This is a genomic window from uncultured Gardnerella sp. (assembly GCF_947280595.1).
Taxonomy (GTDB): Bacteria; Actinomycetota; Actinomycetes; order Actinomycetales; family Bifidobacteriaceae; genus Bifidobacterium; species Bifidobacterium vaginale_A.
The window spans coordinates 57,672-168,802 of the sequence record NZ_CAMYOS010000002.1; the positions used below are offsets into that span (position 1 = coordinate 57,672).

The 111,131-nt window shown below is 38.8% G+C and carries 76 protein-coding genes, 3 tRNA genes and 2 pseudogenes (1 of these 81 only partly in view); 29 read left to right on the plus strand and 52 right to left on the minus strand.

All coding sequences use genetic code 11. From position 1 onward, the window contains the following. The 4 genes and pseudogenes from Q0X59_RS01155 to gatC all read right to left on the minus strand — a co-directional run. A pseudogene (locus Q0X59_RS01155) lies at window positions 1-53 on the minus strand (GNAT family protein); its annotated part reaches 763 nt to the left of the window's first position; the annotation flags it as partial. A gap of 244 nt (window positions 54-297) precedes the next feature. Further along, on the minus strand, window positions 298-1,797 hold the full coding sequence (gatB, locus tag Q0X59_RS01160; RefSeq protein WP_103043386.1) for an Asp-tRNA(Asn)/Glu-tRNA(Gln) amidotransferase subunit GatB: 1,500 nt from the start codon (window positions 1,795-1,797) through the stop codon (window positions 298-300). A gap of 33 nt (window positions 1,798-1,830) precedes the next feature. Further along, window positions 1,831-3,372, minus strand: a complete 1,542-nt coding sequence (gene gatA, locus Q0X59_RS01165; RefSeq protein ID WP_075523878.1) for an Asp-tRNA(Asn)/Glu-tRNA(Gln) amidotransferase subunit GatA — start codon at window positions 3,370-3,372, stop codon at window positions 1,831-1,833. 3 nt (window positions 3,373-3,375) lie between these two features. Continuing rightward, window positions 3,376-3,672 (minus strand): Asp-tRNA(Asn)/Glu-tRNA(Gln) amidotransferase subunit GatC, encoded by a 297-nt coding sequence (gene gatC / locus Q0X59_RS01170; protein ID WP_004114131.1) that lies wholly within the window; start codon window positions 3,670-3,672, stop codon window positions 3,376-3,378. Window positions 3,673-4,060: 388 nt separating this feature from the next. Here gatC and Q0X59_RS01175 point away from each other — a divergent pair, with 388 nt between their 5' ends. The 3 genes from Q0X59_RS01175 (at window position 4,061) to Q0X59_RS01185 (ending at window position 8,574) form a co-directional block, all read left to right on the plus strand. Next, window positions 4,061-5,200, plus strand: a complete 1,140-nt coding sequence (locus Q0X59_RS01175; protein ID WP_297642590.1) for an ATP-binding cassette domain-containing protein — start codon at window positions 4,061-4,063, stop codon at window positions 5,198-5,200. Then, window positions 5,197-6,315, plus strand: coding sequence for a hypothetical protein (locus Q0X59_RS01180; protein ID WP_297642592.1), 1,119 nt, complete (start codon window positions 5,197-5,199; stop codon window positions 6,313-6,315). Before Q0X59_RS01175 ends, Q0X59_RS01180 begins: the two co-directional genes overlap by 4 nt. A gap of 714 nt (window positions 6,316-7,029) precedes the next feature. Further along, window positions 7,030-8,574, plus strand: a complete 1,545-nt coding sequence (locus Q0X59_RS01185) for a thiol-activated cytolysin family protein (protein ID WP_297642594.1) — start codon at window positions 7,030-7,032, stop codon at window positions 8,572-8,574. 277 nt (window positions 8,575-8,851) lie between these two features. Here the strand turns inward: Q0X59_RS01185 and Q0X59_RS01190 are convergent, their stop codons facing one another. Both Q0X59_RS01190 and Q0X59_RS01195 read right to left on the minus strand, forming a co-directional pair. Continuing rightward, window positions 8,852-10,162, minus strand: coding sequence for a Fic family protein (locus Q0X59_RS01190; RefSeq protein WP_297642596.1), 1,311 nt, complete (start codon window positions 10,160-10,162; stop codon window positions 8,852-8,854). A gap of 457 nt (window positions 10,163-10,619) precedes the next feature. Then, on the minus strand, window positions 10,620-11,582 hold the full coding sequence (locus Q0X59_RS01195; protein ID WP_103043382.1) for a Fic family protein: 963 nt from the start codon (window positions 11,580-11,582) through the stop codon (window positions 10,620-10,622). 250 nt (window positions 11,583-11,832) lie between these two features. Between Q0X59_RS01195 and Q0X59_RS01200 the strand changes: the two genes are divergently transcribed. Both Q0X59_RS01200 and Q0X59_RS01205 read left to right on the plus strand, forming a co-directional pair. After that, on the plus strand, window positions 11,833-12,120 hold the full coding sequence (locus Q0X59_RS01200) for a type II toxin-antitoxin system RelE/ParE family toxin (RefSeq protein WP_075523884.1): 288 nt from the start codon (window positions 11,833-11,835) through the stop codon (window positions 12,118-12,120). Then, a complete protein-coding gene (locus Q0X59_RS01205; protein ID WP_297642600.1) occupies window positions 12,092-12,394 on the plus strand; it encodes a HigA family addiction module antitoxin in 303 nt (100 codons plus the stop codon). The genes Q0X59_RS01200 and Q0X59_RS01205 overlap by 29 nt, the downstream gene beginning before the upstream one ends. Before the next feature lie 360 nt (window positions 12,395-12,754). Here the strand turns inward: Q0X59_RS01205 and Q0X59_RS01210 are convergent, their stop codons facing one another. From Q0X59_RS01210 to atpB, 9 genes are all read right to left on the minus strand, one after another. Next, window positions 12,755-14,839, minus strand: a complete 2,085-nt coding sequence (locus tag Q0X59_RS01210) for a leucine-rich repeat domain-containing protein (protein WP_297642603.1) — start codon at window positions 14,837-14,839, stop codon at window positions 12,755-12,757. 338 nt (window positions 14,840-15,177) lie between these two features. Beyond that, a complete protein-coding gene (locus tag Q0X59_RS01215; protein WP_075523887.1) occupies window positions 15,178-15,492 on the minus strand; it encodes a F0F1 ATP synthase subunit epsilon in 315 nt (104 codons plus the stop codon). Between the two features lie 2 nt (window positions 15,493-15,494). Then, window positions 15,495-16,982 (minus strand): F0F1 ATP synthase subunit beta, encoded by a 1,488-nt coding sequence (atpD, locus tag Q0X59_RS01220; protein ID WP_297642606.1) that lies wholly within the window; start codon window positions 16,980-16,982, stop codon window positions 15,495-15,497. 5 nt (window positions 16,983-16,987) lie between these two features. Then, complete coding sequence (locus tag Q0X59_RS01225) at window positions 16,988-17,992, minus strand: F0F1 ATP synthase subunit gamma (RefSeq protein WP_297642608.1); 1,005 nt, start codon at window positions 17,990-17,992, stop codon at window positions 16,988-16,990. Between the two features lie 3 nt (window positions 17,993-17,995). After that, entirely contained in the window at window positions 17,996-19,669 is a 1,674-nt protein-coding gene (gene atpA / locus Q0X59_RS01230) for a F0F1 ATP synthase subunit alpha (protein ID WP_075523890.1), read from the minus strand. 97 nt (window positions 19,670-19,766) lie between these two features. Beyond that, complete coding sequence (locus Q0X59_RS01235; protein ID WP_075523891.1) at window positions 19,767-20,348, minus strand: F0F1 ATP synthase subunit delta; 582 nt, start codon at window positions 20,346-20,348, stop codon at window positions 19,767-19,769. A 13-nt stretch (window positions 20,349-20,361) separates the two neighbouring features. Continuing rightward, window positions 20,362-20,901 (minus strand): F0F1 ATP synthase subunit B, encoded by a 540-nt coding sequence (locus Q0X59_RS01240; RefSeq protein WP_075523892.1) that lies wholly within the window; start codon window positions 20,899-20,901, stop codon window positions 20,362-20,364. A 60-nt stretch (window positions 20,902-20,961) separates the two neighbouring features. Continuing rightward, a complete protein-coding gene (locus tag Q0X59_RS01245; RefSeq protein WP_075523893.1) occupies window positions 20,962-21,201 on the minus strand; it encodes an ATP synthase F0 subunit C in 240 nt (79 codons plus the stop codon). A gap of 106 nt (window positions 21,202-21,307) precedes the next feature. Further along, window positions 21,308-22,117: a F0F1 ATP synthase subunit A gene (gene atpB / locus Q0X59_RS01250; protein WP_296157024.1), complete on the minus strand. Its 810-nt coding sequence runs from the start codon at window positions 22,115-22,117 to the stop codon at window positions 21,308-21,310. Between the two features lie 550 nt (window positions 22,118-22,667). Between atpB and Q0X59_RS01255 the strand changes: the two genes are divergently transcribed. Then, window positions 22,668-22,741, plus strand: a tRNA-Met gene (locus tag Q0X59_RS01255). Window positions 22,742-22,884: 143 nt separating this feature from the next. Then, window positions 22,885-24,978, plus strand: a complete 2,094-nt coding sequence (locus tag Q0X59_RS01260) for a TaqI-like C-terminal specificity domain-containing protein (RefSeq protein ID WP_297642612.1) — start codon at window positions 22,885-22,887, stop codon at window positions 24,976-24,978. Between the two features lie 230 nt (window positions 24,979-25,208). On the opposite strand, the gene Q0X59_RS01265 is transcribed toward Q0X59_RS01260, so the two are convergent. From Q0X59_RS01265 to Q0X59_RS01280, 4 genes are all read right to left on the minus strand, one after another. Beyond that, on the minus strand, window positions 25,209-25,796 hold the full coding sequence (locus tag Q0X59_RS01265; protein ID WP_155642921.1) for a hypothetical protein: 588 nt from the start codon (window positions 25,794-25,796) through the stop codon (window positions 25,209-25,211). Between the two features lie 268 nt (window positions 25,797-26,064). Next, complete coding sequence (locus Q0X59_RS01270) at window positions 26,065-27,096, minus strand: tetratricopeptide repeat protein (RefSeq protein WP_297642614.1); 1,032 nt, start codon at window positions 27,094-27,096, stop codon at window positions 26,065-26,067. 179 nt (window positions 27,097-27,275) lie between these two features. Beyond that, window positions 27,276-28,289: a hypothetical protein gene (locus Q0X59_RS01275; RefSeq protein ID WP_297642697.1), complete on the minus strand. Its 1,014-nt coding sequence runs from the start codon at window positions 28,287-28,289 to the stop codon at window positions 27,276-27,278. Between the two features lie 51 nt (window positions 28,290-28,340). Then, window positions 28,341-30,101: a hypothetical protein gene (locus Q0X59_RS01280; protein WP_297642617.1), complete on the minus strand. Its 1,761-nt coding sequence runs from the start codon at window positions 30,099-30,101 to the stop codon at window positions 28,341-28,343. A gap of 180 nt (window positions 30,102-30,281) precedes the next feature. Here Q0X59_RS01280 and Q0X59_RS01285 point away from each other — a divergent pair, with 180 nt between their 5' ends. Further along, on the plus strand, window positions 30,282-31,262 hold the full coding sequence (locus tag Q0X59_RS01285) for an FKBP-type peptidyl-prolyl cis-trans isomerase (RefSeq protein WP_075523897.1): 981 nt from the start codon (window positions 30,282-30,284) through the stop codon (window positions 31,260-31,262). 154 nt (window positions 31,263-31,416) lie between these two features. Here Q0X59_RS01285 and Q0X59_RS01290 read toward each other — a convergent pair whose 3' ends face one another. The 6 genes and pseudogenes from Q0X59_RS01290 to clpB all read right to left on the minus strand — a co-directional run. Further along, complete coding sequence (locus Q0X59_RS01290) at window positions 31,417-32,379, minus strand: ABC transporter permease subunit (protein WP_297642619.1); 963 nt, start codon at window positions 32,377-32,379, stop codon at window positions 31,417-31,419. Then, window positions 32,376-33,368: an ATP-binding cassette domain-containing protein gene (locus tag Q0X59_RS01295; RefSeq protein WP_297642621.1), complete on the minus strand. Its 993-nt coding sequence runs from the start codon at window positions 33,366-33,368 to the stop codon at window positions 32,376-32,378. Before Q0X59_RS01295 ends, Q0X59_RS01290 begins: the two co-directional genes overlap by 4 nt. Window positions 33,369-33,505: 137 nt before the next feature. Continuing rightward, on the minus strand, window positions 33,506-34,312 hold the full coding sequence (locus Q0X59_RS01300; RefSeq protein ID WP_297642623.1) for a TrmH family RNA methyltransferase: 807 nt from the start codon (window positions 34,310-34,312) through the stop codon (window positions 33,506-33,508). A gap of 79 nt (window positions 34,313-34,391) precedes the next feature. Beyond that, window positions 34,392-35,240, minus strand: a complete 849-nt coding sequence (locus Q0X59_RS01305) for a hypothetical protein (RefSeq protein ID WP_297642626.1) — start codon at window positions 35,238-35,240, stop codon at window positions 34,392-34,394. Window positions 35,241-35,274: 34 nt separating this feature from the next. Next, window positions 35,275-36,615, minus strand: coding sequence for a DNA recombination protein RmuC (gene rmuC / locus Q0X59_RS01310; protein WP_103043369.1), 1,341 nt, complete (start codon window positions 36,613-36,615; stop codon window positions 35,275-35,277). 411 nt (window positions 36,616-37,026) lie between these two features. Continuing rightward, a pseudogene (clpB, locus tag Q0X59_RS01315) lies at window positions 37,027-39,579 on the minus strand (ATP-dependent chaperone ClpB); the annotation flags it as partial. A gap of 293 nt (window positions 39,580-39,872) precedes the next feature. Between clpB and Q0X59_RS01320 the strand changes: the two are divergent. Further along, the gene (locus Q0X59_RS01320) at window positions 39,873-41,156 is read left to right on the plus strand and encodes a hypothetical protein (RefSeq protein ID WP_103043367.1); all 1,284 of its coding nucleotides are present in this window, start codon (window positions 39,873-39,875) and stop codon (window positions 41,154-41,156) included. Window positions 41,157-41,273: 117 nt separating this feature from the next. Here Q0X59_RS01320 and Q0X59_RS01325 read toward each other — a convergent pair whose 3' ends face one another. The 4 genes from Q0X59_RS01325 to Q0X59_RS01340 form a co-directional block, all read right to left on the minus strand. Continuing rightward, the gene (locus tag Q0X59_RS01325) at window positions 41,274-42,086 is read right to left on the minus strand and encodes a fumarylacetoacetate hydrolase family protein (protein WP_103043366.1); all 813 of its coding nucleotides are present in this window, start codon (window positions 42,084-42,086) and stop codon (window positions 41,274-41,276) included. A gap of 116 nt (window positions 42,087-42,202) precedes the next feature. Beyond that, entirely contained in the window at window positions 42,203-43,015 is an 813-nt protein-coding gene (locus Q0X59_RS01330; protein WP_103043365.1) for a YggS family pyridoxal phosphate-dependent enzyme, read from the minus strand. Window positions 43,016-43,049: 34 nt separating this feature from the next. Further along, the gene (locus Q0X59_RS01335) at window positions 43,050-44,099 is read right to left on the minus strand and encodes a glutamyl-Q tRNA(Asp) synthetase (protein ID WP_297642699.1); all 1,050 of its coding nucleotides are present in this window, start codon (window positions 44,097-44,099) and stop codon (window positions 43,050-43,052) included. 138 nt (window positions 44,100-44,237) lie between these two features. Then, window positions 44,238-44,969 carry an MIP/aquaporin family protein gene (locus Q0X59_RS01340; RefSeq protein ID WP_297642634.1) on the minus strand — a complete coding sequence of 244 codons (732 nt, stop codon included), beginning with the start codon at window positions 44,967-44,969 and terminating at the stop codon, window positions 44,238-44,240. Window positions 44,970-45,658: 689 nt separating this feature from the next. On the opposite strand from Q0X59_RS01340, the gene Q0X59_RS01345 reads away from it, so the two are divergent. Then, window positions 45,659-47,896 carry an RNA degradosome polyphosphate kinase gene (locus Q0X59_RS01345; RefSeq protein ID WP_075523914.1) on the plus strand — a complete coding sequence of 746 codons (2,238 nt, stop codon included), beginning with the start codon at window positions 45,659-45,661 and terminating at the stop codon, window positions 47,894-47,896. A 301-nt stretch (window positions 47,897-48,197) separates the two neighbouring features. Here Q0X59_RS01345 and Q0X59_RS01350 read toward each other — a convergent pair whose 3' ends face one another. From Q0X59_RS01350 to dcm, 3 genes are all read right to left on the minus strand, one after another. Continuing rightward, window positions 48,198-49,565 (minus strand): AAA family ATPase, encoded by a 1,368-nt coding sequence (locus Q0X59_RS01350; RefSeq protein ID WP_297642637.1) that lies wholly within the window; start codon window positions 49,563-49,565, stop codon window positions 48,198-48,200. Window positions 49,566-49,820: 255 nt separating this feature from the next. Continuing rightward, window positions 49,821-51,269, minus strand: a complete 1,449-nt coding sequence (locus Q0X59_RS01355) for a Sau3AI family type II restriction endonuclease (protein WP_297642639.1) — start codon at window positions 51,267-51,269, stop codon at window positions 49,821-49,823. A gap of 108 nt (window positions 51,270-51,377) precedes the next feature. Further along, window positions 51,378-52,652, minus strand: a complete 1,275-nt coding sequence (dcm, locus tag Q0X59_RS01360) for a DNA (cytosine-5-)-methyltransferase (protein ID WP_297642641.1) — start codon at window positions 52,650-52,652, stop codon at window positions 51,378-51,380. A gap of 319 nt (window positions 52,653-52,971) precedes the next feature. On the opposite strand from dcm, the gene Q0X59_RS01365 reads away from it, so the two are divergent. The 3 genes from Q0X59_RS01365 to upp all read left to right on the plus strand — a co-directional run bounded on the left by Q0X59_RS01365 (window position 52,972) and on the right by upp (window position 55,715). Further along, a complete protein-coding gene (locus Q0X59_RS01365) occupies window positions 52,972-54,144 on the plus strand; it encodes an NUDIX hydrolase (RefSeq protein WP_297642643.1) in 1,173 nt (390 codons plus the stop codon). A 46-nt stretch (window positions 54,145-54,190) separates the two neighbouring features. After that, complete coding sequence (locus tag Q0X59_RS01370; protein WP_297642644.1) at window positions 54,191-54,859, plus strand: thymidine phosphorylase; 669 nt, start codon at window positions 54,191-54,193, stop codon at window positions 54,857-54,859. 217 nt (window positions 54,860-55,076) lie between these two features. Beyond that, window positions 55,077-55,715 carry a uracil phosphoribosyltransferase gene (gene upp, locus Q0X59_RS01375; protein WP_297642646.1) on the plus strand — a complete coding sequence of 213 codons (639 nt, stop codon included), beginning with the start codon at window positions 55,077-55,079 and terminating at the stop codon, window positions 55,713-55,715. A 285-nt stretch (window positions 55,716-56,000) separates the two neighbouring features. Here upp and dnaB read toward each other — a convergent pair whose 3' ends face one another. The 3 genes from dnaB to ftsY all read right to left on the minus strand — a co-directional run bounded on the left by dnaB (window position 56,001) and on the right by ftsY (window position 61,396). Continuing rightward, a complete protein-coding gene (dnaB, locus tag Q0X59_RS01380) occupies window positions 56,001-57,371 on the minus strand; it encodes a replicative DNA helicase (protein WP_075523919.1) in 1,371 nt (456 codons plus the stop codon). Window positions 57,372-57,848: 477 nt separating this feature from the next. Then, on the minus strand, window positions 57,849-59,852 hold the full coding sequence (locus tag Q0X59_RS01385; protein WP_297642647.1) for an ammonium transporter: 2,004 nt from the start codon (window positions 59,850-59,852) through the stop codon (window positions 57,849-57,851). Window positions 59,853-60,136: 284 nt separating this feature from the next. Continuing rightward, entirely contained in the window at window positions 60,137-61,396 is a 1,260-nt protein-coding gene (ftsY, locus tag Q0X59_RS01390) for a signal recognition particle-docking protein FtsY (RefSeq protein ID WP_297642701.1), read from the minus strand. 349 nt (window positions 61,397-61,745) lie between these two features. Here ftsY and Q0X59_RS01395 point away from each other — a divergent pair, with 349 nt between their 5' ends. After that, on the plus strand, window positions 61,746-62,066 hold the full coding sequence (locus Q0X59_RS01395; RefSeq protein WP_297642649.1) for a glutaredoxin domain-containing protein: 321 nt from the start codon (window positions 61,746-61,748) through the stop codon (window positions 62,064-62,066). A gap of 127 nt (window positions 62,067-62,193) precedes the next feature. Then, window positions 62,194-62,266 (plus strand) — tRNA-Lys (locus tag Q0X59_RS01400). 349 nt (window positions 62,267-62,615) lie between these two features. Here the strand turns inward: Q0X59_RS01400 and Q0X59_RS01405 are convergent. The 6 genes from Q0X59_RS01405 to Q0X59_RS01430 all read right to left on the minus strand — a co-directional run bounded on the left by Q0X59_RS01405 (window position 62,616) and on the right by Q0X59_RS01430 (window position 74,002). Beyond that, entirely contained in the window at window positions 62,616-62,795 is a 180-nt protein-coding gene (locus Q0X59_RS01405; protein ID WP_075523920.1) for a hypothetical protein, read from the minus strand. Further along, on the minus strand, window positions 62,792-63,688 hold the full coding sequence (locus tag Q0X59_RS01410) for a carbohydrate ABC transporter permease (RefSeq protein WP_082266310.1): 897 nt from the start codon (window positions 63,686-63,688) through the stop codon (window positions 62,792-62,794). The genes Q0X59_RS01405 and Q0X59_RS01410 overlap by 4 nt, the downstream gene beginning before the upstream one ends. A 14-nt stretch (window positions 63,689-63,702) precedes the next feature. Next, a complete protein-coding gene (locus Q0X59_RS01415; RefSeq protein ID WP_296156839.1) occupies window positions 63,703-64,488 on the minus strand; it encodes a sugar ABC transporter permease in 786 nt (261 codons plus the stop codon). Window positions 64,489-64,878: 390 nt separating this feature from the next. Continuing rightward, the gene (locus tag Q0X59_RS01420; RefSeq protein ID WP_075523921.1) at window positions 64,879-66,216 is read right to left on the minus strand and encodes a carbohydrate ABC transporter substrate-binding protein; all 1,338 of its coding nucleotides are present in this window, start codon (window positions 66,214-66,216) and stop codon (window positions 64,879-64,881) included. 542 nt (window positions 66,217-66,758) lie between these two features. Further along, window positions 66,759-68,183: an alpha-L-fucosidase gene (locus Q0X59_RS01425; protein ID WP_297642652.1), complete on the minus strand. Its 1,425-nt coding sequence runs from the start codon at window positions 68,181-68,183 to the stop codon at window positions 66,759-66,761. Between the two features lie 224 nt (window positions 68,184-68,407). Further along, the gene (locus tag Q0X59_RS01430; RefSeq protein ID WP_297642703.1) at window positions 68,408-74,002 is read right to left on the minus strand and encodes an endo-alpha-N-acetylgalactosaminidase family protein; all 5,595 of its coding nucleotides are present in this window, start codon (window positions 74,000-74,002) and stop codon (window positions 68,408-68,410) included. Window positions 74,003-74,736: 734 nt separating this feature from the next. Here Q0X59_RS01430 and Q0X59_RS01435 point away from each other — a divergent pair. Continuing rightward, a complete protein-coding gene (locus Q0X59_RS01435; protein WP_297642655.1) occupies window positions 74,737-79,164 on the plus strand; it encodes a glycoside hydrolase family 95 protein in 4,428 nt (1,475 codons plus the stop codon). Window positions 79,165-79,288: 124 nt separating this feature from the next. Here the strand turns inward: Q0X59_RS01435 and Q0X59_RS01440 are convergent, their stop codons facing one another. Both Q0X59_RS01440 and ugpC read right to left on the minus strand, forming a co-directional pair. Beyond that, a complete protein-coding gene (locus Q0X59_RS01440) occupies window positions 79,289-80,695 on the minus strand; it encodes a DUF4032 domain-containing protein (protein WP_103043355.1) in 1,407 nt (468 codons plus the stop codon). A gap of 210 nt (window positions 80,696-80,905) precedes the next feature. Further along, complete coding sequence (gene ugpC, locus Q0X59_RS01445) at window positions 80,906-82,033, minus strand: sn-glycerol-3-phosphate ABC transporter ATP-binding protein UgpC (protein ID WP_075523593.1); 1,128 nt, start codon at window positions 82,031-82,033, stop codon at window positions 80,906-80,908. Between the two features lie 296 nt (window positions 82,034-82,329). Here ugpC and Q0X59_RS01450 point away from each other — a divergent pair, with 296 nt between their 5' ends. The 6 genes from Q0X59_RS01450 (at window position 82,330) to Q0X59_RS01475 (ending at window position 90,071) form a co-directional block, all read left to right on the plus strand. After that, a complete protein-coding gene (locus Q0X59_RS01450; protein WP_297642657.1) occupies window positions 82,330-84,465 on the plus strand; it encodes a serine/threonine-protein kinase in 2,136 nt (711 codons plus the stop codon). Between the two features lie 305 nt (window positions 84,466-84,770). Further along, the gene (locus tag Q0X59_RS01455) at window positions 84,771-85,691 is read left to right on the plus strand and encodes a thioredoxin domain-containing protein (RefSeq protein WP_297642659.1); all 921 of its coding nucleotides are present in this window, start codon (window positions 84,771-84,773) and stop codon (window positions 85,689-85,691) included. Window positions 85,692-85,880: 189 nt separating this feature from the next. Continuing rightward, window positions 85,881-85,954, plus strand: a tRNA-Thr gene (locus Q0X59_RS01460). 879 nt (window positions 85,955-86,833) lie between these two features. Further along, a complete protein-coding gene (locus tag Q0X59_RS01465; RefSeq protein ID WP_297642661.1) occupies window positions 86,834-88,264 on the plus strand; it encodes a G5 domain-containing protein in 1,431 nt (476 codons plus the stop codon). Between the two features lie 32 nt (window positions 88,265-88,296). Then, window positions 88,297-89,196 carry a 16S rRNA (adenine(1518)-N(6)/adenine(1519)-N(6))-dimethyltransferase RsmA gene (rsmA, locus tag Q0X59_RS01470; protein WP_297642663.1) on the plus strand — a complete coding sequence of 300 codons (900 nt, stop codon included), beginning with the start codon at window positions 88,297-88,299 and terminating at the stop codon, window positions 89,194-89,196. Between the two features lie 248 nt (window positions 89,197-89,444). Continuing rightward, a complete protein-coding gene (locus tag Q0X59_RS01475; protein WP_103043352.1) occupies window positions 89,445-90,071 on the plus strand; it encodes a LytR C-terminal domain-containing protein in 627 nt (208 codons plus the stop codon). 147 nt (window positions 90,072-90,218) lie between these two features. Here Q0X59_RS01475 and Q0X59_RS01480 read toward each other — a convergent pair whose 3' ends face one another. Next, the gene (locus tag Q0X59_RS01480; protein WP_297642665.1) at window positions 90,219-91,658 is read right to left on the minus strand and encodes a CCA tRNA nucleotidyltransferase; all 1,440 of its coding nucleotides are present in this window, start codon (window positions 91,656-91,658) and stop codon (window positions 90,219-90,221) included. Between the two features lie 88 nt (window positions 91,659-91,746). On the opposite strand from Q0X59_RS01480, the gene Q0X59_RS01485 reads away from it, so the two are divergent. The 5 genes from Q0X59_RS01485 to trxB all read left to right on the plus strand — a co-directional run bounded on the left by Q0X59_RS01485 (window position 91,747) and on the right by trxB (window position 101,100). Continuing rightward, a complete protein-coding gene (locus Q0X59_RS01485; RefSeq protein ID WP_297642668.1) occupies window positions 91,747-92,523 on the plus strand; it encodes an NUDIX hydrolase in 777 nt (258 codons plus the stop codon). Next, window positions 92,474-95,167, plus strand: coding sequence for a DUF6049 family protein (locus Q0X59_RS01490; RefSeq protein WP_297642670.1), 2,694 nt, complete (start codon window positions 92,474-92,476; stop codon window positions 95,165-95,167). Before Q0X59_RS01485 ends, Q0X59_RS01490 begins: the two co-directional genes overlap by 50 nt. Beyond that, window positions 95,164-97,044: a murein biosynthesis integral membrane protein MurJ gene (murJ, locus tag Q0X59_RS01495; protein ID WP_297642672.1), complete on the plus strand. Its 1,881-nt coding sequence runs from the start codon at window positions 95,164-95,166 to the stop codon at window positions 97,042-97,044. The genes Q0X59_RS01490 and murJ overlap by 4 nt, the downstream gene beginning before the upstream one ends. Before the next feature lie 141 nt (window positions 97,045-97,185). Then, window positions 97,186-100,131, plus strand: coding sequence for a kinase (locus Q0X59_RS01500; protein WP_297642674.1), 2,946 nt, complete (start codon window positions 97,186-97,188; stop codon window positions 100,129-100,131). 24 nt (window positions 100,132-100,155) lie between these two features. Beyond that, window positions 100,156-101,100 (plus strand): thioredoxin-disulfide reductase, encoded by a 945-nt coding sequence (gene trxB, locus Q0X59_RS01505; protein ID WP_297642676.1) that lies wholly within the window; start codon window positions 100,156-100,158, stop codon window positions 101,098-101,100. Window positions 101,101-101,167: 67 nt separating this feature from the next. On the opposite strand, the gene Q0X59_RS01510 is transcribed toward trxB, so the two are convergent. Together Q0X59_RS01510 and Q0X59_RS01515 are read right to left on the minus strand one after the other, a co-directional pair. Beyond that, the gene (locus Q0X59_RS01510; RefSeq protein ID WP_297642678.1) at window positions 101,168-102,718 is read right to left on the minus strand and encodes a ParB/RepB/Spo0J family partition protein; all 1,551 of its coding nucleotides are present in this window, start codon (window positions 102,716-102,718) and stop codon (window positions 101,168-101,170) included. Further along, entirely contained in the window at window positions 102,715-103,671 is a 957-nt protein-coding gene (locus Q0X59_RS01515) for a ParA family protein (protein ID WP_075523605.1), read from the minus strand. Before Q0X59_RS01515 ends, Q0X59_RS01510 begins: the two co-directional genes overlap by 4 nt. A gap of 536 nt (window positions 103,672-104,207) precedes the next feature. On the opposite strand from Q0X59_RS01515, the gene Q0X59_RS01520 reads away from it, so the two are divergent. Both Q0X59_RS01520 and Q0X59_RS01525 read left to right on the plus strand, forming a co-directional pair. Continuing rightward, window positions 104,208-105,407, plus strand: coding sequence for a restriction endonuclease subunit S (locus tag Q0X59_RS01520; RefSeq protein WP_297642681.1), 1,200 nt, complete (start codon window positions 104,208-104,210; stop codon window positions 105,405-105,407). Window positions 105,408-105,517: 110 nt separating this feature from the next. Continuing rightward, window positions 105,518-105,928, plus strand: a complete 411-nt coding sequence (locus Q0X59_RS01525; protein WP_297642683.1) for a hypothetical protein — start codon at window positions 105,518-105,520, stop codon at window positions 105,926-105,928. 1,025 nt (window positions 105,929-106,953) lie between these two features. Here the strand turns inward: Q0X59_RS01525 and rsmG are convergent. The 6 genes from rsmG to rpmH form a co-directional block, all read right to left on the minus strand. Further along, the gene (gene rsmG, locus Q0X59_RS01530; RefSeq protein ID WP_297642705.1) at window positions 106,954-107,655 is read right to left on the minus strand and encodes a 16S rRNA (guanine(527)-N(7))-methyltransferase RsmG; all 702 of its coding nucleotides are present in this window, start codon (window positions 107,653-107,655) and stop codon (window positions 106,954-106,956) included. Window positions 107,656-107,939: 284 nt separating this feature from the next. Further along, a complete protein-coding gene (locus Q0X59_RS01535; RefSeq protein ID WP_075523608.1) occupies window positions 107,940-108,491 on the minus strand; it encodes a R3H domain-containing nucleic acid-binding protein in 552 nt (183 codons plus the stop codon). Between the two features lie 277 nt (window positions 108,492-108,768). Beyond that, a complete protein-coding gene (gene yidC / locus Q0X59_RS01540; protein WP_297642685.1) occupies window positions 108,769-109,776 on the minus strand; it encodes a membrane protein insertase YidC in 1,008 nt (335 codons plus the stop codon). Next, window positions 109,776-110,063 carry a membrane protein insertion efficiency factor YidD gene (gene yidD / locus Q0X59_RS01545; RefSeq protein WP_075523681.1) on the minus strand — a complete coding sequence of 96 codons (288 nt, stop codon included), beginning with the start codon at window positions 110,061-110,063 and terminating at the stop codon, window positions 109,776-109,778. The genes yidC and yidD overlap by 1 nt, the downstream gene beginning before the upstream one ends. Before the next feature lie 212 nt (window positions 110,064-110,275). Beyond that, on the minus strand, window positions 110,276-110,998 hold the full coding sequence (gene rnpA, locus Q0X59_RS01550) for a ribonuclease P protein component (RefSeq protein ID WP_297642688.1): 723 nt from the start codon (window positions 110,996-110,998) through the stop codon (window positions 110,276-110,278). 20 nt (window positions 110,999-111,018) lie between these two features. After that, on the minus strand, window positions 111,019-111,131 hold a 113-nt coding region (gene rpmH / locus Q0X59_RS01555; RefSeq protein WP_297642707.1), incomplete at its 5' end, for a 50S ribosomal protein L34.

A 111,131-nucleotide genomic window follows, 5' to 3' on the forward strand; every position in this document is an offset into this window, starting at 1 on the left:
CGTGAATCAAGCGACTCGCAAGCATCACTAATACTCAAATTCATTTCTTTCATATCCATATCTTCCATCTATTCCGACTATTCCCCAAGATCCCCTATCGAATCATAATAATCTTACTCTTATTCAAAACTATCTATTTGCAACTTCTACTATTATTCCAAACAGACCACACAAAATCTAACTGCTTCATTGCACTAAATAATTCATACCAAAAAATAAACATACAACAAAAGGTTCTGCACGCTTACGAAATATCAACAATTATGAATAAAACGCAAACGTACAGAACCTATAAAATCAAGCTTTGATTTTAGCCATCACAATCTTAGTAACAGCCTTAGCATCAGCCTGACCTTTAGTAGCACGCATTACTGCTCCAATAATCGCACCCATCGGCTTCATATTGCCCGACTTAAGCTTTTCAACAACTTCAGGATCAGCAGCAAGAGCTGCATCAACAGCGGCTTCCAAAGCGCCGTCATCGTTCATAACCTTAAATCCGTGCTTATTAACAACTTCATCAGGCGTGCCCTCACCAGCCAAAACGCAAGCAACAGTTTGTTTTGCAAGCTTATCGTTAAGCTTACCGTCTGCAATCAAGCGCTCAACTTCAGCTACGTCTTTCGGAGTAATAGGCAATTCTTCCAAAGTTACTCCACGAGTGTTTGCTTCACGAGCAAGCTCTCCAAGCCACCACTTCTTAGCACCAGCTGCATTTGCACCAGCCTTAACGGTTTCTTCAACCAAATCAAGAGCATCAGCATTCAAAATATCTCGCATTTCAAGATCGCTAATACCCCATTCGCTTTGCAAACGGTTACGGCGCTCGCGAGGCATTTCCGGCATCTGCGCTTTAATGCGCTCAATATGCTCTTTAGTGATGTGAAGCATAACCAAATCTGGGTCTGGGAAGTAACGATAATCATCAGCATCCGACTTTACGCGACCGCCTGCAGTAGTTTGAGTTGCTTCATCCCAGTGACGAGTTTCTTGTAAGATCTCTCCGCCTTCGCTCAAAATAGCAGCCTGACGGCGAATCTCATATTGCAACGTTTTCTCAATTCCGCGGAACGTGTTTACATTCTTTGTTTCAGAACGCGTACCAAATGGATCCGTTGGCTTTGCGCGAAGAGAAACGTTCACGTCAGCGCGCATATTGCCCTGCTCCATACGAGCATGGGAAATGTTGAGAGCGCGAACAATATCGCGAATAGCGCGCATATAAGCACCAGCAATTTCTGGAGCGCGAGCGCCTGCACCCTCGATTGGCTTAGTAACAATCTCAATCAAAGGAACGCCTGCACGATTGTAATCAACCAAAGAGTGATTTGCGCCTTCAATACGTCCATCAGCGCCGCCAACGTGCGTATTCTTACCAGCATCATCCTCAATGTGAGCGCGCTCAATAGGCACACGGAACACAGTTCCATCTTCAAGCTCTACATCTAGATAGCCATTACCGTTAGTAGGCTTATCGTACTGCGAAATTTGGTAATCGCGCGGCATATCTGGGTAGAAGTAGTTCTTACGAGCAAACTGACTCCACTCAGCAATTTCGCAATGTAAAGCCAAACCGAGTTTAATCGCGTAATCAACTGCAGTCTTATTTACAACAGGCAAAGAGCCTGGAAGACCAAGACTTACAGGAGTCAATTGAGTATTTGGCTCACCACCAAAAGACACTTCCGCTGGGCAAAATAGCTTCGTGCGCGTGCACAACTCAACGTGCGTTTCCAAACCGAATACTGGATCGAATTGCTCCACAGCATCGGCATATTTCATAAGTTTTTCAGCCATGAGATATCCTTCTTATTTAAGCTTTACTTCACTTTACTTAGCCAATGAATCGAGCCAATTAGCTTTAAGCGAGCGCCAAATTGGGCCGCCCCATTTTTCTTGCAACGCCGCTTCCAATGCTGCAGCAGGCTTGTACATCTTCTCATCGTGGCATTGAGGAGCAATAATTTGAATACCTACAGGCAAACCATCATCGCTTAAGCCAGATGGAATACTCAATGCAGGAACGCCAGCCATGTTTGCAGGAATCGTAGCAATATCATTCATATACATTGAGAGCGGATCGTTCATCTTCTCGCCGAACTTAAATGCCGTTGTAGGGCTGGTTGGAGAAACGAGAACATCTACTTTATTAAACGCTTCTTCAAAATCGCGAATAATAAGAGTACGAACCTTCTGTGCAGAACCATACCATGCATCGTAATATCCTGCAGAAAGAGCGTAAGTGCCGAGAATAATACGACGCTTTACTTCGTCACCAAAACCAGCTTCACGAGTTGCTGCCATCATATTTGCAGCTGTTTGAGGCTTATCTGCCGGAGGCATTACGCGCAAACCGTAACGCATGCCATCATAACGAGCTAAGTTGGAGCTAACTTCTGAAGGCATAATAATGTAGTAAGCAGCCAAAGAGTAAGGGAAATGAGGGCAAGAAACTTCTGTTACTTCTGCTCCCATATCTTTAAGCAACTGAACAGCTTCATTAAAGCGTGCTTCAACGCCCGGCTGGAAACCGTCACCACTAAGTTCTTTAACAAGACCGACTTTCAAACCCTTCAAATCACGGCGAGCGCCCTCGCGTGCAGCCTGAGCCATTGGAGGAACAGGAGCAGGAATAGAAGTAGAATCACGTCTATCGTTTCCGCCAATAATCTCTTGCAAAAGTGCAGAATCAAGAACTGTACGAGAAACAGGTCCAATCTGATCCAAGGAGCTTGCCATAGCAATAGCGCCAAAACGGCTAACTCCACCATACGTTGGCTTTGCGCCGACTGTTCCAGTTAAAGCACCTGGCTGACGAATTGAACCGCCAGTATCTGTACCTAAAGCAATAGGAGCTTCAAAAGCTGCAACAGCAGCTGCAGAACCACCGCCAGAACCACCTGGAACGCGCTCAGTATCCCAAGGATTGCAAGTAGTTTGATAAGCAGAATGCTCAGTAGATGAGCCTTGAGCAAACTCATCCAAATTTGTCTTACCGAGAATTGGCATACCAGCTGCCTTTAATTTCTCGATAACAGTAGCATCGTAAGGAGGTATCCATCCTTCAAGAATCTTAGAAGCTGCAGTAGTAGGAATGCCCTTAGTAACAATCATATCTTTGATTGCAATTGGCACACCTGCAAGCTCAGGCAATCCTTCAGTTTCACCCTTTGCATTCTTTTTATCAAAAGCATCTGCTTGATCAAGCGCAACATCTGCAGAAACATGTAAAAATGCTTTGATTTCTGGCTCAGCTGATTCAATTACTTGCAAATGAGCTTCAACAAGCTCACGGCTAGAAACTTCTTTATTTTTCACTGCCTCAGCCATTTGAGCAGCAGAAAGCTTTACTAAATCTTGAGTATTAGTCATGCTTTATTCCTCCCCTAAAATGCGAGGTGCTACAAACATGCCGGACTCACTTCTAGGAGCACCGGAAAGAGCTTCCTCTTGAGTCAAAGGTGTAGCAGGCTCATCTGGGCGCAAATACGCTTCAAGAGGTACTGGATTTGCAGTAGGAGGCACATCTTCGCCAGCAACTTCCTGCACTTTATTTATAGATTCTGCAATGACGTTTAATTCGCCTTGCAAGCGGCTAATTTCTTCGTCGCTAAGCGCAATCTGGGAAAGAACACCCAGATGCTCAATTTCTTCTCGTGTGAATGTAGGCATAGCCTTAACTATATGTGTGATGCGTGACCTTTCGAAGCATAAAAATAATAAATAGCAACAATATTATTTATGATTTTCAACTCTTTAATTCTTCTGATTATTTTTGTTAAGTTTCTAAACGCAAAAGTATATATGGTGAATAAAACCCAAACAATTTGATAGCAAAAACTACGAATATTGCAAATCTATGTGAACAACTACTTATAGTGCAATTTATACCCCTACAAATCTGTATAATCAAATAAATATACGAGCATAAAAGCAAATATTTAAAGATAATGCGTGGCAATAAATTACAAAATAAAATTATTAAATTCATTTTTAATAATTATTACAAAATATTATTTTCACCTTATGATTACAGCGATATTAACAGTATCATCTAATTATGATAGAAATACAAAATATAACTAAGCTATATAATGAGAAATGTGCGTTAGACAATGTTTCTTTTGTAGCAAAAAATGGCAGAGTTACAGGATTAATAGGGCCTAATGGATCCGGAAAGTCAACGTTAATACGATGCGCATTGGGACTTACAAATTTAACCAGCGGAAAAGTTCTCTTTGATGGCGTGGTTTATAAGAATCTTCAATCTCCAATTGAAACAGTTGGTTCTGTATTAGATATGAAAATTGAGGATTACAGCAAAAGCGCGATTAGTTACCTTAATAGAATTGCGGAAACTTACGGTATAGAAAAAAGTCGCGTATTAGAAGTTATTAATCTTGCCGGAATTGCATATATAAAAAATATGAAAATTAGAGCAATGTCAACAGGCATGCGTAAACGTTTATCAGTTGCAATAGCCCTTCTAGCAGACCCTCACAATCTTATACTAGATGAACCTTTCCATGGTTTAGATTCTGATGGCATCAACTGGATGAGGGATTTGTGCAAATATTATGCAAAAACAGGCGGATCTGTATTAGTAAGTTCAAACACAATAAGCGAAATTGCAAATGTAGCAGACGATATCGTAATCATCGCTCATGGAAATATCTTGCTACAAGATAACGTGAGGAACTTTGCTGAAAACTACTCACACTATTCAGCAATTCGAGTTATTACACCAGAGCCTAAAAAGCTTCTTTATATTATGCAGTCTCAACACGGAGAGTGCACTATCACTAGAGTTGATAACAAAAATGACGATGTCCAAGAAGGTGTAGCTTTCGTAATACGCAATGCAGATATTACAAATTTATCTCGTAGTTTTGCTAATCAAGAATTAATCACATATCAAATAAATATGGAAAGTCCTTCGTTAGAAGCTGCATACATTTCGCTTACTAAAAATCACACGCAATATGTTTCTATTCCTAAAAGTGAATACGAAAATATAACAGGTAATGTTGGAAATCAACCTATATATCAACAGCCACAGTACAATCAACAATACCAACAACAATACCAACAAGCGTTACAGCAACAGTATTCACAAGCACAGTACAATCCGCCGAAATCATATTCATCTCAACCATATTCGCAGCAATCGCAATATAACACTCAGGGAGAAGTACGATGAATGCACAAACTATGAACCAAAATGCAATGAATATTAACCAAACGCAATCAGGAATGCAGACTTCTATATCTTCAAGAGGCATCACGCGCTACCATTTAACATTCTTTAACATACTTAAAGTTGAAATAATCAAACTATTATGCACGCAATTCACATGGTGGTGTACTGCATTATTTATACTGATTCCGTTAGCTTTAACATCATTTTTTTCATTTATCGTAAACGTATTTACAATGTACATAAATAAGGGCGATGGAATTTCATTATCATCAGTAATTTTTGAAGCAAATAGACAAAGTTGTTCAACGCGAAAGGAAAAAGTAAACGGCTTTTGGCGTTACTACAGCAATTGCAATATGGACCAGTACATCAATATCCTAAAAAATACTATTTCCGGAGTGTATATAATTATATCGCTGTCTGCAGTAGTAGTTTCTATTGCCTTCGCAGCAATTGCAGCATCTCGCGATCGCGAAAAAGAAATACTAAGCGGATTAGCTGTTGCTGTTCCGAAACGTGATTCCCTTATATTTGCAAAATTAGTTGCCGTAGTACTGTACGTATTTGTCATACAGATAATTTCTATGATCCCAGTAGGCGTAATATCTGCAATGACACTTTCAAGATATTACGTTACAAGCAGACTCGGTAGTCAAAATCCTTTCAACACATCTATTACAATTGTATTTCTTTCAGCAATATGCATGGCTTTATTTGCAATTATGGGTTACGGATTGGGGCTTATATTTAAGTCTTCAAGAATCATTACACCAGTATTTATAATCCCGCAAGCTTTAATACAAATGATAGTATCTTTTTATTTAACACTTTATGTTATTACCATGATTCAAGGTGAAAAGCTTGAAACATTCTTAAACCCTTATGCTCCGCAAAACCCACTTCACGAGCCTATCTTCAAAACAATAGTTAATTTAATAGGTATGATTCCGTTAAACGCTGCAAATAATTTTATATCTGCAGTAGCACTCCATACGACAGAATCAAATATTTATATTCCGAACGCTGGTTTATCATTCCTTTCTTTAATTGCTTGGGCAGCAATTTTATACGGCATCGGACACACTATAGAAAGAATGAGAAGTATCGTAAAATAACGCAAAACCAGTTTTAGTATTTCAGCTGTTTTTGTTTTATAAGCATGCTAAGAAAACGCTTGCACTTTATTGTGCGAGCGTTTTTTAATACCAAATACCTAGCTGTGTTCGCAAACTTATACGGATACAATCACTGACACTAATACAATCACCCATACGGATACAATCGTTGCACTTGCAAAAAATTTACGCGTTACACAATTTTGCAATTTAGCATGATTATTTTGTTAAGTTTCTAATTATGAAAAAGTATATATAACAAATAAAAAACAAACATTTAAATAATGAAAAAGTAAATATTGAAAATTTGACTATGAATAAATATTCAATAGATTTAATATATACGCAATTTTAATAGATTGAATTAAGCTGAATTAAATATTGCGAAAAGTAAAATCGGAATGTTTTCTAAGCAAATGTTTAAAATTATCAACATTTGTTGTTAATCTTTAGCAAAATATCTAAATACGACTGTCAACACGCCAATAACGACAATATAAATAACGCAAAATAATTCATTTATCAACGTTTTAAAATATAAACTTTAGTTAAAAAGAAATTTTCTGCAATAAGAGTTGTAACAAATGAATAAATAGCATAATATACAAAATGAAATATTTGTGAATTGCACATTAAAAACTATGCCAAAAGCAAAGAAGCGAAATTGACAAATGTTTCAAAACCAATTATCTACAATCTAACGAAGGTTCGAATATGGTGAACTCAAAGTTCTATCGCAGTGTAGCGATGATGTTGCTCGCAGGAGCAACAATTATCCCACAGGGTTTGGCTCTTCCAGCAATGGCAGCTCCAGCCGAGACACCAGAAAATGATTCTTGCGCAGTCAAAAAAGACGCCTTGAATGATTACCTTTGGGATCTGAAATACGATAAAACTAATATTCTAGCGCGTCACGGTGAGTCAATTGACAATAAATTCTCAAGCGATAGCTTCGACAAAGGCGGAGAATTTGTTGTTGTTGAACATCAAAAGAAGAACATCACAAATACTACTTCTAATTTGTCGGTGACTTCTGCAAATAATGCTCGCGTATACCCAGGTGCTTTATTCCGCGCTGACCAGAATTTGATGGACAACGTGCCAACCTTAATCTCAGCAAATCGTGGCCCATTGACCTTAAGCGTTGATTTGCCAGGATTCCATGACGGAGAAAGCGTTGCAACAGTAAAGCGCCCAACCAAGAGCACTGTGACTTCAGCAGTAAACGACCTTGTATATAAGTGGAATGCTCAATACGCAGCAAGCCATCAAGTTGCAGCAAAAATGCAATATGACTCTGCAAGCGCACAAAGCATGAATCAACTTAAAGCAAAGTTCGGTGCTGATTTCGCAAAGATCGGCGTACCTCTGAAGATTGATTTTGATGCTGTACACAAAGGTGAAAAGCAAACTCAAATTGTAAACTTCAAGCAAACTTACTACAACGTAAGCGTAGATGCTCCAGATAGCCCATCTGATTTCTTCGCACCATGCACAAGCGCAGAAAGCTTAAAGAGACGCGGTATTGACGAGAAGCATCCACCAGTATACGTTTCTAACGTTGCTTACGGTCGTTCAATGTACGTAAAGTTTGACACTCGCAGCAAGAGCACTGACTTCCAAGCTGCAGTAGAAGCTGCTATTAAGGGCGTTGAAATTAAGCCAAATACTGAATTCCATCGCATTCTTCAAAAGACTTCTGTAACTGCAGTAATTCTTGGAGGTAGCGCAGACGGCGCAGCTAAGGTTATCACTGGAAACATTGATACACTTAAGGCTTTGATTCAGGAAGGTGCAAACCTGAGCACATCTAGCCCAGCAGTGCCAATTGCATACACTACTTCTTTCGTAAAAGATAACGAAGTAGCTACACTCCAATCCAACAGTGACTACATTGAAACGAAAGTTTCCTCTTACCGCGATGGTTATCTTACATTAGATCACCGTGGAGCTTACGTAGCTCGCTATTACATCTACTGGGACGAATATGGAACTGAAGTTGACGGCACACCGTACGTGCGTTCACGCGCTTGGGAAGGCAACGGAAAGTATCGTACTGCTCACTTCAACACCACTATTCAGTTCAAGGGCAATGTACGCAATCTTAGAATCAAGCTTGTAGAGAAAACCGGCTTGCTCTGGGAACCATGGCGCACCGTGTACAACCGTTCCGATTTGCCGCTCGTTCGTCAGCGCACAATCAAGAACTGGGGTACTACATTGTGGCCACGCGTTGCAGAAACCGTGAAAAACGACTGATTTATATCCTAAGAAGTTGCAGTTAGAACTGTAAAGTAGATAGATATAAGTTAATAATAATTGAATATTACTTAAGGGCTTTGTCTTGTGTATAAACTTGATAAAGCCCTTAATTATTAAACACTTAACTATTAAGCATCTAACTATAAACCCCTAATTATTAAGCACTTAATTATTAGATCCCTAACTACTATTAAGTCCATAACTATAAAAACACTTAACTATAAAACATTTGAAAATCGCATGTTTTAGCATTAACATTCTCAAACATAGCTTTTCAAACAAACATTTCATTCGCTTTTTTAGAAAGCTCATACCGAAGAGGGCGTTCACCAATAGAATCAACCATTTCAAGCTCAATCAAACCATTAAGCGCGCTCACAATCTTTCTCTCACCAATCTGCTCACCAATTGCGTTTCCAACATATTCGCTTAATTGCTTGCGAGTCATCGGAGATGGATTATACGAAAAAAGCTTATTTTGCAACAAAATAGTCATAACTTCGTACTGCACTTTAGAAATCGCTGTTTTCTTGGAGAACTCGAATAGCTTATCCATGCAGTAAATAATCTGTTTTAATTGCACACTAATATTGTCAAATACTTCAATCTGCGCTTTTTCAATATATTCCAACATCGTACAGCAGAACATAGTTAAATCATTACAATTAAACAGTTCCTGCGCTTTAGAAAAAGCAGAATAGTATCCAGATTTTTCTGCATAAATTATAGAGCTTAAGCTCAAAATTGTTGGCATCGAAAGCTGCTCATGCAATTGCAAAGCAAGCAAAAACCGCCCAGTTCTGCCGTTTCCATCGTAAAACGGATGCACACTCTCAAAAGCATAGTGGCACATGCACGCTTTAATAAGAGTTGGAACTTCGTTGCTATTCATCAAACTCAACATCTGCGTTAAATGATTTTGAATTTCCGCTTCCGTTGCATCGCCATCGTGCACTACATTATTTGCACCATCACGAATACTTACTTTTTTCTTCCTAAAAATCTCACCATCTGGAATATCGCCTGATTCTAATTCACCCTGCATAATACTGTTGTAGATTTTTCGTATATCTTGCAATGTTTGCGGAATTGAAGTGCTACTCTCCTTTGAATCCGCAACTGACTCTACATTCAAATCCGCAACAGATTCCGCAACAGACTTTTCTTTAGAATCTGCAAGCTCAAGAAAAAGCTTAGTAAATTCACTAAAACGCGTATGCTTGTTCTGCTCGCTCGCAGCATCAAGTGCTTTGGAAAGCTCTTTTCTTGTACTATGAACGCCTTCAATAATGTTGGTATTTTGCACTTCTTTTGCAATAAGTTGCATTAAATACTCGCGCTGAGCAAACCGTGGTAATCTGCCCCACGCTTTTTCAACCGCTTTTTCAGCATACGAAATATCATTCATGTGCATTACAAGATCCGTTACGCACGTTGCAAAAATTTCATGACTATCAAATACGATTCCGGAACGATACGTAGCAGGATTATCAATGCGCAATCGATATTCTTCTTCCGCAATATCACAAGGTTTTGCATTACTTTTAGACATTGCAACTATCTTGCGTATTGTTTTGTAATCCATAATGCGACTCCATTTACATTATTGCGTTTACGTTATTAAAGATTTTGTAGTATTGGCTTGAAATATTTTTGTTTGCGCCATTTTGTTTGCGCCATTTGGCTTATACACAAATAACGCATTTATTACAAATTGATCACATAGCTAATGTAAAAGTCTATTCTATACCGACATTTTCCCAAAATGAAGGCATAGAGAGCAAAAACATTCGTCTATACCGACATTTTTGCAAAACAGCGGCATAGCACGCAAAAAATATTCATTCATACCGACATTTTCGCAAAAACGCACTATAGAAAAACATTTCTGCAAAAACAAACGTCAAGCCACTTGTTTCGGCGTAACATGATTTACGCGTTTTAATGCCAAGCAAATCCCACTTCGCAAATTTGAAAATTTTTTAATTTTGCGAAGTGAGGTGATATTCACACGAGCCTCAAAACGCAATAAACAGAACGCGTTACAACCCAAAAAGCTTCAATAGCGCGCGGAACGTATCTTGACCATCATAGCAAGTTTCAACTAGGAACCCTCGCTCATTACTGTATTCTTTGAGACCGCGATAATAGTAATATTTCTTTTGATCCTCAATAATAAACGGCACAATATTATGCTTTAAGCATTCCTTAAAAGCAATCAAACGCCCAACTCTACCATTACCATCCTGAAATGGGTGTATCCGCTCAAATCTGTAATGAAAATCAACTATATCTTCTAGCTGCAAATAAGTTTTAGCAAGGTATTCTGCCAACAACTTGCTAATCTCCTCATGCACTTTTTTCGGATCGCAAGTTTGCACACCGCCTACAACATTCGCGCGCAACTTGTAATCACCCACACGAAACCAAGGTAGAAGCTCATCACTGGTTCCACGTTTAAGCAACAAATGTAAATGCTTAATCATGTCTTCACTAAGAGGCTCTTCAGCAACGTCAATACAGTAATCAATCGCGCGAAAATGATTCACTGTTTCAACAATGTCGTCAACCTTAATACTTGTGTTCTCTACTACGCCAACACTTGAATCCGCGCCATCAACTACACCATCCGCTTTTTCTTCGGAATCAATAGTATTAGTTTCAAAAATTCGCCTAGTTTGATCTTCACTCAGCTGGCTTCCTTCAATATGATTCGAGTTGTACGTCATACGAATTTGAAGCTCGTGATAAATTCCGCCTGGAATACGATACGCCTTTTCTTCCCTCAGCCTTTGCAGAATAGGGTTACTTGAGATTACGCAATACAATTCACTCGGATTACATTGTAAATAGTTGCTAATCTTCGCGATTACTAAATTTGATAGTTTTTCACCTTTTGAGATTTTTGCAATCGTACGAGAAGAAATATGCAACTCGGCTGCTAACTGCGATTTTTTAACGCCTTTTTCACGCAGCATGTTGTTCAATCCCGTGTAATCATACATTTTTAACGCTTCTCTTTCTGCCTCTTGCCTTGCTTTATGGAGATGAATTATTACGAATCTAAATACTAACGCACTAAAATCTTTACTTATTTTCCCATAATCAACATCAAAAGTAAAGATAATTGCGATTTTACGCACGCAAAAGTAAAGATTCGAAATTTAACGAATCCAGCATCGGCAACATCACACGTTCACTATTCAAGCAACACTAACGCTTGACGTTAGTAACGCAATACGTTACCATAGTTTTATGGAGACAAGAGAAAAGGAACTTAATGATTACCTATACGGCGGTCCATACCCAAAAGGTTATCCCACAGGATTAGAAAAAATCCTAAAGAGAAAGCTACAGATACTAAAGGCTGCATACAATTTGCAAGACCTTAAAGCACCGCCAGGAAATCAGCTTGAGCCACTCAAAGGCAATCTACTTGGATACTGGAGCATCAGAGTAAATAAACAATACAGACTAATTTTCAAATGGAACGACAATACGAAAGAAGCTTACGATGTCTACTTCGACGACTACCACAGATGACTACTTGAGCACTCCAGGTGAAATTTTGCGCGAAGAATTTATGGAACCGCTTAAAATCAGCTCATACAAACTTGCTCACGCTATCGGTGTATCCCAAACAGCAATCGGAGAAATCTTAAACGGCAAACGCGCAATCAGCGTAGCAATGGCATACAAGCTATCTAAAGCTTTTAGAACAACCCCAGATTTCTGGCTCAACCTTCAACGCGACTACGACATTCTGCGATTTGACGAATCCAGCATAGGCAAGATACAGCCACTCGTTTCGGCGTAACGCCATGCGGATTCTACCTGCTTTAAGTGTCGATTTTTAGTTTCGATTGCTCATTAAGTTCAGGAGAATCAAAAATCCGTACACAAATTACATCTGTTTGACATGCGTAAATTTTATTTTCAAAGAATACGCTTTCAATGAAAGATGCCATGATTATTGTTTTGCAAACACCAGTCGATTCAGTAAAAGGTATAAGTAATAAAAAAAGAGGGTTATCCCCCCCAAAAAAGACTTAAACAACAAACAATAAAAGGGCTTTCAAACGCGAACACAATGTGTAAAACAATGCGAGCACGTTCAAAAGCCCTTAAACTAGTTGCTAAACTACAGCAAGTTGCTAAACTATAGCAACCATACTAACTAGCAAACCTTACGCAACAAGCCACCAGCAGTAAGCAAGCCACCAGCAGTAGCGAACATTAACATAACAAACAATGTTAGAACAACATTAACACCAGTAATCGGCAAAGAATGCTTCCTATCCTTCTTGGTAGTAGTATCCTTCTTAACATTATTCTTAACTGTAATATTCGTCCAAGCAAGCTGATTACCCTCTTGATCAACAAGAACAACAGTATGCTTACCAGAGTAACCATCAGGGAACTTAGCATCGAACGATATAACACCGTTCGCACCAGCCTTAACAGTCACATAATCACTACCATCAGCGCCGTGCAAAAGCTTAGGAGTAGAGTATATAAACGCATAAGCGCGCACAGAACCCTTCTGCTTCAACTCATTATTGAAACTCTCATTGTCAACATGAACAACAACCCTATTAGTCACGCCAGCGTTAGCAACATTATTATTCCCAACAACAATCTTATTCTTAACTTCATTCTTAAGATCATTCACACTCTTAGGAGCAGCAGGGACTTTAGGTGCAGACTGCTCAACATTCGAAACATTAACACTATCGCTACGTGGAGTAGGAACATCACCGCTACCGCCACGCGTGTTAGGAAGCTTAGGGATGCACACATGATGACACTTCTCATAACTAATATCCAAACCACTCTTCTTCAACTCTGCTATATTAGCATCGTTTTGCGCACTACTATTAACTGACAAATGAGTAAGATTAGATAAGTCTTTTAACGGAGCATAATTTTCAATACTATTGCAACAACCTATAGACACCCATGAAAGAGTCTTAAGATTACTTAATGGAGCTATATTCTTTAAACTACATGCAGTTAGGTAAATAAAGTTCAGAACGCTTAAATTCTTAATAGGTGAAAGATCTGAAAGATTGTCAGAGCTTAGGGTCAAAGTTCGTAATTTAGTAAGATCTTTCAAAGGCGTAAGATCCGAAAAATCACCGCGCGCACCCAACCTTGTTAAGTTCGTGAGAGCATGCAAAGGCGTAAGATTCGAAAAATCACCAGATATATCCAACTCTGTTAAGTTCGTAAGATTCTTCAAAGGCTCAAGACTAGACACGTAAGACTCAGATAAAAACAATCTCTTTAATTTAGTAAACTTACTCACGAAAGAAAAATCTTTGATATTTTCAGCACGACCTAGCTCTAAAAAGCTTAAGTTCGTAAAACTAGAAATTACACTAGAATCACTACCAGTATATTCACTAATATGCAATTCGTCTAAATTCTTTTCACTTAAAGGTGAAAGATCTGAGAACTTACTTCCCCATACCTCTACATTCTTTAATTTAGTAAGATCCTTCAAAGGCTCAAGACTAGTAACACTCTTAGTTACACCGATATTTAAATCTTCAAGATCTTTAAAATTAGTCAACTTCGAAATATCAGAGATCTTACACCGACCATTTCCATCTTGTAAGTATAACTCTTGTAATTTAGTAAGACTCTTAATAGGATCAAGACTAGTAACGCTCTTAGTTGGAATACGTAATTTAGTTAATTTCGTAAGATCCTTCAAAGGAGAAAGATCAGATACTGAAGTTGTAGTACCAAGATAAATATCTATAGTCAACTCTTGTAATTTAGTAAGACTCTTAAGCGAATCAAGACTAGTAATACCACTTATTGTACTACCAGAGATATTAAGCTTAGTCAATTTAGTAAGTTTCCCAATCGACTTTAAGCTGTCGTCAGAGAAGGCGCCACCATCAAATTTAAGACTTTCAAGATTTATGAAATTCTCAATACCTGAAAAATCTGTACTAGTATTACTTTTATACGTTGTAAGATCTAAACTTTTCACTTGTTTAGCTTGACCATAAGTAACTTCAGTAGCAATGGAATTTTTGATAATTCCACTGCTTTTTAGTGAGTTAAGCACAGCGTACTTAAAATCTTGATTTTTAAACACAATGTTATCGTTATCATCATGCACACTATTCTCAGTATTACCACCGCCACTCGTGCTAGCAAAAGCAACTGGAGGAAGCGATGCAAAAGCAAAACCGCTAAGCAAAGTCACGGCAGCAACAAAAGCACCTATCGCTTTCTTATTTAGCATAATTTATCCTTTCTTCTCTCGCGCAAAAGCGCAAATACTATAAGACGAAACAAACTAGTAAAACAATGAAATTAAAACCAGAATGAATCAACACTTAGTAAAAAGAGTACCCCCCCCGTAGCCAAAATTAACAATATTCAACGTAAAAAATAGGATTACTTCCCCAAAATCTAGCCATTACGCCCACACCAAAAATAACATTCCAACTATAGAGAAACCGGCAAAATAACCCAAAATAAACCAACAAAGACAACAACAAAGACAACAACAAAATAAAAAACAGGAGCTTGGAATAGTCCAAACTCCTGTTTTCGTACCGGCTTTCGCTTTGAAAAAGCCTAAATCACATTAGCATTCGGAAGCACATTACCATCTTTATCAACATTGCAACTATGCTCCACTGCAATCGTAATATGATCAGAGTCAACGGAGAAGAAGCCGTCAGTCACATTAAAAACATGACGTTCGCCTTTTAAATCGTCAACTTTCACTAAACCGTGATCAATTAACGCAAGCACAGCCTCATGTCCAGGAAGTATACCCATCGAGCCATTCACAGAAGGAATAACCACAAACTTAGCTTCACCTTCCCACACAGGATGCCTAGCTGCCACTACACTAACGCGCAGCGTTTTTACTTGCTTATCTACCATAATCACGCACCAAACTCTTGCTGCATATCGTGCCAACGATGCTCAAGATCATCAATGCCACCAATACCGGAGAATGCCTGCTCAGGAATCTCATCATAAACGCCATCGCAAATGCGAGTGAACGCTTCAATGGTTTCATCAGCTGGCACGTAAGAACCTGGGCGACCAGTGAACTTTTCAGCAACATAGAAGTTCTGACCAAGGAACTGCTCAATTTTACGAGCACGGCTCACAGTAGTCTTATCTTCCTCACCAAGCTCATCAATACCAATCAAAGCGATGATATCTTGCAGCTCCTTATTACGTTGCAAAATAGCTTTCACACGATTAGCGCAATCATAATGAGCTTGACCAACATAACGAGGATCAAGAATTCTAGAAGTAGAAGCCAAAGGATCTACAGCAGGGTAAATACCTTTAGCTGCAATATCACGCGAAAGCTCTGTAGTTGCATCCAAGTGAGTGAAGGTTGTTGCAGGTGCAGGATCAGTGTAATCGTCTGCAGGCACGTAAATAGCCTGAAGTGAAGTAATAGAATGACCGCGAGTAGAAGTAATACGCTCTTGCAACGCACCCATTTCATCAGCCAAGTTTGGCTGATAACCCACTGCGGAAGGCATACGACCAAGCAACGTAGAAACCTCTGAACCAGCCTGAGTAAAGCGGAAGATGTTATCAATAAACAGTAACACATCCTGATTCTGAACATCGCGGAAATACTCAGCCATAGTCAAAGCTGTTAAAGGCACGCGAAGACGAGTCCCAGGAGGCTCATCCATCTGACCGAAGACAAGTGCAGTTTTCTCCAAAACTCCAGCTTCAGCCATTTCGCCGATTAAATCGTTACCTTCACGAGTACGTTCACCAACGCCAGCAAACACGGAAACACCACCGTGATTCTGTGCAACGCGCTGAATCATTTCCTGAATCAACACAGTTTTACCAACGCCAGCACCGCCGAACAAACCAATTTTTCCGCCTTGCACATACGGCGTAAGCAAATCGATAACCTTAATACCTGTTTCAAACATTTGAGTCTTAGACTCAAGTTGATCGAAAGCAGGTGGGTTACGGTGAATTGGCCAACGCTCAGTCACTTCAATGTTCTCACCTGGCTTAGCATTCAAAATGTTGCCAGTTACATCGAACACATGGCCTTTAGTTACATCGCCAACAGGCACTGAAATAGGGCCGCCTGTATCTCTTACTAAAGCACCACGAACCAAACCATCCGTAGGTTTCAAAGCCACTGCGCGCACAGTAGAATCACCAAGATGCTGTTCAACTTCCAAAGTAATCTCGTGAACAGTATCTCCCTCAGTGTTACCAACAGTCGCAATATCAACTTTGAGAGCATTATAAATATCCGGCAGATAGCCGACAGGAAACTCAACATCAATAACAGAACCTTGTACACGCGTTACGTGACCGGCTGTTGGGTCGACTTCCTTTTTAGCCTCTGGAGGTGCTGTGGTCTGATTTTCAGCCATTGCTCCTAATCCTCCTCATTATTCAGCGCATCCGCGCTGCCGATAATCTCGGTAAGTTCCTGCGTAATAGAAGCCTGACGAGAAGCATTAAGTTTCCTCGTCAAATCTTCAACCAAATTACGTGCGTTATCTGTAGCCGTATGCATAGCATTCTGGCGACTTGCAGTTTCTGAAGCAGCAGAAGTCAAAAGACACTCATGAATACGAGATTGAATATATTTTGGCAAAACAGCGTCCAAAACTTCGTCTGGGCTAGGCTCAAAGCAATATTCAACTGCATCATGATTACTACGACTTACTGCTTCTACACGAGCGTTCACTGCACCAGTAGAAGAAAGTGATGCTGATGGACCTGAAGCTGCCTCATAATCAGGACGGTGCATAGAAAATTCTTCGCCATCCTTTAATGGAACTAATTCCACAGGCAGCATGCGCAAAGTACGCACCTTTTGTCTGACCATATTGATGAACTCAGTGAAAACAATATATAGTTCAGAAACTCCACCATCATTTTCTGGCTTCATATAAGCATCCATTAAAGTATCAGAAATTTTTTCTGCAATAGTCACATCAGGATGATCCGTAGAACCTTCCCAAGTGCCTGCAACATCTCTATTACGATACTTGTAATATGTTGCTCCACGGCGTCCGTAAACGTATAGATCAGCATGCTTACCTTCAGAATCTAATTTTGCAAGCAATGCTTCCGTCTCTCGAATAATTGAAGACGTAAAAGCACCAGCCATACCACGATCTGAAGTTAGCGCAAGCACAGCAACACGATTACCGCCACCTGTTTTACCAAAAATAGGATGCTTAACATTTTCCTCATGATGAGCCACCAGCGCCTGCACGGCATCGAAAATCGCATCACTATATGGCTTTGCGTTCAAAGCAATATCGCGAGATTTAGCAATATGTGATGACGCAATCATTTCCTGAGCTTTGAATATTTTACCCAAAGACTGTGTGGAAATAATCCTCGATTTCAATGCAAGTTGGGAAGACATATACTACTTCTCCCCAGACTCGTTAGAATCAGATTTACGCTTTTCAGACTTCTTAGCTATAAGCTGCTCTTTTTCAACAGGAGCAGGATTTTCAGCTGGCGGCAAAGAATCCTTCACGATCAAAGGCTTACCAGCAGAAGTCTTAAATGTTCTGCGGAAATCGTCAATAGCAGCATCAAGCTTAGACTCAGTTTCCTTAGTAAAATCTTCAGTATCGTGAATTACTTGCAAAATATCAGTTCCTTTATCAAGGTAATCTAATAATTCGCTTTCAAAACGCAAAACATCTTTTACAGGAATATCATCAAGCTTGCCATGCGTACCTGCCCATACAGAAACAACCTCTTGCTCCATAGAGCGAGGAGAGAACTGCTTCTGCTTAAGTAACTCAGTCAAACGAGCACCACGAGTAAGCTGAGCCTTGGAAGCTGCATCCAAATCTGAAGCAAACATTGCAAAGGATTCCAAAGACTTATAGCGAGCCAAGGAGATCTTCAGCATGCCAGAAACTTTCTTCAAAGCCTTTGCTTGAGCAGCACCACCAACACGGGAAACGGAAATACCGACATCAACTGCAGGACGCTGACCAGCATTAAACAAATCAGACTGCAAGAAGATTTGACCATCAGTAATAGAAATCACGTTGGTTGGAATGTATGCGGAAACATCGTTTGCCTTTGTTTCAATAATCGGCAAACCTGTCATAGAACCGCCACCCAAATCATCGGATAGCTTAGCGCAACGTTCAAGTAAACGAGAGTGAAGATAGAAAACATCACCTGGATAAGCTTCACGCCCAGGTGGACGGCGCAAAAGCAAGGAAATTGAACGGTATGCTTCTGCTTGCTTCGACAAATCATCGAATACAATCAAAACATGTTTGCCGTTATACATCCAATGCTGACCAATAGCCGAACCAGTGTAAGGCGCAATATACTTAAAACCTGCAGAATCAGAAGCTGGGCTAGCAACGATCGTTGTATACTTCATAGCTCCTGCTTCTTCAAGGCTCTGACGTACAGCAGCAATAGTTGAACCCTTTTGTCCAATTGCCACATAGATGCAACGAACTTGTTTCTTCGGATCTCCAGTTTCCCAATTTGCACGCTGATTGATAATAGTATCAATAGCAATTGCAGTCTTACCTGTCTGGCGATCACCAATAATAAGCTGACGCTGACCGCGTCCTATTGGCGTCATAGCATCAATTGCCTTCAAACCTGTTGACAATGGTTCATCAACAGGGTGACGGTGAATCACATCTGGTGCTTGAGCTTCAAGAATACGACGCTCTTTGCACTCAATCGCACCCAATCCATCAATAGGAGCACCCAAAGGATCCACAGTACGACCAAGGTAAGCATCACCCACTGGTACGGATAACACCTCACCTGTGCGATATACTTCCTGCCCTTCTTCAATGCCCGTAAAATCGCCTAGTATAACTACGCCAATTTCATGAGCATCAAGATTGAACGCAAGACCGAGAGTATCGTTCTCGAACGTAAGCAACTCATTCGCCATGCAGCCGGACAATCCAGCTACGTGAGCAATGCCATCGCCAGCCGTAACAACATATCCAACTTCTTGAGTTGGCATATCTGTTGGCTTATACGAGTCAACGAACCCATCTAGAGCCTTGCGGATCAGGGCGGGATCAATAGATAGTTCCGCCATAATTCTCCTTATGTACATTATGTACTTGCGTGAAGCTATTCGCTCCAAGCTTTGGCTTTCAGCAAATTGTGAATATCACACAAATTTGCCACAAGCATTATTTAATTGCCTGAGTCCATGCACCATTGCGCGCTGAACGCTGTAATTGTTTCAGCTGCATCAACATGGTACGATCAGTTACTTTATCTCCGATGCAAATGCGCATACCACCAAGCACATTAGGATCTACAATTGGGTTAATGTAAGCACGGTGACCCAATTTCTTACTGTAAATCTCAATCAATCGCTTGATTTGTTTCTCGCTAAGAGGCTGTGCTGTGGTTACTGTCACTAATGTTTCTCCAGCTTCACGCTCGAAACCAGACCATGCACCACCAAAGCTACCTTTCTTACCGGTATCTTCTCCGCCATGCCATGTACCAACTAAGTAATGCATGATGCGTAACACAACTGGATGCGCTTTATCTCCTATAAGATCGTCAATAAGACGAGATTTATCTTCAGAAGATCTATTCGGATCAGTAATTGCATCAGAAAGCTCAGGATACTGATTAAGAGTGTCTACTAACAAAGACAACTCGTCGGCAATACGCTGTGCCTCGTCGTGCGCGTCCGTAATGGCTTGCACAAGCGAAGTACGAGATAAGCTCTCACTCACTCGCGATGCTTTTGCCTGCATCCTTTACCTCCCACTATTCATGATCTGAATTTTCTGTATTCTCAACTTCATCAATGACGTGGTCGAGAACTTGTGCGCTCACTTTTTCATCATCCAACTTCGATGCAAGAATCTTGCCTGCCAAGGCAGCGGCCAATACTGAAACCTCTCCTTGAAGACTAGACATAGCATGCTTATGCTGAGCTTCAATAGAACGCTGCGCTTCACTAATAATCTTCGCAGCATCATGTTCAGCACGCTGGCGAGCTTCATCAATAATCTTTGAAGCTTCTGAACGAGCTTGCTCTCGTGTTTTAGCAGCATCGGCTTGAGCCTGAGCTACTTGAGATTCAATATTTTCTTTAAGCTCATCTGCTTCACGCTGTGTTTCAGCAGCTTTAGCCATTCCGCCTTCAATTTTTTCTGCACGTTCATCGAAAATTGCTTGGAACTTTGGCATAACAAACTTGTAGAAGAATACTGCAAGAATCACCAAAATGATGAGCGACCACACGAGATCGTAAGCTTCAGGCAAGAACAATGCCAATTTACTATCTCCGGCTGCAAAAGCCATGGCTTGTCCTTTCTTTTTTATTACCTATGACGTTTTCACGTCTACACATAAAGTCTTTACTCAGGCGTTCATACCCATGATGTATGAAACGAATCCGAGCAAGCCCAAAACCTCAATGAAGGCCAAGCCTACGAACATGAACAACTGCACACGATTGCCAACCGCTGGCTGACGAGCTGTGGATTCCATAGCCTTAGATACTACAAAAGACATACCTAATGCTGGAGCGATAGTTGCAATAGCAAATCCAAGAATGCTGAGGTTACCAGTCAAACCTGCGAGAGCAACGATAGTATTCATTTTTATTCCTTTCTTTATAAACTGCTTACAGTAGTTAAACTGTTATCAGTTCAAAATTTATGCAATTTAACTTGATACAAGTTATGCGATTCATATTTTGTATAACTTAGGCAGCAGCAGCCGCGTTCTTTTCTTCCTCTTCCGGATAACTTTCCGAAACATAAACCGATGCAAGAACAGTGAAAATAAACGCCTGCAATCCTGCAACCAAAATCTCAAACACCGTAAATAATATTCCGCCAAGAAGCCACAATACTCCTCCTAATGCGAGAAGTTTATTGCTTGAATCTACAACATAAAAATTAGTAAAAACTAAGCAAGTAGCAACTAGCAAATGCCCTGCAACCATATTTGCAAACAGACGTATTGTAAGAGAAAGTGGTCTGACGATTATAAGTTCTATAAGTTGCAATGGCGAAAGAATGAAGTAAATAGGCCAAGGCACTCCAGCTGGGAATAACGCTTCACGGAAGAAGCGCAAAAATCCTTTTTCTCGTATACCAACATAAAGATATTGACATACAACCCACAATGCAAAAACCAATGGAGCAGCAATTGACGCAGTTGCAGCAATATTAAAACCTGGAATAACAGCGCACAAATTAAAGCAGAATATTGTTAAAAATAGCGTAGACATCATAGGAACATAACGCTTGCCACGCTCTTCGCCAATCATCTCATAAACAATGTTGTATCGCACAAAATCCATAAGAGTTTCAACTAGACTCTGCCAACGAGATGGAACTAACCTTGCTCGCGCGGCACTGATACCAAATACAAGCATGATTATGATCATCATCAATAATCGCACTAAAATAATGCGATTCATTGCAAATGGAGTTCCTTGGAACAAAATTTCTGGAGGCAAAAAATCCTTAATATTAGGCAACTCTGGCTGACCTGACGCTATTACCATAGCATTGGTAAAGCCTCCAACGACTCCGCTCACTGACGCCTCCTGCTAGTTTGACGCACCTTATAAAAACAAGCTGCACTTTTTGCAAATCCGTCTTTGCCAGGCGGCATGCATAAACCGAAAATACGGCTTCTGAATTCCGATTCTACTCGTGCTTTGTACATAACTTATACTCCCTGTAGTTTATCACATTTTAGACTTATGGTTTTTATTTATTTTCCGATAAAATACAAGAAAATATATAAATTTTTATAAGGATACGGTTAATTCACGTAAAAATTACCACTATATTTTTGAAAATTATTCATGCACATATGTTCACTTCTATGCCACAAACCGTACCCCTCCACGGTAAATATTTGACTCTTAAGTAAGCTGCACGCGCTAACTGCAGACTTTAAAATTGGAAAAACACTTAATTTTATTAAGCATATGTTTATTAAAATATAAGACTATGTATAATTTGGTATGTTTTTGCAAAGAAACACGCCAAAAACTTGACAAATCTTAATTTGCACCTATTGTAGATAGAGCTGTTAAAAATAGCCGACGCGGGGTGGAGCAGCTCGGTAGCTCGCTGGGCTCATAACCCAGAGGTCCATGGTTCAAATCCATGCCCCGCTACTAAAAGCCAAGAATTAAGCAATTTTCTCACGATTTGCTAATGTTCTTGGCTTTTTTACTTTACTTAAATATTCCTCATTATCTCTTTACTGCAAATCTTCCATTACGCTAAAATCAAATCGAGAAGGAAAGGAATTAAGTTAATGAGGGGATTAAATACGTTTAATTCTGAGCAAAATTTAACTTTAGATTTATTGGAAGCAGAAAAAACATTGGACGTTAATGAAACTGCAAAAAAATTATCTGTTTCTACTGCAACTATAAGAAATTGGGTAAAACTAGGAAGAATTAAGAAAATAAATACATCAGGCAAAAAATTATTATTCGAAGAACACGAAGTAGAAAAACTTTTATCAGATATAATCACAGGGAAATCTGATAAATTAACCAAACGCAGAAATAAGAAGGCTATTAAAGGACTGAACCTTTACGCTGATTACATTGAAGATGACGGAAAAAATATCTTAATCGGCTCAGAACTAGTAAAGAAAGATTCTGCTTTATATACCGCCATACATACCGATCTGCATACCGATACATATCCAGATCAAGATCCAAATCAAGATCAATATCCCGAAAAAAATATAAGAATTCTTATAGCAACCTTAGCTTTGAAACTTTATTTACAGTCAGCAAAACTTCCATATATTTCATTGCAAGTCTTCATAGCACAAAATAAAAATGACTGCATATCTAAGCTATTGCGAGAATTATTGCACAACATCGACATCTCGCAATTAGGAACGTATCAGAACGTACCAACACCAACTTTCATACCATATCAAGATTTCCTGGGCTTTATATACATTTCAGTTAGCAGCATTTCATATAGAAAATCTACTGGCTCTTATTTCACACCAATAAATATCGTAAATAAATTACTTGATTCAGTAAAAGCATCTACACAGTTCAATAATGGAAATATTATTGATTTATGCTGCGGAACCGGAAACTTTCTTCTTGCATCACTCAAAAGAGGTGCGTCAATAGAGCGTTTATACGGTAACGATATAGACGAAATCTCAGTTTCTATTGCGAAATTAAACCTTTGTATAAACGGAATAAACAATATAAATACACTAAATGAACATATTAGAAAAGTTGATTCTCTATTAAATAGAGATACGAGAAAATATGATCTCGTAATTGGCAATCCGCCTTGGGGATATGTTTATTCCGAAACTGAAATTAATAAACTTCTAAATAGTTACAAAACAGCATCAAAGAAAGGCTCTGAATCTTATGACTTATTCATGGAGTTATCTTTAAATATTATCAATCAAAATGGGCTAATAGCATATGTTTTGCCAGAAGCCATCTTAAATGTAAAAGCACATCAAAAAATAAGATGTTTCATAAAAAATACATCTTCTATAAAATTTGTTAGCTATATTGGCAATCCTTTTACAGGAGTAGCCTGCCCTTGCATACTTATTGTCTTAAAAAAGGATGGCGAAGGAAGTACTATAGGCTGCAATATTGAAACGAACAATTTAAGATTCACAATAAATAAGAACCGTGATCTATCAGAAGAATATTGGAATTTTGACCTTTCTGACGAAGATGTTGATTGCTTAGAAAAACTTACTAACGTAAAAAACGGATTTACACTGAAAAATCAAGCTGACTTTGCATTAGGCATTGTTACTGGAGCAAATAAAAAATATATTTCTAATACAAAAAACCCACAAAATGAGATGATACTTAAAGGAAGCAATCTACATAAATATTATTTTGACAATAGCGATAGCTACATCCATTTCGTTCCGAACACATTTCAACAAGTAGCTCCCATTGAAATGTATCGCGCAAAAGAAAAGCTAATTTATCGCTTTATATGCGAAGCTCCAGTTTTTTCTTACGATGCAAATCAAACATTATCTCTAAATAGTGCCAACATACTAATTCCTCACGTTACAGGGATTAGCATGAAGTATATTTTAGCAATACTAAATTCTAGAACAATAACTTATTGGTGTCGTAAAAAATATAATTCAGTAAAATTACTCAGATCACATATTGAAGAAATACCATTCCCAACACCTTCAAGCGAGGAACAAAATACAATTGTGAAGCTTGTAGATAATTTACTAAGCTTAGAAAATCATTGCACATTAGATAAAACAACTCTTTACAATGAGATCGAAGAGCATGTTATGAGATTATATAATCTTAATAACTCAGAAAAGGAGATAATAAACAGCTTTTCTAGTCAATTCGATTCTTTTCTAAAGTAGTAAATTTCTTTTCTAAAGTAGTAGATATTTTGACTCAAATTGCAACAACTAACAGAATTATCACTGTGACTAAAGTTACACAGTTTCGAGTAAGGTTCCGTACTTGAGTAAAGCTCAGAACTAAACTAAATTGACGGACTTGAGTAAAGCTCAGGATTTTAATAAAGTGCCTAATTCTACTAAACTGCCGGATTTAAATTACATAGCAGATCAACTAAACTGCCAAAATGCTATTCTTCTATTTTTGAAAACAGATCATATAATTCTTCATACGTAAGAACTCGTTTTAGATGATTCTCCATATGGTAATGTAGAGTCCCTTGATTCAAATGGAACTGCCCTTCTCCTTCATTACCACGATGTTGCTTATTGGAATATCCAGGGCACTTTAAAACCTCATCTTTTGTCATTGAAAATATCCGAATGCAATCTGCAAAGAATAGACCATAATAAAGAACCTGAAATTCTTTAGTTTTTACTTGTTGAATATTGCAATCAAAAGCAAATCCCTTTTCTACATCACTACTTTTCATTGAGCGATTAGCAAGGTTTGCTTTTTTACATTGGCTAATTACATTTGTATCTAGAATTTTATCGTCATTTTCTTTCATAACGGTTGAGAACTTTACTTCAACTCGTCCTTCTGTTTGAGAATATTTATCAAATGCAGAATCATGGGATTCAGACATGTTATAAAGATACTTAATCATTATTTCTGCTACTGTACCGAACCTGCGAGTTCTAAGAGCAAAAATACCATCTCTAAATTCCTTCAATTCTTCCGACTTATCCACTTGACTTTCCAATTTATCTTCCACTTTATCTTCCACCTTACTTTACACTTTCTCGGATTTCTACTTTACGATTTGTAGATGTTAGAGTTCGATTTTTACTTTACGATTTTAGATTTTAGATTTTAGATTACGATTTTTACTTTACGATTTTAGATTCAAAATCTTTTCCAATATATTGAAAACTACAATCGAATTCATATTTATTTTTTATTTACTAATATTTTGTTCTACATATCGCGCTAATAGTCAAAATTATTTCTAAAAACAAATTAAACACTTAAAAGCGCATATATCAATAAAGCAAAATAGACAAACGACGGCGAGCACGTTTCAAACGCTCATCATCCGCTGGAAGCATTGCAAAATACTCAAGCATTCTAGAGCGAACAGTATCAAAATCATTGCGATGCGTAGCAACTAGAAAATCAAGCAATCTGTCAAAAGCATCTTCAATATGGCCATCAATCATATCTACATCCGCTACAGCAAGCTGAGTATTAACATCATCAGGATTATCACCAGCAGATTTACGAACTTCAGCAACATTTGTATTCACGTTGCGCGCAAGCAATAAGGCTTTAGCATGCTCACGAGCAGCAAGAACATCATGAGGATCAGCTTCCATAACCTTAGCATATTCGCGAGCAGAACCCTCATAATCACCTTGTGCTGCAAGCTCATGCGCTTTTTCATGAGCAGGAGGAACTTTTTCAATAGAACTAAACTCAGACTTACTTTCACTTTCATTACTATCATCTAAAGTAGAATCATCTGAACTCTCTATAAAGGGAGCAGTTCCAGCAACTCCAGATTGTTCTGCAACCTGAACGAGTTTTGGCAAAATTACTGTGCAAATTTGTTGCATTTCCTCATCGCTTGGTAAACCATTCACAATTGGCATTGGTCTTCCGCCAACCAAACCATATATTGAAGGAAGCTCACGAGCGCGCAATGCCTGAACAATATTAGGACTTTCATCCGCGTCAATACGAGCTAATTGCATACGACCATCAAGAGAATTTACTGCATCAGCTAATTTTTGAGCTACTTCATAACAGCTTTCATCGCTATGCTGCCAAAGAAGAAGAACAATAGGGAAGCTAACAGAAGTTTGAACCATCGATTGGAACGATTGCTCATTTACATCAATAACGTATCCGCCAGCTTTTGGAGCAGATCCAGCATTATTTACAGAAGAAGATTCCGCTGCCCTAGCAGCTTGCTTAGCTTGAGCTTCAACGCGGCGCTTAACTGACTCTAAGTCTACTGCTCCAGCAAGGGAAAATACTCCAGGATTCATGTTCTGCGATTGTTCATTCGCCATATTATTTGCCTCATTTTCAATTCACAGTACTTATATCACAGTACTTATATCACACACTCACGCATAAAAGCGAGATAAAGTGAGATAAAATCTGGATAAGCGCTATAAAATCTCAATAATCTCAATAGACCTCAATAAAAATTCAATAAACCTAAATAACCTCAACAAACCTCAACAATCTAAAGTGCTTCTACTTTAATCGGCTGACGTTCAGCACCAACAGGAGTAATTTTCATATTTGATCCAGCGTGAGGAATAACCAAAGCAATAACATTAACGTATGTAACGCGCATCGTTGATTTTGCAGGAGAATCTCCAAAAAGCGCTTTTTCTTCATCTGAAGCAGGTCGCGATTCTCTTCCCTCTCCAGCTTTGCGAATCCACACAGAATCAATTCTTGCAACCACTAGATCATTGCCGTCAGTAGAACGCATAACGCTAATATCACCTAAAGCAGGCGAAAAAGTTTGCTCCTGAGTACCTTTATTACGCTCCATACCTTCCTGAACTGTTTTCGAAAGCTCGTTTAACTTTTGACGTAAATAATCATTTGAAAAACGGTTAGCAAACTTACTTTTATCTCCATGTTGCAAAACATCTGCATAAGCTACAACAGCATCTCGAGGTGTCATAACTAATCCAGAATCATTATCTTTACCCATTGAAGATCCTATAGAAGGCACTGCAAACTTAGGTAGATGCACTCCTGGGAACAATCGCGAAACAGCCCATAATTTGTAATTTGCGCGAGCGCGATCCTGACGAAAAACTAGAAGACGCTTAGACTGCTGATCTTTAGTCGTTGTTGTAATAGTCATAATATCTCGCGGCCAAGCAGGATTTACAGGAATGATTGTTTGAGCAACTTCACGAGGAATAGTTGTTTTAGGATCTAATTTTCCTGTTTTACTAGCAACAGTAAGCTCACTGGTTCGCACAGCCAACTCAGGACCACTCAAATATGAATCTAAACCTTCTACTTTTTTCTCATCATTTGCACGCTCTAGAGCACGCAAAATTCCAAGACGTATGTCTTTCTCTTTAATCATCGTAACGTCAGGCTGCTCTTTTAAGACTTGACTTTCAACAGGCTTAGGAACTTGACCGTCACAAGCAGAAAGACTTAAAGTAACGCCAAAAACTAAAGAAGAAGTAATAATAGAAATAAAAGTTCTAATAATTGATTTACGCATAATATTTTTATCTATCTGCTTATTCTTGTGTTTATTATTATGCATATTCAACTACTCCCCATCATTTTCTGATGAATTGCGGTTTTTGAAGTTATTTTTACGAATCTTACGATATCTATCGTTGACTTGAGCCTTCTCTTGACGTGAACGCTTACGACCGTGCTCATTCTTATTTCCAATATTTCCGCCATTGCCGCGCAATCCGCTCAGCTGACGTTTTCTTCCGCGCGAACGCGAACTGCGAGATTTACCAGAATCATAATCGCTTATATCTTCACTAGTAGCATCACTAATTTCAGAATCAAAGTCACCATTGATCTGAGAATTGTGAGCATCTGAAGAATCCGAAATGTCACTAGAAACATCGCTATCATACGCATCTGACTCATACTCACCTAAATCACTAGCCTCCCGCACATTAGCATCTTCGCGATTTTCGCCATCAGAATCATTGATAACGCTACTACTACTTGACATAACACTTAAATCAGCATTCTCAACTAATTTGCGAACAGCTTTCTTACTTGAATCTCCATATGATTCCTGTGCTAAGCGAGCAAAATAAGATTGCAATTCATCTCTACTTATTACTGCTGTTTCATCTGTAAAATCAGAAGATTTAATATTTGCATAGCTTTCTTTTGACTTGCTTGTTGAAGACGAATTATCATCTCGAATAACTACTGAATACTTCTGTTCATTATTCTGATTTGAAATATTCTCTTTATTCTTCTTACGAGCATGAACACCATGACGAGCATGAGATGAAGAAGACTTACGCTTATGATGCGAGCCAAATAATTCCGCGAACGTTCCAGCAAACGCTTCAATAATACTCACTTCTACACGTTTATTATTAGATTCTGCTTCCAAAAGCATAGAACGACTTGCAATCAACCGCTTATTACGACGATAATGAGGCGACATAGCAAACACTGTTGCAGAAAGAGCCGCCATAATCAGCAACAACGCTCCTACGAAATAAAGAGGAGTGGCAAAATCTGGAATGGTATGCCTACGCCAACGCATTTCAACATATGCATTCTTCGCATTATCACCTAAATCAATAAGAAAAACTCGCCTAGCTAATTGCGAGCGCAACGCTGTAGACTGAGAGGAACTACTGCCGGCATCATTTTTAGTTCCTTCTGAAATATTCAATCCATTCTCATCACGCTTACCAGATTCCGTATGCATATAAGCATCAGGGTGAGTTTGCACAAAATCAGAAAGATTAACAGATAATCGAGCCAACCCCAATTGACAAGTGCTTGAAGCCCATAAATCTGATTTATTAAAAGGCACACTTTGATTTGAATTAGTGTCAGAATTTACACCAGAATTAGAAGAACCGCCAGAATTAGAAGAACCGTTCAAAGAATTTTTATTCTCAGCAGAATCTTCTTTATCCAAAACAGGATCCTTTTTACCTTCTGCTTCTTGAGATACAGACGAAAGTCTATTCCAATCTTTCAAACCGGTAATTCTCGCAACAGGATATCCAGAAACCCATCCGTGCGCATCTTTAGCTAACGCAAGCGCAATACAAACTGGTTTCCTAGAACCTTCTACAGCAACGTCAATACGAACATGATTATCTACCATATTCATAACGCCAGGATCAGTTATAATATAACGCTTATCAATTATATGATCGTAAGCATTTATGATTGAATCAGGCTTCCAAATAGTTGAATTAAGCACTCCTAAAGCAATACTTATTATGGCAAGTATTACGAAAAGAGGAGTCACAATCCCACGCATAATTTTAGCGCGCATTGTTGTTCTTTGCATAGATCTCTTTTCTTTCATAAATAATCCCATAATCGCATATCGCTTCTATTAAATTGCATATCACTTCTATTCTACTAGCTTTTCTTATTAAGTGCATTTCTAGTTTTTTATATATCAAATCAACATAAATCAACATAAATCAACATAAATCAACATAAAACCAGAATAAAATCAACATCACGCGGTAGTCTGAACCTTATGAAAAAAACTAGTTTTATAAAAAAATCTTTTCTAGTACGCGCAACGGCAATTTTAAGCGCTATTATTATGTGCGCTGGATTAGCATCATGTGGCGATGAAGAAGGAAGTCAGTCTGACCCTAAAGCAGACGCAGCTGGAATGCACGTAATGTCCGGAGTGAGTGCAGAAGGCGAATTAGGCAAGATGCCTAAAGTAACATTTAATACTCCTTTTAATGTTGAGAAAAATTCATATGCAATTTTGCAACAAGGAAACGGCGCAAAGATTGAAGAAGGCGACCGAGTTTGCACTCAAGGAACAATTTATTCAGCAAAAGACGGCAAAGAATTGATGAGCACTTGGAAGAAAAAAGATTCTCAAGATTGCTCATTGGTAGTAAATAAAAACCAAACAAATCCTCAATATTATGCTCTTCTAAAGGGAAGAAAATTAAATAGCACAATCGCATTCGGCGTTAAAAGCGAGGGCAAAAATCCTTCTTATCTTATAGTTCTTACACTCGTATCTAAGAGTAAACTATTAACTAAGGCTTCAGGGAAAAAAGTCACTGATATACCTAGCAATTTACCAAAAGTAACTCTTGATAAATCTGGAGCTCCATCATTAGATAAAAATAACTACGTTCCAGATGGCAAGCTTGTTTCTCAAACTTTGATTGAAGGAACTGGAAAAACAGTGACTGATAAAAGCACTGTCACTGCTCATTACAGCGGTTGGACTACAGACAAAGACGGAAAGCTAGTTCAGTTTGATTCATCTTGGAAACGAGGGGCACCTGCAGATTTCTCTTTAAATGGTCAAGTGATTTCTGGATGGACAAAAGGCTTAGCAGGAAAGAAAGTCGGGTCGCAAGTGCTTCTTATCGTTCCTCCAGATGAAGGCTATGGAAAAGAAGATAAAAAGGATGCGAACGGAAAAGTAACAATTCCTGCAAACTCCACTCTTTACTTCGTTGTGGATATTCTTTACGCTTCCTGATTTTGTGACTTTAGATATTAAAGTAAATAAGTAAATAATTAAAAAAGTAAATAATTAAATAAAAAATAAATTGAGGTACCTTAAAAGTTTTTGGTCTATAGATCAAAGTTTTTAAGATACCTCAATTTTTAACAATTAACAAACAATTAACGATTTAAATATCGCGATGCTTTTCAATAACGTAGCCAATTGCGTACATGATTACAGCCCAAGCAAGAACCACTAAACCGGACTGCCACCATGTGAAAACATATGCGTTTGGTGGAAGCTGTACTCTTGTTCCTAAGAATTGATTCACAGCATTGGCTGGTAAAATCTGAATAAGTATTGAAGCCCACTTCGCGAAATTGCTTGTGAGCATAACGACGCTAACAACAGAAGGCAAAATCATCACGGCTCCAATAACGCACATAATTCCGCCAGCAGTTGACTTGCAAATCATGCCGAAACCGTACGCCATTGCTGCCACAAAAACCATGATTGCAGGAGAGCCGAGGAATAGCGTGATAGGCAATTCCCACGCGTTGCTTCCAGATAATCCAGAGACATTATCTCCTATAAAAGCTAATTCTGCAGCAGCCAAAGAAACTGTCATTGCAATAAGTTGCACTACAAAAACGTAGATTGCAACAGCAATAAACTTAGCAGTAAAGAACATACCCCTTTTAGGTACAGCAGTAAGAGAAGCCTGAATTGAAGTCGTAGAATGTTCCGCAGTTACAGCAAGCACTGCAAAAATTGCCAAAACAATCAAAGATACAGAAGCAAAGCTAATAACTAAGCGGAAAATGCTTTCTTGCGATGTAATAAGGCTGCTTTTATCGCTCGGCCCAACAGTAACTACAGCGCTTGATCTGCTTTGACTTGTTCCATTTCTACCAGCGTCAACATTAGACAGTGATTTTTGCACAAGCGCGATAATAAAGCTAAAAATTACTGGCAAAGCAACTGTTAATGCCATGCACCACCACGTAGATGCAAGACCACGCAACTTAACAATCTCAGATTTAAGCGTGTGCATAAATGTAAGATGCAAGTGCTGAGCGTTCATGCTACGGCCAGTTCTGTAAGAATTGTTCGTTTGATATTCAACAGCTTGTCCAATTTGCTCACTCATTTTGCGCTCCTTCCATTTACATATTGCATTCCAGATGAATATGTTGCATTTGGTAATGCTCTAGTCACATACTGTTCTTGACCGTGCGTAAGAGCTAAATATGCTTCCTCAAGCGATGCATGCTCTTGATTTAGCTGATATACCAAAATTTGATTATCTGCAATTTCGCGCGCAATCTGACTTAGCTCGCATCCTGTTATTCTAAAAAGTTCGCCTTCTTGAACGTCTTGAGGCGTGCGATTATCTTGCAAAATCCTACATTCTGGATGATTTTGTGTGAGTACTTGCACTAGTTTTTCACCTTCTGGAGTCACAAGTCGCACAGCGTGCTGCGAATGTGCATCAACAAAATCTTGAACTGTTGTACGCTCCAAAATTTCGCCATGCGCAATAATCACAAGGTTATCTGCAGTAAGCGCGACTTCGCTCATTAAGTGTGAGCTAAGAAGTATTGCGCGACCTTGACTTGCGTAATACTTGCATAATTCACGAACCCACTTAACGCCTTCCGGATCTAATCCGTTAATTGGCTCATCCAAAATGAGATTGTGCGGATCTGCTAAAAGCGCTGCAGCAATCGAAAGACGCTGACTCATGCCTAACGAGAAAGATCCTGCTTTGCGGGTTTTTACGCTAGTTAAACCAGTAATATCAATCACTTCATCGACGCGCTTTTTTGATATTCCGTGAGTTAAAGCCAGTGAATACAGGTGATTGTAAGCAGTGCGACCCCTATGAGCAGACTTTGCGTCAAGAACTGCTCCGACTTCTGTCATCGGGGACGTGAGTTTTGTATAAGGTATGCCATCAATAAGAGAAGTTCCACTATTGGCATGAATAAGATTTAAAGCACAACGCATCGTTGTAGATTTACCAGCGCCATTAGGACCTAAAAAGCCTGTAACTTTGCCATCTTCAGCTACGAAAGAAATGTCGTTAAGCGCTGTTTTTGATCCAAAACGCTTTGTAATATGTTGAAATTCTAACATAAATTAACAATACCACAAATAAAAAAAAATACACATTTTATGCAAGCGTTTACAAGTACAGTCTATTGCATTTTGTAATGCGATTGTTTATTTGCGATTGTTTATTTGCAATTGTTTATTTATATTCGCTTGTTGTATCAGCAATTTATTGCTGCATGCTGTGCAATCCACGCATGCATGGAAACTGCTGCAGCAGCGCCTGCATTTAGCGAGCGCACAGAACCGAATTGCGAAATATAAACAACGTCATCTGCCATCTCTAGCGCTTTTTTAGAAAGACCTGGACCTTCAGCGCCAAAAAGCATAAGGCAACGTTTAGGGAACTTGTAAGTTTCCATAGCAACAGCACCCGGAATAATATCGAGCGCTATAACACGCGCATCTTTAGCGTCTTGTTCCTTCAACCTTGCGATTTCTTCGGCTTCTTTATTGCCATCTGCTTGTGCAAGAAGCAAAAGTTGATGCGCTTCTTCTGCTTCTTTAAGAATATTTTCTCGCCAATTATTTACTAGAGTTTCAATCGTTGGGCAACACTCAACATACTGATATAACTCTGTCATTAACGAGCCTTTACGATTCCATTTATGAGGACCTACTATATACACTTTTCGCGCGCTAAAAGCGTTTGCAGTGCGAACCATAGAACCAATATTGAAATCGTGAGTCCAATTTTCTACTGCTACTTCAAACTCGTTTCGACCTTTAGCGTCTAAGTCTGATTTAATTGCTTCCACTTTCCAGTATCGATAGCAATCTAAAACGTTACGCTGGTCACCTTCGTTTAATAATTCAGTGCTAAATCGCGCATCATAATTTGGCGATTCTGGATTATCTGGACGAGGCTCATCTGGATGCTCTTGAACCCATGGACCAACACCTATAGGACGGAAAACTGGCTCATCTGAAGCTTTTGCAGCCAAAGTAATTGGGTTTGGTTCGTGCATGTAAAATTTCTGCTCCGTACTTACAACTAAAAACTAGTGGATTAGCGATTGTAATTCAATGTTTAACAATGCTTAACAACTACTCTTGGCAACCGTCTGTTGCACAATCTCCTGTACAACCTGCTTTGCAATGGCCACCACAGCAATTATCTTTGCAACAAGGCTCAGTGCAACCATCATGCTCACAATCACCAGTGCACTTAACCTCACAATGGCCACCACAGCAATTATCTTTACAACAAGGCTCAGTGCAACCATCATGCTCGCAATCACCAGTGCACTTAACCTCACAATGGCCACCACAGCAATTATCGTTGCAGCAATCTTCATGAGCTGCATGTTCACGTAGTTCTTCTTCATCGAAAGCTTGAACAAATGCCATTTTAGTATTCTCCTCACTTATTGGATTTAGTAATTGAAGATGTCTATTGCCTTGATTATCCGCATCTACACCACCAATCAATGCAACTATAGCAAGAATTTGAGCACCTTGCTGCTTAACAATGCTAAAATCAAGACTTAATTCATTTCCGTGCCTTAAAGTCACAAGAGACGAAGTTTGAACATACGATTTTTCAGAAAGCCAAGAGTCAAGTAAAAGTACTCGTTTGCCTTTAATCGATGGACCTTTTGTTGAAGGGAAAACGAAATCCATAACAAATCCGTCTAGTTCAATTCCCTTACGTTCAGCCGCATGAATAAGAGCGAAAACCATTGGGACAGCAGCAGCTGTCAATGCGCCAACAGAGTCAACATCTTTGTCTAGCGAATATCCAGCACGCTCAATCGCATCAAAAAGAACATCTCCAACAAGCTTAGAGGCATGCTGAGCAAATGTAACAGAAAACAGCTCACTAAAAGGCTTTGCGCTCATATCTGCGCAAAGCATGCGTTTAAGTTCAGAACGTTCTTCCTGCAATTCCAACATCGTCACACTCCTTAGCTTTTTACTTAATAATATCTTAACGATCTTCTACCGATACTTCCGGTGCACTCAGCTCTTTAACATCAGCTTTATCTGAATCTATAAGATCTATTGAAGAAATCACTTTACTTTGATCTAATTTCTGAAGTTTACGAGCAGTTACTAACACTCTCGATTCCAGAGAAGAAGCAAATTTGTTATACGCTGCAACTGTTCTTGATAAAGATGTGCCAAGCTTTGAAGCATTTTCTCCAAGAACAGCAAAACGATCATATAACTCTCGAGATAAGTCAAATAACTCTTTCGCATCGTCTGTAAGACTCTGCTGCTGCCAAGCGTAAGCAACAGACTTAAGCACAGCCCACAAAGTAACAGGGGAAGTCAATGCTACTTTTTGAGCAAAAGCATCATCCATAAGAGTTGGATCTGCTTCAAGAGCAGCCTGAAGTAAAGCCTCATTAGGTATGAATGCAACTACAAAATCAGGTGCTGTTTCAAAAGCCTGCCAATATGCTTTAGCTCCTAATACCCTAACGTGCTCTCTCAAAGCCTTTGCATGTGCTTTCAATAACTCATTTCTACGAGCTAATTCTTCATCACTTGCGCTATCTGGAATTTCACATGCGCGCTGATACTCCGCATAAGGAACTTTTGCATCAACTGGAATTGTTTTTCCACCAGGCAAATACACAACCATATCTGGTCGCTGTGGTTCGCCATTCGCACCAGCAACAGCAACTTGCGTATCGAAATCAACATGCTCAAGCAAGCCTGCAGACTCAACAATATTCTTAAGCTGAGCTTCTCCCCAAGCACCACGCACTTTATTATTCCTCAAAGCAGCAGAAAGAGAACTTGTTTCACGGTCCAGTCTTATTTGCTGGTCACTCAAGCCCTTAAGCTGAGTGTTCAGCGCACCCATTTCTTGTTTGCGTCCTTCCTCAATTTGAGTAACTTTATTTTTTAACGCTTCAAGATTTTCTTTTACAGGAGCCAACGCCTCTAAAACTTTGCCTTGTTCTTTCAAAGTCTTTTCTCGATTTAATCTTTCGCGTTCTTCTCGCTCTGCTCGCAATTGATCTTCACGATTAACGCGCACTTGTTCTGCTTGCTGAGCTTTAACAAGTTCAGACTCAACAAATTTCAATCTCTCTGCAAGCTGCTCTGCTTGAGTGCGATATTGTATAGCCTGATTGCCATTTTCTTGAGCTTGAGCACGCGCTTGATCCAGTTGCGCACGCAACTGATTAAATTCATTCTGGTTTATACCGCCTGAGTTTTGCGTTCCAGAGCCGTGCTTAACAATAGCAAGCACAATAACAGCAGTTATTGCAACAACAACTACCATTAAAATAAACATCACAATTATATCGAACATACGTTCTATTATGCACCTTGAGGTTGACTTCTAAACTTACCTCAACACGCTCCAACAACCACACGTAATCTACGTCATAAAGAAATAACGGATTTATTTAACAAGGTATTTCAACAACTTTATGGAAAATTACTTCTATTTACTGTTAGCGTTCAGCAAAACTCGAAAAATTAAGGGGGAAATCCACCTTTTTATTTCAAGTTATTTTTTAGTTCATTCTAAAAATATTTTTGAAAATAACCCAATATCTTTGTGTTTCAATTATTTTAGATATAAAAATAGCGTGCTGAATACTGGAAAATAATCCAATAAACAGCACGCTTTGTTCGATTTGACTACATTATTTGACTACATTAAATAATGCAGGCACTACGCAATTTTGAGAGCCACATGGTCGTCACTATCTACACAATCCGCAACTACGCGTGCACCATCATGCACTTTTCCAGAAAGCAGCAATCGAGCAAGCTGATCACCAATTTCCATTTGAACCAATCTACGCAACGGACGAGCACCGTAAACTGGATCATAGCCATGCTCTGCAAGCCAAGCGCGAGCAGAATCGCTCACATCCAAGCTAATGCGGCGGTCGCTCAAGCGTGCAGCCACTTGACGAACTTGAATATCCACAATTCCACCAAGCTCTTCGCGGCTCAACGGATGGAACATAACAAGCTCATCCAAACGGTTAATGAACTCTGGCTTAAACTCAGCGTGAACAGCGTTCATAACAGCCTTACGCTTAGCTGCTTCATCCAAGCCTTCTTGCACAAGGAATTGCGAACCCAAGTTTGATGTCATAATCAAAATCGTATTCGTAAAATCAACCGTTCTACCCTGACCGTCAGTCAAACGACCATCATCCAAAACCTGCAACAAAACGTCGAATACTTCCGGATGTGCCTTCTCAACTTCGTCAAAAAGCACTACAGAATACGGACGTCTACGCACAGCTTCAGTAAGCTGGCCGCCTTCCTCATAGCCAATGTAACCAGGAGCAGCACCGATAAGTCGCGAAACAGAAGACTTCTCCATATACTCGCTCATATCAATGCGAACCATTGCACGCTCGTCATCAAACAAGAAGTCAGCAAGAGCTTTCGCAAGCTCCGTCTTACCAACGCCAGTAGGACCCAAGAACAAGAACGAACCAGTCGGACGATTTGGATCTGCAATTCCAGCACGACTTCTGCGCACAGCATCCGATATAGCCTGAATTGCTTCACTTTGGCCAACCACACGCTTAGAAAGCTCCTTTTCCATGTTGAGCAGCTTCTCATTTTCGCCTTGCATCAAGCGACCAACAGGAATGCCAGTCCATTCGCTAACAACTCCAGCAATAGAATCAGAATCAACCTGATCTGGAACCATCGGCTCTTTCGCTTCACTCTTAGCATTAGCAGCCTCAGACTCCGCTTCTTCCAAAGCTTTTTGAATGCTTGGAATTTCGCCATACAAAATACGGCTTGCTTGCTCCAAATTGCCTTCACGCGTGAATTTGTCGGCTTCTACGCGCTTAGCGTCGAGTTGCGCTCGCAAATCACCAACCTTGTTATGGCCAGCCTTTTCCGCATCCCAACGCGCTTTCAATCCAGTAAGCTTTTCGCGCGAGTTTGCTAATTCTTCCTGCAACTTTTCTAAGCGTTCGCGTGCAGCAGCATCTTCCGCCTTCTTTAATTGCATTTCTTCCATTTCAAGACGCGTGACCTTGCGCTGTAATTCGTCGATTTCTTCTGGCTGAGAATCAAGCTCCATACGCAAGTGAGCTGCCGCTTCATCCACCAAATCAATCGCCTTATCTGGAAGCTGTCTGCCAGTAATATAGCGGTTTGAAAGCGTTGCTGCAGCTACGATTGCATCGTCACTAATCGTCACCTTGTGGTGCGCTTCGTAACGTTGCTTAAGTCCACGCAAAATCGTCACCGTATCTTCAACAGACGGCTCGCCAACAAACACTTGCTGGAATCTGCGTTCAAGCGCCGAATCCTTTTCAATATGCTCGCGATACTCGTTAAGAGTAGTTGCTCCAACCAAGCGCAGCTCACCACGCGCAAGCATTGGCTTAAGCATATTTCCAGCATCCATTGAACCTTCTGCAGATCCTGCTCCAACAACAGTGTGAATTTCGTCAATAAACGTAATAATTTGACCGTCTGATTGCTGGATTTCCTTCAATACTGCCTTTAAACGTTCCTCAAACTCGCCACGATACTTCGAACCTGCAACCATCGAAGCTAAGTCAAGGCTTATAAGACGCTTGTTTTGCAAAGTCGTAGGCACATCTCCTGCAACAATTCGCTGAGCCAATCCTTCCACAACTGCAGTTTTGCCAACGCCCGGCTCGCCAATTAGCACAGGATTATTCTTCGTACGGCGAGAAAGAATCTGAATCACACGGCGAATCTCCTGGTCTCGTCCAATTACTGGGTCGAGCTTTCCTTCGCGAGCGCGCGCAGTCATATCAACCGAATACTTTTCAAGCGCTTTGTAGTTTCCTTCAGCATCCGTACTAGTGACTTTCGCACCACCACGCACAGTTGGCACAGCCTTTCGCAACGCATCTGCAGAAACGTTATACTTTTTGAAAATATCAGCAACAGCGTTTGGCGCACTCGCAACAATTCCAATAAGCATATGCTCAGTGGAAACGTATTCATCTGCCATTGCGTGCATTTCTTTTTCAGCCTGGCTTAGCGCAGCCAAAAGCTGGCGACTTGCATCTGGCTTAGTTGTAGTTGAGCCAGTAGATGAAGGCAATGCAACTAATGCGTTACGAATTTCAGCACCAATTTGTTGCGCATCCGCACCCGTTTGAGCAATAAGCGCGCGCACAACGCCTTGCTCTTGGCGAAGTAATGCATCTGCCAAATGCAAAGTGTCAACTTGCACATTGCCAGCTGCAGCCGCGCTTTGTACAGCATCGCTTAATGCATCTTGCGCTAAGGTTGTAAACTTTTGTTCCATATTTACCCCCCATTTACACCGCTATTCTGCGGATTTTAGGTGATTCTTATGCAATTTTTTCAATTACACTCAAATCACATTCTGTCAATTTCTAAAACTTGAGTCTACTACACTCAAGTTTTGAAATCAAGGGATAAATTAACATCACACACCTCAAACACACGTTGCACACTTAAGGTGAGATTACGACTTGTACGAATTTTTAATAGAATAACGACTGCAAATAATATATGATAGAAGCATGTTTTAGACATGTTACAGTCAAGATTATCCACAATAACAATGAGGCTATTATGAATAAGAAACTTTTCAAAACAATTACGAAGAAGATAATTATTGTCTTACTATGCTTTTCTGCTGTCATCACTGCATCAGTTACATTGTTTCTACTGTTTTGGCAACAGATGCCTAAGGAAATTAGTTATAAAGAAGCAAATTTTTCACATACCGTTGGAGCTGTTGCAATAAGCGACATGACTGACGGCAAAAAGACGAAAAAACGAGATGGATTCATAGTATTACTCAACAACGATGGCACTTCTCAAACTATTGCCACTTCTGCCATTGACTCTCCTGCAATATTGTGGAATACCGATGGTTTATATTTCGTAGACGCTAAATTTGACTATTTTCTTGCACAAAAAAGCAACGCGCGGATTGCAATTAAGCATCGCAAAAAAACGCCTGCACAAGCTGGCATTTTTGAAAATAATCAGCATGAAGTTATTAGCGTTCTTGATCGCGGTTTTACTCGCAGTCGTAAAAATAAACTCGAATTCAATAGTATTACACTTGGCAAACCGCAAAATACAGATATTATGCAATCACGTATATATGATGTATCTAGCGCTTGCGAGAGTGGCACGTACACCATTAGCCCCAGTGACAATGGAACCAATAGTTTTAATGGAACAAATGGATTTGTAATCAAAAAACTACAAGATTCAATGCCTGTCAAGCATATACTCAAAAATTCTAAAACTAAGGTACATAATTTTTCTACGATAAGAAACGACACATCTCCTTGCATTAACAACACCATCATTTCACTTGGGGACACAACTAAATATAAAAAAGACGATCCCGATTTCGCTTTCACCACATACGGCATCAATCAGTGGAATACACAATCAGGAAAATTCGATTTTATACCACTCACCTTGCAAAATAAGCGTATTGCCTATAACTATGGCGAGAAACACGATTTTGAAAATATTTCGTATGGGAATAGGACAATGCTCAATGATCACGAGCTCTTAGCACTCGACCAAGGCACAGGCGTATTGTACAAAATTAATATAACGACTGGTGAAACGCAAATTATATTCACAACTCCAGTAAATAATTCAAACAATTTCAATCCAACAAGATATTGGATGCAAGCTACTAAAAATACTATAGCAATTTTAGATAACGCAAATAGCGAAAAGACGCCACACGCTACGTTGTATTTTCTTAACAAAAAGAATTTCAAACTACAACAAACTGTGCATTTTGATAACACAACAAGCAATCTTCTTGCTGGAAAAGTAAGTGGCTGCAATTTCGGCGATTTTGCAATTAACCCACAAATGTAGAAGATTTAACGAACTACAGCAAACTACAATAAACTACAGTTTATGGAAAAACTTAGGGGTGTCTTACAAATAAGACACCCTTTCCTTTAACTCTTATTCACTTATTCACTTATTCGCTTATTCGCTCACAACAACGTTTCGCAAAGAACCAATGCCATCAACCGTAACTATTGCCTCATCTCCCGGCTGTAAAGAACCTGCAGCATACGGCGTTCCAGTCAAAATCACATCTCCAGGAAGCAAAGTTGTAAAGCTTGAAATAGCTGCGATTTGCTCAGGAATATTGTGAATCAATCTAGCAGTTGTACCTTGAGCTTCAGGAACATTCTCACCATTTAACTTAAACGAAATGCGCGCATCATTCCATGAAAGTTCCGTTGTAATCCAAGGCCCCAACGGGCAAGAAGTGTCAAATCCTTTTGCACGCGTCCACATGGGATCCTCTCCTGCGCAATCAGTAAGAGTAACGTCATTTACACAAGTAAAGCCAAGCACGTATTCCATTGCATGGTCAACGCTTACTCGGCGCGCAATTTTGCCAATCACGACTGCCACTTCTGGCTCAAAATTCATATTGTGATCGCCAGCAGGGATAACAATTGGATCGTCTGGACCAATCACGCTTGTACTCGGCTTCGAGAAAATCACCATATCTTGAGCGCTATGCAACACTTCAGAAGATGCAGACAATTCTTCATCAGAACGATTGTCATAATTTTTTGCCAATCCGAGCACTTTTGAAGGAATTACTGGTGAAAGTAAGCGTATTCCATCCGCATCCAGCGCGTAACGTTTACCTGTAGGCTTTACTCCTTGAGGACTTAACGGATGACCCTCGAGAGCTACTAAATAATCTTTACCATCAGTTTCGTCTTTTTGAACGAAAGCGTATTGCGGAACTTCATTATACGAAAAACGTGCAATTCTCATAGTTCAAGATTACGCAACACACTACACATTTCGCATCGCAATAACTCACTTGCATTCAACGTCACACATTCCACGTCACAAAAACGCGTCACAAAAACGCACGCTACAACAACTCACTATACAAAAGCGCGCGGGCCAAAAATTGCAGAACCAATTCTAACCATAGTTGAACCTTCGGCAATCGCCCACTCAAAATCGCCGGACATTCCCATTGAAAGCTCTAATTTTGTGTTGTCTTGCACAATATTTTCAATAGAATCCTGCGTAAGTTGTTCGCATACGCAATCTCGAATTTCTCGCAATTTTGCAAAACCGCTTCTCACTATTTTTTCATCGTCCACACGCGCTCCAAGCGTCATAAATCCGCGCAACTTAAGTGCTTGCAGGCTAGATATAGCGAGAGCTTCATCAATCGCACGTTCTGGCACACACCCCGATTTTGTAACTTCTCCAGAAACGTTCACTTCCAGCATAACATCTGTGCAAAGTCCCAAATTTTGTGCGCGAGTAGATATTTTTTGCGCAAGTTCTACACTATCAACCGACTGAATCCCATTTGCAAGTGGCAAGACTTTGTTTATTTTATTGCTTTGCAACTGACCGATTAAGTAGAGTGGAATCTCGCCATTCACACCAACATTTAATCCTTCTAAAGCAGCCACCGAGCGTAAGATTTCAGCTTTCGCAACTATTTCTTGCGGACGATTTTCCCCAATTACTCGCACTCCTGCTCTGAGCGCTGCCATAATCTCCCCAACATCTCGCGTTTTAGTTGCAGCAAGTAGCGTAACCGACTCAGATTTGCGCCCATAGTGCGATTCTGCTTGAGCGATAGCGTCTTGCACATTGTGCACACAATCGGCAATTTGACGCGCACGAACACAATCAACCTTAGTATTCGCTAAATCTTTTTGCGTCATATATGCCATTTATTGCCCCAATCTATCAGTCTAAATACATAGTTTAGTCGAGGAAGGGCACGTATTTGTCATCTAAGTTTGCGCGAACAGAATCCCATGGCGTTTTTTCGCTTTTAAACAACGCGAGCGCATCCGATGCACTCATATCTACTGGCTGATTTTGGCGCGAAATTTTGTATCCCAAAAGATACATACAATAACCAATCATGCGCTCGGCACTCCAACCAGATTCTCTAAGAGCACCCACATCTAATGAATGCTTACTTTTTGCGAGTCGCTCACCTTGCGCGTTGTCAATAAGTGGCAAATGCGCAAATTGCGGACGCACGTAATGCATGCCTTGAGCAGCAAAGAATCCCGACTTTTCAAGCAACTCGCCAATCCAAATCTGCAACGCTGCAGAACGCAACAAATCGCGACCGCGCACAATATTATTTACTCCGCTCAAAACATCGTCAACAACAACAGCAAGCTGATAAGAAAAAACGCCATCCGCGCGGCAAATCACCATATCACCTAAATCACGCGCAATATTAAAGGATTGCGATCCAAAAATCGCATCTTCAAAATCAATATTTGCTTGGCTCGAATCATCCTGAGGCGCTGCAAGCCTTAAAGAATGTTGCTGATTATTTTGCAAACGCTTCTCGATTTGCGCCAAACCTTTCGCAGTTTTGCGAAGATTTCTGCACGTACCTGGATATCGTATAAATCCATCTCCTTCTTGAGGAGCAGCAATTGCACGAATATCGGAACGCGAGCAAAAACAAGGGTAGATTAACAAGTCACCATCACTATCGCGCAAAGATTCTAGCACTTCAAGAGCTTCTTGGTAGATTGCAGTTCGCTCATGCTGATACTCAGGCTCGCCAACCCAATCAAAACCAGCCCATTTTAGATCTTCAATAATTTGCTCACTCGCGCCTTCCGGCATTCGCGCAATATCAAGATCTTCCAAACGCAAAATCATGTGTCCACCTTGCGATTTTGCACAAAGCCACGCAGCCAACATTGCTACCATATTCCCAATATGCATACGCCCGGAAGGAGTCGGTGCGAAACGACCAATTGCAATAGTTGACTTAGAAAACATGATTTCGTCTTTCCTGATATCTTTCCTAATACCCTTCTTAATAAGCATAAACTTGCAAAATAAAAAGCGCGCAACGCATTCATACTAGCATTACGCGCTTCTTACAATCGCAATCAAAAACAATCAAAAACAAATGTTTTATACAAACAAGACCTTGTACATAAGCACACCCAGGATTGCGCCAGCAGTAGGAGCAACAACTGGAATCCACGCTTCACCCCAGCGAGAAGAGCCCTTGTGCGGGATTGGCAAAATTGCATGAAGCAAACGCGGCATAAGATCACGCGCAGGATTCAAAGCAGGACCAGTTGGGCCACCCATAGAAGTCACCAAACCCCAAACAACGAAGCCAACAACGATTGCAGCACCGGCCAAATTACCCTTACTCCATGGAGACTTAATACAGCAAAGTGCAGCCAGAACAAGCACGAGCGTGCCGAAGAATTCGTTAAGGAAGTAATTAAGCTTGTTGTTATAAGCGTCCGTAGTGCAGAACGTACCAAGAATAGCTCCCGGCTCCTCAGTTTCGTTGTAGTGCGGCAAATAAGTTACGTACACAATAAGCTGGCCAACCAACGCACCCAGAAGCTGAGCTACAATATAAGGCGCAACATTTTGCCAAGGGAACATGCCATTTGCAGCCTGAGCAATTGTCATAGCAGGATTGATATGCGCTTCGGAAATTCCTCCGAACATTAGCACTGGGAACATCACGCCAAAACCATATCCCATGGCAATATTTAACCAACCAGCATGGTGTCCTTTAGTATTTTTTAATTCAACGTTTGCAACAGCACCGTTTCCAAAAATCATAAGAATAGCAGTGCCAATAAACTCTGCAGCCAACTTCGTCATAAACGAATATTGCATGGTCCTTCGATCCTTCTTACCTGTTTCAAACTCCGCACACGTAATCGCTCGCCAAAACTTAACGACTCATCGCTTAAGTATTGCTTAATAGCTTGTCGCTTAGCAACTCGCAATTGCGATTAGCACAGCATGGAACACAATACATCCTCATTTTCAAAGAAGCTAAGAAAATGAATTCCAACAATTATTCTTTGATAGTTTCCCTTATGCGCGCGACAGTCTGCACAAGCAGTAAAATCGCCCTCACATCAAAAGAGGCCCGCCATTTCGGCGAGCCTCTCATTCACAAAAACAATATCAGCGGTTTCATCTTCACAACAACATCGTTGCAACGGTTAAAGTCTAATGTTCCGTTCAACGTTCACGGATATTTTATCCATACACCTTTGTGGGTTTACCGCTCTATTTATTTGTTCTTGTATTTATTATTATGCTTTGCGTAGGGCACTTTGACAAGAACAAATAGCAATAAAATTTTATTTGTTAGATTATTGTCATAACTGTTAATTTTCATTCACAAAAATGACTTTATTGAATCATTTTGTTCATATAAAAGAGCACTATTGTTAAGTTGCGTTCACATTGAATAATTACCGGCGTGTCGCGCGAAGATAAATTACCTTCAATCCATCACATTTAAAGCGACACTCATTCGCATACATCCCTTCTAACGCATACAATTACGGATTATGGTACAGATTTTTGACGCTCCCTCGAAGGCGATTCTGCGCGGCCAAATTGCAGAACATATCGCCGAAGACGAAAAGGCAGAAAAACGTGAAGCTCGTGAGGGCGAGTTACCGTTGCCAAAAGATCGTTTCTTTGACCGCGAATTAAGCTGGTTAAAGTTCAATCGCCGCGTGCTTGAGTTAGCTCAAAACACTGATTTACCACTCCTTGAACGCGCAAACTTTGCCGCTATCTTCGCATCCAATCTTGATGAATTCTTTATGGTTAGAGTTGCCGGCTTAAAAAGGCGCATTGATTCCGGAATTGCTGTAACAGCTGCAAGTGGTTTAAGCCCTCGTCAGCAGTTGCGCGCGATTAGCGAAGTCACCCACCGCCGTCAAGATGAACATGCTCACTATGTAATCGACCACATTTTACCCGAGCTTGCTAAGCAGCGCATAGTTATGCTCAGTTGGGATAAGTTGACTAAGTCAGAGCAAGAAAGACTTTCAGATTACTACAAAAAGCAAGTATTCCCAGTCCTTACGCCACTTGCCGTTGACCCTGCACACCCATTCCCATACATTTCAGGTAAATCCATTAACTTGGCCGTTATTGTCGAAAATCCAAATTCTGGAAAATCACATTTTGCGCGCGTAAAAATTCCAGATAATTTAAACCGTCTTGTACCAGTTGACGATTTAACTGACGAAGAAGGCCGCGAAGAGCGCTACGGATTTATTACTATGGAGAAGCTGATTGCAGCACACTTGGAATCACTTTTCCCAGGCATGATTATTAAAGAAGCTCGTTCATTCCGCGTTACTCGCAATGAAGATATTGACGTTGAGGAAGACGATGCAGAAAATCTATTAAACGCAATGGAGAAGGAGCTCCTACGTAGACGATTCGGACCGCCTATTCGCTTGGAAATTTCAGATGAAGCTAGCCCATTCCTCTCTCAACTTCTTGCAAACCAATTGCGCGTAAGTCCTGAAGAAGTGTATCGCTTGCCTTCACCTCTTGACATGACAGTTCTTTTTGAATTACAGGCACTTGACCGACCAGATTTGAAGTATCGTCCGTTTATTCCAACTACAAATCGACAGATTGCAGAAGTTGAAACTAGCCACGCTCAAGATATTTTTGCTTCAATTCGCGAACATGATATTTTGCTACATCACCCATATGATTCCTTCTCTACGTCTGTGCAAGCGTTCTTAGCTCAAGCTGCAGCAGATCCGAAGGTTTTGGCAATTAAGCAGACTTTGTATCGCACATCTAGCAATTCTCCAATTATTGATGCACTAGTTGACGCAGCTCATGCTGGAAAGCAAGTACTTGCATTAGTTGAGATTAAGGCACGATTTGATGAGGACGCAAATATTGCTTGGGCTCGCAAGCTCGAACGCGCAGGCGTTCACGTTGTATACGGCATTGTTGGTTTGAAGACTCACTGCAAGCTTTCGCTTGTTGTCCGTCAAGAAGCAGAAGGATTACGCCGCTACTGCCACGTTGGTACAGGTAATTACAATCCTAAGACTGCTCGCCTTTACACAGATTTGGGATTGCTTACTTGCGATCCTGTAGTTGGTCAAGATTTAACTCGCTTGTTTAACCAGCTTTCAGGATATGCTCCAAAGTCAAGCTTCCATCGCTTGCTTGTTGCTCCTCGTACAGTTCGCACGGGTATTATTGCGCGAATTCAGCGCGAGGAAGCTGCAGCTCTTGCAGGCAAAGAAGCATGGATTAAGATTAAAGTCAATTCTGTAGTCGATGAGCAGACTATTGACGCGTTGTATCGCGCTTCACAAGCTGGAGTAAAAATCGATATTGTTGAACGAGGAATTTGCTCTCTTAAGCCTGGAATTGAAGGTTTGAGTGAGAATATTCGCGTTCGCTCCATTCTTGGAAGATTCCTTGAGCACAGCCGCATTTACGCGTTCGCTAATTCTTGCGGCCCTCAGATTGGTGATGGTCCTGCAAGTGGCCCAGAAGTGTGGATTGGCTCGGCTGATTTGATGCACCGCAATCTTGACCGCCGCGTTGAAACTTTGGTTCGAATTAGCGCACCAGATCAAGTTGAAGCATTGATTCAATACATTGATTTACAAATGGCTGATTCTACTGTTTCATGGTGGATGGATGGCGATGGCACATATACATTACATTCACGCGACAAAGAAGGCCGTCCGCTAGTAGACAGTCAAGCTTACTTGATTCGCACTCACACTCGTAAGCCTCGCGGTTCAAACTGAGCACAATAAACTAATAAACAATAAGCAAGAGTCAGATTCAGTAACATGTTTCTGGCTCTTGTTGTTTTTACTGCACCTTCTAATCTGGCTAAATATCAGCCAAAAATTCAAAAATATTCACGCAAAAAATATCTAGCATGATTAACAAAGCATGTGACAATAGTGTTACATATCGATACAATAGCTGTATTGCCCATCTCTTCGGAGGATATGGAAGTTGGAGCCGGAATTGCCTGAGTATCTTGGGCGCCGGCTCCTGCGATATCTAACACAAATAGCACTGTAAGCCGCGTTATCTCCGTCAAATCTCAAGCATTCCAGCTGCCAAATCGCCAGCCACAAACGGCATGAAATAAAATGGCATAGTCGCAATTTTCTGATTTGCGTCATAACCATAATTATTTTTAGAAACTTTTATTGCGAACTCAAACTTGTTATGCGTTGCAAACTTATTTAAAGAATTAAGTGTTCCTCTGCCTTTTTTAACATCAATCGGGAAAAGTTTGTTATTTGATTCAACTATAAATTCCAATTCTGAATCTGATTTTCCACGCCAATAAAACAGTTTTAAACCATTTGCGCTAAGTTCGTTTGCAACGTAATTTTCAAAGAAAATACCAGATAGTGTATTATCTCTTTCGTTTGAAATAAAAGATGCTGCATTCACTCCGCTTTGATACGAGAACATGCCAATATCGCACAAAAATAGTCGGAAATTGCTTTCATTCTCTTGCATAAGTGGCATAGTTATATGCTCTTTGAGTTGGAACGACTGATTAACAATATGAGTCATAAGCAGCCACTGAATAGACGTTGCAAAATCTCTAGTTCTACCGTCTTTTTTAATAAGACCAGCTGAAAAGTTTTTTGACTCCTTATTAAGCTCCCTAAAAATATTTTCAAATAGAAGCCGAGATCTTAAAATTGACTCACTGCTTGCCTGATACAATTCCATGTCTGCAAGATAATTGTCATACAGCGAGCGCAAAATCTCACGCGTTTCTAGTAAATCTTTGCGCTCAATATATGCTTCTACCGCTTCTGGCATGCCCCCAATTAGCAGATATTTATACACTTCATTTAACGCAAGATTGTGAATTTCTGTAGGCAGCGCTTGTTTAGAATCATAAGATTCACGCACCTTTGAATATAGAAGGCTGTTGTTATTTAGTAGAAATTCTCCAAAGGTCATTGGATAGATTGTTATCTGGTCGATTTTTCCTACAGGAAAAAGGAATTGGTCTTTTGCTGTTTTTTCAGCATTCTGCTTGCGAGATTCGCGATGCAATTTAATACGTACCATTGAGCCTGTTGCAATTACGCGAATTTTTCTAAAATCTTGGCAAAAATATTTAAGCGACGAAATAATGTTTGGACATTCTTGAATCTCGTCAAAAATCAGCAACGTGCTTTCATCTATAGGCTTTGAAAATCGCAAAGACAAATATTCTATAATCTTTTCTGCGTTTGCTGTGCTTTCGCAAAAGTTACGAACCTCATCTTCTTTTTTAAGATCGATGTAAATATAACTATTTTTATAATATTTTTCCGCAAACAGCTCTTTTACTAGATATGTTTTACCAACCTGGCGCGCACCCCATATAATTAGCGGCTTACGATTCGGCTTTATGTTCCAGGCGATTAATTTTTGTAATGCTAGTCGTTCCATGGCTTACTCTTTTTATTGTTGATATTACAACGATTATACCATTATTTGCCAGTTTTAGGATGTTTTTTACGTCATTATTTGCCAGTTTTGGGATGTTTTTTACGTCACCATTTGCCAGTTTTGGGATAATTTATGTAAAAATTGAGCATTTATAATATTGTTACATACTATATAGCAGTTCTATCCCTATCTTCTTAAAAATTGGAAGTTGGAGCTGAATCACCTGATTACCTTGAGTTACAGCTCCTGCGATATCTAACTAATATTCTCAGCAACTATTTTGGCAATATATAGTCTATCTAGCCACCAACATTGTTTGGTGATAGTTTCACCATTTGGAAGTGTTATAACATCATTGCCATTTTTACCGTGCGGCCTCATATGAAATACATGATTAAATGACATCTTAGGAAGCTGATTCTCATCCGTTCCATAGCCAGTCGATTTACCAGAGATCATAATCTCATGCACTTTATTCCATGCAGGCGCAACATATTTTTCAATATCTTCTTCGGGCATATTCCATAAAAAACCACCAACTAAAACATCATCTTTATAGCAAGTTGATTTTCTATTTTTCCCGTTGCTTTTAAAAACGACAAAATAGAACTTATTATTCTCAAAAAACTTATACAATCGCGAATCATGCCACTGCATATTTGGATCTGCTAATTCGGCCCAATCGTCCTCTTTTAACGCAGGGAAAGACATATTCTGCTCTGGTTTACCATCATCGTACAAGACAGTAGTTTTTAATTGAGTCACACTCGCTGCAGCAAACTGTTCAATTTCTTCTATTCTGTTCTTTTTTACACCCAACATCTTCAGTGCAAGCTGCGAATTAAAAGAATAATGCGTTTTAAGATCAACATTAAATTTATTGGCCAAATCAGAAATTTTATAACCAACATATCGCCCAATCTTCTTTTGCACATAATCATTAAGATTTTCGTTAATAGACATTGGCAACCGTTCAAAAAGACTACCTTCACCTAAAACTCTTTGTGCAACAATGGTCATATAGCTAGGCTTATATGAAAACGCACGTTGTTTTGCGCGTATATATTTACTTTCGAACCCACTTGGAGCAGGAGCATCTCTCAAAGACTTTTCTGCAGACTCTCCTTTAGTACAGGCAGCTAAATAGTTGGTATCTGATTCACTTAATGCATCTGCATGACCAGCAGCAACCTTGTTTTTTATGTATTCCCAATCTTTACGAATTGTTTCTAGCTCACCAGGTTCATATTTCAATACAAAAGAACCATAAATAGTGCAATCAAGTCTGGATTGGTTGGTTTTATCAGTCCTGTTATCAAGATAATAAATAATAATCATTTGACGCGCTTTTTGCCAAAATGATGAGTTATCAAAAACCTCATTGCACAACGTCAAATAGTTGATAATATCAACGACCAAACGTTCTTTAGCAACTATTTTCTTTTTCTTGTTCGAACGAATCGGCGTGACTTTTAATTCATAAAATTCATCAGCAACCATAATATCCGGTTGTTTATCGGAATTTATAGAATACCCAAAAACTGATTCTTCAATAATATTGCCTAAAGAGCCCTTGTTGCCTGCTTTTTCACCACGACCAGTTTTATCAATCTCGCGAAAAGTTTTGCCATTGATTCCAGTAAGGAGAGCAGTTATTTCGTCAATGTCTGAAAACTTGCGATTGTCGCCTATATGATTAGACATACTTCCCACCATTCTGCATCTTCCCTGGCACAACTTTATTTATTACATTTTCCTATTAACTTAATTCCTCCGCAACCTATAAATAATCATAATTATTTAGATATGATTTTATGCCGAAATGTCATTAGCGAGAACTTCGCCAATTTTATGCGGAATACCAGTAACCAGCGCATTCCCCATACAGAACGCTCTATGACCATCACTCATTCCATCATTCGTCCAACCTTTAGGGAACATTTGCAGCTGGTCTAGCTCATCTGGAACGAGTCTTCTCAATCTGCCATTTTGCATAACAACATGTTTGGTTCTACTAGCACTTTTCCCACCTTCGCCTGTAAGAATAGTTCTGCTTGGTGCATCAATTTTATCTGGAAAAGCAACAGGGCCTTCGGAATACATGTACTCAAATCCATTTGAAGCTTTTCGCAACTCCCTTTTACCGCCTTTAAGATACTGCCAAGAAGCAAGCTTATCTTCTTCAATCCAATATTCTTTAGGAACTTGATTGGCATCAACTAGAACGCTACCTAATGTCATTGCATTGCCAGTAAAAACAGCATCTGTTTTAACGGTATAAACTATTCCATCTTGCATAACACCAGCATTCTGGAATAGGCTCACCTTAGCTTGTTTGCCAAAATCTTGAGATATAACATACGGATTGTCACTAATAGAAAATTCATATTGCGCAGCATTTTTTTCTGCAACAGATATTGGGAAAGCTCGTGCTATAACACCGTTTTGCAAAAGATGCTTGGACAAGTTATACCATTTCTTAGAATCATGTTCTGCAAAAACATATACTCGTCTACGTCTTTGAGGCATTCCATACTCAGCAGCATTAATAACTCGCCACTCTACGCTGTATCCTAATCGAAAAAGACAAGAGAGAATAATGGCAAAATCCCTACCACGCTGTGCAGCAGGTGATTTTAATAAACGATCAACATTTTCAAGCAGAACATATTTAGGATGGCGTAATTCCAACATTTTGTTAATGCTCCACCACAGAACTCCTTTTTTGCCGTCAATTCCGGAAGATAATGCTAAAGGTTTTGCCACAGAATAATCTTGACAAGGAAAACCGCCAACAAGCATATCAAAATCTGGAATATCACATTCCCCATGTTCAAATTTTTTAAGCACTTCTGCTATATCTTCATTAACACAGCTACCTTTGCCAAAACGCTTCTCATAGCACCTCCACGCAAATTGCTTGGATTCTTGCCCGGCAGGCTCCCACTGGTTTGCCCAAACAGTTTTGAAAGGTCCCGCCGATTCCGCAGTAAAATTGTTTCCATCAGAAGGCGTATACCCTTCAAGCCCAAGACGAAACCCACCTACTCCCGCAAAAAGTTCAGCAACTTTTATTGTCTTGGACATACAAACCCTCACAGCACTAACGAATTTCAACAACTACATAATTTAGTATAAATTCAATACACAAAAAGATCAAATTTTGCTAAACTGTAAAGCCCAACTCCGAATCTGATTCTCCAAGCAAATAGAACATATTTAGACCATTTGCCAGTTTTAGGATGTTTTTACACTGTGATTTTAGTGAAAATTTTAGGAAGTTTGGGTTATATAACAGAAATATCCGATTGACTCAGAGCACCTGCATCACAGTCATGCCAATGATAAACGTAAAAGATTACAGCAAAACTAAAAGTTGCGAAAGAAAACCGCTAAAATAGTGAACATGAGTGCAGTAACAACGCGATACGTTGAAGCAGCAGGCGGAATCATTTACCGCAAGCGCAATATAGATAGCGCAAACACGTGCGACTTCAAAAAAACAGGCAACAAAATAAGTGATGACGACTTTGAGCTTTGCCTAGTTTATCGTCCTAAATACGATGATTGGAGTTGGCCAAAAGGGAAAAACGAAGAAAACGAATCATATCGTCATACAGCAGTGCGCGAAGTTGGCGAAGAAACAGGCTATGCAGTAACACTTGGCCCTCATATTGCTCAAATCGAGTATCCTCTTGACCACGAAGGCAAGAAGCAATCTACCTCTAAAAGCAACAAAAACAGTAGCTCATCGCAGAATAATCAACCAACAGTAATTAAGCGAATTCACTACTGGATGATGCACGAAATAAACGAATCTACAGCATCAAAGAGATTGCCAGCATTCGGACCAATAAAGCCAGCAAAACGCACAGAAATCAGCAATGTTTTATGGCTAACTCCTTCAAAAGCTCGCAAAAAACTTACTCATGACAGTGACAGAGAAGTATTGGATGCTTTCTTAGAACGACTTCACACATGCAAAGCAAGATATAGCACTTTAATACTAGTAAGACACGGAAAAGCAGAATCTCGAAAGACTTGGCAAGGCAGCGAAGCAACTCGCCCAATTACACCTCTTGGATCAGCAGCATCTTACGCACTTGCGCGAGAGCTTGCTTGCTACGCGCCAAATAAGATACTTTCATCACCTTGGAAACGTTGCGTAGAAACAATTGGATTTTTTGCCAGCGATTGCTCAATGAAAATTGAAGAAATACCGGAGCTTACTGAAGATTATCACGAAAAAAATCCTCAAGATACACTTAACGTGCTTATAGACACAATAGCTCAACTTGTTCATTGTGATAAAAATGATAATTACGCAACAACAAACACAACAAGTACAACAAACACAGCTAACACAACAAGTACAACTGCAATGTGCCTGCACCGACCTATTATCGGCTCATTCTTTGAATATTTGCGAAAAATTACAAATCCTAAAGCACATAAGCGCATTCTAAGTATGCGATCTCCATACATGCCTACAGGAAGTGCAATAGTTTTGCATATTATCAACACTCCTAAAGGTGCTCGAATTATTGATATTGAAAGCGTGATGCCAATTGTCTACTAGCCTTCATTCACAATCAAGTTCCATTCATTCTAGCCGTTGCGCTTTTATGCCAAATCCAATAGGCGAAAATCGCCCAAGCAGACCTGCACAAATAGATCCTGCAATGCTTTCACAAATTGAAGGTGGCGCAGATCCACAAATCATCAATGAGATTAGCCATACTTCTGCTGCTGTTTTACTTAATCGCGTGCACAAAACTCAATCTCAAGAAATCGTTGAACGCGTGCTGAATTTGGTTGAAAATGAAGGTATTGACGTTATCGCAGATTTGTGGAGTAGCTCTGAAGCAGAGTCACTACCTGGAATGTTGTATAGACTATATTTATTGCGTATGTCACTTAGAACACAGCGTGAATCGTATGCTGAATATTGGCATATAGGAGAACCTGAAACCACGAGTGCTTCTGCAATTACAGGTATAGATGAAACACCTACAGGAGAAGATATTGCTCGCCTTGCTGATTCCATTCTTTCAGGTGCATTTACAGGCGATTTCGCAATAGCGCTGCATCGAGCTTCTGCATTTACTTCGATTATTTCGCGTGGCATGCATAAATATGCAGAAAAACTATCAAATAATACAAAAAACTATCAATCTTCTAATAAAAATACGCAAAAAATAGCAAAAATTCTACATATCTCAGCAAATCTTCATACGCTTTCATGCAATTTCAAAAATGGCGCTGCGTTATGGAAAGCTGGAAAACTTGATTAAACCACTCGGCGCGCTGAATAATAAAAACAGGTATACTCGAAATTGACGCTGGCTTGCGTTTAAGCCCCGGGCTCCATTTTTTGCCGCTACGAGCGGCGTTTGCGCCGACAGGCGCTTTCGTAAGTCAGCGTTTTAACTATTACTTTGTTTATATTTTCTTGAAAATTTCACGGCACGCCGATAGCTAACATGCCTAGCTTGTTTTAATCTAGAAGGTATGGATCTTCATGTTTTACATCATCCGCTGGTGGACCACAAGCTCACCGTTTTGCGTGATAAAAATACACCATCTAATATTTTCCGCGAGTTAGTTTCAGAGTTAGTAACTCTTGAAGCTTACGAAGCGACTCGTAATTTGGAAGTTAGCGATTACGAGATTGAAACTCCTATTTGCAAGATGACTGGCAAGCATTTAAATCGACCACGCCCAATGGTTGTGCCGGTTTTGAGAGCCGGACTTGGCATGCTCGATGGCATGACTCGCCTTCTTCCAACCGCCGAAGTTGGATTCCTCGGAATGAAGCGCGATGAGCAAACACTCGACATAATTACTTATGCAAATCGTTTGCCAGAAGACTTAACAGGTCGTCAATGCTTCCTTCTTGACCCAATGCTTGCAACTGGCGGTACTCTTATTGCCGCTACACATTACTTAGCAGAGCGCGGCGCTAAGGATGTTACTGCTATTAACATTTTGGCAGCTCCAGAAGGCTTAAAGCGTTTAGAGAAGGAGATTGATCCTTCTATTGACTTTAAGGTTGTTGTTTGCGCTGTTGACGATAGTTTAAATGATAAAGCTTACATAGTTCCAGGCCTTGGAGATGCAGGCGATCGCTTATATGGCTTAATTGATTAATATTTGATACGTGTATAAACGAAATCAAATCAAATCAAAACTAGTCAAAACTAGTCAAAACAAATCAAAACTAGTCAGACGCTAAGCAAATTTAGCAAAAACTAAAAACTAAAAAAACTAGTCAAAACTAGAAATAGCCTGCTGATTATCGCAATAATTTTGCAAAATTCAGCAGGCTTTTATATTAAGCATCAATGTTAAGCGAACACTCCGCAATGTTTCTCAAAACTCACATATGCAAACTCACATATGCAAACTCACATATGCAAACTCACATATGCAAACTCACATAGGCTGAGATTGCTCTTGAGCCATATCTTCAAACTTAGAGTTAATTCCACGAAAAGCAAGTTTAAATGTGTCTGTAGGGCCGTTACGATGCTTTGCCATAATAATATCAGCCTCACCTGGGCGTTCTTCCTTATTATAAAAATCAGGACGGTGTACTAAAAACACAACGTCTGCATCCTGCTCAATAGACCCAGATTCGCGCAAATCTGAAAGTTGAGGTTTTTTATCATTTCTCATTTCAGGTCCACGATTCAGCTGACTTAACGCAACAACCGGCACTTCAAGCTCTTTTGCTAATAACTTTAACGCTCGAGAAAAATCAGAAACCTCTTGCTGGCGGCTTTCCACGCGCTTGCCAGAACTCATCAGCTGCAAGTAGTCAATTACAACTAATTTCAAATCATTAGTCTGCTTTAGACGACGACATTTTGCACGAATTTCCATTAAACTCATATTAGGACTATCGTCAATAAATAATGGCGAATCCTTCATCATATCCCAAAAACTATTAAGCTTTGCCCATCGATCAGAAGTAATTTCTTCAGGATGACGTAAAGCAGTTAACGGTATATTTGTTTCAGCAGCAATAATACGTTGAGCTAACTCAATTTTGCTCATTTCCAAAGAGAAAATAATAGATGTCATATTATGATGCAACGCAGCAGAACGAGCAAAATCGACTCCGAGCGTAGACTTACCCATAGCAGGCCTACCAGCTACAACAATCATCTGCCCAGGTTGCAAACCTTGAGTTACGTTATCGATATCTCTAAACCCTGTAGGAATACCGCTAGATATGCCATTAGTTTGAAGATCATCAATCTGATTTAACGTAGTTTCTAACACAGAACCGATAGACACATAATCTTGATGAACTCGCCCAGTACTCATCTCATATACTTCTGCCTGAGCAAGATTAACAATATCTTCAGCAACAGAACCATTCGCAGAATAACCCATTTGAGCTATTTTTGTACCTGCTGTAATTACGTTACGCAAAATAGCGTTTTGATGCACTATATTCGCATAATATGTGGCGTTTGCAGCAGTAGGAACTGAAGCGACTAAACTGTGCAAATAATCTGCACCGCCAACCTTTTCCAAATCACCATTTTTCAGTAGTTCGTTGGCAACAAGAACGGAATCCACAGGCTGAGATGCAGAAAAAAGAGTGATAATCGCATCATAAATAGTCTGATGTTGAGGAAGATAAAAATCAGAAGTTTCTAGATCTTGCGAAACTTCACCTATAGCATCTTTACTCATAAGCATGCCGCCGAGAACAGCCATTTCAGCATCTGCATCGTGCGGAGGAATACGATCAAATACATTACGATTATCTGAGGATGAAGAATCCTGACTCATACTACTAACATACCTCACAATGCTGTTATTGAAAGCGATAGACACTTATTCGCAATTTACATTGCATATAAAGATACTATGCATTACTTTTTATAAAAACGAGTATAAACGTGTGCAAGTATTACGCGCGAGAAGCAAGCTATAGATTTATTGACAAATAAAGATGTCTGAAATGCATAACACAAATTCCGGAAAAATACAAATAGAAGAAAATTTGAAAAAAGTTATTCGCAAGTTATACACACTTTTATCCCCAATATGTGGATAACTTCATTAGATATCCACATAGAAACGCCCAATATGTGGATAACTTCATTTTTTATCCACATTACACACTCCGTGCGTGTCGAAAAATTAAAACATATAAGACTTCCAATTAAAAACATTGAAAAATAAAAGCCACCGACTTCAACAAGAAATCGATGGCTATAACTTAATCTAATTAGATCTTTTATGCGCTTTGGCTTATATTCCAGACTATTTGCGCTTTCGACGACGACTGCGCGTCGAGCTCTCAGAACCAGCCCCAGAACCAGAGTTATCCGAATTATTAGAGCTATCAGATCTATTCGCATCAGAATCACTCACAGAAGAATCAACATCTTCACTAACTTCGTCATGCTTATCTGAGCTATCATCTAACGAATCAAGATTTACTGAATCCACACTATTAGCTGAAGAATCAACAGACGAATCAACAGACGAATCAACAGACGGATCTTCATCTAATTTGTTAGCAAAGTCAGATTCAAATTCACCAGATTCCAATTCACCAGATTCTATTGCATCTTCATTTGCTTTATTAGCATCAATATTTAACTCACTGATATCAGAATCAAGCACAGAATCCACTTTAGATTGCTCAAGTTCCGTAGAAGAACTTTCAGATGAAACATCATCCACGTCCAAAGAAACAGGCGTTAAAACCGCCATTTGAGTTTTGCCTTGAGTAGCATCTGAAACTTCAACAACAGCACCAGAACGAGCTTGAACTATAGAAGAAAAATCATAAGCGCGCTCGCCTTGATCTGCCAAATCAACACCTTTACGTTCTTTAGCTTCAGATATACGCCAACCAAATAGTTTTTCCAAAGCAAAAGCCAGTACTGCCGTAATAACTCCAGCATATAAAATTACAATGCAAATTAAGCAAATTTGCGCAACAAGCTGATGCCAATCTCCAACAACAAGAAGACCTTTGCCATCAGCAAACAATCCGACTGCAAGCAAACCAATAATTGCAGCAACGCCATTAACACTAACTACATGCAAAGCACCATCATAACGAGCAAAAACATGCGAGTAGGAAACTAATGACGTTACAACACCAACAAACACACCAAGTAAAAGAGCCCATAAAGGAGCAATAACATTAGCAGATGCAGAACTTGCAGCAAGACCAGCCATAACACCAGAAGCCGAACCTAAAGCTGTAAAGCGCCCAAAACGTAAACGCTCAGTAACTCCCCATGCAAGCATTGAAGCAGAAGCTGTAATAGTTGAACTAATCCAAGAATAAACTGCAGCTCCAGGAACTCCCATAGAAGAACCAATCATTAAGCCAAGCCAACCAAACCAAATGATAAAAATTCCAAGCATAATAAAAGGAACATTGTGAGGCTGTCGCGCTCCAACTAAAGACTCTTCACTCATAGAATTAGCATCAGATAACGAACCTTCAGAAATATCTTTTGTAAAACTATCATGTGCAGCATGATTGCCATTAGAACGAGCAACATCATTCCACAATGCTTGCTCTAATTTCCCTTTACTATGATTTTTACTATTTGCTTCGCTCTTTGCAGCAGAACTTGCATGAGAAGAAACAGAAAATACACCTTTTGCATGAAGAATAAAACGCTTCAAAGGGAACTTCGCATGACCGCCAATAATAAACACGATTGCTAAAGCTGAAACAGCAGCAGCTAAATTAAGAGTTGATCCGCCAGCAAAATCATGGATAGAAACTCCTAAAGCTTGTGAAATAGCGCCCTTAGCAGAAAGCAAACCACCTCCATACACCATATGCATAAGAGGAGAGAATACTAATGTAATCCAGACTGCCACAAATATAAGCCAAATCGCATAACGAACACGGCCTGCGAGCGCTCCAGTAATCAAAGAAACAGCTACAATAGCACACGCCAATCTAAAAGCTGCAGGAAGTTCATTTGCAATACCAGAGCCACCATCCATGGATGTAAATATTCCGCTGTCTGACACCATGGAATCACGGAATAGCAGACCGCTCATAGGATCTCCAAAAATCCCACCCAACATATCTTTTCCCGCAAACGCAAGTGACCAACCCCATAACGTCCATACAATAGTTGTTACAGCGACTGCTCCAGCAGAAAGCATCATCATGTTAATCATAGAAGTTGCTTTCTCGCGCCCTCCGTAGAAAAGCGCAATACCAGGAGTAATAATAAATACCAATGCTGCAGCCAATAACGCTAACTGCGGATCTATTGCGGTCATATATCACCTCAATTATTTGATTTTATGCAACTTACAATTTTGTATTTAACATCTATATTTATTGTACCCGTAAAACAAACAGACAACTAAAATCTGAACATATTCACATATTCATGCAATAGTAACTTTGTCAAATTTGTCAAATTCGCCAAATTCATTACATTCGCAATACTCGTTATAGTCAGCGAATGCGCTAAATCGCCATATGCGTACAAAAATCGTTAATTCACAAAAGTATGCTCATGAAAAAATTTTATACTTAAAGCTACATAACAACATAAATATTACGAAAGTATTCCGTCTACAAAACTTTCTGGTTCAAACGGAGCTAAATCATCCGGTCCTTCACCTAAACCAACAAGTTTTACAGGCACACCAAGTTCTTTTTGAACGGAAATCACAATTCCACCTTTAGCAGAACCATCAAGTTTAGTTAAAACTACACCTGTTATACCGATAGCTTCAGCAAATACTTTGGCTTGAGCCATTCCATTTTGACCAGTAGTTGCATCAAGAACAAGCAATACTTCATCAACATGAACAGTCTTCTCTATAACTCTGCGAATCTTCCCAAGCTCATCCATCAAGTTTGACTTATTTTGCAAACGGCCAGCAGTATCCACTATCAACACGTCAACATTAGATTTACTAGCTTGCTCAGCTGCATCAAAAGCTACGGAAGCAGGGTCAGCACCATCTTTATAAGAACGAACAACAGGTACATTAACAGCACTTGCCCAAGTTGAAAGCTGATCTGCAGCAGCAGCACGGAACGTATCTGCAGCAGCGAGAATTACGGAATGATTCTCAGACACAAATAAACGAGCCAACTTCCCAGCTGTCGTAGTTTTACCTGTGCCATTAACTCCAACCATCATGATTACACTCGGATGATTAGAATCTGATTTATCAACATTCAAACGCCGATCAGTTTTCTCACCTACAAGTTCTAAAAGCCTTGAACGCAAAGATGACCGCACGTCATCAGGATTCGAAACTCCGGTAATCCGCGCATCTTTTCGCAAAGATTCCACAAGTTCTTCACTTGCTTGAGCTCCAACATCTGCTAAAAGTAAAGTATCTTCAACTTCTTCCCAATCAGATTCTGCAATATGATCTTTACTTAAAATCGTAAATAACGCGCGTCCAAAAGGATTTTTACTATTTGAAAGCCTAGCGCGCAAACGCTGAATACGAGAAGAAAGAGATTGAGGAAGATCCTTAGGCTTTTCCTCTATTTCGTCACTTTCATCACTCGCGTAAGCTATACCTGATTCGTCACTTTCTTGAGATTCACTAGTTACATTGGATTCATTGGATACCTGAGATTCACTAGTTACATTGGATTCCTCAGCTACATCAGTTTCGCTGCTAGAATCAGTTTCTTCAGGTTCACTAGGTTCTTCAGATTCACTAGATTCACTACTAGAGCTACATAAATCGGATTCAGGAATAGATTGCGATTCGATGCTATCACGAACACTCTTGTTACTCACATTCTTTTTATTCTTCGAATAAAGTACATAAATAACAAAAATTACAATAAAAAGTGCTACTAAAATTGCAGGAATTACAAATTCACTAGAAAAAAGTGCAAACAAACTAACCAAATTAAACATATATTAAGCATATGAAACTAGAAGTGCATAGACAACATAAAATAATAATTTTTTTATCACTTTTTCACATTATAAACAATAATTTACTATATTAAACATTTGCTTAAAACGAATCATTTTGAGATTAAACAAAACTCAAACAGGATTAAAACAAGACTCAAAACTTCACCTAGTTAAATGAGTTTTCTAAAATTAACTACTTATATACACTTATACGCTTATATACACTTATTGCTTAAAATAATTCACAGCATTAAAACAATAAGGAGAAAAAATGGATTTTTGCACGAGCGACTTCGAGAAGAACAACACCGCAAAAACATATGACACAGACGCGTCAAGCCAAGCAAACAAATTACAAATTCACGTATATGGAGCAGATTGGTGTGGAGATTGCATCAGAGCTAAAGCTGCTCTTAACAGATATGGTGCTGAATTTGTATGGCACGATATTGAATCTGAAGAAGGTGCAGAAGAAAAAGCAATAGAAATTAGTGGTCAAAAACATATTCCTGTAGTAACTTTTCCAGATAACTCGTTTATGGTTGAACCATCTGCAATACAAATTAAAGAAAAATTGGATTCTCTAAAATAAATGAAATAAACACAAAAACAGTAATAATCAAAGATTAAGTTTATAAGTTATATGTATTTTCAAATCAACACGCGGAAATTTTCTACATTTACTTAGTCTTTCAAATATAGTATACTTTTCATTTGTTGCCCCTTTAGCTCAATTGGCAGAGCAGCGTCCTTTTAAGTCGTGGGTTGTGGGTTCGAGTCCCACAGGGGGCACTTTGTGGAATCTTAAGCAAACATTTCATCGTGTTTCGCTTAAGATTTTTTGCTTATAATCACAAGTTTTATGCTATTTCACATCAGAACTAATAAAATTCTGCTTCACACGATCAAGCAATTATAAACACTTGAACAACACTACACTGTGAACACAAAACAGTAAGCAATACGCAAAACACTAATCAATACACAAAAACACGCATAATAAAAATATTGACTTGCAATACCTGACTAAATATTTATCTAAATACTTAGTCAAATCAATTGCAAGCCAATATTGTCTATAAAACTTTAATTATTACAATGGTTAATTATTTACTTACTAACCTACTAACCGATCCACTTATTACTTATTGCGCAAGTTATACCACCACAACATGCCAATAATTCCCAACAAGCCAATCAGCTCTAAGCAAAGATTAAACCATCCTATTTTTCCTACACCAATAATTGTTAGTACAACAAATACCAAATATAGGATTATTTTACCTGCAATAATTAGAGCATTTTTCAATTTCTCACTCATTTGATACCTCCCATATTTGAGGTTTCAAGCAAACGCTTTTGCACGATTGCATAGAATATAAGAACAGGAACCATCACAATAACCATGCCAGCATATAAACGACCATAATTCGTAGATGCCTTCTGAGTTTGCATAAGATTTAACAAACCAACCTGAACAGTACGATTCTTACCAGTCATCAAAGTCATAGCAATAATATAATCATTCCAATAGCTTAAGAAGTTGAACAACATAGACATTGCGATTGCAGGCTTTGCCATAGGGAAGAATACACGAACCATAATCTTAAATTGTGAAGCACCATCAATCATTGCAGCTTCTTCATAAGCTTTAGGGATTGACGCAAAGTAATCTTGCAAAAGGAATATTGTAAACGGCAAAGACATTACAGCGTATACAAGAGCCAACACAAATATGTTGTCTAAGAAAATACCCTCTGGCAAAAATTCCATAACAAGCTTATCTGCTCCAACAAGCATTAAGAATATAGGAACAATGATGTAATTCGCGTTAATAAACAATCCGCATTGGACAGCTATTTTTAGCAAACGCTTACCAGGAAAGTTAAATCTAGCTAAAGCATACGAACATGGTAATGCAATAATCAAAACTAATATCATCGCTAATACTGTTACGATTACCGAAGTACCAAAGTACTGTCCTAAATGAGCATCTACGAAAGCATCCACATAATTTTGCCAATGTATACTTTTTGGCAAATCCCAAGGGCTTCCATAAAATTCACTTTTATCTTTGAACGAAGCAATAAACACCCAAATAGTTGGTATAGCAATACTTAACGCAGCTATAGTTAAAACTATTTGCCCAACAATTCGACTAAATCCCCACTTACTACCATTACCGCGACTTGCACGACTAATAAAAGACTTCATAATCCACACCTTCTTTAATGCTGGAGCACTTCACTCTTCGTAACCATGTTCACAATCATCGATACAACAAAGCTAAACACGAAGATAACTACGCCAATTGCCATACCGTAACCGTATGCAGAATTGCTATATGCTTGCGAATACATGTACCCAAGCAAAACTTGCGATGCGTTATCAGGACCACCATTGGTCAAAGCCATCACAAGAACAAAGCTCAAATTAACAGAGCTTAAGATAAAGAACGTCAGCGTTGTACGCAAATTCTGCCAAATAAGAGGAATGGTAATTGAGAATAATTGCCTTGTTTTACTAGCGCCATCAATACGAGCAGCCTCGTATACTTGCGGATCAATTCCAGCCATTGAAGACATATACATAACCATGTAATAGCCTAATGACTGCCACAACATAGCGAATCCAATAGAATAAATTACAATTCTCTGATTACCTAACCATACTTGTTGCAAAGAATTCAAATGGAATAAACCAAGCAAACCATTTAATAAGCCATATTTCTGATCATAAATTGATGAGAAGATAGCAGCTACGACTACGATTGAAAGAACTGCAGGCACATATAAGATAAAGCGTATAAGACTACTACCTATAATACGATTCTGCATAAGTATTGCCGCGAAAATAACAGCTAATGGCAATGTAATCGAAGTGACAACCACCAATAGCAAAACCGTATTTTGGAATACGTGTACAAAATTCATATCTGTAAAAAGTTTTTGGAAATTGGCAAAACCAACAAATTTTTTATCGTCAGAATACCCACTCCACTTATATACAGACATTCGGAAAATATTTATTGCAGGTATAAAAATGAATATTAACAATAGAATTGCTGTAGGCAACGAGCACAGAAGACCAAACCGCGCGCGTTTTTTGTCCAAATCAGTGGTCACACCTTTTTTAGTCAAGCGCCCCAACGATTGCTTAAGACTTAACATCATACGTTCCTTTTTTGTAAAAAATAGATAAAACTTTACTGCACATACTGACAAGCAATCACAACAACTTTGTTATCCTTTGTAAGTCACTATTTATAAAGTCTGAATAATCAACATTATAAACGCATGAATCTAATCAATTTTCAAGTAAAGGCGAGCACCCACAGCGGTAACTGCCGAGTGCCCGCCTTATACTAGGTGAATTAAATTCACATGCTTAAACGGACGAACTTACTACTTTGCAGCAGCATTCAAAGCATTACTTGTATCATTAATTTGATCAATCCACTGCTTCAAAGTCTTTTGCTTGGATGCAATAGAATCAACCGTGTTATACAAATCTTCCTTAATGTTCTTACCTTCTACAGAAGCTGTAGTAGAGAATGAACCGGAAACAGCCTTAACATTAGGCTCATTGTATGCATCATAGAAGAGCTTCATATCTTCACTGACCTTTTCTGGCATACCCTTAATTGGCTGTACAGCGCCGGTCTTAACGAAGATATCAGCAGCCTTGTCGGAATACAAGAACGCCATAAACTTCTTAGCTTCTTCCTTATGCTTTGCCTTAGAAGGAATCCAAACAGCTTCAATAGTGGTGTTAATGTAACGAGTTGCATCCTTGCTCAAGGTTGGAACTGGAGCGAAGCCCCACTTGAATCCATCCATACGAGGAGCATCCTTCATCTCATTAACAATCCAAGTTCCATTTGGCATGAACAGTGACTTTCCATCCAAAATAGACTGCTGATTCTTAGTGAAATCTTGTGCATTTGCATAACCTACGGTATTTGGATTCAAGTACTCAGTAACAAGCTTGTTGGCAATAGAAAGTACTTTCTGTGCCTTATCTGTCTTCCAAACATCCTTCTTATAAGTCATAACATCCTTGAAGAAGTCTGGACCGCCAACATCAGCGATGAGAGCGTTGAAGAATGCATCAAAGTATCCAGCTGTAGGATATGTGAACAGCGAGATGCCCTTTGCTTTAGCTTCGTCACCAAGCTTAAACATTTCATCCCAAGTTGTTGGAACTTTCCAACCATTCTTTTCAAGCAAAGCCTTGTTGTACACTAAGCCAGATGGCGAGTAATACATAGGCATAAGGTATGTATCAGAATTTCCATAAGGGTTTGTATACAAACCAATCACACCATCAACAAGCTTCTCTTTAACAGTTTTGCTTTCTCCAGGAACTTTGATATCCAGAACGTCATTCAACTTCTCAAGAGCCTTATCCTTTAACAAAGTTTCTGTTAATCCAGAAGTAGAACCTTGACCAAGCTCAACGATATCAGGATAATTTCCAGCCTTCATACCTGGAGTGATTTCGTCTTCAATCTTCTTAGAAGTGACTAAATCAATCTTTACATTTGGATTAAGCTTCTCATATTCCTTTACAACATCTTTGTAAATCTGAGAACCGTATCCGCCTTCAAAAGCAGCGAACTTAAGTGTTACTTTACCGTTGGCACCAGTTGAACTACCGCCACCGCAAGCACCAACACCAAGTAACATCGCGCCAGCGCCCAATGCTGCAACAAGACGCGTTAGTTTGTTAAAACAAGACATTCTTGTAACCTCCTATTTATGCCGAAACGGTCTAGCAACCTTGCTTCAACTGATCGACGTTTTGTTATGTGCTTCCTCACACATCTTTAATTGTACACTATGTTTCCAAAAAAACAAATAAAATTTTCAAAAGTTTTAATAATCTTTAATATAAGGGCAAAAATAAGCATTCATAAAGGATGCCATTCGCGTACTAAATACGAAAAATACAAGATGTTATTCACAGCTTATGTATCCAATTATAAAAACGTATATAGTGTTGACCTATACTAAATATGGACATTATAGAATTTCTAAAACTACATATACGAAAAATAGTACAATGGACTGCTCGTTGATTATGTAAGCAGCCCATTATGTTATAAATATTTTTGCAAAAACAAGTAATAAAAACTACTAGTATTTTTTGCAACACGCTTAGATAAAGTTTAACTAAGTTTTATATAAATAGTCAGCTAAGTTTTAGATAAGATTCACGTGAAACTTAGCTAAGACACACCTAAAGCTACCTAAGATTTAGCTAAAGCTCACATAAAACGAACCTAATATTTAGCTAAAACAGGATAGCAAGATTTAAGAGCAAAATATTGACGAATATCAGTTATACGAACTCGCAATGATGCAGCATAAATCGCACTGAAGCGAATAATTCTGCGATACCCTACAGACTCAACTTCACTAACGCAATGTTCTACACCATCTACATCAGTAATACTAATCTTTACTTTTTCAATATGCTGACCTTTTCTTATATCTTCTTCAAGAACAAGAGCATCTATTATTAAAGGATTAGAAAATTCAATAAACAACCCTATTGGCTTATTACAACAAAAAACTTCTTCTTGATTGCGATTAAGTAAAGCTTGAAGATCACCTTCGTAATCTGTAGGATTTTCTACACTAATCTTCACTTCCTTACTATCACGCAACGCTCGTTTATTAAAATCAGAAATCTTCTGACCAAACTCTTGTAAAACTTTAACATCAACGTCAGCAATCAATCCATGAGAATTTGGCGGAACATTCAACAAAAGTGTAGAATTACCTCCTACCGACTTACACCATATATCGAATAGCTCGTCAGCGCTGCGAACAGTATCATCATCACTTTCGTGATAAAACCATCTTTTACGAATAGATGTATCAACTTCTGCAGGATACCAGCATAATGATCCTTCATAAGAATCCAACACTTTTATAGAACCTAAATCCTCATCAGTAGAAGAAAACTGTCGAGAAAACTCACCATCATCAGCTTTTTGAGATTTTGACGCAACTGTTTCAGCACTGCGCAATTCAGTAGGCAACACACTCCACTCATTAGCTCTAGCATGACCAGCCTCATTACCACACCATCTAACATCTGGCCCGCAAACGCTAATAACAGCTTCAGGTTGAAGCGCGCGAATAGTGTCATAAATACGCTGCCAATCATAAGCCTGCGTTTTGCCATTTTCACCTTCACCACAAGCACCATCAAGCCAAACAGAGAAAATAGGTCCATAACTAGTTAATAATTCTACAAGCTGATTTATGTAAAAATCGTTATACGCTTTACCAGTTCCATATGATTTTTCAGTTCTATCCCATGGTGAAAGATATATTCCAAATTTCATATGATGCTTGCGAGCAGACTCACTAACTTCACGAACTATATCACCTTTACCATTCTTAAATGGAGAATACTGTAACGTATGTTTTGTATATGCAGATGGCCACAAGCAGAATCCGTCATGATGTTTGCATGTAAGGATCACTCCTGTCATTCCAGCAGATTTCAAAGCATCAAGCCACTGATCTACATTGATCTTATCTGGATTAAATAAAGATGGATCCTCATGACCTAATCCCCATTCTCGATTAGTCATAGTATTCATGCCGAAATGTATAAAACCATACATTTCCATGCTCTGCCAAGCAATCTGTCGCGCAGCAGGTTTCACGTTTGCAAGATAATTTTTATTCATACTTACGCCATTCTTATTAACATCAATGCAACATTACATTGAATAACAAATTGTATACATGTTAGCAAAAAGTAAATAAAAGTACACATTTTTAATTTTCAACTTTGATAAATGATAATAAGGGGCAGAAGACTGCTATAAGAGCAAATCTTCCACCCCTAGTAATCGCAAACTGATATTACGAAATATCAATTATTCAGTTATATCAGTTGTATTGCTTATGTTTAGTTTGCGCGAAGCTTACGCAGAGCACACGCAACAGCAAACGCTAACAAGCTAACAACAAGAACGCTCAAAACATTCACGCCAGTGTTAGTGAGGTTGTTCTTGAGTTTCTTTTGATTAGTTTTATTTGTGTTGTTGTTTTGTGTTTCATTCTTCACAACAATGTTAGTCCAAGCGATCTGTTTACCAGTTTCATCAACCAACACAACAGTATGCTTACCCGAATAATCAGATGGGAACAAAGCGTTAAACTCAGGCTTACCATCAACCATTCGAACAGTCACATACTTAGAACCATCAGTACTCTTAAGCAAACGAGGATTAGAGTAAATATACGCATAAGCGTAAATCACTCCATCACTCTTAAGTTTTTCAATAAACTCGTTATCTGAAACATTCAATATAACTTTGTTTGCAACACCTGCAGTAGCAACATTATTGTTACCAACAGTAAGAGTATTCTTCAACTCAGGTTCAAGACTTTTAACAGACTTAGGCGCTGGAGCTGCTGGAGCAGAAGCCGCAGGAGCAACAGGAGCCGGAGTCTTATCTGGAGCAGGAGTTGGAGCTGGAGCTGGAACAACCGGAGCTGGAGCTGGTGGTTGAGGTGCTGGCGTTGGAACAACCGGACCAGGCTCAGGCGTTACAGGACCAGGCTCAGGAGCAGGTGGCTGAGGAGCTGGAGGTACTACTGGAGCTGGAGTCTTAGGAGCAGTAAGACGCAACTCAGCTGCAGAAGCAAAGGTATTCGCAGGATTTCCAGCAGAAGTAAGAACTGTTATGCGAACTTTCTTAACATTCTGAATATCTTCACCAAAATCAGCTTTCTGCCAAGAACCACCAGTCTTAAACTCGCCAGACTTTTCGACTATCGTATTATCAGCTTTAGTAATAGTGATCTTATATGACTTAATCTTTCCGTTAACACCACCACCAGTACGTGGCAAATAACGCAAACCATTGATAGTCATAGGCTTATTTAGCGTAAACTCAAACCAAGCAGTACCATCTTTAACAGCATTGCCACCCCAGACAGTGTGCCACCAGGTGCCAGGATCATCGTCATTCGCTAATTCTGCTGGACCTTCATTATCAGATCGCGGTTGATAGCTTCCAACTTCTATGCCATAAGCATTGCGAGCAACATCGTACTTATCGCTTGCATTATCAACTGGAGCATTAGACATAAATGCATCTAGAACATCAAGCATATTTACAGCTTGAGCAAAATCGTCAGAAGTTGCATCTGTCTTCTCGATAATTGCATGAATACGACTTAGTTGTTCAGCATAAGATTTTTGAACTTGGTCAATAAATTTCTCACACTTAGCATCCCACTTTTGCTTAATAGCATCATACTTAGCTTTAGCTTGCTCGCGCGTTGCAGAGTCAAGCTTCTCTTCTCTAATCTTGAGGTTATCGAGTATGAAATCTCTATAACCGCCAAAATTAGCTTCATCATTACTAGTAACGCCGCTAGGCAAAGTCGCGTCTTTATCAGTAGAATAAATTCCAAACCACGTATCGCCATTTGCTCCACCAAGAACAGTGAACTTATGGTGCGCCGTAGTTCCTTCTGCTTTATCAAGAGGATCGTTACTCAATACACTTCCGTTGAACTCTCCTTCACCTGTAACAACAGCATATGTGCCTTTGCTTCCAGCTTGATAATCAAATTCAACTGTGTATTTATGGCCTGGCTTGAACTCAAAGTTTTGCGGAACCGTTCGATATAGCAAATTATCTCTGCCAACTAAACCATTGACTTTAACAGACCAATCGCCACCCAATACGTCATCAACTTTCTTTACATCCCATCCATGTTGAGTAAATGGTGCATGCTTTTCAGAAAGATGAATACGATTATCTTCAACACCTTCTGTGCCACCGATAACGAACGGCCAAATACCTTGCGCATTATGCTCAAAGTCATTGTCAAGTCCAGTTACTTCGCCTTTGTTATTGAACTTCAGACCAGTGTATTCATTTTCAACAACGCGAACATCATCGAAATAGGTATCTCCTTCGCCACTATGCTCAAGTTCCAAAGTAGTTTCACCACTTGCTGGAGCAGTAAAGAACACATACATGTTCTGGAAATAGCTGCTGCCATCAACCGTTGAAGAATTAGTATTATGAGAGTAAGCCTTCACATAATTCTTTGCAATACTGCGCATAGTTTCATTAGTCGCTAATACTTTATCTCCAGATCGCACAGTCATACGCGCAGGAGCAGAAGATCGATTATCAACACCAACATACAATGCGTAATGTTTTCCAGGCTTCAAATCAGTAATCTTCTGACTTACTTTTACTTTCCCACTAAGCTTAAGCATTGGATTACTAAATTGACTCTTAGCAATACTTGCTTTGCCAGCGCCAACAGAGTTCCAATTCTTGCTTAATGATTCTTCACCGCCATTGAAGCCAGCATCTACAACATGCATGCCTTCACTCCAAGTTACATTCAATTGTTTTGCGTCCACAGAACCTTTGTAAATAACATATGGAGTTTCAGCTTTAGCGTTCAAAGTAACTTTACCGTTAGCAACATTCACAACAGTTCGATCAGTCTTACCAAGATCTGTCAACTTGTAAACAGTAACGTTTTGAAGATTCTCCCAGCCCTTAGGCAAAATCCAAGTAGTTGAACCACCCTTGGTATTCCAGTGATAAAGCTTTTGATCACTATCTTTTACAAGCTTTCCAGAATTTACATCCCAGAGCCATGGCAAAAGATAAGATTCTGTACCACCTTGACCGCTATCACCAGCAGAAACAGCTCCAGATGCAACTATCTTGTCGTTTAATTTGATAGTGCGATTACGATACTCAGACGAACTTGAATCATTAGATCCACGAGAGATAACAAGCTTATTGCCATTAGCATCAGCAAGATCAATTTGCTCATTACTGTTATTAGTCTTAGGATCGCGCACGGAAGAAGCATCTAATGGGCTATTTACCCAACGAACTACTTTGAAATGCTGAATAAACTTAGTAGACAAATCATGCGTAAATAGATTCGAAATGTAAGCATCATAATCATTACGACCTTGCCAGCCTTCGAAATCCTTCATATTGTAGCCACCAAGCAACGGAGCATTAGCTGCGCCGCCATAGCTCGGGAAGTCACCTACCCAGCTATCTTTTTGATGGTTACGAAGGAAGCGCATAACTTGAGAGTTTTCTCCCTTCATCTTAAAGCCACCGTAAGTTAAATCAGCAGCCCAATGTTGGAATGTTGAATCATATTCGTTTCCAGCACCCCATTCTGTAGTCATTCGCCATTTGTTGTCGTTAATCATCTTCGACATCTTGCGAGTTTCCCAAGAATCTTCAGCACCGCTTGTTTGATTACCCCAAACGTCAAGATAAATGAAGTCCATATTATCTTTGACTTCTTTTTTCAGATCCCCAAAGCGATTCTTTCGAGAGTTGGAAGCCAAATCATAAATACCATCTATGCCAATACCTTGATCAAGCCAATTCCAGCCGTAACGAAGACTTCCACTTTTACCATTACGACGCACCATCTGCTCGCTAAAGGCTTTAGCTTCCGGATACATTTCTGAAGCATTAACATGCACGCCGAAACGAGCGCCATACTTCTTACCTTTTTCCATTAAGGTGTTCATATCCGAAGCGCCGCCAGCACGCTTGTTGATATCACCATAATCTGGGTGACCAGAATCATGGCCTTCATTGCCGTAACCCTTTAAGAGCACAGACTGACCAAGACCATCGGTATTAAGAGCAACTTTCTTAACATTATCAAGAGTTGTAAGGAATGGATTTTGTGCTTGGCTACCAAAGTTCATAGCAATTCGCCAAGCAACTAATTCAGGAACTTCTTCACACTTGTAAGGATTGTTCATAATATCGCGGTAAGCAATAGCGCCATCCTGCCAAGTGATTACACCATCGTTATTTTCATCGCCACTAATAACTACAGCAGACTTTGGCATATCCGTTTCGCCAACAGTGTACTTATTTCCTTTGCTATCAGAAACAATGCGATGATAATACCAAGGAGCGCTTGTTAAGCCAAACTGCGTTCCTTTAGATTCTTGCTTTGCAGATGCAATTACTCGAGTATTCTTAGAACCACCTTCAATTCCAGAATAAGCAACAGTTCCATTATGTTCAGAATTACTCCACAAACCAGCGCTTAGCTGATTATTAGAAACAAAGCCATACGTGTAATCGCCATTGTCTTTAAGAGTATACCCATCTGTAATTGCAAAAGTTTTATCTCCAGGAATCTGCGTATTTGAAGACATGCGAGCTCCTGTAAATGTAGCTCCTTCTTGAGAGCTGTTTACAGAAACTAGATTATTCTCAGGGAAGTAAAGCGTTTGAACAGGGTTTTCATCGCCAGCGTTATTTTCAATTTTTGTAACTTCGAAATGAAGTTGGTTCTTTTTTACAGTTATCTTAACGCTAATTTTTGCATCAATATTATGACCTGCATCTTTAACGCTAAGAACATATTGAGCTTCAGTGTTGCCTGCTCTCGTAAACTGAACATCTGAATCCTTTAACTCAACGTTTGTACCGTTAATAGAAACAGTATGAATATTATTACTCTGAGCATCCATTACATGATTCTCAAGCTTTTTCATAGTGTAATAAGATACAGCAGGGAAATTCTTATGGAGCACAACGTCCATATCTTCAGTTTGCAATTTTTCAGTTTCAAATACTGAAGACTTTTTCAAAGTTACATTATTTAATTTAACGTCTGAGCCATCGAGGTTAATATCCTTCTCGAATTCATCGTAGCCAGCTGCAACAATAGACAGCTTGTGTTTACCAAGCTCTAAACCAGAGAATTCAAATGCGCCATCGTCTTTAGTGCGAATAACTTTATCGTCTAATTGAACTCTTGCATCGCTGATTGCAGAAGAATTATCCCCAATGACTTTTCCAGAAATCTTATATGTTTGGCTAGGAGCATCTGGATCTTTAATTTCAACATCAGTTAGCTCGCTATTATAAGCACCAGCTTTCATAGCGAGTTTTTTAGAAAGATTATTTTTAATGCCGCTATAGTCAACAGTAAATACAATTTTTTTATTAACACTGAGCATAGCTTTACCTTCAGCCCAGTGAATGTTTATCTCAGTTTTTTCGCCAGCTTTTGGAGCAGGTGTATTGCTTGTAAACCACTTACCATCGCCATTAGAATACGTCTGCCAGAACCATCCGCCAGAATCAAAACCTATAAATAAGCCATTTCCAGGATCTTTATAACCAAGATAGAATCCAAATCTATTCTTAGTTCCATCTTCTTTAGTTCTAATAGTTGTAGCAAAATTACCGGAATCTGCAAAATTGTATTCCTTATTGTTAATAGCTACAGCAGGATAGCTATTAGGGTTATTAGCAGCATTACCATTCCGAGCACTAGCTTTGAAGTGATACCACCCAGAATCCTTTTCTAAAACTTCGCCGCCTTTTTTCGTATGAGGGTCTAATGCCCACGCTAAAGCGGTTTGAGGTGTTTCAGAACTTGCAACAACCGCTTGCGAAGCAACAGAGTCATTAGCCCATGCAGGAATAGCAAAAGCAAAACTACCTGCCAACGGCATTATTGACAGTGTAGCTGCTACTGTGCCAGCCACCAATCGTTTCATACTTTTCCTTTTCTCAACTGTGAGAATTTTTGGGATTAACCCAAATCTTGAACTCAAACTAACTTATAACTTTGCGCGCTCACCGCTGGGCGCGCTGTAATGACCAATAAAATATGACGAATATCAAAAATAGAAAAACCAATTATCTACTCGGAACTAACACCTCCTTTTGCTTTCTTGTATACACAACTAGCGCGCTACATTACGCTCTAAATCGAGTACACGAAACAGTGTAAAAGTAATTATATACCTAGTTTGCAAAAAGTAAAACGAAAATTAGTAATTATTTATATATATAGGAGGCATAGGTTTATTTTTCCTTGAAATATCAAGCATATTAAAATGATGCCCCCCCCCCCGTGAAAAAATAGTTATATCTGTTTTATTTACAATTTTTTGTAGAAAAACCAACAAATAACTATTATTTAATTGATACTACAAATATCCAATTCTTGTGTCACGTGACTTTACATTTTATAGCAATAAAAATATCTATTATATTCCCTTAAAATAAAGGCTCATACTAATTGAAAATACTTATCCTTTATGCTAATCTTACGAATCGTAAATTTATTTTACAAAAGCATGATAAATAATACAGTTAGCTTGACAACGCTGTTTTTAAAGCTAGCTGTACTAAATAATCACGCTTAAAAGTTGCAATGCAGCAACTCATAAAAAGGAAGAATATGAAAAACTCTATATGCAACAAGCACCACGCTTACCGCATAAAAGCAATAATGGCAAGCTGCGTAACAATAGGATTGCTTGGCACATTCTTACAATCAACGAACGCAATCGCAAGCGAAATAATAAACCAAAAATCACCTGAAGAATCAACAATTCAAGCTTCAGCAGATTCGTCATTACAAACATGGCAAAATGAAAAAATAACGAATATGCAAGCTCGTAGCTATATAGCAGCATTACAGCCACAAGGCTACGGTGACTTTGGAGAAAAATTCGAATCAACTGATGTAAACGATGGAACTGACGCAAAAATGGGATTGATAACATTCGACCTTTCTCATTACAGCAAAGCTCCAAAAAATGCACGCATCAGTCTCACATATTTAGGTACAGCAGGTCCAGCGAAACACAATGGAACCGATACTGTAAAAATCGCTGCCGTTGACGACACTCAATGCACAAATAATGCAAGTTCTTGTTCAACGACTGAAGCAACATGGACAAATAGACCGAGATTTGATTCTTCAGATGGAAGAATTGTAATAGAATCCGCACCTTTTGAACTAAAAGAGCTACAATACAAAGACAATATGTCTGTGACATCTAGCGAAAACGTTCAACTAGATGTAACAAAAATAGTGCGTGATCAATTTGCTAAAAACAACAAGAAAATAACTTTTGCGCTTGGCGAAAGTAAGCATATTGACGTTCGATTTGCAAGCACAGAGTCAATCTCTCAGCTTAAAGGAATAACACAGTCCATGCAGCCAAATATGACTATTACACCTTCTCCAGAAGACTACACTCTCAGCGTAACTCTTCCTACAAAAACACACTACAAGCAAGGAGAAAAGCTAAATCTTGACGGATTAGAAGTTAGAAGAGTTAAAACTTCGGATCAAACTTCGAAAATACTTAACAAAAATGATTACGAAATAATTGGCGCCGGCTTTGACGCGAATGATATTGGCGCGCATGAGATTACAATAATCGATAAAAATTACCCACAATCGCATATAAGCTTCAATATTTACACAACATATTCAAACGATAATCAAGATAAAAACACTGAACTTATATCAAAAAATGATGATCGCTTATGGTACAAACAGCCAGCATCACAAACAAAGCTCTACCATGGGGAAGGCAGAGTTTCACAAGAAACAAACCTCTGGCAACAAACTACACTACCGGTTGGCAACGGGCGCATTGGCGGAAGTATCTACGGTGAAGTAGGTAAAGAAAGAATTACTTTTAACGAAGAAACTTTATGGACAGGCGGCCCAGGTTCGCACGGAACTTACATCGGTGGAAACGATGAATCAAAAGGTAAAAATGGCAAAACTCTACGCGATTTAAACAAACAGCTTGAAAATGGCGCACAAACAGTTAATCCAAGCTCATTAACAGGCGGATTTGACTCGTTACAGCAAGGAGCATACCAGAATTTTGGAAATATTTTTGTGGATTATGGATTTGAGAATAATCCGTCATACAAAAATTACGAACGTGATTTGAACATATCTCAAGCGATAGCAAATGTAAAATTCACGCGCTCAAACACTGTGTATACAAGACAATATTTCGCATCACACTCAAATAATGTATTAGTTTCCCGTTTCAACGCTAGTGGCGAAAATAAGCTTAATCTGACTATTTCTTTCAACCCTAATAATGGATACAGTAAAAAAGATTCTTCTGTTAGCGCAAAAGGCGACACTATTATCGTTAAAGGCAGATTGGGAAATAACGGTCTTATTTACAACGCTCAAGCGAAAGTAGTTGTTGATTCCGGAACTATAAAAACAAGCAATGACGGTAAGCTAATTGTTTCCGGCGCAAATACTGTAACTATGTACACTTCAGCTGCAACAGATTACAAACAAGAGTATCCAAATTATCGCACTAAGGAAACTCCTGAACAAGTTGATTTAAGAGTGCATAACGCTGTGCAACTTGCAGCGAATAAAGGATTTGCCGAAATCAAGAAAGATCATATTAAGGATTATCAATCGTTCTATAATCGCTTAACTCTTAATATAAACAATCAAAAAAATAGCAAAGAATTCGGAACAATTCCTACAGATAAACTACTGGAAGCATATTCCAACAACATTGCAACTAAAGAGCAAAAAAGCGAATTAGAAGCCTTAATATACCAATATGGAAGATATTTAGCAATCGGATCTTCTCGCGAAGATAGCCAATTACCTGCAAATTTGCAAGGAATATGGTCGAGTTCTGCAATAGATAGTTCTCACAATACAGTTATTCCTTGGGGATCTGACTTCCATATGAACGTAAATTTGCAAATGAATTATTGGCCAACATATTCAGGTAATTTAGCTGAACTTTCTAAACCGCTAATAACTTATATCAAAGGCCTTGTTAAGCCAGGAAGACTAACTGCAAAAATTTACGCTGGAGCAGAAACCAAGAACGAAAACACTCCTATTGGTGACGGCGAAGGATTCATGGCACACACTGAAAACACTCCATACGGGTGGACTACGCCAGGCGAAGCTTTCTCATGGGGATGGAGCCCTGCAGCAGTACCTTGGATTTTGCAAAACGTGTATGACGCTTATGCATACAGCGGAAATCTTAATCAACTTAAAAACGACATATATCCTCTATTGAAAGAGGAATCGCATTTGTACTTGAACTACATGCTTCACAAATCTTCTCACAAAGCAAGCGATGGTAGTTTTAGACTCACAACAGGCGTTGCATATTCACCTGAACATGGGCCTGAAGGCACAGATGGAAACACGTACGAAAGTTCCCTAGTATGGCAGATGCTTAAAGACACAATTGACGCAGCTAATGCATTAAACGTAGATAAAGATTTAGTTGGAAATCTTGACGGTTGCTCTACAGATAACTGGAAAAAGAATGATGACGGATCTTTTGTAAATGCTAATGCAAATCGCTCATGGTCATGCGCAAAAAGCCTACTGAAGCCTATTGAAATTGGCAAGAGTGGTCAAATCAAAGAATGGTATAACGAAGGGGAAATTGGTAAGACTGAGGATGGAAGAAATATACCTGGATATCAAAATAATCACAGGCATATGTCACACATGCTCGGATTATTCCCTGGAGATCTTATAACAATTGACAACTCCCAATATATGCAAGCAGCCAAAAAGTCTATGACTTTGCGCGGAGATGACGCAACAGGCTGGGGAGTTGGACAAAGAATCAACTCTTGGGCTCGCACAGGAGATGGAAACCACGCTTATCGTCTTATTGAAAATCAAATTAGAAATGCGATGTATGCAAATCTTTTCGATGTTCACCCACCTTTCCAGATAGACGGTAATTTTGGAAATACTTCAGGTGTTAATGAGATGCTTATGCAATCAAACTCGACTTTCATTGACACTAACGGAAAATCTTATTCACGCTATGTAAATATTCTTCCTGCATTACCAGATGCTTGGGAAAATGGTAGCGTTAAAGGCTTAATCGCACGAGGAAACTTCCAAATTGATATTGCATGGTCTAATGGAAAAGCAGATTTAGTTTCCATAGTTTCACGCAATGGCGGTACTGTTGCAATAAAAATCACGAAGAGCAGTAGCGATATTGATAAGCTAGAAGTTCGTGAAATTGATTCAAAGAATGCTGACTCAATTTCACAAGGAACGAAAATTCCTTCCAAGATTGTTACTAACAAAAATGGAGAAAAACTTATAGTATTTTCTACCCTTAAAGGCAAAAAATATACAATTTCTAAAGGAAACGATGGTAAAAGAACTGAGCCTGAGCCTGTAACTCCATCTCCTGAGCCTGGTCCTGTAACGCCTGAGCCACCTGCTCCGGTTGTTCCAACGCCAGCACCTCAACCACCAGCTCCAGCTCCAACTCCGGTTGTTCCTGCTCCTGCTCCAGATAAGACTCCAGCGCCTCAAGCTCCTAAGTCTGTTAAAAGTCTTGAACCTGAGTTGAAGAATACTCTTACTGTTGGTAACAATAATGTTGCTACTGCAGGTGTTGCAAACAAAGTTATATTGAATGTTTCAGATAACGAGTTTATTGAAAAACTTAAGAGTGATGGAGTGATTTACGCTTATGCGTATATTTACTCTAATCCTCGTTTGCTTAAGAGTACTGATGGTTCTAAGTATGTGACTGTTCGAATGGTTGATGGTAAGCCTGAGTTTAACGCTTTGTTCCCATCTGATTATTCGGGTAAGCATACTGTTGTGTTGGTTGATGAAACTGGTAAACAGATTGCTTGGGCTAATATCACTGTTAAGAACACCGTTAAGAAACAAGTTAAGAATAATAGTGAGTCTAAGAGAGCCAAACGCAACCTCACTAACACTGGCGTGAATGTTGCAATTATGACATTATGCGCAACATTTATTTGCCTAATAGCTATAGGAATAAAAGCTTTACGATTAAAACAAAATCTATAAGCAAATATAAGCAAATATATAAAGAATATGGCGTAGTGCTTGGTTACAAAACATTACGCCATATTATTTTTCATAAAATCATTTCAAAAACACACAAAGATAGATTTCACATTATAAGCAAATTTCAACTTGCCCACACACTCGCATCTTGATCATCTTCATCAGGATTATAAGCAGCTTTAGAATACGTGTATTCGTCATCAACTACACCCGAATCAGCATCCGCGTTAATAGCAGCAAGAACGCCTTTATCTATCTTGTATTGCGGCAACACATTTTTGATGTAACTTGTTACAGCATCTTGCATAGAAACGTCATGCCCAACACGTTCTGCCATAAACCAACGATGATCCAGCACTTCATGGAAGAATTGAGCAGGCTGAATTTGTGAACGAAACTCAGGCGGAATCATGCGAACTGTTGGCTCAAAAACTTCACGCATCCAATCAGTCGCAACAATTTCCAGTTCTTCTCCTTGCCTCCAAGTAGAAGTTCTGTAAGCATCTAAATCATTAAGCAAACGACGAGCTTGATTTTCTTGCACATCTAAGCCAGTCAATCGCAAAAGTTTACGAGATGCGTATCCTGCATCCACAACACGAGGACGAACTAATACACGTCTACCGTCTTCAGACGTTTTCATCTCAAGCTCATCCACATCGAAGCCTAATTCATTCAAACGATTAACACGTCTTTCAATACGCCACATTTCATCAGGACTAAATTTATCAACGTCCGTAAGCGTGCTCCAAAGAGAATGATACCTATCTACTAAACGATTTCCAATGCTAATTTCATCAACTTCCCCAGGCAACAACTGTCCGGAGCTCAAATCCATTAACTCACCAATAATATTTGTACGAGCTAAATCAATATCATATTCTCGTTGACCCGGAGTCAAACTACTGTGCAAGTCACCAGTTTCAGCATCAACCAAGAATGCAGAAAAAGCATCTGCATCTCTCAAGAACAAAACGTTAGAAAGTGAAACATCGCCCCAATAAAAGCCTGAAAGATGCAAACGCACCATCAAAACAGCGAGCGCATCAATAAGTCTTTCTGCAGTATCTGGACGCAAGGTTCTTGCAAACAGAGCGCGGTATGGAAGAGAAAACTTTAAGTGTCTTGTAACAAGCATTGCCTCAAGTGGTTCACCATTAGAATCTCTACGACCTGCAACCACAGCAATAGGCGTTACGGTTGGCAATTCAAGTTTACGTAAACGGCGGAGAAGCTCATATTCTCTTTCTGCTACTTGTCTTGTTATTTCCTTCATCGCGTAAACTTCATCGCCTACGTGCACAAATCTTACAACGTGTCTAGATATACCTCGAGGAAGATTTACAAATAAATCTTTTGGCCATTGAGAAAGCGGAAGTTCCCAAGGCAACATAAACATTCTAGGATTTGACACTGCAGAAGTAATTTTTAACGCTGAAGGCTCGCGTCTTGTAGGCTCTTCATCTTGAGCCGAAACCGAGGTTGCTTGAGCAGCACGCGGATCAATATAAGCAGCTTCGTTCCATTCCATATTGTCTAATCTACCCGTCAGTGTGAATGATAATGATACTTTATTTTGATTATTTACCAATAATCAACACAACTGCAATAATTTTCTAATGCTTAATATGATTTGCAAAGAAAATATCACTCTAAGAAGTGATGCGAAATGCGGGGTAGCGTTATGCAAACCCCGCATTAATCGCATTACATCAAACCGTGCAAGTTATGAGAATAACAATTAGTTCAAGCGCAACTCAGTAGATGGTGCAAACAAATGCATCTTTGCTGGGTCAATCTTAATCTTGACTGTATCTCCAACCTTTGGAAGAGCACGAGGATTAACGCGAATAGTCGTGAGCTTATTCTGATCAGACATCATCGTAGCTGCTTCAGCAGCAGATCCGTCAGTTACAATGTTTCCATAAATGTAGCCATCAGAACCGAGATCTTCAACGTTTACAACATTCAAGGAGAATGCGTTTGGATCATCGAATGTAGCCAAGCTTGCATCTTCTGGGCGGAAGCCAACTATAATTTGATTATTATCTTCCGGAGTAAGCTTTGCAACAGCTTCTTGAGGCAAAATAATTGAATCTTCACCAATTTGAGCACGACCATTAAGTACTGGATGCTGATTGAGATTCATAGATGGAGAGCCAATGAATCCTGCAACGAACACGTTTGCTGGACGATCATAAAGTTCTGTTGGAGCACCAACCTGCTGCAAAACACCAAGCTTAATAACAGCAATACGATCACCCATAGTTAAAGCTTCAGTCTGATCGTGCGTCACGTAAAGAGTAGTGACATTGAGCTGGCGCTGCAATGCGGCAATCTGGGTACGAGTCTGAACGCGAAGCTTTGCATCAAGGTTAGAAAGAGGTTCGTCCATAAGGAAGACCTTTGGATTACGAACAATTGCACGACCCATTGCAACACGCTGACGCTGACCACCAGACAAAGCCTTTGGCTTACGATCCAAATACTCAGTCAAATCCAAAACTTGAGCAGCTTTATGAACTCGCTTCTCAATTTCTTCTGCAGGTACACCAGCAATCTTCAACGCAAAGCCCATGTTCTGCTTAACGGTCATATGTGGGTACAATGCATAATTCTGGAAGACCATTGCAATATCGCGATCCTTTGGCTGCATTGTAGTCACATCTCGACCGCCAATAAGAATACGACCGCGGTTGACTTCTTCAAGACCAGCCAACATTCGCAAAGTAGTAGACTTACCGCAACCAGATGGACCAACGAGCACAAGGAACTCGCCATCCTTAATAGTCATGTTCAAATCATCAACCGATGGCTTATCATTGCCCGGGTAAATGCGAGTCACATGATCAAATACAACTTCTGCCATGATATGTTCCTTTCATCGGCAGGTACGTGCCGAACGATCCGTTGTGAAGGGTGTGCACTCACAAGTCCGTTTCCGACTTCGGCTGGACTTACACGCACACATTACTTATCTGGTCCATTGAAGGTTCTCTTCGTTGAGCCATAATCAAATATAACATGCTTTCACTAACAAAACACTAAATCTGCAATTAGCTTTCATCGGCGTGTCGTCAGCAATGCATAGAAAGGCAAAAAAATCAATACACTAACTACGCTTAATAATCTAGATTTAACACTCTATTGAGTTACCATAAAAACATGAACGATATTAGCATGTTCGATTTAAGCCAAGGCAGCAATATTGGCGGATACACACTTATAAAAAGGCTGGGCGGCGGCGCTATGGGCTCTGTGTGGAAAGTTCGCGATGACGGAGGTCAAGAATATGCTATGAAGATTTTACGTGAAAACGCGAGCGAAAATGACTACGCAACACAAAACGAACAAAATCTCGCAAGAACTCGCTTACGAAGAGAAGCACTTGCATTACAACGTATAAATCACATTGGCGTTTGTTCAATAGTCGACATGGAACTTGACGCATCTATAGCTTTCATAGTCACTGAACTTATTGAAGGCTTAAATTTGAAGGAAGATGTTGCAGAAAATGGTCCGTATATTCGAGATGATTTAGAACGACTTGCGCACAAACTAATTGATGCTATTAAAGCAGTTCATTCTGCTGGAATAGTCCACAGAGATATAAAACCTACAAATGTAATGATTTCTGCAACAGGACCAGTACTTGTAGATTTTGGAATCGCAATGGGAGAAGGCGAAAGTCACGTGACTAGAACCGGCTTAGTTATGGGAACTCCAGGATTTATAGCGCCAGAAATAATAGAAGGCTCAGATTCTGACGAGCTTACAGATTGGTGGTCTTTAGCAGCAGTTCTTGCATTTGCAGCAACAGGGAAGCCTGTTTTTGGAACAAAGCCTATGATGGCAGTTTTGGAACGCGCGGCTTCCGGAAATGCGAATCTTAATGGCATTCCGCCTAGAACTATGGATGCTTTAAGATCTGCTCTAAATCCAAATCGTAATCAAAGATGCACTCCAGAAGAGCTTGAGGAAGCGATTGCAAAAGATGCAGAAAATCCTCTTGCTTGGCAAGGGGCGATGCTCCCTTTTGAGTTAAATATTTCTGAATCTAAATTAGATGATGAGAATACGAGTAAACCTTATATTCAGCAAACCTCTAAATTCTCTAGCGATATGAACTATCAAGATAGTGAAAACACGTCACAAACTATCAATGTTTCACATGAAACAGAAGAAGATTCAGAAACGATATCATTTAACAGTGTAAGAAATATCGAAAATAACTACACTGATATAACTGATACATACGAATCTAACTACAAAAATAATAAAAGAAAAGAAAACGAAAACTACTTCAATAACAGTCAAGCTGACACTAGCTCTAAGACTTTGAACGTTAGAAAAATGTGGGCAGATGACGTTTTACCAACTTCTGTTCTAGATCACACAACACACATTGGCACTGGCACAACGCCCATTGGCACAACACACATTAGCACAACACACATTGGCACAATTCCGGCATATACAACTACAATTGCAGCTCCAATAATAGAAAATCAATTTAATCCAATTCAGAACACAAACCAGAACCCTATAAACGAGAGCAAATCAATTCGAAAAATAGAAAATATCGAAGTAGAAAATACAAATCAAAAGTCGGAGAAAGCACAAGAAATAGCCACACAAGTAGTAAATCCACCGATAGAAAACTCAGTTACGCAAGTAGAAAACACAAATCCAACACAGCAAGCAAATCTTTCACAAACACAAGATGATTATGATTCAAAAGAAGAAAATCTGAACCAAAAAGCACGACCGTATCTACTTAGAGGCACGTTATTTCTACTTATTTTTATGCCAATACTTCTTGCAACAACATGCATATCTACTTCAGCATCTCTATTCTTGCACGCGATATTCATGATTATTTGCGCAACAACAGGATACAATGTTTCATCACATATACATCGACAAAAAATAAATGACGGAATAGGAAAAGATAGATTATTACGCATATTTTTTATACCATGGCATTTTCTAAAAGCGATTCTATATACTATTCCGTCTTTACTAATACTTTCCATCACATCAATTTCATTCGCATATATTTATCCACTTTTAATTAAAGCGACTTGCCAACTTATGGAATTCCCTATATATCTTCCAGAGTGGCTATTTGTAAAAAAATGGGTGATTCTACTTCCTTCTTATACTCCAGAAATCTTTTCGCCTACATCAATAGGATACGCCGTAGGAGTATTGATTGGATGGATTATAGTATCTTTATTCGGCAGATCTAGAATGATTAGATTAGGTTTGGGAGCTATATTCGGCGCAGGAAGAAATTAAAGGAAAACACTAACTAGGAAGACATTAACTAGGGAATTAACTGAGGGAATTAACTAAAAGCATTAAATTTGCAAAAATCAAGTTTTACGCAAAATCATTCCAAATCATTCCAAATTATTCCGTATCATTCCGCAGCATTCAAAATCATTGAAAATCATTCAGCATAATTCCGTTGATACCGTACATTAGACTATGTTTATCACAGTAACTAAATTCTATAAAATACAAATTCATCACAACTACGTTAAACACGACTGCGTTAAACACGACTGCGTTATGCGCAAAAGTGATACGAAAGGATAGGCATGATAAAACCAGCCGAAAAAAGAGAATCTAATAGCGCATTAAAAGAAAAAGAACGCCGCCAACAGACAATTATTGGAATTGTTGTTGTTCTCGTAATTATAGCGATGATTACTGGCATAATCATCACAACATACAATGCGCAAAACGCAGATAATAAAAATAAAATAGAAAAAACAATTAAAGCCAAAAAATCTCTCAAGGCCGTCAAAACTGCAGAAAAACCAAAAAATATGAATAATTATGGCGGCATTGCAATAAGCAAAAACGGGTATAACAATCCTGTCAAGGGAGTACCAACCATAGCTGTGTATTTTGATCCTATGTGCCCAGGATGCGCTAACTTCAACCAGAATATCGATCCGTATCTAGTTCAAATGATGGAAGCAGGGCAAATCAACATGGAAATTTACCCAATGTCATTCCTTGATCCACTATCTACGGATCACTATTCCTCTAGGGTTACAGGAGGAATTTATTACATTGCAGATAACAGCAACAATCCAAAATCTCTTTTGGAATTCATAAGTAATATTTTTGACAAAGACTTCCAACCAGATGAAGGCGATAGATACACGCCTGTAAGCAATAAAACACTTGCTGAAAAAGCAATAAAGTCAGGAATCAAAAAAGAAGTTGCAGAAAACGCATTCCAACGTCATTACATAAAATGGCAGAAGACTATGAATACAGCAACTCCTGATAGAAAAGAACTTTGGAATATAAGTGGCTCTAATGCAGGTTCTATGACTACACCAACAGTGACGATTAACGGACATATTTTCGACATGAGTAAAGTCAATGCCAATAATTTGAATATACTTAATGAAATTTTGAAATCTATTGGATTAGACGAAAAAGATTTAGGATCTGCAACCGTGCGTCCAAAACTAGATGATAAAGGAACACCTGCTGCTATATAGAATAATTGCAAAACGTAGCTTTTAAGCACATTTGCAAACAACTATTAAAGCATTGTTTTCAATCCAAAAACATGACAAAAATTGATTAGCAAATAAAAGTAACAAAATATGACACGTGCACACTTGCCACAAACAATAGTTGCTGGTACACTAATCAATGTTTTGTTAGCGCATATGTTTATGCGCACTGCCTCCTTAGCTCAGATGGCCAGAGCGGCCGCCTTGTAAGCGGCAGGTCGCCGGTTCGATCCCGGCAGGAGGCTCTGTTTATTCTTCGAAGTTTTGTATCCACAATCAAAAAACATTTTCTGTCTTGATACTGCGATATTTTGCAAATATGCGTTTATGTAACAAACATAAATTGTAAATACATTTCAATAGTGCAAATGATGATTCAACAACTGTAAATATTTATTGTTCATAGTTAGGTACTCGTATTATTGTTGAAATGTGTTTCTGTTTAAATAACATGCATAACTAACAACGTATAATAATAAAAATACATATTCTTTTTGCGAGTAAGTTCTCAGAAACCTTCCCCCAACTCAGGGTTTCTGAGAAACTGAGTGTGGAGCGTCCCCCAACCTGCTCCACCTCACAGGGGCGGGAAAATCCCCTTCTCTCCCGCCCCTTTTTCATGCATACAGAAAAATTCGTGAATATCAGCAAAAATTTGTGTAATTATGTGTGATTAGATTTGATTCGATTTGATTCCAAAAACTTCGAATTGCATGATATGTGCAAAACGACATTGTCGATGAAACTATAGTTTCATTTACAGGATTTTCCTATCAAATGGGGCTGAGCTCTCGGAGTTTCTCTCATCGCAAGATTTTTACATTGCTCTAAGAGAAACTCCGATAGCTCTTGGCATGTTTAGTCTTTTAATCTTCGGCTAATCACCGAGATTTTTCGATTTTTCTTCTTCATTCGATGAATCACCATCAAAGATGCTGAGGTTCATCTCATTCAGGGCGAAAAATCTTAAATCTCTGCCTAACTAATAGCAAAGCATACGTTGTAAAAAATCCTATAGGATTATTTACAAAGTCATCCTATTTACTGTTGATAAGAATAAATAATATCGCATTAACATAAATAATTAGTTATAATGAAAGTCTGATTTCGGGAAGCGAGGTTACATGATACGTCGATGGACGCCAAGACGTTTTGTTGTATTAAGACGCGCTAGAATAATTGCAAGCGCATTAAGTATTGCACTTATTTGTACAGCGTTTTTTGCCTTCTCAACTAGAAAAGCAGTCGCACTTACAGTTAATGGCAAATCAAAAATTGTAACAACTTACGCAATGAGCGCACAACGACTTCTCGAAGAACAAAATATAAAGATAAAAACACACGATCAAGTACTAACATCTTCTGGAGAAATACTCACCAATCACAGTACAGTTACTGTACGAAGCGCATATCAGACTTCAGTTACAGTTAATGGCGTTACAATACCATTCTGGACAGTTGCAACAAGCGTAGATCAGCTTATTGGATTCTTTAAAGCAAATGAAAAAAGAGCTGTAAAAATCACAGTTAATCTTCGTAATATATACGACAAACTTTCAGGCGGATTATCGATCAATAAAGAAGGTCCTGTTAGCGTTATATGCGATGGAAAAACGCGAATTGCTCCAGACGGGAAACTTCCAGCAAGTTCTATTCTTGATTCACAAGGAATAGTTTTAGGAAAAGAAGATCGAGTAACAGTTGAAAATGATGGCAATAAAACAATTCTTAGAATATTGCGAGTTACACACGGTCAAGAAAAACGCGTTGTGCAAGTACCATTTACAACGCAAACCATTACTGACAATAATCTTCCAGAAGGCACACGCATTGTGCAAAAAGCAGGAATTAACGGCGAAAGAGAAGATGTTTATAACGTTACATACGTTGACGGAAAGCCAGAATCTGCAACTCTTGTTTCTCAAACAGTTACTAAACCAGTTATTGATGCAGTAGTGGCTATCGGGCGTAAATCTGTGCCACAAAAACAAGATAAACCAGAAATAAAACATGAAAGTGACACAAATACAAAACCAAAGAATAATAAACAAAATAAATCTAAAAAAGTAGCACCTTCACCTAAACCTAAATCTGAAAATAAACCAAAACCAAAGTCTGAGCAGAAACCAAAACCACAAACCCCTGCTCCACCACAAACCCCTGCTCCAGCTCCAGCACCTGCTCCAGCTCCAGCCCCTGCACCAACTGATGACGATACAGATAGCATGGTTCACGCAACTCCAGAGCAAGCAAAACTGTACGCTAAAGCAGCATGCGCAGAATTCGGATGGGTTGGAGAAGAATGGGACGCTCTTGTATGGCTGTGGAATCGTGAATCACATTGGAGATGGAATGCTGAAAACCCAAGCTCTGGCGCATATGGAATCCCACAAGCACTACCTGCAAGTAAACTAGGAGATGTATCGCGAGGAGGCGGTCCTAATTGGCATGAAGATGCTGGAGTTCAAATCAACTGGGGATTAAATTACATAAAAAATCGTTACGGAAGCCCTACAGCAGCAGTTCAACATTCTCATGATGTCGGATGGTACTAAATCACATTAAATCAACACAAAACTAGAAAACTTTGGATGGTACTAAAGTGACTAAATTAAATAGCGACAACGATAGCTTTGACGGAAAACTTCTTGGAGCAGCAGATATAAGAAGAATTGCGGCAGAAGAAGGTATTACGCCTAGTAAAAAATTTGGACAAAATTTCGTAATAGATCCTGGAACAGTACGAAAAATTGTAAGCATTTCTGGAATTACAGAAAAAGATACAGTTCTCGAAGTAGGTCCTGGATTAGGCTCTCTTTCATTAGCAATTTTAGAAACTGGAGCAAATCTTACAGCTATAGAAATTGATCCACCTCTAGCAAAACGACTGCCAAATACAGTATTAGAATTCATGCCTAAAGCATTTGAAAGATTTAATGTTGTATTAAAAGACGCTCTAAATATTACTAAACAGGATTTGCCTAGAATTGCAAGCGCAAAGAATTTTACTCTCGTAGCAAATCTACCTTATAACGTTGCTACGCCTATTATTTTAACGCTTTTAGAAAAATTTGATAATTTGCAAAACTTCGTAGTAATGGTTCAAAAAGAAGTCGCAGATAGGCTATGCGCGCATCCTGGTAATAAAGTCTATGGAACTCCAAGCGTAAAACTCGCTTGGTATGGGCATGCGCAACGCGCTGGGATTATTGGAAGAAATGTTTTTTGGCCATCACCTAACGTTGATTCTGCATTAGTTTCTTTCACTAGAGATTGCGTAAGTAAAGGTAATGAAATTCAGCGCGCTGAAGTATTTTCTCTAGTCGATGCCGCATTCCAACAACGTAGAAAAACACTTAATGCAGCTCTAAAAAATCATGTTGAAAAAGCTGCATTTGAAATTTCTAAAATAGATCCAACTCGAAGAGGCGAAACTCTTACATGCGAAGAATTTTTGGCGTTAGCAAGAGCACAATATAACTTTTAAAAGCATTAGCGAACTCTCGTATTCTAAAATTAAAAATTAAAAACAGTAAGAATAATTAAGCATTTGGCAAACGATAGATCTAGAACGCCTTTAGGTCATACATAGTCAGTAAAATGCGTGTAAAGTAATACTTCGCGCCTAATTTTTCAAAATACCTAGTATGCTATTTGAAAAATTAGAATACGGTGAATTTAGGGATTTTAGGCGTAATCGCAACAAATTAAGTGTATGGATAGATTTGGAGTATCATGGCGCAAGAATACGATGAGCGCACCGCTCGCAAAGAGTTCATGTATCAAAAGACTAAATCCATATTACTTACTGTTGGAATTGCACTAGTGGTTGCAACTTTGTTATCTTTCATGATCCAATTCCATGTTTTCGGATTAAATTCTCCAAAAACTAAAAAAGATAACAATAATTACGGAATAGTTGCCCCATGTCCTATAAAAGATAAAGATGGCGATAAAATATCGTATCTCGATGCGCGCACAGTTTCTATTCGAATCTTGAATGGAACTAAATTCAGAGGTTTTGCTAATGCTGTAGGCGAGGCTTTGAGAATTCGCGGATTTAATTTAATTGAAGTTGGAAACAATAAAACACAGGGCGTTAAGCGTACAACTATTTATTTTGGCAAAAATTCAATAAATTCTGCTTATACACTAAGCTCTCAATTCGATGAAGTCGCTTTGCAAATGGACGATCGCAAAGACAAACTGGTTGACATAGTTCTTGGAACAGATTTTAGAAATTTGCGACCAAAAACAGATGTTCCTGCTTCTGGAGCAGAAATCACTCCTATTAAAAATTGTCAGGATGCTAATAATATAAAGAATCTTCCTAAAGCTGAAAAGCACAAAGAAGTAAAATAATTTACATTATTTTCCATCTCAAACTAACTACGCTTACCTGGCAATCAAGCTTACCAAGCTAACCAATCTAAGAAAGCTAATCAGGCTTACCACGCTATGAAAGCTAACCAGGCTTAAACTACAACGCAATTGAATTTCTTTTAGATACTATTTGGAAGAAACTTTGCAATATTCGTTTTCATACCAACGCATCAACTCTGCTACAGCTTCATCATGCTCAACTGGACCATAATCTAAACGATAATTAAGCATATGCTTATAAGCTGCTCCTACTACAGGTCCAGGCTTTACATTAAGCAAATCCATAATTTCATTTCCATCCAAATCTGGACGAATAGCATTCAAATCTTCCTGCTTCTTAAGCTCTTTTACTCGCTCTTCCATCTCATCCATAGCATGTTCAAACATTAAGGATTTACGGCGATTCTGCGTAGTAGCATCAGCTCTTGTTAAACGATTCAATCTCTCATATAAATGACCTGAATCTTTAACATATCGCCTTACTGCAGAATCCGTCCAAGGCTCATCTACGTAACCATGGAATCGCAAATGAAGATTCACTAATTCGCTAACATCCTCAATAAGACGGTGATCGCAATGTAAAGCTTTAAGTCTTTTAACAGTCATTTTTGCGCCAACAACATCATGATGGTGGAAACTCACTTTCCCACCCTCTTCAAACTTACGCGTACGTGGCTTACCAATATCGTGTAAAAGAGCAGCCAGACGAAGAGTCAAATCAGGAGCAGGCACAGCGCCGTTTTCATCTGTTTCTAAAGCAATCGCACGCTCAAGAACCATCATCGTATGTTCAAAAACATCCTTATGGCGATGATGCTCATCTATTTCTAAACGCAATGCTGGAATTTCAGGCAAAACGTATTGCGCAAGCCCAGAATCAACAAGAGCTTCTACGCCTTTACGAGGACGTTCAGAAAGCAACATTTTTTGAAGCTCATCTCTAATGCGTTCTGCAGAAACAATATTCAAACGACTTGACATATCTGAAATCGCTTCAGCCGTTCGCGCTTCAATAGTAAAACCAAGTTGCGCTACAAATCTCACTGCACGCATCATGCGAAGAGGGTCATCGTCAAAAGACTGACGCGGATCTACAGGAGTACGTAAAACACCTTTTGCTAAATCATTTGCGCCTGCAAAAGGATCTACAAATTCCATATCTGGAACCCTTAATGCCATTGCATTTACAGTAAAATCTCTACGAGAAAGATCGCCTTCTAAAGTATCTCCGTATTGAACTTCCGGCTTACGAGAATCAGGATTATAAACGTCTGAACGATACGTTGTAACTTCAACTTTTACCTCTGTGCCATCTTTTCGACGTCTAACAGCTCCTAAAGTGCCAAACTTCCTACCCATATCCCAAAATCCGTCATGTCCCCAATGACGCAAAATCGGCTCAAATTCTTCCGGCTTGGCAGAAGTGCAAAAATCAAGATCATGCGAAGTCCTATGCAATAACATATCTCGCACTGGTCCACCTACTAACGCAAGCTCATAATTGCGCTCAGCAAACAAACGTCCCAATTCTATGGCTTCAGGCCAAACTTCAAAATTTCCAGACACTCTACGCGACACCCTTTCAGCGTAACAACAAACCTATTTCCAGCATACAGTTACCCCAATGCACAGCGGATTGAGTATGGTGGATTGTATGGTTACTCCCGAAGACTTAAGACGCATGCTCGCCAGAGCTTCGAATAACCATACCCAAACACGTGCTAAAGCGTCTATAACCCCACTCGATTTAGCTAAGAGAATATCATCTCATAAACAAAAAATCACAAGCGAAGAATCCTCTATTTTCATTGATATACCTGTATTTTCGTCAGGTGAAGACGTTGAAGAAAACGTAATTCACATAGAAGAATCTTTCATCAATGAGCAGATTTCTTTTGCACCTTCTCCTGCAATAATGCCACAGCGTAGAAATGCAGAAGTGCCAAAAACTTTCGCTTCTTTAGACACACAGGATTTGCCAATAGTACGCGAATATTCTGCTGGAGGACTTGTTTTTGACTCGCTCGGGCGTGTCGCAATTATTGCTAGATATTCACGTAGTGGACACCTGGAATGGTGCTTACCAAAAGGACATATAGAAAAAGGCGAAACACCACAACAGACTGCCGTAAGAGAAATACACGAAGAAACAGGCATATTAGGTGAAATTGTGGAATCAATCGCAACTATTGATTATTGGTTTACAGGCACAAGCCAACGAGTGCATAAATTAGTTCACCATTTTGCTTTAAGATATTTAAGCGGCGAAATATCAGTATTAGGAGATCCCGATCATGAAGCTGAAGAAGCTCGTTGGGTTGATTTTTCCGAGCTTAATAATATTCTTAGTTATCCTAACGAACGCAAAATAGCGTGGCTGTATGCTAGAAAGTCAAACAGGCGGTCTAACAGATATGAAAATTGCGAATAATAAAACAACTTCACTTAAACGTTTTTACAATAATGCGTGCATAGTGATTTTGTGTTTCGCATTATGCATAGCATGTGTTGCAAGCTCACTATTCTTCAGTTTTAACTCCTCAAACGTTGCTAAAGCTGAAGAATTACATAAAAAACATTTAATAGCAAATCCAAAAAAACACGCTTATAAACACGTTAATCCTCTTAGCAAAGGTCTTTCGTTAAAAATAACTGATTCTACTGCAATAGTTACAGATAAAAGCGGATATCATTTATCAATATCTATAAACACTGCTAAAAATCAAACACTTCCGGAAGGAACTATAAGCGTATTCGTAAATCCTTATTACACTTTCACGTCTAGAACAGATATACAAAAATGGGCAGAAGGAGAATCACACATACCCACACGGCAATTACTTGGAAAATCGCAAGTAGATACCATGGCTGCTAAAAGTAGTCGAATTGTTAACGTAGATGTTCCCTCAGACTCGCCTAATCTTGCAACCATAAAGCAATGGGGTCCAAAGCCTTTATTAGTTTTATACACTTCAACAGACGAAAGCCACATCATTTCTGTGCAAACTTTCTTAACTCGTTCTAACGATGGTCTTTCTAATACCAATACTCCTCCTATCGGCATGACTGCTATTATGCCAATACTTGCAAATCCTGATTCTTGGAGAACAACTATTGACACTCAACAGTCAGACGAAATTGTAAATAATAATCATCCTAATAATGCACAAAATAATCCAAAAAATAGTAGTAAAACTAATTCACAACATTCTGGGGAAAACAGCAACAATCACGGAAAAACCAGCGATTCCGCAGCTCAAGCAAATAATTCGAATAATTCAAATAACACAAAAAAACTTAATAAGAAAAATACGTTAAAAAAAGAAAAAATTATTAGCTTCCCATATAACATACGCGCGAAAGTATCGCTGAATAACAACGAACAAAATCGCATTACTAAACAAGTTGATCTTGCAGAAAAACATAATCTTTTGCAAACTATAGCTGACCCTTACACGCTAAAAGCAGCAAGAATACTTTATAGGCCTAGTGCATTCATGCAAAAAGCAGGTTTTGATATAAGTTCTTATGCGGATGATTCTAATTTTGAACTTTATAAATCTGCTGGAATCACTCCAAATGAATGGTCGCTCAAAGAAACTTGTTCAATATATTCATCACTAGATACTTCACAAAAACTTTCTCAAAATGATAGCGAGTGTGTAAACGGAAAAACTCCTGTATTCGCATGGCAAACGAATGGTAAGTGGACTCTTAACGCGCTCGTACAAGCTAAAAATAGCGGATACAACACTGTTATTGCAACACACGGATTCGACCCTAATGCAAATCGTTTTGCAACAAATACAGGCGTGTATAACATACAAACAAATTCTGGAGAAATCAACGTTCTTGCTTCTCAAAATGTATTAACACACTTAGCTAATGGGCAAGCTAGTAGCGATTATGCATCAGCAGAATCCACTGAAGCAGGACGCATAAGTAGATTAGTTGCACAAAGTGCTTTTTATCAAATGGAGCAACCGTATGCTTCTAGAAATCTTCTTATAACTTTTGCAACAAATACAAGCGCAAAATCAATCGACAATGTGATGAACGCTCTCGAAAAATCGCCTTGGATCGATCTAAAAAATCTTCAATCATTAACTTCATCTGAACCTTTTAATAACGAAAATTCAAGAAAGGTTATTCCACTCAATAGCGGTCTAAGCAGCGAGAGTGCAAAATCAAGAAATGATAAATTACGCGAATTAGCAAAATCTCGAGAGAATTTAATAAGTTTTACGAATGACATTTTAGATAATAATGCAATTCAAAAGGAAAAAAGTGATGCTGGAGATGCTCAATCTTTAGCAAAACAGCATGCGAAAATGGGTGCTCTGAGCAAAACAAGTAACTCAAAAATATGGAGCAAAAAGCTTATTGATATTTTCGATTCGATGGCATTCAAAGAGATACTCCATTATGACGGAAAACCGTATTTTGATGCAAAAACACATTCGTCTTCATTCAGTTCAATAGCAAATCAAAGCAACGAAGAAAAAACCAACGAAGAAAAAACTAACAAACCACAATCAAACACAACACAAGCTAACGAACCAAAATCAAACGCTTCTCAAAGCAAAAACAAAAAACCACAACAACCTACAAACAATGCGAGCGCAACACAAAAATTCACAACTCAAACTCTCGTAAATAGCTTATTATCTGGAATTCGCATAGTTCCTCCGCCACACATAACAGTATTTAGCGAAACAGCATCCTTGCCTGTAACAATCAGCAACGCACATCCATACCCTATTCGCGTATATCTCACTGCAACAACTAAATCTATGGAAATTGTTTTGGGTAGAACACAAATAGTGAGCATTCCAGCAGACAGTGAAATTCAAGTGACTTTACCTGTACGCGTTACTACATCAGCACAAGTAAAGGCTTTGTTTAGGCTAGAAGATAGGCAACATCACACTTTTTCAACAACTAACTCAACTACTATTACTAGCACACTGCAAATTAGCGATAAAAGCGGTACGATTATCATAATATTTGCTTTCGCTCTCGGCATATGGGGGCTTTACAGACAATTCCATCGTAAAAAGGATCCAGACGAATGAGTTCAGTAGGTCGCAATTCAATGATTATGGCAAGTGGCACTGCGGCTTCTAGAATCACAGGTCAAATTCGCACAATCCTACTTGCAGCAGCACTAGGCACAACAGGACTAGCTGCTAATGCTTATCAAGCTGGATCAACTATCCCTCAACTCATATATGCGCTCGTTTCTGGAGGTATTTTTAACGCTGTACTAGTACCGCAAATCGTACGCACTCTTGAGAAGAAAGATGCAAAAGATAGACTTAACAAGCTAATTACTTTTGCTATAACAATGCTATTAGCAGTCACACTTCTAATGGGTGTTTCAACTCCTGTAATAACATGGCTTTATGCAGGCGGTGGACCAGAAATGTTAGCTCTAACTAACGCTTTCACTTTATGGTGCATACCACAGATATTTTTCTATGGATTATATACAGTTTTAGGGCAGATTCTTGCCGCAAAAGGCAAATTTGCCATGTACGCGTGGAGCTCAGTTGCAGCAAACATTGTAAGTTGCATTGGATTTGGCACTTTTATAGCTCTTTTCGGCAGAGTCACAACTCAACCGTTATCGTTCTGGAGCAATAGCAGGCTTTTACTAACTGCAGGATTCTGGACTTTAGGAGTTGCAATTCAAGCATTACTACTTTTTATACCTCTTACAAAAATCGGAATCGTATATAAACCTAGCTGGGGTATAAAGGGTATTGGATTGCGTTCTATGGGACCTGTTGCAGCATGGAGCATAGGGATTGTCATAGTAAATCAATTGTCTGTTATGGTTACAACACACACAATTACTAGTGCCCCTCAACTTGCCGAAACAACTATGGGAATTAACCAATTTGACGTAGCAGGTAACGCAACATTCCAAAACGCATATACGATTTACTTACTTCCTTACTCGCTGATAGCAGTATCGGTAGCAACTGCAATTTTCCCGAAAATTTCAAAGGCTGTTGCAACGCATAATATAGCTATAGCACGGCAAGATTTAAGTGATTCTTTAAGGCACGTAAGCATACTTATGTGTTTCTTCCTCATAGCGTTCGTAACAATGCCAACGCCAATTTCTTTAGCTTTATTACCATCGATTAGCCTTAAAGAAGCTTATTTCATGTCTACTCCTTTAATGCTACTTTCTTTTAGCCTGCCATTTGCTAGTGCGTATTTGATTATTCAGCGCACTTTCTACGCTTTTGAAGACGGTAAGCAGCCATTCATATTTACTTTAGCTGGAGTTGTAACAGAGTTAGTAGTACTTATTGTTTGCATACAATTCTTCCCTCCAACACAATGGGTAGCTGTTTTAAGCTCGTCAGTAACTATAGAATTTTTGCTCACATTCCCTGCTCTTATATGGATGCTAAGAAGACGCTTCAATAATAATTTAGACGATTCAAGACTTTTATCTACGCATATTAAAATTGCTATCGCTACTGCTGTTTCAATTTGCATAACACTATTAGCTCGCATACCTGTTATGAAAATAATTAACGTTGAAATGCCTCAACTTCACGGAGCAGTAAGATGGATTCGCGCAATTTTAGTTTGCGTTATTTTAACTGTTATTATTATTGTTTCATACGTTGGTACTCTTGTTTTACTTAAAACTCAAGAATTAACTACTTTATACAATTCGTTTGTATTGAAAGTTGCAACAAAAATTCCTGCACTATCTTCATTAAAATTTGTTCAAAAAGTTATTAGTAAAGCTAACAAAAATGCCGATAGCACTGAAATTGCTCTTGATGAAACTAGTGACAAAAGCAATGACGAAAAAGCTTTCACAGGCGCAAATATAGAAAATAAAAAATCATATTTACGCACCTCTTCCAATAATCAAAAGAATCATCGTAAGCCGCGAATTGTTACATCAACTCGTAAAAAATAGTTTACTTTGACTACAAATACGTCATATAAGAAAATATTTACAATATCCACAAAAAGTATGACGCGCATATGACATAAGTACCACTAGAATATTGGTAATAGCATATGAATTTACTATTTTGACAATTAGGAAGAGGAATAGATGAAACCTCGTTTAGGAGATATAATTCTCAATCGTTATGCGCTAGTATCCCCATTGCGTAACGAAGAGGAACTCCAAGTTTGGCAAGCTAGCGACAATATTTTGGAACGCGATTGCCAACTTTTCATCGTACGCGATTCCAGATTCCTAACAGATGTGAACACTATTGCATCAACCCTCGCTTTAGCGCGTAGCCGCAAGTTCACACAAGTACTGCAATTACAGCATATTGACGATATCTCAATTATTATTACAGCTTTAGATTCCGGATTAAGCATAAGTGATTATCTTGCAGACAATAATTCAAAAGAAAGAAGACAATCTAAGCCAATAAGTCCTATCAATCCTCTTAGCTACGAGGCAATACGAACTATTGTTGCAGAAACAGCTGGAATTGTAAGTAAAATGATCGCTAATGGCATTACACATCACGCAATTTCAACAGATACAGTTCGTATTACAACAAATGGCATTGAGCTAGCAGATACTCCAATTAGCCCAATGATTGAAGACTTAACTTTACTGAATAATGCTAAGGATGATACCTCTTCCAAAGATTTAGAAAAGTCTTCGCCATCTCAAGAATCCTATGAGCGAATTGCAACAAGACAATTATCTGCATTGCTTTACTCTCTTCTCACACGCACTATTTCAAAGAACTTACACGATTTTTCATTATCACGCATTAGCGAAAATGTTCCTTCAGAATTTCGTATGATCTGTAAACGTGGATTATGCGAATCACAAGTAGCAGATTCAAATAAAAATCCTAATATAATACCAATGGCATCTATTGCTGAGCTTTCTGCGCTATTAGGTAAATACACGCCACTTAGATCGCTTCGTGCTCAAGATATCTTGCTTCCAAGGTTAGAAGGAGCTGCTTCAGTTAGCTTGATTGAATTGAAAGCAGAAGATAAGAATTCTATATTGCCTTTCCCTGAAGATCTTGTACAAAGTGAAGATCAGTTTAACGATGGCTTTAATTCTGCTATACAACAAGCAGAAAATCCTGATTTATTAAATTATGATTTTTCATCAGATTTACGCGATTCTTCACGAAATGAAACAAATGACGATTTAAATGAGAATTCACGTAAAGATTTAAGTAAGGATGAGAACGATATTCCATCTATGCTAAAAGATGAATCTTCACAAATATCTAGTAGTTCTTCGACATCATCTGACAACAAGCAAAAAAACGCTGAGAGTGCATACAATTCTTCTAAAAACGGGAAGAACTCATCTGACTTACAAGCTTCAAACGTAAATAAAGTAACTAAAGCCGATAAAAATACTGCTATTGGAGCTATTGGGACTAAAGCAGCTAAAGGAGCAAAAGCTGCTATTGGAGCTTTATCTTTTGCCAGCAGCATCATCAAATCATCACAAGCTGCTTCATCCGTTGCACCAGTTGCGTCAAGCGAAACTAGCGCGACAAATATGTCTATTTCTGGATTTGCTGCTGCAAGCACAAGCATACGAAAAGCTGGCAAAACACTTGGAACACTATTCAAGCGCAATTCTCGTAAAAATTCTAAAAATAAGTCTAAAGAAAAATACGAAAATTATAATAGCGATGAAAATAATATTGATTCATCAGAACTTGAAAACACAAACACAAATGTAGATATAGATTTTCATGATATTGCTGCTGCAGAAATGGCTAATATACTTGCTCCAACTGAATTAGATGCAGACGATTCTATTTTCCCTATGTCTGAACGAAATATACATGTTATAAAAAATGATGATGAAATAGCTCAAGATAATTCAGAAAAAAACTTAGAAGATAATAATTCTAATAGTTCATTAAATAATCGCTCGAATAATTCCAAGCAGAATATAAGCAATATTTCTAGAAATAAAAGTCGTTTGAAGTCGAAATCCGATGATTCCGACTTGTATGATTCTTCTATCTCTAACAATTCATATGATTCTGAGAACTTTAGCGATTCTGAGAACGCGAATGCACAATCTTCTAACGAAGAAGGCGAAACATTCGATCACATTCCAGTAATAGCTTCGTCCACTTTTGATTTTGAGGATTTGCTTATTCAAAACTCGCGCCACACAGAGCCTATAGCCCGTGCAAACGCATTCTTAAGTGAGGAATCAGAGTTTACAGGGCGCGTACCTGTTGTAGATAATCAAAGTCGTTTTATAGCTCCTGGCGAAGAATCAGCGCGCGCTTTGCGTGAAGAAGAACTTGAAGATACAGATATGGATTTGCATACAGTTTCTTCACTTTCATCTCTTCCACCAAGTTTTGAGCCTAGAGAGCATGCAGCTAGTATTAAAAAACAGCAAATACGCAAAAACGGTGAAGATATTGCAGATGCAAAGATTTTCGTAGGTCTTTCTACTAAATTTATAGCAATTAGCATAATGCTGCTATTGATTATTGTTGGATCATTCTTTGCAATACATGGATTGTTGTCATCGCATGAATCATCATCTTCGTTCAACAATTCTAATCCGTGGGATTCTGAAAATATAAATAACGTTCCTTTTGGAAGTCGCGGAATCCTCCCAGAAGAAAAAGCTAAAGGACACAAAGTACCTGAAGGTCATAAAACTGTTAAGGCTGTTCCTGCGCCTAATATTCCTGTAAACAATACTCCTTTTGAAATTGATATACGTCAGTTCTTAAGCAAACCATCTCATCAAAATGGATATGGATATTATATGCATTTGACTCAGCCTCAGGAAGCGTATAGATTTGTTATCTCAATTCGTTCTTCAGGCGGTCATGGATATCTTTTTGCAAACACTAAGAATGACCCTACTAAAGGCGATCAGGTTGCAGAATTTACATTTGATGAAAGCGGCACAACTGAAGTTAAATTCAATAAGCCAATTAAAGCTCAAGACTTTCTACTTTGGGTTCCGGCAAATAGTTTACCGAACAACAGCTTATACATAAATTCTGCAAGAATTTATTAAAGTTTAGAATAAAGGGGAATTTATATGGAAGCGCAATTACGCAAGGTTATTATTATCGGCTCAGGTCCTGCAGGATACACTGCTGCAATTTATTTAGGGCGTGCAGGATACAATCCGTTAGTTATAGCTGGAGCACTTACCCCTGGTGGGCAACTAGTAAATACCACAGAAGTAGAGAATTACCCTGGATTTCCAGATGGTGTTTTAGGTCCAGATCTTATGGACGCAATGCAAAAACAAGCAGAAAAATTCGGTGCAGAAATTATTTTTGACGATGTCACAAACGTAGACTTTTTAAAGCCTATAAAAAGCGTAACTTTAAGCGATGGCTCAATATACGAATCACACGCTGTTATTGTTTCTACGGGCTCACAAGTGCGCAAATTGGGCGTTCCAGGAGAGCAACAATACTCTGGACGCGGAGTATCTTATTGCGCTACTTGCGATGGATTCTTCTTCCGCGGTAAACCAATTGTTGTTGTTGGAGGAGGAGATAGCGCTTTTGAAGAAGCTCAATTCTTAACTCGTTTCGGCTCTTGCGTTACTTTGATTCACAGACGTAATGAGTTTCGCGCTTCGAAAATTATGGTTGATCGCGCTAAAGAAAATGAAAAAATTAAGTTTGTTTTAGATAGTGTTGTTGAATCTGTAAATGGATCTAATTCAGATGCGCAATCTGTTACTGTAAGAAACGTAAAAACAAACGAAACTCAAGAAATCGAAGCATCTGGAATATTTGTTGCTATTGGACATACTCCTTCGACTGAATTCTTGAATGGAGCTTTGGAACTTAATAGCGATGGAACTATTAAAGTAGAAGGCACTTCAACTAAGACTTCAGTTTCTGGAGTATTTGCAGCAGGAGATGTTGTAGATAACGTATACCGTCAAGCTGTATCAGCTGCTGGAATGGGATGTCATGCAGCTCTTGACGCACAAGCATATTTAAACGAATTAGATGAAAACTAATCGCGTTTTATTGCGTTATTGCGTTATTGCGTCTTTATCTGCTTTAGCGTAGTGATTCTATGCGAGTCTATTCTGCTTGATTTGGCATAAGCATTTGAACGATTCTCTTCATATCTTCAGGAGAAGAAAATACTATTTCAATATGCCCATGCTGAGGAGTTCCTTTAATAGAAACTTTCGTAGAAAAATGTTTTTCCAATTGGCTACGAATAGGAGATGAAGACCATCTATCATTACGCGCTCTACGAGTCGGTGTAGATCTACGACCTGCTTCGACTCCTTTTAGTGAAACAATTTCTTCAGTAGTTCTCACAGATAAGCCTTCGTCAATAATTCGCTGAGCTACTGATTCCATTTCTTCAGGACTCTCTAAACCTAATAATGCTCTTGCATGACCAGAAGAAAGCAATCCGGAAGCTACTTGCTTTTGAACGGAAGCTGGCAAATTAAGTAAGCGCAAAGTGTTTGCAATTTGAGGTCTAGATTTAGATACGGATTGAGAAAGCTGAGCTTGTGTTAAGCCAAAATCATCAATCATTTGCGCATAAGCAGCTGCTTCTTCTAGTGGATTCAAAGCGACTCTGTGCAAATTCTCCAGCAAGGCATCACGGAGCATATTTTCATCAGGCGTAGTGCGAACAATTGCAGGAACAACATCTAAACCAGCTAATTGAGAAGCGCGCCAACGCCTTTCACCCATTATCAACTCATAGTGAGCTGACTCATTTTTATAAGAAGAGTTAGAAGATGATTCATTGTTTTGAGAATTATCTAAGCTTTCGCTATTTTCACGTGAAACTACATTTATTTCACTGTTTGAAGAATCACTTTCTTCTATTTTTCGCACAACAATAGGCTGAAGAACTCCAACTTCCTTGATAGAAGCAGCAAGTTCTTTGAGTTCATCTTCGTCAAAAATCAATCTTGGTTGTTGCGCATTAGGAACAATATCGGAAGGCTTAATATACTCTAAATATCCACCTTCAACAGGCTTTAATCCTTGATTTTGCGCGGTTTCTGTATTATTTTTATCTTCAGCAGAACCATTGTAATTATTGTTCGTTTCATGTGAAACACTCTTATTTTTATCACTTACAAATGTTCTTTCAGCGGAATCTCCGAAGAAGAAATCAATAGGTCTTGTAACATCTTCAAGAGATGGCATTGAAGATCTTTTAGAAGGTTTAGAATTCTTTTTACTTTGAACAGTATTTTTTAATATTGTCGATTCATTATTATTAAATCCAATATTGCGCGATTCATCGCTGTGAGGAGCAATAGAGCGATTCATACTAGGAACTTTAGTTTCATGTGAAACGCTTAATTTAGATGAATAGATGTGAGCATTGCTTTCACTTTTTGTATAACTTTGCTCTACATCTGCGTTCAAATTAACTTTTTCGTCAGTATTCTCCCCATTCTCCCCACTGTTTTGAACACTGCTATCAGAATCACCTATTTTGCGAGAGTCTTTCTTTGAATCTAATAAAGAGTTATCGTTTGTTTCACGAGAAACATTTTGATTTTCCACTTGAGGAGATACTAAGTCATCTTCACCTGGCAATGCTGGGAATAATGCGCCTAATCCTTTACCTAAACGAGATTTCATGCCACTCATCGTTTATTATTCTCCTCTTCTTTTGCAGAGATAACCGACAATACTGTTTCTGAACGTTGCGCAATTTCTAAAGCAGCTTCACGATAAGAAACAGCGCCTGTTCCACGTGAATCATATGTAATAACAGTTTGAGCAAAACTTGGAGCTTCAGAAATCTTCACAGTCCTAGGGATAGTTGTATTAAGAACAATATTAGGATAATGATTTTTCACTTCCTGATATACTTCACGACCAAGCAGAGTACGCTTATCAAACATTGTCACAAGCATTGTAGAAACCACTAAAACAGGATTGTAATGTTTCTGGACCAATCCAATAGTACGAATCAACTGCCCTAATCCTTCGAGAGCATAATATTCAGCTTGAATTGGAATAAGCATTTCTTGTGCTGCGCACATAGCATTTATAACAAGCAATCCTAGTGAAGGTGGGCAATCAATAAATACATAATCGTAATGTTCTTCACTATTTTTCATGAATTCACTAAGAGCATCTTTAAGTAGATTATTGCGATTATCCATATCCGCAAGCTCTAATTCAGCGCCACTTAGATCAATTGATGCAGGAACTACATCTACACCTGGAACATCTTTACAAGTTTGCTTTACTTCACTAATAGTCTTGCGCCCCTCAATAACATCATATACAGAAACATCTCCTGAAGCATGAGGAATGTTGAACGCTGTTGATGCATTACCTTGAGGATCCATATCTATTACAAGAACGCGTAAACCACCTACGGCAATAGCAGCAGCAAGATTAACAGTTGAACTTGTTTTACCAACTCCGCCTTTTTGATTTGCAACAGCAATAAAACGAGTTTTTGAAGGATGAGGGTACGTTACTCCTTCAAGCGCATGATATCGAGAAACTACGTCTGCTAATTCGCTACCAAGCGAAGATCCAGAATCTCCAAAAATACGCTTAATTGTTTCTGATGCAGACTCAACCACTACGTATCACCCCCACCCTCTTTTTACAAACATGTAGTGTTAAGTTTCTATTCTTCTATGGACATAAAACACGTAAAAATCGAATATCGTTTCATGTGAAACACAACAAATCTACATAATAAAACGAATGAAACATCGCAAACAACTGTTGTAAAACCTTGAAAAATAAGGGAAATTCCAAAATGTTCATATATTAAAATGCAATTGTTTTCACATGAAACAAAATAAAATTAGACAAAACAATAACTAACAATTTTTCTCAATACTTTCACGTGAAACACAACAGCTCCACGTGAAACAAGGTATTTTTACGCATTCTTTAAGATTTATTTTGTTTATGACCTAGAAAATAAAATTTGAAAATGAGAGAAGAACATCACTTGCGAAAAACTTAAATATAAATTACGTGGAACTTAAATACAACTTGCACATGATCTACGCATAACTTGCGCATTGAAAAAATGTTTTTGATTTTAGAGCACTGTTATATAGTTAAATCATTGAGTATTTTAACTTATTTTGAAAGGGTGCGATTTATGAGCAAACTTGAGGATCTAATTGCCGAATTGTGCCCAAACGGTGTGGAGTATAAGAAGATTAAGGATGCATATCTTCGCATTAAAGGCACTCCGATTACAGCAAGTAAGATGAAAGAAATAGATTCTGAAGATGGTGAAATTAGGATATTTGCAGGCGGTAAAACTGTTATTAATGCTCATGAATCAGACATACCTAAAGCGAATATTACGAGAGTTCCAGCAGTCTTAGTGCAATCTCGAGGTGTTATTGACGCTGTTTATTATGATAAACCGTTTACTTTCAAAAATGAGATGTGGGCTTATACCTCAGATAGTAAAATTAGCGTAAAATTCCTGTATTACATATTAAAAAACAACATTCAATATTTTCGTGATGCAGCTTCTGGAATGGGATCGTTGCCGCAAATTTCTTTACATGTAACAGAAGATTTTGAAATCCCTGTTCCACCGCTTGACGTGCAAGCGGAGATTGTGCGGATTTTAGACACGTTCACAGAGCTTACAGAGAATCTTACAACAGAGCTTACAGCTCGTAAAAAGCAATACGAATATTATCGAAATGCTTTGCTTACATTTGACGACAACAATCCTTTACACTCGCTTATCTCACGCTACTGTCCTACTGGCGTGGAGTATAAGGCTTTAGAGGAAGTTGCATCGTATCCTAAAAATCGCATTGATTCGCAAAATCTTGATGAAAATAATTATGTCGGTGTTGAAAATCTATTACAAAACAAGCAAGGAAAAACGCGTGCTAATTCTATACCTAAAGAAAGTAAAGCTATTTGTTTTTCTATAGGCGATGTACTTATTGGCAATATAAGACCATATCTTAAGAAAATATGGTTTGCTGATTGTGTTGGTGGAACTAACGGTGATGTTTTAGTTATTCACATTCACGATAAAAACGTTATTAGTCCTAGATTCTTATACCATATTTTAAGTTCTGAGCGGTTTTTCTTATATGATGTTCGCAATTCGAAAGGCGCAAAGATGCCCAGAGGTGATAAGAAAGCTGTAATGCAATTTGGAATCCCCATTCCACCTCTTGAAGTGCAGCATCAAATCGTACAAATTCTGGATCGCTTTGATGCTCTGTGTAATGATTTAACTCAAGGTTTGCCTGCAGAAATCGAAGCTAGACGCAAGCAATACGAATACTATCGAGATCAACTCCTGAACTTCAAGCGTGCGTAATGCAGTTATGCACAATTTATGTAAAACAAACTATAAAAGCTTATTTAGTATTACAATTTACATAAATTACATTTCTGGTGAGACGCGCGAAGAGATTGAGGAGGTAAAAAATGTCTGCTAAACTCGTAAGTAATAGCAGCCCCCTAAGCCTACTAACAGTGCTCAAACCTGGGGGTTCTTCTTGTTTTTCAGCTGATTCAAAGCCTCCAAAATCTGTAGGAGCATATACATACCTCAATCGCATCGTATTGCAAAAGAAGAGTACGAAAAATATAAGAAATACTTTAAAGGAGTGCCTGAAATTGAAAAATGGTAATGTTCAAGAATTTGTGGATCATATATATTATGGCGATGAACTTTGGTTCCGTTACAAAGGGAGACTGTATTTTCTAGAAGGATGGTCTAACGAAAATCATCTTGATTTGAAATTATATGAGATGCATGAAAATGGCAAAGAATATTCGTGGAAAGGTGACAATAAAAAATATCCTGTTGATGAATTTATTAATGCAAAAATTTGAAATGATAAGACTTTTGGCAAGTGGAACAAGATATAGAGTGGGTTGACGATGATGCAAGTTAGTTTGCCTGCAGAAATCGAAGCTAGACGCAAACAATACGAATACTATCGCGATCAGCTCCTAACGTTCAATCGCATATAATCTTCAGGATTAACAAGCAGATTTTGTTAATATGCAATTTCAAACACAATGTAATTCGCGCACATCATGTACTAGTGAGGTGCGGGAAAAACTTAACGAACAATAAAAAGCGAAACGGTATTTAAAAAAGTTACACCTAATCCAAACTCTTCACAAAACTAAAGTAAGCTAAAATCTAACTTTCACTACCACAAGCAACAACATTTAAACATTCGTAAAAAGTTGAAGCTCCTGTGAGGTAAGCAATTCCCACACCTCACAAACACAGTAAAAAACAATTACGTAAAAATCTTATATTCCTGTTGACGAAGTAAGTTAAATACACATCATGTACTAGTGAGGTGTGGGTGTTGCTTGGTCGAACAATATAAAAGTGAAGCGATTCTAAATAAATTCCAACATAATCCAATCCTGTTGGGAATAAAAAGTTAAATTAAAAATCTAAATACTAGTAACACAAGCATAATGACAATATACCTCATAAGAGCGTAACGTCTGTGAGACAAGTAACACCCATACCTCATTATCATATGGATATACACGCATATGAACGAGAAATCTTAAATCTCTGCCTAACTAATAGCAAAGCATATTTTGTAAAACAAACTATAGATTTATTTACTAAGCAAATAAAGTATAGATTACATACTAGTGAGATGTGGAAATTACTTAACGAACAATAAAAAGCGAAACGGTGCTTGAAGAAGTTACACCTAATCCAAACTCTTTATAAAACTAAAGTAAGCTAAAATCTAACTTTCACTACCACAAGCAACAACATTTAAACATTCGTAAAAAGTTGAAGCTCCTGTGAGGTAAGCAATTCCCACACCTCACAAACACAATCATATTTTGTAAAACAATCCTATACTTTATTCACAAAATTAGGCTTTATCGACTATCACAACAGTCGTTGATTGTAATCCGCGTGCAACAGTAGCTTCAACAACACGAGGATTCACTCCACCTGCTTTACGAATCATTTTCGAAGCCTTTTCAATTTCAGCTTGAGCAGATTTGCCTTTAAGAGCAACAAGACTACCATGTTGGCGTAAAAGAGGTATTGTCCAACCAGCTAACTTAGTCATAGGCGCTACTGCTCTGCATGTTACAGCATCAAACGGTTGAATCTTATGCTCTTTGACTTGAGAAATAACTTCATCAGAACGACCATGAAAAATAGTCACATTTTTAAGATCCATTAAAGACACGCATTCTTCTAACCAAACTACGCGCCTTTCCATTGGCTCAATCAAAGTTATATTTACGTCTGGCAAACATGCAGCTATAACCAAACCTGGAAATCCGCCACCACTGCCAACGTCCGCAATTCTTTTTTGCTTACTATTTTCAACAATTTTTTCAATAAACGGAACTGCAGCAGCAGAATTTAATATGTGCCTTTCCCAAAGTATGCTCATATCGCGTGGTCCAACTAAACCGCGAATCAACCCCTCTTTACAAAGTTTCACATGAAACAATCTGCATTTAGGTAGTGCATCACCAAGCACTTCACATAATAATGGCGAAGAATCTAATTCATCTAGAATATTCTCATCGAAAGTATTCTCAAGACTAGCATTCACAACGCCTTCAGAATCTTTAGCGTTTTCATTACTGCCAACGCCTTCAGAATTTTCCACGCGCAAACCATCTTCCATAACTGCACACAACTTTTATATTTTATACTTTAATATTCTAAAATTTCAGCACTTTAAAACTTTAAAACTTAAGCACTTTAGTACTGTAAATTTTAAAACTTTTATATGATCGCTCAAATATCAGCAAAAGTTACACAACAAAAACATTTTTGTTTTATCGTGTAACTTTCGTTTTACTGACTTATTTTATATTTATTTACAATAAATTTTTACTCATCAACGTATTCAACATCTTCATCGAAATTATCTGAATCTTCATCTTCAGAAAGACTTGCAGGCATATAAACAGTCACATATCTGCGAGGTTCTTCACCATGAGAACGCGAACGCAATCCCTCATCTCGAACCGTATCGTGTATAACTTTACGCTCAAAAGAATTCATAGGTCTTAAGCTCACAGATTCACCAGTTTCACGAACCTCATCAACAGCATCTAAAGCCATATCTCGCAAATGTTGGCGTTTTCTCTTTAAGAAACCATCAACATCAACAATTAGATGAGAGCGCTCACCAGTCTTCTGTTGCACAGCAAGTCTGCTCAACTGTTGTAAAGCATCAACAACTTCACCATTACGACCAATCAAATTTTTAATGTCAGTATCATCATCTGCAACAATCTGAATCATAGGGCGATTATTACGAACTCCCATCTCAATATCGCCTTCATAATCAGCAATATCAAGTAATCCTTCTAAATAATCAGCAGCAATATCAGCTTCTTCATTGAGCTGCTCTACTGTTTTACTTTCTTCCTGTACCATACTCACTCCTTAGCACGACTGTAAATCGCTTTTATAAGTCTACTTAAAAAATAACGTCACATTAACAATTACATTATCACTTATAACAGTATTATCACTCATAACAGCACGATTATGCATCTTATGCAACATAACAATGCAACATAACAATATCAGTAATATCACTTTAAACAATAAGTAATAATTATTTATTAAATTATGAATTTTTACTTATAAATTTCATACAATACTCGAGCAAAGATTCTACGAACTCGCGCATTATACTCAAAAACTTAAATTAAGAGCGCTTACGCTTGCGTTGAGGCTGTTTCCTTTGGAAACCTTCAACCTCTCGCCTTTCAGCTTCTTCACGCGCTTTTTGCAACGCTTCTTCTTCTAATGTAGGCAATCCTTCACGCTCTCTGCGCTTAACTTCCTTATCGTGATCTCGCTTTTCTTTTTCGTTAGCTGCAGGAGAACCAGGAGTTGGGAAAGCATAAACCTGCCAAATTGAGCGGAGCATATTCATAATATTGTTTACAAGCCAATATATCAACATTGCAAATGGAAGTGCAAAAGCAGAGAAAACGTAAATCAGAGGGAATCCCCACATCATAAGTTTCTGCATCGTATATTGACTGCCTTGCTTAGCTTCAGGAGGCAAATTTTTACGAACGTTATTAAATTGCATGTACCACATTGCAGCACACATAAGAATCACAACTAAAACAATGATGATCTTACCAGTTAATTGAACAGTAATGAATGTATCGGAAAGACCTACACCAAAAACATGTGTTTTTACAAATTGTTTTGCAACTGTAACATCAAAAGCGCCAAGCGGAGCATGCTTACCGTTCGCAATAAAAGGAATTACTGAAAGCGTATACCACATACTCATAAAAGCAGGACCTTGAATCATCATAGGTAAGCAAGAACCAGCAGGATTAGCATTATTATCCTGATAAAGCTTCATCATCTCACGTTGCATAGCTTCTTTGCTTGCAGGATCATTTTTCCCTTTATATTTTTGCTGAATTTTCTTAATTTGAGGGGAAATAGCCTGCATTTGGCGCATTCCTTTAATGCTTTTAATAAACGCAGGGAAAATGCATGCATGAACAACCAATAGCAAAAATACTATTGAAAGCACCCAAGACAATCCTATTTCATTCATTCCTATAAGGGTTAAGAACTTGTGGAACAACACCATAATTTGAGTCATAATCCACTCAACTGGCGTTAGGATTTTATAAAACCATCCGAAGAATCCATTATCAAGTACGAAATGATCTTGATTAAACATTAGTTTTCCTTGTCTTCTTCAGCCAAGGGAGTTAGCCGTGGCTCTTCATGCGCTTTAGACCAAGCACAACGATAAAAAATAGAATATTTTCGCGGAACATCGTCAATACTACAACTAGTCCATGGTCGGCATCTTAATAATCTCAAAAAAGCTAACAATCCGCCACGAAATGCTCCATAACGCTCAATAGCTTCAATTGCATATCTGGAACAAGTAGGGTAGTAGCGACAGCATGCAGGATTATTGGAAGATATTACTCTCTGATACCAGCGAATAGAATTAATCATTATTGAGGAACATGAAATATGCGATTTGGCTTTATTTGCTTTATTATCAAAAGCAGATTTGCTATACATATCTTTCACCTTCCTCTTTAAAAATCCTCGCATTGTATAACTTTATGAAATCTTAAAAGTCTTTAGAAAAATCTAATAAACTTTTAACAACCTTCTTAACAACACTTTTAGCAACATCTATTCATCGCAATAATCCTCTTCAATCATATAGACTCTGTTTCAGAACTATTTGAATTACGAGAATCTACTTCGCGAGAATCTTGTGAAAAATCGTATGAACATTTTTTAGAATCATTTGTGAAATCTTCATATGAGTCTTTCTTAAAATCTTCATACAAAGATTCGCTAGATTCATCGCTTTTATGTTCATTAGATTGATCCACTATCTCGCGATTGAAAGATGTGTTGCTTTTTTGCTCATGAATCTTAGCATTATTGGTTATATTGATAAACAATTTTTCAACTTGCTGATTCAATGAAGCAAACGTTGCATTTGCAGCACTAGGTTTTGCTCGTAACACAACATCACAATAACAAGGCAATAAAGATTCGTATTTACTTGCAAGCACACGAAAGCGTCTTTTAACTAAATTACGCACTACTGCTTTGCCAACTGATTTAGATACTGCAAGACCAAGTCTTTTACATTTTTCCTTTTCCGCGTGCTTAACTCCAAAAGAATAATTTTTCGCGGAATCGTTGGAATTATAAGACTTTTCAGGCTGTTTTAAGGTATCAAAAAATTCCGCGGGACTACTATCAAATCCCGTGGTTTCATTATTCGTAAAATCATTTACCTGATTAAGTGCGCTACATACGGTTGTATCGTCACGCATCAAATAATGCGCGACGATATCCCGCGAACTCACTTTGCGCCGTTTTTTGAGTACCGCAACAAAGTCACGATGGCTTTTCAGCCTTTCCATATTTACGACGCTATCTCAACTCAGGCAGACAGCGACTTACGACCTTTAGCGCGACGACGATTGATTACTGCGCGACCAGCACGCGTACGCATGCGAACGCGGAAGCCGTGCTTCATGTGACGACGACGATTAT

Excerpts from the sequence above, each read along its gene's own strand:
- gatB (WP_103043386.1), bottom strand. The coding sequence starts at position 1,797 with ATGGCTGAAAAACTTATGAAATATGCCGATGCTGTGGAGCAATTCGAT.
- gatA (WP_075523878.1), bottom strand. The coding sequence starts at position 3,372 with ATGACTAATACTCAAGATTTAGTAAAGCTTTCTGCTGCTCAAATGGCT.
- gatC (WP_004114131.1), bottom strand. The coding sequence starts at position 3,672 with ATGCCTACATTCACACGAGAAGAAATTGAGCATCTGGGTGTTCTTTCC.
- Q0X59_RS01175 (WP_297642590.1), top strand. The coding sequence starts at position 4,061 with ATGATAGAAATACAAAATATAACTAAGCTATATAATGAGAAATGTGCG.
- Q0X59_RS01180 (WP_297642592.1), top strand. The coding sequence starts at position 5,197 with ATGAATGCACAAACTATGAACCAAAATGCAATGAATATTAACCAAACG.
- Q0X59_RS01185 (WP_297642594.1), top strand. The coding sequence starts at position 7,030 with ATGGTGAACTCAAAGTTCTATCGCAGTGTAGCGATGATGTTGCTCGCA.
- Q0X59_RS01190 (WP_297642596.1), bottom strand. The coding sequence starts at position 10,162 with ATGGATTACAAAACAATACGCAAGATAGTTGCAATGTCTAAAAGTAAT.
- Q0X59_RS01195 (WP_103043382.1), bottom strand. The coding sequence starts at position 11,582 with ATGTATGATTACACGGGATTGAACAACATGCTGCGTGAAAAAGGCGTT.
- Q0X59_RS01200 (WP_075523884.1), top strand. The coding sequence starts at position 11,833 with ATGGAGACAAGAGAAAAGGAACTTAATGATTACCTATACGGCGGTCCA.
- Q0X59_RS01205 (WP_297642600.1), top strand. The coding sequence starts at position 12,092 with ATGTCTACTTCGACGACTACCACAGATGACTACTTGAGCACTCCAGGT.
- Q0X59_RS01210 (WP_297642603.1), bottom strand. The coding sequence starts at position 14,839 with ATGCTAAATAAGAAAGCGATAGGTGCTTTTGTTGCTGCCGTGACTTTG.
- Q0X59_RS01215 (WP_075523887.1), bottom strand. The coding sequence starts at position 15,492 with ATGGTAGATAAGCAAGTAAAAACGCTGCGCGTTAGTGTAGTGGCAGCT.
- atpD (WP_297642606.1), bottom strand. The coding sequence starts at position 16,982 with ATGGCTGAAAATCAGACCACAGCACCTCCAGAGGCTAAAAAGGAAGTC.
- Q0X59_RS01225 (WP_297642608.1), bottom strand. The coding sequence starts at position 17,992 with ATGTCTTCCCAACTTGCATTGAAATCGAGGATTATTTCCACACAGTCT.
- atpA (WP_075523890.1), bottom strand. The coding sequence starts at position 19,669 with ATGGCGGAACTATCTATTGATCCCGCCCTGATCCGCAAGGCTCTAGAT.
- Q0X59_RS01235 (WP_075523891.1), bottom strand. The coding sequence starts at position 20,348 with ATGCAGGCAAAAGCATCGCGAGTGAGTGAGAGCTTATCTCGTACTTCG.
- Q0X59_RS01240 (WP_075523892.1), bottom strand. The coding sequence starts at position 20,901 with ATGGCTTTTGCAGCCGGAGATAGTAAATTGGCATTGTTCTTGCCTGAA.
- Q0X59_RS01245 (WP_075523893.1), bottom strand. The coding sequence starts at position 21,201 with ATGAATACTATCGTTGCTCTCGCAGGTTTGACTGGTAACCTCAGCATT.
- atpB (WP_296157024.1), bottom strand. The coding sequence starts at position 22,117 with ATGGTAATAGCGTCAGGTCAGCCAGAGTTGCCTAATATTAAGGATTTT.
- Q0X59_RS01260 (WP_297642612.1), top strand. The coding sequence starts at position 22,885 with ATGAGGGGATTAAATACGTTTAATTCTGAGCAAAATTTAACTTTAGAT.
- Q0X59_RS01270 (WP_297642614.1), bottom strand. The coding sequence starts at position 27,096 with ATGGCGAATGAACAATCGCAGAACATGAATCCTGGAGTATTTTCCCTT.
- Q0X59_RS01275 (WP_297642697.1), bottom strand. The coding sequence starts at position 28,289 with ATGCGTAAATCAATTATTAGAACTTTTATTTCTATTATTACTTCTTCT.
- Q0X59_RS01280 (WP_297642617.1), bottom strand. The coding sequence starts at position 30,101 with ATGAAAGAAAAGAGATCTATGCAAAGAACAACAATGCGCGCTAAAATT.
- Q0X59_RS01285 (WP_075523897.1), top strand. The coding sequence starts at position 30,282 with ATGAAAAAAACTAGTTTTATAAAAAAATCTTTTCTAGTACGCGCAACG.
- Q0X59_RS01290 (WP_297642619.1), bottom strand. The coding sequence starts at position 32,379 with ATGAGTGAGCAAATTGGACAAGCTGTTGAATATCAAACGAACAATTCT.
- Q0X59_RS01295 (WP_297642621.1), bottom strand. The coding sequence starts at position 33,368 with ATGTTAGAATTTCAACATATTACAAAGCGTTTTGGATCAAAAACAGCG.
- Q0X59_RS01300 (WP_297642623.1), bottom strand. The coding sequence starts at position 34,312 with ATGCACGAACCAAACCCAATTACTTTGGCTGCAAAAGCTTCAGATGAG.
- Q0X59_RS01305 (WP_297642626.1), bottom strand. The coding sequence starts at position 35,240 with ATGTTGGAATTGCAGGAAGAACGTTCTGAACTTAAACGCATGCTTTGC.
- rmuC (WP_103043369.1), bottom strand. The coding sequence starts at position 36,615 with ATGTTCGATATAATTGTGATGTTTATTTTAATGGTAGTTGTTGTTGCA.
- Q0X59_RS01320 (WP_103043367.1), top strand. The coding sequence starts at position 39,873 with ATGAATAAGAAACTTTTCAAAACAATTACGAAGAAGATAATTATTGTC.
- Q0X59_RS01325 (WP_103043366.1), bottom strand. The coding sequence starts at position 42,086 with ATGAGAATTGCACGTTTTTCGTATAATGAAGTTCCGCAATACGCTTTC.
- Q0X59_RS01330 (WP_103043365.1), bottom strand. The coding sequence starts at position 43,015 with ATGGCATATATGACGCAAAAAGATTTAGCGAATACTAAGGTTGATTGT.
- Q0X59_RS01335 (WP_297642699.1), bottom strand. The coding sequence starts at position 44,099 with ATGTTTTCTAAGTCAACTATTGCAATTGGTCGTTTCGCACCGACTCCT.
- Q0X59_RS01340 (WP_297642634.1), bottom strand. The coding sequence starts at position 44,969 with ATGCAATATTCGTTTATGACGAAGTTGGCTGCAGAGTTTATTGGCACT.
- Q0X59_RS01345 (WP_075523914.1), top strand. The coding sequence starts at position 45,659 with ATGGTACAGATTTTTGACGCTCCCTCGAAGGCGATTCTGCGCGGCCAA.
- Q0X59_RS01350 (WP_297642637.1), bottom strand. The coding sequence starts at position 49,565 with ATGGAACGACTAGCATTACAAAAATTAATCGCCTGGAACATAAAGCCG.
- Q0X59_RS01355 (WP_297642639.1), bottom strand. The coding sequence starts at position 51,269 with ATGTCTAATCATATAGGCGACAATCGCAAGTTTTCAGACATTGACGAA.
- dcm (WP_297642641.1), bottom strand. The coding sequence starts at position 52,652 with ATGTCCAAGACAATAAAAGTTGCTGAACTTTTTGCGGGAGTAGGTGGG.
- Q0X59_RS01365 (WP_297642643.1), top strand. The coding sequence starts at position 52,972 with ATGAGTGCAGTAACAACGCGATACGTTGAAGCAGCAGGCGGAATCATT.
- Q0X59_RS01370 (WP_297642644.1), top strand. The coding sequence starts at position 54,191 with ATGCCAAATCCAATAGGCGAAAATCGCCCAAGCAGACCTGCACAAATA.
- upp (WP_297642646.1), top strand. The coding sequence starts at position 55,077 with ATGGATCTTCATGTTTTACATCATCCGCTGGTGGACCACAAGCTCACC.
- dnaB (WP_075523919.1), bottom strand. The coding sequence starts at position 57,371 with ATGAGTCAGGATTCTTCATCCTCAGATAATCGTAATGTATTTGATCGT.
- Q0X59_RS01385 (WP_297642647.1), bottom strand. The coding sequence starts at position 59,852 with ATGACCGCAATAGATCCGCAGTTAGCGTTATTGGCTGCAGCATTGGTA.
- Q0X59_RS01395 (WP_297642649.1), top strand. The coding sequence starts at position 61,746 with ATGGATTTTTGCACGAGCGACTTCGAGAAGAACAACACCGCAAAAACA.
- Q0X59_RS01405 (WP_075523920.1), bottom strand. The coding sequence starts at position 62,795 with ATGAGTGAGAAATTGAAAAATGCTCTAATTATTGCAGGTAAAATAATC.
- Q0X59_RS01410 (WP_082266310.1), bottom strand. The coding sequence starts at position 63,688 with ATGAAGTCTTTTATTAGTCGTGCAAGTCGCGGTAATGGTAGTAAGTGG.
- Q0X59_RS01415 (WP_296156839.1), bottom strand. The coding sequence starts at position 64,488 with ATGTCTGTATATAAGTGGAGTGGGTATTCTGACGATAAAAAATTTGTT.
- Q0X59_RS01420 (WP_075523921.1), bottom strand. The coding sequence starts at position 66,216 with ATGTCTTGTTTTAACAAACTAACGCGTCTTGTTGCAGCATTGGGCGCT.
- Q0X59_RS01425 (WP_297642652.1), bottom strand. The coding sequence starts at position 68,183 with ATGAATAAAAATTATCTTGCAAACGTGAAACCTGCTGCGCGACAGATT.
- Q0X59_RS01430 (WP_297642703.1), bottom strand. The coding sequence starts at position 74,002 with ATGCCGTTGGCAGGTAGTTTTGCTTTTGCTATTCCTGCATGGGCTAAT.
- Q0X59_RS01435 (WP_297642655.1), top strand. The coding sequence starts at position 74,737 with ATGAAAAACTCTATATGCAACAAGCACCACGCTTACCGCATAAAAGCA.
- Q0X59_RS01440 (WP_103043355.1), bottom strand. The coding sequence starts at position 80,695 with ATGGAATGGAACGAAGCTGCTTATATTGATCCGCGTGCTGCTCAAGCA.
- ugpC (WP_075523593.1), bottom strand. The coding sequence starts at position 82,033 with ATGGCAGAAGTTGTATTTGATCATGTGACTCGCATTTACCCGGGCAAT.
- Q0X59_RS01450 (WP_297642657.1), top strand. The coding sequence starts at position 82,330 with ATGAACGATATTAGCATGTTCGATTTAAGCCAAGGCAGCAATATTGGC.
- Q0X59_RS01455 (WP_297642659.1), top strand. The coding sequence starts at position 84,771 with ATGATAAAACCAGCCGAAAAAAGAGAATCTAATAGCGCATTAAAAGAA.
- Q0X59_RS01465 (WP_297642661.1), top strand. The coding sequence starts at position 86,834 with ATGATACGTCGATGGACGCCAAGACGTTTTGTTGTATTAAGACGCGCT.
- Q0X59_RS01475 (WP_103043352.1), top strand. The coding sequence starts at position 89,445 with ATGGCGCAAGAATACGATGAGCGCACCGCTCGCAAAGAGTTCATGTAT.
- Q0X59_RS01485 (WP_297642668.1), top strand. The coding sequence starts at position 91,747 with ATGGTTACTCCCGAAGACTTAAGACGCATGCTCGCCAGAGCTTCGAAT.
- Q0X59_RS01490 (WP_297642670.1), top strand. The coding sequence starts at position 92,474 with ATGCTAGAAAGTCAAACAGGCGGTCTAACAGATATGAAAATTGCGAAT.
- murJ (WP_297642672.1), top strand. The coding sequence starts at position 95,164 with ATGAGTTCAGTAGGTCGCAATTCAATGATTATGGCAAGTGGCACTGCG.
- Q0X59_RS01500 (WP_297642674.1), top strand. The coding sequence starts at position 97,186 with ATGAAACCTCGTTTAGGAGATATAATTCTCAATCGTTATGCGCTAGTA.
- trxB (WP_297642676.1), top strand. The coding sequence starts at position 100,156 with ATGGAAGCGCAATTACGCAAGGTTATTATTATCGGCTCAGGTCCTGCA.
- Q0X59_RS01510 (WP_297642678.1), bottom strand. The coding sequence starts at position 102,718 with ATGAGTGGCATGAAATCTCGTTTAGGTAAAGGATTAGGCGCATTATTC.
- Q0X59_RS01520 (WP_297642681.1), top strand. The coding sequence starts at position 104,208 with ATGAGCAAACTTGAGGATCTAATTGCCGAATTGTGCCCAAACGGTGTG.
- Q0X59_RS01525 (WP_297642683.1), top strand. The coding sequence starts at position 105,518 with ATGTCTGCTAAACTCGTAAGTAATAGCAGCCCCCTAAGCCTACTAACA.
- Q0X59_RS01535 (WP_075523608.1), bottom strand. The coding sequence starts at position 108,491 with ATGGTACAGGAAGAAAGTAAAACAGTAGAGCAGCTCAATGAAGAAGCT.
- yidC (WP_297642685.1), bottom strand. The coding sequence starts at position 109,776 with ATGTTTAATCAAGATCATTTCGTACTTGATAATGGATTCTTCGGATGG.
- yidD (WP_075523681.1), bottom strand. The coding sequence starts at position 110,063 with ATGATTAATTCTATTCGCTGGTATCAGAGAGTAATATCTTCCAATAAT.
- rnpA (WP_297642688.1), bottom strand. The coding sequence starts at position 110,998 with ATGGAAAGGCTGAAAAGCCATCGTGACTTTGTTGCGGTACTCAAAAAA.